The following is a 93,798-nucleotide window of genomic DNA, read 5'->3' as shown; positions in this document are numbered from 1 at the left end:
TCGACGGGCGTCAGCGACTGCCTTTGCATGGGATTCGTCGATCTTCAGGCCCGGGGATGCCACGCACGCGACCGGACGAGCGGCGTGACCTCATAGGAGCTTGAGCACAAGCCCCATCACTGTCTTGTCCGCTTTGCTCGACCGGGCGCGTGCTGTCCCCGTAGCTGGCACTGGAAGGCGGCATAGACCACGATGACAGACCACCTCTCGTCCCCCGAAGTCTTCGGCGGAGTCGACACCCACGCGCTCACGCATCACGCCGCCGTGGTCGACCGGCTCGGTCGCGAGTTGGCCGATCGCGAGTTTCCGGCGACGCCTGTCGGCTATGAATCTCTACGGTCTTGGTTGCTCGGCTGGGGCCAGCTGGTGAGCGTGGGAGTCGAAGGCACCGGCTCCTACGGTGCTGGGCTCACGCGGGTGCTCACCGGCGCTGGAATTCCCGTCGTCGAGGTCGACCGTCCGGACCGATCTGCGCGACGCTCGCAGGGCAAGTCCGACCCGCTGGACGCGTACGCGGCGGCTCGGGCGGCGGCGTCAGGACGCGCGGCCGGAACTCCGAAGTCGCGGGACGGCATCGTTGAATCGATCCGGTGCCTGCGCCTGGCGCAGCGCTCTGCGATCAAGGCCAGGACCCAGTGCATCAACCAGATCCGGGCACTCCTGGTGAATGGGCCGGCCAACCTGCGCGAGCAGATGCAGCCGCTGCCCACTGCGAAGATGATCAAGTCTCTGGCACGGCTTCGACCCGGAGCCGACCTCACGGATCCTGGCATCGCCTGCAAGCAGGCGCTCCGCTCACTGGCGCGTCGTCACGCGGACCTCGATGAGGAGATCAAGGAACTGCACCGCGGGCTCACCGTACTCACCCAGCAAGCTGCGCCCGATCTGCTTGAACGGCCCGGCGTCGGTGTCCAGGTCGCGGCACAGATGCTGATCACCGCTGGCGACAACCCTGACCGACTCGGGTCCGAGGCGTCCTTCGCCCACCTGACCGGGGTGGCGCCCGTTCCCGCATCCTCAGGCAAGCGGCACCGGCACCGACTCAACCGCGGCGGCGACCGCGCCGCCAACAATGCGCTCTACACCGTGGCACTGGTTCGCATGCGTTACCACGAGCCGACCCGCGCCTACGTCCAGAAGCGCACCGCCGAAGGACTGACGAAGAAGGACATCATCCGCTGTCTCAAACGCGCCATCGCCCGCGAGATGTACCGACTGGTCACCCATCGAACAGACCCGCTGAAGAGCTCAGCAGCATCTTTAGAGACGGCTGCTTGACATCTATAGGAGCATCCCTGCAGGCCTTCTTGGCCAAGCCCTCGCAGACGCGTCACCAGATCTGATGCGTGAACTGCTGCAAACCATGATCAACGCGCTGCTATCGGCCGATGCCGACGCGGTCTGCGGAGCCGAATGGAACCAACGCACACCAGAGCGCACCAACCGCCGCAACGGCTACCGCCACCGGCCACTGGATACCCGCGTCGGCACCGTCGACGTCGCCATTCCCAAGCTACGTTCGGGCAGCTACTTTCCCGAGTGGCTCCTCGAACGCCGCAAGCGGGCCGAGTCAGCACTGATCACCGTCGTGGCCGACTGCTACCTCGCTGGAGTCTCGACCCGCCGGATGGACAAGCTGGTCAAAACTCTCGGCATCGACTCGCTGTCGAAGTCACAGGTCTCACGCATGGCCACCGACCTCGACGAACAGGTCACAGCGTTCCGCCATCGTCGCCTCGACGAGGTCGGGCCGTTCACCTTCGTCACCGCCGATGCGTTGACGATCAAAGTCCGCGAGAACAAGCAGGTCGTCAAAGCCGTTGTCCTGCTGGCCACCGGTGTCAACGGCGATGGCCACCGCGAGGTGTTGGGCATGCAAGTAGCGACCAGCGAAACCAAAGCCTCCTGGAACACCTTCTTCGCCGATCTGGTCGCCCGCGGGCTGGGCGGGGTGCGTCTGGTGACCTCTGATGCCCACGCCGGACTGGTCGAGGCGATCGCGGCGAACCTGCCCGGCGCCGTGTGGCAACGGTGCCGTACCCACTACGCGGCCAACCTGATGGCGGTGTGCCCCAAGTCCATGTGGCCGGCGGTCAAAGCGATGCTGCACAGCGTTTATGACCAGCCCACCGCCACCGCCGTGCACGAGCAGTTCGACCGACTCCTGGAATACACCGAAGGCAGACTCCCCAAGGTTGCTGACCATCTCGGTGACGCTCGAGAGGACCTGTTGGCCTTCACAGGCTTCCCCGATGACGTGTGGCGACAGATCTGGTCCAACAACCCCACCGAACGACTCAACCGCGAGATCCGCCGCCGCACTGACGTTGTGGGTATCTTCCCCAACCGTGACGCCATCATCCGACTCATCGGCGCGGTCCTGGCCGAGCAGACCGACGAGTGGGCCGAAGGCCGCCGATACCTCGGCCTCGAGGTCCTCAACCGATGTCGACTGACCCTGACCACCGACACCACCACAACACCGGAGGCCACTACCGACCCGCTGATCGAACTGCCTGCCTGAAAGCCCGACGAAGGATCAGAAACGAGTTACACCACTACCTGGGACTTGACCCACCTCCCCGGGCAGACTGCACTACCCGAGCACCTGCGATCAGACCTGGTGCGTCGGAAACCTGCTCTCCGGCATGAAATCAACTGCACCTCCCGACAGTCACCGCTACCGGACGCAAGGCCATAGGACGACTCTCGGATCACCGCATTCTGCGCGATCACACGTGGATGCCGAACGTGTCGATCTTGCGGTAGAGAGAGGGACCTCGCGATCCCCAGCAACTTCGCGGCGGCGACGCGATTGCCACCGCTGTCCCGTAGCGCAGCCACTATGGCATCGCGCTCGACTCTTTCCATTGCCGTCATCGTCCGGCGAGGCGCGGAGCTGAGCGCTGAAGGCAGATCAGCTACTGCGATCGTTCCCGCGGGCTTGGCGCGAAGTACGTGATTGAGAGTGTCGACTAGTTCACGGACGTTGCCGGGCCAATGGTACTTCTTCAGGGTTCGCATCGTGATCCGACAGGATCGCTTCGCGCATGATCTCCGCGATCAGGAAATCACCGGGTGTCCATGGCCATGAGAAAGTCCCCACTGGTGGCCAGGTCGAGGTCCCCGCTGGTGGCCAGATAAAAGTCCCCACCCTGTGTTCGTCGTGTCGACCCGGAACTGAGGGCCCAGGCGATGACGGTGAAGGTGCCAACCGATCACTGTCACCGCCTGGGAGTTCCATTGAAGTCTGCGAAGGACCGTATGGACTTCATTTCTGCTTACCGAGAACTCGGGAGCTATCGCGCCGCCGCCGAGGTGTGCGGCACCACCCACAAGACCGTCAAGCGTGTGGTCGACCGGTTCGAGGCCGACGATCAACCACCAGATCGCAAGGTACGGGCCCGCAACTACGACACCGTTGCCGAGCTGGTCGCTGAGCGAGTCGAGCGATCACACGGCCGGATCACCGCCAAACGACTGCTACCGGTCGCGCGTGCCGCGGGTTATGCAGATGGCCATCAACACCGACCCCGCTGCCCTCGCCCGTATGGCGCAGGAGCTGACCCGGCTCGAGAAGTCGGTCCAAGACGCGACCCGACGAGTCCGCACCCAGCTCAACGGAACCCAGTGGAATGACCCCGTGCGGAAGAACTTCGAGGAACTCCTGGGCAACATCGAGCGGAACTCCCGCACGATCGCACAGATGTCCAATGAGGGCGCCCGCATGCTCAAGACGAAGGAACAGCAGATCCGGGCCTATATGGGCCGCTGATCCCGAAGAGCTCAGCCAGTTCGGGCGTCGCGCCGGACTAACCGCGCGCCATGTCCACGAACCGGCTGAGATGCAGCTGGTGCGCGACGGTGATCGTCGCCGTGGGGCCGTTACGGTGCTTACCGACGATGATGTCGGCCTCGCCGGCACGTGGGTCGTCGCGCTCGATGGAGTCGGGACGGTGCAGCAGGATGACCATGTCGGCGTCCTGCTCCAGCGAACCCGACTCACGGAGATCCGACACCTGCGGCTTCTTGTCGGTGCGCTGCTCGGGCCCACGGTTCAGCTGGCTGATCGCGATCACCGGGATCTCGAGCTCCTTGGCCAGCAGCTTGAGCTGACGCGAGAACTCCGAGACCTCTTGCTGACGGGACTCGACCTTCTTGCCCGACGTCATCAGCTGCATGTAGTCCACCGCAAGGACTCTCAGGTCGTGCTTCTGCTTGAGGCGACGCGCCTTGGCGCGGATCTCCATCATCGTCAGGTTCGGCGAGTCGTCGATGAAGAACGGCGCGTCGGAGATCTCGCCCATGCGTCGGGCGAGTCGAGTCCAGTCGTCGTCGCTCATGGTGCCGGCACGCATGTCGGCGAGCTTGACCTTCGCCTCCGCCGACAGCAGGCGCATGACGATCTCGGTCTTGCTCATCTCGAGGGAGAACATGGCCGCGGGCAGATTGTGGTGGATGGCCGCCGACCGCAGGAAGTCCATGGCCAGCGTCGAGTTGTGGGTGGGGACCATGGCCTCGCCGGCGAGGTACATGTGCTCGGGGTTGTCGACCTGCACGCACCGCACCGGCACCGAGTCGACCGGCCGCACCGCGACCACTCGGCGGACCCCGGCCTTGCGGCGGAGTTCCTTGTGCCGCACCGCTTTGTGGTGGACGGTGAAGACGTCGTCGTCGGCGTCCACGCGGAGCCATCCGGTCGCCGAACGCTTGTAGCTGTACCCGAGTCCCGCGACGAGGTCCGCGATCACGGCCGTCATGTGACGGGTGGCCGCAGGAACGGTGATCCAGCCGTCGTCGTCGACGGTGGCGCGCGCGTCGAGGATGCCGGCGAGCAATGCCCGACGCTGAGCGACCGACCCGCGCAGGTACTCGTACGGGATGCGGCCGCCGAGGTCGGCCATCAGCGTCATGACGTCGACAGGCCCTTCGGCGTCGATGCGCATCCCGATCTCGGGATCGTCGAATGCCATCCCGGCGAGTGCCGCCACGGTGTAGGGGCCGTAGGCGAATCGCTTTCGGGGCAGGTCGAGTGGCTTGGTGTTGCGGATGACCGCGCAGCCGACGTGTGCGCGCAGGCCTCCGGTGGTGACGAGCTGGCGCTCACCGTCGATCTCGGCGACCCACTGGTGCTGCTCGTCGGCGACGAGGACCGCGCCGTCGTTGAACTCGACCTCGTAGCACGGACGGTCGGTCATCACCTCGGTGGCGGCGACCACCTTGGTGGGCCGGCCGTGCGCGTCGAGCAGTTCGTCTCCGACGGCGACCTTGCCCATGGTGGTCCAGCCGGTCGGAGTGGGCAGCGGTGTGTCGAGTGCGAGCGCCTTGCCGACGCCGGGTCGCGCGGCCACGATGATCATCTGGCCGGGATGCAGGCCGTTGGTCAGCTTGTCGAAGTCGGCGAAGCCGGTGGGCACACCGAGCGAGATGCCGCCGCGCGAGGCGATGGAGTCGATCTCGTCCATCGTCGGCTGCAGGAGTTCCTCGAGGGGGACGTAGTCCTCTGCCTGCCGGCGTTCGGTGACCTCGTAGACCTCGGCCTGGGCACGGTCGACGACCTCGGCGACGTCCTGACCGTCGCTGCCGGCGTAGCCGTACTGGACGATGCGGGTGCCGGCCTCCACGAGGCGGCGCAGGATCGCCTTCTCGGCGACGATCTCGGCGTAGAAGCCGGCGTTGGCGGCGGTCGGCACCGTCGAGATGAGGGTGTGCAGGTACGGCGCGCCACCGACGCGCTTGAGCTCCCCGGCGCGTTCGAGTTCGGCGGCGACGGTCACCGCGTCGGCGGGTTCGCCCTTGCTGTACAGGTTGAGGATCGCCTCGAAGATGGCCTGGTGCGCCGGACGGTAGAAGTCCTGGGTGCGGATCTTCTCGACGACGTCGGCGATGGCGTCCTTGGACAGCAGCATGCCGCCGAGCACCGACTGCTCGGCGGCGAGATCCTGCGGTGGCTGACGACCGAAGTCCTCGGCCGGGAGGACGTCGCCGTCGCGGCCCTTCCTCTTGTTCCGGTCACCAGCGGCGGGACCGTGCCCGCGGTCATCCACAACAGCCACGCGTGTCTAACCTCTCGCAACGCTCGATCCATCCCCCTGCACAGGGACGGACACGACCTCTGTGGTGTCGGCCCCGGCTGGCCACCTCGCGAGTCCCCGGTGTCGACCTCATGCATGTCTGTCTCTTTCCTATCCGGTCGCACCGACATCCACCGACGGCGTCGTGCTCCGGACGAACGGAGACGCTGTCGCGTGACACTAGGGGGTCGGTGGCGTCGACTCAAACCCACCTGTTGATGAATCTGGGGAGGACTTGTGGACGGGGTGTGAGTGGACGGGGGAGCGTTTGTGCAGCCGTTGTGGAAAACCTTGGGAATTCAGGTGTGTACAACACTGAACTCCCAGGTCAGGGGTCTGAGATGTTTCCACAATCAAGAAACTGAAAACTCTTTGTCGCTCATCGGCGCGTCGCACCTTGGGCGTGTTGCGTCCGCTCCCACCACCCTCTGTGGTGGATCATTCGGTGAACTCTTTGAGTGACTCTCATTACCACTGGTCCGCGCGCCGCGACCCCTGGCCCTGGCCGTCGACTTGTCGCCGGATCGCAGACGGAGACACCGGCGATGTGATGCAATTGCCGACGTGTCGAGGTTGGGGTTGCGAAGCCGGATCATCCGCAGAACGGTCGGCGCGCTCGCTGCACTCGTGGCGGCGGGCGGAGTGGCGATCGGGGCACCGCCGGCGGTAGCCGCACCGGCCGGACCGACTCTCCCGGTCGAGTTCGATCTCGCCCGTTACCAACCCGTCGATCCCACGACCTATCGGTCGCTCGCCTACGCCGACAACGGCCGATCGTTCTTCACCGCCGGTCGGTGGATGTGCCAGATCGGTCAGGGCTACCGCTACGTCGGCTGCAAGGGGCATTCGGCGACCGCTCCGCGCGGGGCGTCGGGAGCCGCGATCGCCGGCGACCAACAGGGCCCCTGGTGGGTGATGCCCGACGACACCTACCACTGGGGGTCGCGTGCCGGCTTCCGGCCTCCGGTACTCGGGGTCGGCAAGTGCGTCACGATCGCCGGGGTCACGTGCACCGTCCCACGCCCCGACGTCGTCGCCTGCCGCACCGGCGCGCGGGCGCTGATCTTCACGCCTGCGTGGCACAAGTTCTTCTTCCCGTCCTGGGACACCCTGGGACCGGGCACCAGCGCCGTCGCCCACAGCCCGAACCCGGCACCGCGCTACCTGCCGCCGAGGCTCCAGTACTGGAATCAGCTGCCCGCCTCTCCCCCGGCACCGAAGTAGACCCGCACAGAAGGACTCCGGACATGCAGCAGGGCCGGGTGGAATCTCTTCCACCCGGCCCTGTTGCGTCAGATGCGGTGCGTCAGCTCGCGGCGACGACGTCCAGCTGAACGGTCGCGGCGACCTGCGGGTGCAGGTTGACGGTGACCGGGTAGCTGCCGGTGGACTTGATGTGTCCCTTGGGCAGGACGACGTTGCGCTTGTCGACGACGGGGCCGCCGGCCGACTTGATGGCACCGGCGACGTCTGCTGCGGTCACCGAGCCGAACAGCTTGCCCGAGTCGTGGGTCTTGACGTCCAGCGAGATCTTCTCCAGGCCCTCGATGGCCTGCTTCAGCTCGTTGGCGTGCTCGAGACCGCGGACCTCGCGGGCCTCCTGCGCCCGGCGGATGCCCTCGACCTGCTTCTCGGCACCGCGGGTGGCCTTGATGGCCAGGCCGCGGGGCAGCAGGTAGTTGCGGCCGTAGCCGTCCTTGACCACGACGATGTCGCCGGCTTCGCCGAGGTTCTCCACGGCGGCGGTGAGGATGAGCTTCATGTCAACTGATCCTTTCCGCTTATCGGCTGGTCGAGGTGAAGGGCAGCAGGGCCACCTCACGCGAGTTCTTCACGGCCACCGCGATGTCGCGCTGGTGCTGCACGCAGTTGCCGGTGACGCGGCGCGAACGGATCTTGCCGCGGTCGGACAGGAAGCGACGCAGAAGCGCGGTGTCCTTGTAGTCGATGACGGCCTTCTTGTCCTTGCAGAAGCTGCACGCCTTGGTCTTGGTGACCTTCTCGACGCGAGGCTTCCGGCTGGCCTTTGCCTTTGCCATGTGTGTATTGCTCCAGTCTTGCCTTCGGGCTCAGGCACTTTCGTGCGTGAACCCAAGAGTGTTCAGAAAGGTGGTTCGTCGTCCCCGCCGCCGAACGATCCGGCGGTGCTGGCAGGTGCGCTGCCCCAGGGATCGTCGGCCACCGGCTGACCCGAACCGCCGCGGCTGCCGCCGCCCGATCCGAATCCACCGCCACCACCGCCGCGCGAGGCACGATTGACCTTGGCGGTGGCATAACGCAGTGAGGGGCCGATCTCGTCGACCTCGAGTTCCACCACCGTGCGGCGTTCGCCTTCCTTGGTCTCGTAAGACCGCTGCTTGAGGCGTCCCTGCACGATGACCCGGGTTCCCTTGGTCAGGCTCTCGGTCACGTTCTCCGCGGCGTCACGCCAGATGTTGCAGCGGAGGAACAGCGCTTCGCCGTCCTTCCACTCGTTGGTCTGACGATCGAACGTGCGAGGAGTGGAAGCCACCGTGAAGTTGGCAACCGCTGCCCCGGACGGAGTGAACCGCAGTTCCGGATCGGCGGTCAGATTGCCGATGACGGTGATGACCGTGTCGCCTGCCATGTGTGTTTCCCCTTGGGTCGTTGGTGGGCACTCGCTGATCGACATGCACCGGATTCGAGGACAACCCTAGAACCCGGTACCGACGTCTTCAGACGTTCCAGAAACCCTGTGGACTACTTCCGCAGGACCTTGGTGCGCAGAACCGACTCGTTCAGCTTCAGCTGACGATCGAGCTCGCTGACCGTGGCGGGCTCGGCGCTGATGTCGATGACGGCGTAGATGCCCTCGCTGTGCTTGGCGATCTCGTAAGCAAGACGGCGCTTGCCCCAGATGTCGACAGCATCCACCTTGCCGCCGTCCTGGCGGACAACGTTGAGGAAGGTATCGAGAGAGGGTGCGACGGTGCGCTCGTCCAGATTCGGATCGAGGATGACCATCAGTTCGTAGTGACGCATAAGACCACATCACCTCCTATGGGCTAGGTCGGCCACGGACTGTCCGTGGCAGGAGGGTCGCCTGCGTCGGCAACCTGTCAAAGATACATGACCAGGGCATATTCTCCGAAACCGCAGGTCAGTCGTCACCAGGGCGTGCAGGCGGGTGCGGCTTGCGCGCCGCGCAGCGCGACGACCTACTCTGTTGGCCATGTCGGAGCCGCTGACCACCCCGTCTCGGCGCATCGGTCGTCTGTCGGGTCGCGGCGAGTCCGCGGTGATCGTGCTGGTGTCGCTGCTGGCGACCGCCGCCACGATGTTCTGGAGTTACCAGGCCAAGGTCGCCTGCGGCGGCGCCCCCTTCGACGCGCAGGGCCGCAGCCGCAACTGGCCGGCCGGCGACGGCGGACTCATCCCCTGCTACTCCGACCTGATGTACCTGTGGCTCGGCCGCGACATCAACAACCACGTCTTCCCGTACATCCACGGCGGGATCAATCCCGACGGGACCCTGTTCGGCGGCGTCGTCGAATACCCGGTGCTGTCCGGCCTGTTCATGTACCTCGGCGCGATCGGGGCCCACACCGACACCGCGTTCTTCACGCAGTCGGCGCTCCTGCTCGCGCCGTTCGGGTTCGCGATCACCGTCATGCTCGCTTTGATGGTCCGGTGGTGGGCGCTGTTGTGGGCGGCCACGCCACCGCTGGTGTTGTACTCCTTCCACAACTGGGAGTTGCCGGTGGTCGCGACCGCGGTCGGGGCGATCGCGGTGATGGCATGGGGCGCCTCCGCCGACCCCGACACCGGCCGCCGGCGACTCGGAGTCCGCACCAGCGCGATCCTCGCCGCGGTCCTGCTCTCGATCGGGTTCTGCCTCAAGCTCTATCCCGGGATCTTCGTGCTGCCGCTGGCGGCCTACGTGCTCACCGGCGGTGCCGCCGACGTGCGGGACGCCGCGCGGCGCGGCTTGGACTGGGCCGGTGCAGCCTGGGTGGCCGGAACGGCGGTGCTGACCGTCGTGGCGATCCAGTTGCCGTTCATGGTGCTCGGCTTCGAGGGGTGGAAGGCGGCGCTGTCGTTCCAGGGACGGCGCAAGGCCGACGTCGACACGAATTCGATCTGGTACTGGGGCCTGCGCTATCTCACCGGGACCACCGACACCTATCACTCACTGGTGGGTGTGCTGTCCCCGCTGCTGGTCCTGGCATCGTTCGCGGTGGCCATGTACCTCGGATGGCGCGTGTACAAGCGGGACGGGATCTTCCCCTGGATCGGCGTGAGCGGCGCGATGCTCGCCGGGTTCATGCTGTTCCACAAGGTGCATTCTCCTCAGTACACGCTGTGGCTGCTGCCCTTCTTCGTGCTGATGAGGGTCCGCTGGCAGGTGATCGTGATCTATCTGGCCACCGACGTGGCGCTGGACCTGACGATCTTCCGTCTGTTCCCGATCCGCGACGCAGGCGATCCGCTCCCGTGGTGGATCCTGACCGGCGTCGCGGGCTCGGTGTGGGTGCACGCGGCGTTGCTGGTCTACCTGATCGCGACGTTGGCGCGCACCTCGCTACGCGAGCCGCTGGCCTCGAGGTTGCGGCGCCCCATCGACGCGAACCGCGTCGAAGCCACCACCGCCCCACCGACATTCACGGGGAGAGCCTGACATGAGTTCGTGGCTGGGGCGCGGTCCCCTCGTCGGCGAGCGTGTGACGTTGCGCGCCTTCACCCTCGACGACGCCGCGGAACTCGCCACCGTCGTCGGTGACCCGGCTCGGTTCCGGTGGTCGCCGAATGTCCCGGTCGACCTCCCCTCCGCGCGCCGGTATGTCGAGACCGCGCTCGCCGACCCGGAGTCGCGAGTGGCCTTCGCGGTCGTCGACAACCTCGACGGGAGGGTCGTCGGCTCGACGAGCTTCTACGAGATCGACCCCGCCAACCTCAGCGTCTGCATCGGCTACACGTTCTATGCCGACGATGTGCAGGGCACCGTCGTCAACCCGACCGCCAAGTACCTGCTCATGCGCCATGCCTTCGAGGAGTGCGGGGCCGTTCGCATCACGTGGCACACGCATGAGCTCAACGCGCGGTCGCGCGCCGCGATCGAGAAGCTCGGCGCGCGCTTCGAGGGGCTGCTCCGCAAGCACCGGCGCTTCGGTGACGGCTGGCGGACCACCGCGCTCTACGCCATGACCGACGACGAGTGGCCCGCCGCGAAAGAGGCTCTCCTACAACGGATGTCCGCCTGAGTCGGAGGAGCCCGTGCCCGGCGGCTCCCTGGTGTGGTCCGGATGGCCATGGGTACGGCGGCTCTCCTTCATCCTCGCCTCGTGGAGGTGGCGGACACCGTCGGTCAGCTCGTTGCGGATGTGGTCGGTGTGGTCCCGGAACGGCTGCCAATAGGTGTCGTCGAACTCCTCCATGATCTGGAAGGTCCAGCGCCCGTCGAGCACATTGCGGCCGACCATCTCTGTCTGCAGGGTCTCGGCGATCTCCTCGTGCCCGTCCTCCCGCAGAGCGTCGACGGCCTCGCCGAGGAGCAGGTCCGCATGCCCGATGAGCTGGTGGAAGCTGTACAGGTGCCCGCGAGCACGTTCGACGTACTCGAGTGCCTCCCCCACCTTGCCGACCGCCTCGGCGGTGCTGTCCGCGATGTTCTCGCCCGGCCCACTCGTGTCTGCCTCACTCATGTCCGGACGGTACCCACCCGGCGTCCCGTCGAACCCTCAGAACCGTCGGCCGAGGTGGCCGCCGTAGACGTGTTCGTCGTCGAACCCGTCGTGGATCTCGCCCGGCTCGCCGTCGAGGGCCGCGTTGATCTTCTTCCCCAGATCCCGGAACTCCGACTGCGCCTCGGCCGATCTCGGTGCCAGTGCCGAGAAGGTCCGCAACCAGCGGTGGACGGTGCGCAGGTCGTCGGTGGACAACGGACCACGCACCCAGTTCGCCTTCTCCCAGGTCTGGCGTTCCCAGGCCTGCCACGGATGGTCCCAGCCGGTCGGCGGGGTGATCGCGAAGAGCCCGTTGACGACGACGTCGTTGCGGTCGACACCGAGTTCGATGCGCCACCGGTCGACGAGCTTGGAGTAGACCACGTAATCGGCGGCGGTCCAGGTGGAGTCGCGGAGGCCTTTCCATCCGGCCCTCCGTAGCGATCTCGCCACCTTGGTCTCGAGGACGGGACTCGGATGCTCCGGATCACCCGCACCGGCGAAGTACAGGTACCAGGTGAAGCCGGCCGGCCCGAGTCGCTCGATCACGTTGCCGCCCTTGTCGGGTCGCAGCATCGCGAACGCGGCCCCCGGGTCCTCCCGAGCCGCCAGTGCCGCCTCCTGCAGGAGCCGACCGATGCGCTTTCGGTCGGCGGCGACCGCGGCGATCCGTTTGCGCCCGTCGGAGTTCCGCCGGCCGAGACAGAACGCGATCACGTTCCACAGCAACGCGATCGCGTCGTCGGGCGAATCCGCGGCGACGGACCCGAGGCCGAAGAGATCACGGCGTCCGATCTCGTTGCCGAGCAGAGGATTCGGCAGATCGAACTCGGCGAGGGCCTCCGACCACCACTGCGCGTCGACGGCCACGGACTCGGCGGACAACTCGGCGGCACGATCGCCGGCGGCCAACCAGTCGGAGAGATCTTCAGGGGCGGAGAGCTGGGTGGGATTCATGGTCCCTTGGACGCGGCTGAGACCGGATCGGTTCCGGTCGGACCGGGATCTCTCCGAGATCGGGAGGGCGCCGGCGCGCGGGATCAGGTCCCCGCGACAGCGACCCTCTCCGGCGGGCTCTGCTCGGGATCTCGTGACCGGTTGCGCCCCAGACTGATCCGCATGCGGTCCGGCGCCGCATCCAACACACCGCCGGCGGGGTCGTCGTACCGGCGACCGTCGTTGCCGCGGCGCACCAGGTCGTCTCCGGGGTGCCAGATCTGCCAGACCACCACCGCGCACAGCAGGATCACCATCAGTCCCCGCACGACGACCGCGACGGTGAACCACTGGTCGGGCAGCCACCGCCTCTCCGCGTCGAGGAAGAGGCTCATGCGCGGAATCCAGATGAGCGCGTCGAGGGTCATCCACGTGAGCAACAACCGCGTGTGCGGAATCGCCAGCACCGCGAGCGGCACGAGCCACAGCGAGTACTGGGGGCTCCACACCTTGTTCACGAGGAGGAATCCGGCGACGGCGAGGAACGCCAGCTGCGCCACCCGGGGCCGGCGCGGGGCCCCCACGCCGATCCCGGCGACCGCCACCAGGACGAGCACCGTCAAGCCCACCGACAACGCGTTCAGATGGTGGATGTTCCATGTGAAACCGAGCGAGTCGGCAAGGATCCGGTAGATCGTGTCGGCGTCGGCCGAACGGTCTGCGTTGAACCGGAAGAACTCCCACCAGCCGGTGGGGTAGGGAATGAGGATCGGCAGGTTGACCAGCAGCCAGGCGGCCGCGGCGGCCGCGGCGGTGGCGCCGAACTCGCGCACCCGGCCGCTACGCAGGCACAGCGCGCCGAGCACGACGAGCAGCAGCGCGGGATAGAGCTTGGCCGCGGCGCCGAGTCCGATGCAGATTCCGGCGAGCCAGGGTCGCTCGCGGGACCATGCCAGCAGCGAGAGGGCGACCGCCGCGGTGGCGATGGCGTCGAAGTTGGTGAACGCGTGCACGAACACCAGCGGTGACAGGGCCGCCAGCCACACCGTCCACATCCGGGTTCGCGCCGTGAGCGCGGTCGCCCAGATCGTGACCAGCCAGAACAGCGTCAGGCCGAGCGCGACGATCGTGAAGAACAGCACCACGTCCAGGGCGCCCGGCACTCCCCAGTTCTCGGTGGCCCAGACCCACCCTCGCGAAAGCTGTGCAGCGCCGTACATGAACATCCCGGTCAGCACCGGGTACTCCATGTACCGCTTGATGGTCTCGCCGTCGGAGTCCTCCTGGAACCAGTAGTCCCGGTAGGGCAGCGCGCCGATGTTCAGCCGTTCCGCGCCGTAGAGGCTGATGACGTCGCTGTAGCAGAGGTTGGTGAACTGCCGCTGATCGTCCCAGTCCAGACGCATCGAGGCGCCTGCCCCCGCCGCGCTGTCGGCGACCGGGATCTGTTGCAGACAGCTCGCCTTTCCGAACCAACCCAGCATCAACCCGCAGAGTGCGAGCGCGAACAGCACGCGCAGGGGCGTGAGATGACGGCTGCGGCCGATGACCGCATGTGCGCCGACCGGTCCGCCCACCACCGAACTCGCCTCACGGACGAGGGGATCGGTGCGCGTGGGAAGCACACGCTCGGAGTCGACGCGGGTGTCGGGTGCGCGAGGTACCGGGCTGTCCCAGGCGAGTTCGGCGTCAGCCGAGGTGTCCTGGTCAGCCGATCGGCGGTTCAGGGACTCCTCCGCCGCCCGCACCACCGCCGGCACCGCCACCGGTTCCGCCACCGGCACCACCATCAGCACCGCCACCGGTTCCGCCACCGGCACCACCGCCGGCGCCGCCACCGGTTCCTCCACCGGTTCCTCCGCCGGCGCCACCACCGGCACCGCCGCCATTACCGCCACCGCCGTTACCGCCGCCCCGCGGGGCTCCCGGGATCGGGATGGTGACGCCCGGCGCCAGGGTCAGGTTGCCGTCACCGCCCTGGTCGGGGATGTCGAACGTCGGCAACGACGGACCGCGATCGCGGGTCGACGGGGCCGGTGCGTAGGTCGTCGCGGGCGCTTCGTACGGGACACCGGCCACGCCGCCGACCTCCTCGGGCTCGGGGAACTGCTTGATCTCCTTGCCCTCGAGCGCGGCGTCCATGGCCGCCTTCCAGATCGACGCGGGAAGACCGGAGCCGTAGATCGAGGCGCCGTTGTAGTTCTTCAGCGCAGTGCCGTCGTTGGTGCCGACCCAGACAGCGGTCGACAGCTGCGGGGTGTACCCGACCATCCAGGCGTCCTTGTTCTGGCGGGTGTCACCGAGCTGGACCGTGCCGGTCTTGGCGGCCGCCGGGCGCGCTCCGAGCGTCGAGTCGTACAGCGAGTTGCCATTCGAGTAGGCCGGGATCGGCTGAAGCGCGGCGGTCACGTTGTCGGCGACCTTCGCCGGGAAGACCCGCTTGCCCTCGGGCTTGCGCTCGAAGAGCACGTCACCCTTCGCGTCGACAACCTTCTGCACGAAGTACGGCTCGTGATAGACGCCCGACGCGGCGAGCGTCGCGTACGCCGAGGCCATGTCGATGACGCGGGACTGGTACTGCCCCAGCACGACACCGCCCTCGGGTTCGCCGTTCGGCTCCTGCAGGGTCTTCTCGATGTTGCCGAAGGACTCGGCCACACCCGCGCGATGCGCGGCGTCGGCGACGTCGCGGGCGCCGTTCTCGAGGTCCATCATGAGGCGGTAGTACACGGTGTTCAGCGACATCTTCATCGCGGTCGCGAGGTTGCACGAACCGCAGCTCTCGCCGTCGGAGTTCTCGACGACGAGACCGCCGGTGGCCTCGAAGGGAGCCGAGCTGTACACCTTCGACAGCGGGATGTCCTGCTCGAGAGCGGCGACCAGCGCGAAGACCTTGAACGACGACCCGGTCTGCAGGCCTGCCTGCGCGAGGTCCCAGCCCTCGGCGTCGTCCCCGCCGTAGTAGCCCCGGACGCCGCCGGTCTGCGGGTCGATGGAGACCACGGATGCGATCAGGTCCTCGGGCTCGCCGTTGAGCTTGCCGTTGGGGCACTTGTAGATCTTGTTCTTCCGGCAGGCCGCCTGCACCACGGCGTTCTGCACCTGCGGGTCGATCGTGGTGGTGATCTTGAGCCCGCCCGTGCGCAACTCACGCTCGCTGATGCCGATCGTGTCGAGTTCCTCGAGCACCCGCCGCTTGATGAGCCCGTTGGGGCCCGGGGTCACGTCGGAGGCGTCGGCGCGCGGCTTGACGGTCTTCGGGAACTTCGCCTCGGCCGCCTGCTGCTTGGTGATGGCGCCGGTGGTGACCATGCTGTCGACCACGTAGCGCCAGCGGGCCTCGGTGGCCTCGGGGTTGGTCTCGGGGTCGTAGTAGGACGGCGCGCGGATGACGCCGGCGAGCAGCGCCGCCTCCTCGAAGGTGAGCGGGTTCTTCTTCGCGCGCGCTGGATCGGTGATCGACTTGTTGAAGTACTTCTGGGTCGCGACGGCGACGCCGTAGGCACCCCGACCGAAATAGATGGTGTTGAGGTAGGCCTCGAGGATCTTCTCCTTGGTCCACCCGTGCCGCTCGTTCATCTTGGCCGCGATCGCGAGTTCCTTGAACTTGCGGCTGAAGCTGCGCTCGTCGCCGACGATCGCGTTCTTCACGTACTGCTGGGTGATCGTCGAACCACCGCCGGCGGACGTGTCGCCGGTGATCTGGCCGATGACCGCTCGTGAGAGACCCCGCGGCGAGAAGCCGTTGTTCGTCCAGAACTCACGGTCCTCGGCGGCGACGATCGCCTGGATCATCACCTCGGGGATCTCGTCGTACGGGACGACGGTGCGGTTGCCGTCGGGCTGGGTGACCTCGGCGATGGTACGACCCGAGGTGTCGACGATGGTCGCCTTCTGGCTGACCTCCGGCTCGGGGATCTCGGCGGTGAGATAGGTCCAGGCGAACGCGACGATCAGGACCAGCACGATCGCCGGCACGACGGCGCCGACCGCACCCAGTGCCCAGGCGAAACGCTTGTTCCGCGCGGCCGCCTCGGCGGCCGCCGAGTACCGGCCCCGACCGCTGCTGCTACCACCGCGGGCGGATCGGGAACCCGTCCCTCGCGGCGTGGGCGAAGAACCGCGTACCTCGCTCATCGTCCACCTTTCCAACCGGGCGCGGCGACGTCTCGCGTCGCCGACCCCGGCCACTTTTCAAAGCCTTTGCCATTCCACTGTGACAGCACGCGCGTCGACGGCTGGAAAACCGCTGGTGGGCGCACTGCTACTTGGCCACTCGCCGGGTCCGTCGCGTGGACCGGGGCGGCAGCCCGGCAACGTATGACTGCACCAGATGGTTCCAGCTGCACGTCCGGCACACCTCGACCACGTGGACCGTGAACTCCTCGGCGGTGGTCGCCAGCCGGGCGATCTCCTCGTTGCTGCGGGCAGATCCGCTCACCTGGCCCAGCCGCTCGCCGAACACCCACGAGACGAGGGTGACCTGCTCTTTCCGGCAGATCGGGCACAACACATCGCTGAGCCGCCCGTGGAACTTCGCCGCGCGCAGGAGATAAGGACTCGCGTCGCAGACGTCGGCGACGGCCGTCCGCCCGGAATGGACCGCGGACAGCCGAGCACGCCGCTGGAGGGCGTAGTCGACGATCTGGCGCTGCACGGTTTCAAGCGTACGTGGTCACGCGTTTGTCGTCGGCGTGACGGTCGGGTCCAGCGGATCGGGATCGGCCGCGACATCCCGCACGTCTATGGCCTTCGCCACCCGTCGTGGACACGGTTATATCGGTGCGATACATTGGCGAATACATCGGAGCGGTATGTCCAACCGTCAGAACGCCCCGAGACATGATCTGCACACACGAACCGAGGGGGGGTGACCGATGCTCGAGTTGGCGATTCTCGGCCTGCTCCTCGAATCCCCCATGCACGGTTACGAGCTGCGCAAGCGGCTCACCGGCCTCCTCGGGGCCTTCCGTGCCTTCTCCTACGGTTCGCTGTATCCGACCCTGCGCCGGATGCAGGCCGACGGCTACATCGTCGAGGCCGACGCCCCCTCGGGCGGAAAGGTCCGGCGAGGACGTCGGGTGTACCAACTCACCGACGCCGGCCGCGAGCGGTTCGCCGAACTCGTGGCCGACACCGGTCCGCAGAACTACACCGACGACGGTTTCGGTGTTCATCTGGCGTTCTTCAGCCGGACCCCCGCGGTCGCGCGCATGCGCATCCTCGAGGGACGCCGCCGGCAGGTCGAAGAACGCCGCGAAGGGTTGCGCGAGCTCCTGCGACGGTCCAACCGTTCGGTCGACCGCTACACCCGCCAGCTGCATCAGCTCAGCCTCGAGTCCAGCGAACGGGAGGTCCGCTGGCTCAATGAACTGATCGCGGCAGAGAGCTCCCGTCAGGAGAAGGGGACTTTCAGCCCGTTCGACTCCGACGACCTCACCTCGGACACCACCGGGGCGGAGAGCGTCGGGGACGAGCTGTCACACGACGATTCGGGGTCCACGACCGACCCCGGGCCATCCGATGACGATTTCGAAGAACCGAGCTCGACGCCGAGCCGGGATGAAAACGGCTCGGAACTGCCGAGCAAGTGAAAACAACGGTGGCGCAGCGAACGACTGCGATGCCGCGACAAGAAGGAGAGCCCGACCATGGGTGAGCCCAATAAGGTGCGCGTTGCCATTGTGGGCGTAGGAAACTGCGCTTCATCCTTGGTGCAAGGCGTGCAGTACTACAAGGACGCCGACGAGAACTCCACCGTGCCGGGTCTGATGCATGTGAAGTTCGGCCCGTACCACGTTCGCGACGTCGAGTTCGTCGCCGCCTTCGACGTGGACGCCAAGAAGGTCGGCTTCGACCTCTCGGACGCGATCTTCGCGAGCGAGAACAACACCATCAAGATCGCCGACGTGCCGCCGACCGGCGTCACCGTCCAGCGCGGTCACACCCTCGACGGCCTCGGCAAGTACTACCTCGAGACCATCACCGAGGCCGACGGCCAGGGCGTCGACATCGTCCAGGCCCTCAAGGACGCCGAGGTCGACGTCCTCGTCAGCTACCTGCCGGTGGGCTCGGAGCAGGCCGACAAGTTCTACGCGCAGTGCGCGATCGACGCGGGCGTCGCCTTCGTCAACGCCCTGCCGGTGTTCATCGCCTCCGACCCCGAGTGGGCGCAGAAGTTCGTCGACGCCGGCGTCCCGATCGTCGGCGACGACATCAAGAGCCAGGTCGGCGCCACCATCACCCACCGCGTGATGGCGAAGCTGTTCGAGGATCGCGGCGTCACCCTCGACCGCACCTACCAGCTGAACGTCGGCGGCAACATGGACTTCAAGAACATGCTCGAGCGTGAGCGCCTGGAGTCCAAGAAGATCTCCAAGACCCAGGCCGTGACCTCCAACCTGACCGGCTCGCTCGCCGGCAAGGTCGAGGACAAGAACGTCCACATCGGCCCGTCGGACCACGTCGCATGGCTCGACGACCGCAAGTGGGCCTACGTCCGCCTCGAGGGTCGCGCCTTCGGCGACGTGCCGCTGAACCTGGAGTACAAGCTCGAGGTCTGGGATTCCCCGAACTCGGCCGGCATCATCATCGACGCCATCCGCGCGGCGAAGATCGCCAAGGACCGCGGCATCGGCGGCCCGATCATCCCGGCCTCGGCCTACCTGATGAAGTCCCCGCCGAAGCAGCTCGCCGACGACGTCGCGCGCGCTCAGCTCGAGGAGTTCATCATCGGGGCCTGAGCCTCGTAACCTGCTTTCCGAGCACCCGAAGCCCCGTCCGGTCCAGCGACCGGACGGGGCTTCGTCGTGTTCGCATCCGTGCCGTGCTCTGCGGATTCCCCGGTGCGACCGGGACCAGCCGTCGAGAATGCGACATCGAGGGTCTTGCGCCCGACAGGGACCACCTCGGCATCTCGGAGGCGAGACACATGCGTAGAAACAGCTTCAGAATCCTCGTGGTCGCCGCGTTTGCGGCCGTCGTCGCTCTGTTCGGCACGGCGGTCCCGGCGTCCGCTGCTCCTGCGCCGACCCCCGTGGTGACCGTGGTCGGCGGATGCGACGGCTCGAAACAGGTCCAGCCCAGGACGCTCTCCTCGATCTTCTGCGCCGACGCCGGGATCATCGTGAAGGACATCCGGTGGCTGGCGTGGACCGACGCCTTCGCCGTCGGCTACGGCACCGAACACCGCAACCTGTGCATCCCCAACTGCGCCGCGGGCAAGTACGCCGTGTACCCGGTCGGCGTCTACCTGTTCGCCCCGAAGAAGGGCGCCTTCACGCAGGTGTCGCTGTACTCGTCGGTGGTCAAGCCGCCGGAGACGTATCAGCTCACCGGTTACGTGCGCTGACGTCAGCCGCTCCCCGGGGTGTCGGGTCGGTCCGCGGGGTCAGTGCCACCTCCACCGGGCGGTCCCGCGCCCGGTCGTTGCCTCCAACTCGATGCAGTCGTGCCGAAACCGCAGGTCATCCGTCTGAAGCAGTGACCGTGACACACCCTTCACATAGAGTGTTGTCGATCGCTCCGAGTGCCCGGGCAATCCCGGCTCGTCGGACGGCATGCAGACCACGTACCAACAGAAAGGCGCAACCATGGGCGTGAGCCTGAGCAAGGGCGGCAATGTCTCGCTGACCAAGGAGGCCCCGGGCCTCACCGCGATCGCGGTCGGTCTCGGCTGGGACGTTCGCACCACCACCGGCGCAGACTTCGACCTGGATGCCAGCGCCATCGCGCTCGGTACCAACAAGAAGGTCCTGTCCGACCAGCACTTCGTCTTCTTCAACAACCTCCGTTCGCCGGACGGCTCGATCGAGCACACCGGCGACAACCTGACCGGCGAGGGCGAGGGCGACGACGAGGTCATCAACGTCGACCTGGCCTCGGTTCCGCCGGAGATCGACACCATCGTCTTCCCGGTCTCGATCTACGACGCGGACGCTCGGGGCCAGTCGTTCGGCCAGGTGCGCAACGCGTTCATCCGCGTCGTGAACCGCGCCAACGGTTCGGAGATCGCTCGTTACGACCTGACCGAGGACGCCTCCACCGAGACCGCGATGGTTTTCGGCGAGGTGTACCGGCACGGCGCCGAGTGGAAGTTCCGCGCCGTGGGTCAGGGTTACGCCTCCGGCCTCGCGGGTATCGCCCGCGACTTCGGCGTCAACGTCTGACCCTCACCGACCCTGACTGAACGGCAGCACACCTCGTAGATGCCGCACCCATCGTCACGACGGGTGCGGCATCTCCGTGTCATGACATACACCGACGACGCTGTCGGCCGGTCCATCTGCTCCTCCAGAAAGGCCACAATCACGTGGTAGTACGAATATTCGGCCTCTCGTTCGTCGTCACGATCGCAGCGCTCGTCGTCGCGTTCCTGTACGGCGGCGTCGAGGCCCTGATCCTCACCGCGATCCTCGGTGTCTTCGAGGTCACGCTGTCCTTCGACAACGCGGTCATCAACGCCACGGTCCTTCGCCGAATGAGCGACTTCTGGCAGAAGATCTTCCTGACGATCGGCATCGTGATCGCCGTCTTCGGCATGCGGCTGGTGTTCCCGCTGGTCATCGTCTGGCTCGCATCGGGTCTCAACCCGGTCGAGGCCCTCGACCTCGCGCTGAACCCGCCGCCGGGTGACGCCGCGTACTTCCCGGGCACCAACGACCCGAGCTACGAGACGATCATCACCGACGCACACCCGCAGATCGCGGCTTTCGGCGGCATGTTCCTGCTGATGCTGTTCCTCGGCTTCCTCTTCGAGGAGAAGGAACTCACCTGGCTCACCTGGATCGAGCGGCCGCTCGAGCGCATCGGCAAGCTCGAGATGCTCGAGGTCGTCATCGCCATCGGCCTGCTCGTGCTCACCGCGTCGTTCATCGCGCCCGAGGACGAGCGTTCGACGGTCATGATCGCCGGCGCGCTCGGCATGATCACCTACATCCTGGTCAACGGGCTCGGCGAGTTCTTCAACGTCGAGGTCGAGGACGAGGTCGAAGAACTCGCGCACTCGTCCGAGGGAGAGCAGGAGGCCCAGAAGTCCAACGGTCGTTCCGGTCCGAGCGACCTGGCCAAGGCCACCGGCAAGGCCGGCTTCTTCCTGTTCCTCTACCTCGAGGTTCTCGACGCGTCGTTCTCGTTCGACGGTGTCATCGGCGCGTTCGCGATCACCGCGGACCCGATCCTCATCGCGCTGGGCCTCGGCCTCATCGGCGCGATGTTCGTCCGCTCGCTCACCGTCTACCTGGTGCGCAAGGGAACGCTGTCGGAATACGAGTACCTCGAGCACGGCGCCCACTGGGCGATCGGTGCCCTGGCACTGATCCTGCTCTACTCCATCGGCACGCACGTCCCCGAGATCATCACCGGCCTCATCGGTCTGGTCCTGATCGTCGCGGCACTCGTGTCGAGCATCGTGCGGCGTAAGCGGCAGGCGAACGAGACCGCTTCGGTCTGACGGCTTGCAATCCCTCGAGGGGCCGGCGGGTTTTCGACCCGCCGGCCCTTCGTCGTATCCGCGTACCGACAACGACGTCGGCCCGGGGGAAACGACGACGATTCAGCAGTAGGTATCGCCACGCGACACCTACCGCTGACCGACGGTGTCGCCGAGCCGACGAATCCCCGGCCGCAGACACCACTGCGCCGCAGGCCATCTCGACCTGCGGCGCAGTTGCCGTCGCGGAATCAGCCCTGGTGTTGGGTGAGCTGTTGGGTTATCTGCTGGTTGATCTGTTGCAGACCGGAGGTCGACAGACCGGGCAGCTGCCCCTGGATGGTGCGAACCACCGTCGAGTCGTCGCGGACCTTCTCGCTCGACTGGACGAGAACGGTTCCGGAGCCGGTGAAGTCGAACTGGCGTTCCTCACCGGAGTTGATGCCCAGCCGCATCCCGGCCGCGGCGATGAAACTGTTCACCCATGCCTGGTCGAAGTGGTGGCTCGGCGACGGGCAGTCGGCCCACCCGACGAGGGCTTCGGGGTCCACCCGCACCGGCGGTTCGACGAACATCACGGGCCCGTTCGACGACGCCAGGAACTTGCCAGTTCCGATGATGGTGAGGAAGCCCGGCACGATGGACTGGTTGAGCGACAACTGCGGCTGGAACGCAAGGAGGTTCGCGGCCCGAATGGTGAGGTTGCCGTCCTCGAGGTCGTAGGCGTTGATGTCGTAGCCGCGGTCGCCGATGATCAGCTTTCCCTGGCCTTCGGCGACGACGTAGTCCCCGAGGTACAGCGGCGCCGAGAACTGCTGGGCCACCATCTGCAGCAGCTGTCCTTGCAGACCGTGCGTCAGCGCGGTGAACTGCATCTGCCCGTAGTAGGCGATCATCGCGCCCTTGGACATGAACCACGGCTGCGCGGTATTCAGGTCGATGCAGAACGAGTAGTTGTTGTCGGGAACGTTGTCGTCCGACGGCAGATTCATCGGACTCCACACGGTGTTGAGTTGGCTCACAGCTTCTCCTCCGATGCCTGCACGTACACGACTCCCTGGCCGGCGCATTCCAATTGCATTGCCTCGCCGCCGGTTCGGCCGACGTTGCGCCAACTGACCGTCGATCTCAGAGTGGTGGTGACCTGGCCGGACGCGCCGACGAAGGCCTGCGGATCGACGGTCACCGGCGGCTTCTGCGGCGACACCTCGAGCTCGAAGACCCCACCGTGTCCGAGGATCACGACCTGTCCGGGACCGGACACCTGGGTGGTGAACATGCCCTGTCCGGTGACGACGCCCGCCGCCGCGGAACGCAGCGCGCCGAACAGGCCACCGCCGCCTCCGCCGCCTCCCTGCGAGGCCACCGAGACCACCGATGCCTGCAGGTTCGCGCCGTAGGCGAGGAGCCGCGAGGCCTCCACGCGGATGGTGCCGCCGACCTGGCCGAGATCGACGATGTGGACCTCGATGCCGCGGTAGCCGTAGTGCACCTCGCCGTTGCCTTGCGCGATCATCGTCGACTCGTGTTCGCCGGCGAGCATGCGGCCGGCCATGCCTCCGATCGCCCCCATGCCCGGCATACCGCCGCCCATCCCGCCGCCGGCGATCTGATGCGGCTGGAAGAGGACCTCGCCCTTGTAGAAGAGCATCGCGCCCTTGCGGGCGACCACGGGGCCGGTGCGGCCGATGTCGACGGAGACGACCTTGCTGTTGACCTTGGTGAACATCGATCTACCTCGCCCTCACCGCTCGGCCGGCTGGATCGACACGACGCCGGTACCGTCCCAGCGCAGCGAGAATGCCTCGCCGCTGCCCTGGCCGATCACCGACCGCCAGGACACATCGGTCACGAACGACTGGCTCAATTGCCCACGCGCACAGACGAAGGCGTCGGGGTCGACCACGAGCGGGTACTGCGGTGACACCTCGAGGTGGATCAGCGGCCCACCGTTGGAGATGAGCGCCACCTGTCCGTGCCCGGTGACCGTCGTCGTGAACAACCCCTGACCCGACGACGCGCCGCGCAGGCCTGCGAAGGTGACGTTGGTCTGCAGGTTCCCGTTGAGCACCATCAGCTGCTCGGACTCGACCTGCAGCGTCTCGTTGTTCAGTTCGATGATCGTGGTCTCCGCGGCGTCGTGCGCGAAGTAGACGACACCGGTGCCCGACGCCTCCATGAGCGACAGGCCCTCACCGGTCGCCCGCTGTTTCAGGCCGGCGAGCACCCCGTCGCCTCCACCGAAGCCGGCCGACTTGAACGCGACCTGCCCCTCATAGGCGACCATCGATCCGCTCAACGCACGAACCGCGGTGTTGTTCAGCCTCGCCTCGACCACACGTTTGGAGCGTTGTACCAATTGCATTCGACGTGCCTCTCTCGCCGGGGAGGCCGCCTGCCGACCGCCCCACGTAAGCCAATCGACGCCACGTCCGCGCACCCGCCGTGATCGGTGCCCACCCCGCCGTGAGCCGGTGGCTGCGGCCACAGACGCGGATGAAATCCAGCCGATAGCATCGGAGCGTGTCCGGGAATTTCGTACGTCGTTGGTTCCGCAACGATTCACGCACGAATTCCGCTCCACCTGCATCGTCGGAACAAATGACATCGGCGTTCCTCGAGTCCGAATCCGTCCTCGCTGACATCGACCCGGCGGTGGGTGCAGCGGCCGCCCTCGATCCCCGCACACCCCTACGGGCCGCGTGGTCGGCGCTGCGCGAGGAGCACGCGCGGATCACCGCCGAGTACCTCCAAATCGCCTCTCCGCCCGAAGGCGCACGCATCCGTCAGCAGGACATCGACCGGGTGACCCACGACTTGCGCGGTGTCACGGCGTCCATGCGCCGGTTCGCCGACGCCAACTCCGCCGCCCTGATGGAGGCCCGCGGCGCCATGCAGTCGGCCCAGTCCAAGGAGCACGAGGCCAAGGTCGCGGCCAACCGGGCGATGACCACGCTCGAGAACGCCGGTCCGTCATTCGGTCGACTGAAGACGGTGACCGACGCCACCGACGCGCTCGGCCGGGCGCTGCGCACCTTCGAGCAGGCCACGGGTCTGCCCGAACGGCAGTCCGCGGCGAGATCGGTGATCGCCGCGGCGACGAACCTGGAAGAGGTCCTGGCCGAGGCGCCGACGTACACCGAGCGGGCCCGTCAGGTCATCCGGTCGGTGGAAACGCGACGCAGTGCCATCGCCAACCGCCGGGCCCGGGTGCCGGAGATGCTGTCGATCCTGCGGCGCGAGTTCAGCGCGGACTGCTCGGCCGACCTGCAAAACACCGAGACCACCGTCGACGAGCGCCTTGCGCACGCCGACGCCGCCATCTCCGACGCCCGGAGGATGCTCGCCGATGCCCCTGACCAGGCCATCCAGCAGGCCGACGCCGCGCGCGACGATCTCGCGGTCGCCGAGGATGCGGTCGACGCCGTCTTCGAACGGGTTCGGGTGCTCCGCGACGTCCGTGCCGACCCGCAGGCGGCCGAGCAGCGTGTCCGGTTCCGTCTGCGCGACGCCCAGCTGTTCGCGGTGAACCATTCCCTGGTTGACGAATGGGGTTCTGTCCTCGATGCTCAGGCCGACCGGATCGAGCGTGCGAAGGGGGACCTCGATCGCGTCCACCCCGACTACTGGGGTTACCTCACCCAGCTGCGTGCCGTGGACGACCGGATCATCGAGATCATCTCCCGGATGAGAGGACAGGTGGCCGCACGATGACGATCGCCGCAAGCCACGATCACGCCCGACTCGAACCCGGAACACTCCGACATTTCGATCATCTCGGCCAGTCGGTCATCGAGTCCCTGTTCTGTCGCCCTCCGGAGCCGATCGACCGCAGCAGTTGGCCCGCACAGAGGCTGGCGATCGGTTTGGGCGCGACGCTGTACGTGCCGGCCACGCGCCCCGACCTCGCGGGCGTCATCCGCAGGCGGCGCTCCGAAGGAGTGGTCTCGATGGTGATCGACCTCGAGGACGCCGTCGCCGATCACGAGGAGGCCGATGCCATCGGCCACGCCGTCTCCGCGTTGCAGGAGATCTCCGACCATCCCGGTGACCCGGTGCTGCTGTTCGTCCGCCCGCGCTCGGTCGACCGGATCCCGTCGATCGTCGAGGCATTGCGCGACCGGGCGAACGGTGCTCCGAGCGCGCTCACCGGTTTCGTGATCCCGAAGTTCGGCTCTGCCAACGCCGGTGCGGCCATCGATGCGGTCCGGCAGGCGAGTTCTGCCCTGGGACAGCATCTCTGGCTGATGCCGGTGCTCGAGTCCGCATCGGTCGTCCATCGCGAGACACGCGACGAGGAACTCGCGACCATCGCGGCGCACCTCGCCGCGTTCCGCTCGAACGTGCTCGCCGTGCGGATCGGTGCCACCGACATCTGCGGCTACTTCGGCATCCGCCGCGACCGTGACCTCACGATCTATGACGTACGGGTGGCCGCCGACGTGATCGCCGGGATCGTCAACCATCTCGGACGCAGCGACGAGTCCGGCTTCATCGTGACCGGACCGGTGTGGGAGTACTTCGCCGACCACGAGCGGCTCTTCCAGCCGCTGTTGCGCCACACGCCGTTCCGCGAGAGCGATGCGGTGTACTTCCGGCAGCAACTGGTGAGCCGGGACATGGACGGACTGCTCCGCGAGATCACCCTCGACCGCGCGAACGGCCTGCACGGCAAGACCGTCATCCATCCGGCCCACGTCGCGGCGGTGCATGCCCTGTCCGCGGTGACCCATGAGGAGTACCACGATGCGCTCGACATCCTCGCCGCCGATTCCGGCGGTGTGCGGGCGTCGTCGTATCGGAACAAGATGAACGAGCTGAAGCCACATCGGAACTGGGCGCTGCGCGTGATGGATCGTGCCGCCGCATTCGGTGTGACCCGGCAGGGCGTCACCTTCGTGGACCTGCTGACCGCGCTCGCCCGACAGGGAGCGGTGTCCCGGTGACAGTTCAGGGCACCCCAGCGGAACGCGAACCCGACTGGGTCACCACACGTTTCGGTGTAGAGGTCACCGCCGAGGGAGGCGGCCACGCCGGTCATCGGCTGCGCGACCTCGTCGTTCTGGGTCTCCGACACAACCGCAGGCGCGCACACCTGCTCGTGTCGACGGTGCTCGGCAAGCACATCCCGACACCTGTCCGCCGCGTGCGGGGTGCCGCCGACGACCTCGGTGCGGCGATCATCGACCGGATCGGGACCGACGCCGCCCGCGACGCCGTGGTCTTCGGTTTCGCCGAGACCGCCACGGGACTGGGCCATTGCGTGGCCGAGGCGATCTCGGCCTCGCGCTATCTCCATTCGACGCGTCGTCATCTGCCGGGGGTGATGGTGTCGGGAACGTTCGAGGAAGGGCATTCCCATGCGACCACCCACCTCCTGCAGCCCGGCGACCCCGCGTTCCTCGACGCCGGCACTCGCGACGAGACGCTGATCCTCGTCGACGACGAGATCTCCACCGGCACCACCGCCGTCCGCGCGATCGAGTCCGTCATCGGGTCCCACCCCCGGACGCGATTCGTCGTCGCATCGTTGGTGGACATGCGCACCCCCGACCAACGCGCCGAATGCGACAAGACCGCAGCCGAACTCGGGGTCGAGGTCGCCTACGTCAGTCTCGCCCAGGGTTCGGTGTCGCTCCCGCCGACGCTGCTCGACGAGGTCTGGGAGCTGGCATCCGACGACCTGAATCCGGTGGCGCCACAGCGCGCCCCGGTCACCGAGATCGAGCTCGACTGGCCCGACGACGTCCCCGACGGGGGGCGGCACGGATTCCTGCGCGAGGACTCCGCGGCGTTCCATCGCGCCGCCGATTCCGCTGCCGAGACGATCACCGCGCACCTCGAGCCGGGCCGCCCCGTCGTGGTGATCGGTCACGAAGAGCTCATGTACGCGCCGTTGTGCATCGCCGAGGGCATCGAACGCCGGGGTTTCGAGACCGGCTACCAGACCACGACCCGGTCCCCCGCCCAGGTGCACGACGTCCCCGGTTATCCCCTGCGCCGCGGATTCCGCTTCCGCGCACCGGAATCCGACCCGGGAACGCCGCGATTCGTCTACAACGTGTCGTCGGCCGTGTTCCCGGATCCGCAGGTGGTGCTGGTCGTCGACACACCCGCCGACACCGCGGACCTCCGCGCCCCCGGCGGCCTGCTCGACGTGCTCACCGCCGCCGGGCATCCGGTGACCCTGACGATCCTGCCCGCCGCCCCGCAGCACGCGGCCGCGACGCCCGCGTCTCAGGAGATCTCACGATGACCGCATTCGACGCCACACGGACTCCGCCGCTGTGCGGGCCGCAGTTCGGTTCCTACGCACCCGACGAGGTCACCTGGCTGCTCAAGGATCTGTCCGATGTCGCGCTGGAAGGCGATCTTCGCGAGCGCGAGCGCCGTATCCAGTCCGGGCAGGCCCATTACGCCGAGTCGCTGCCGATCGAGTACCAACCCGGCCCGGAGTACCGACAACTCTTCCACGAGACGCTCCGCACCTCGGCACGCCGGCTCGCCGAAGCGGTCGGCGTCGTCTCGGAACTCGTTCTGGCCGAACGATCTCCGGCTCCGACCCTGGTCTCCCTCGCCCGCGCCGGCACCCCCGTCGGCATCCTCATCCGGCGTTGGATGCAGACCGTGCACGGCATCGAGCCGCAGCACTACACGATCTCGATCGTGCGCGACCGGGGGATCGACACCGTGGCGCTCGATCACATCGTGGCCCGGCATTCCGGCGAGTCGATCGTCTTCGTCGACGGATGGACCGGCAAGGGCGCCATCCAGCGCGAACTCACCGCGGCGCTCGCCGAGTACGCGCGACTCCCGGACCGTCCGCGGCTGAACGACGAGCTGGCCGTACTCGCCGACCCGGGATCGTGCACCACGCTGTACGGCACGCGCGACGACTTCCTCATCGCCTCGGCCTGCCTGAACTCCACGGTCTCCGGACTGGTGTCGCGCACTGTCCTGAACGCCGATCACATCGGTCCCGGCGAGTTCCACGGCGCCAAGTTCTACCGGCACCTCGCCGAACACGACGTCTCCGCGCAGTTCCTCGATTCCGTCAGCGCCGAGTTCGAGGCGGTTCGCGACCGCGTCCGCGACCGCCTGGCCGCGATGACGCCGGAGAGCAGGACCCCGACCTGGGCGGGATGGAGGTCGGTGGAACAGATCCGTCTCGAATACGGGCTGTCGTCGGTCAACCTGGTCAAGCCGGGCGTCGGCGAGACCACGCGCGTGCTCCTGCGGCGAGTGCCGTGGCGTGTCCTGGTGCGCGAGGGCGACCTGCCCGAACACCGGCACATCCGCCTGCTCGCGGCCGAACGCGGCGTACCGGTGGAGGTCTCTCCCGACCTCGCGTACTCGTGCGTCGGACTGATCAAGGAAGACGCGTGAGCGCTGGTGTCGGTCCGGCGAGCGCCCTTGTGGCGACCGACCTCGACCGCACGCTGATCTACTCCGAGGCCGCGATGGGCGCCGACCAGTTCGCCCGCCTCGACACGGTGTGTGTCGAGATCTACCGCGGCGGGCCGCTGTCGTACATGACCACCACCGCCGTCGAACTCCTCGCGCAGCTCGCCGCGGAGGTGCCGGTGGTCCCGACCACCACGCGGTCACCCGCGCAGTACGAGCGCATCACGCTGCCCGGCGCCCCGTTCCGTCATGCGGTGGTGAGCAACGGCGGCCGCATCCTCGTCGACGGCGAGGACGACGCCGACTGGCGGCGACACATCGAACGCGTGGTGATCGCGTCGGGTGCCGGCCTCGACGAGATGCTCACCGAACTGCGCCGACGGATCGATGACTCGTGGGTGCGTTCGCTGCGTACCGCCGATGACCTGTTCTGCTACCTCGTCGTCGAACCGGACGCCCAGCCCGAGGCGTTTCTCCCCGACTGGCGGGAGTGGTGCGAGCGGCGTGGCTGGACCGCGTCGCAGCAGGGGCGCAAGATCTACACGACGCCGCGAGCGCTCACCAAGTCCTCGGCGGTCGCGGAAGTGCGTCGCAGGCTCGTCGACGACGAGCTGCTCGCCGCGGACGCGCGGCTCCACGCCGCGGGTGACGGCCGACTCGACACCGACCTGCTCTCCTACGCAGATCTCGCGATCCGACCGCGCCACGGCGAACTCGAAAGCCTCGGCTGGACGATCCCCGGCCTCGAGGTGACCGCCGGGACCGGGGCGCTGGCCGGGGTCGAGATCCTCGAGTGGTTCCTCCGGTCGGTGCACGACCCCGGATTCACCCCGGCCCGCTCGGAACTCACGGCATCGGGGCCAGCACGTCGGGATGTCCGTGCCGGCGGCACCAACTGATCAGATAGCGGGCGTGCAGACCGCACCACCGGTAGACGGCGGCCTGTGTCATCGGCGATGCCGCGGGATGTTCGCCCCGCGCCTCGATGATCGGCCCCAGGTAGTGGCTCGTCACCTTGTTCGCCGTGTTGGGTGAGACCTTCGCCGCCCGTGCCAGACTGGCGCCGTCGGAGGCGTTTCCGGATGCGATCGCGCCGGCCAGGCGGCCGGCGGTGTGCCCGCGCTGACCGGTCAGCAGTTCGTAGAGCGGCTTGCGTCGCGGCGGCTCCACCTTCTCGGCGACGGACTGTCCCAGCGCCGCCGCCCGGATCGAGTTCATCAGTGTGGCGAACCCGTCGGACTTCGCGATGACACCGACGACCTCGTTCCGCAGTCGCGCCTCGTCGAGGTGGTCCTGCTCCAACCCGTACCCCTGGGTGGCGAGGATGACCGGCGCGTGTCGGTCGTGCTCGGCGAGGATCCCGATGGCGTCGAGTCCGTCGAAGGTCCACTCCATCTCCGGCCGGTTCCAGATGAGATCGGAGACGACGACGTCGAACCTGACGTTGCCGACGACCGACCTGACGAACTCGTCCTCGTCGGTGGCCACGGCGATGTGGGCGGAGTCCAGAGCAGACTCGAGGGGAGCTGCCACCACGTGGCCCAGGGGCGAGGCCACCAGTACTCGCAGACGATTCGGCATGTGCATGATTTTGCCTGAAGTGCGTCGATCGTGCGTGATCACGCAAGCAACTCGATTTCGCGAGCGCGTCAGTATCCATTGCCTATCAATCAGGTCGCAAAAACGTGACATGCCACATCTGATTCGCAAGTCTGGAGAAGTAGGAGTCTGCGGAGGAACGCATTCGCAGACGTCTGCACATGATCGCGAGAAAGGTCGATCACGGCTTCGGGGCATGAGTCGATCGGCCCCACGGCGATGTCCGAGGCCGGTTTCCTGACAAACCGTGTCAACAGGAGGACCGTATCGATGTCAGCCCCTCTCGACGAACTGCAACGACCCCACGAGACCCCAGAGGTCACGGTGCCGTCTCACCTGGCCTCGGTCGGACAGACGTCACCGACCTCCGCACCCACACCGGCACCATCCTCGTCCGCCCGCAGACCCGTCGCCGTGGTCGCCGAAGGCGACATCTACGACGCCGCGCTCGTCGCCCTCGTGGAGGGCTGCGGGTACGACGCGACGTTGGTCGAGCCCGCGCAACTGTCCACCTTGCGCAACCCCGCCCTGCTGATCGTCCGGTCCGCCGGGGTCCTCAACCTGGTCCGGCGGGCACCCCGCTTGCGGAACGTCCAGACCGTCTTCGTCGGCGACGGTCTCGTCGGACGTGACCAGATCCGGATCTCGCCGCGCGCACACGGCGCCGAGACGGCGCTGAAACAGGCGCTGGCCACTGTCGTCGGACCACCGGCGCAATCGTCGGGGGCCGCACCCGCCAACCGTGTACGGGTGACCGAGCGCGAGCGCGAGATCCTGAAGACTTACACACTCGGCGCGACCCTCCGCGAGACCTCGCACATCCACCGGATCGCCGAGAGCACCGTGCGCGAGCACTACCGGCGGGTGGTCCGGCGCTACGAGGAGGCCGGACGACCCATCGGCAACAAGGCGCAGTTGCTGGTGGAGTTCATGGCCGACGGGTGGGTGCGCCCCTAGGGAGCGGCATCGACACCCGCGATGGTGCCCTTGTAGCCACGACGCGGCGTCGGCCACGGCCGAGACCGGAGTGGTGAGGTCACTTCCCGGCTCGTCGACCGGCGCCGGCCGGTATGGACGAACCTCGACAGCCCGGGCTCTCGCGTGCGCGACGGGGCGTCCTCGGAGGTCTTCTCCGGCGGCGCGTCGCTCATCGCGTGGATCGCCGTACAGTTGACGGTGCTGCAGATCTTCTTCCGCCGGCCCGTGATCGCGGTGATCGGCTCGTGGAGATCGCCCTCGCAGTTCTCGGGCGTCGAGCCCTTCGACACCGCGACCCGCACACCGCGTCACCGATCCCTGTCGCCGCACGGAGGACCACGTGAAGACCCGTCCGCTCACACTCGCAGCCGGCCTCCTCGGAGTGGCGGCGCTCGCCGAGACCTACCGGGCGTTCGTCCGCCCGTGGGTGATGACCTGGGGCGCGACCGTCGACGAGGCGACCGCCACACTGCCCGGCGACGAACTGCTCCCCGACGCCGACGGCATCGCCACGCGGGCGATCACCGTCGACGCGCCGCCGGAGGCCGTCTACCCTTGGCTCGTCCAGATGGGACCGTCCCCGCGAGGCGGCGCGTACACCCACGACTGGATCGAGAACCTGCTCGGCCTGGACATGCACAGCGTCGACCGGATACTCCCGGAGTACCAGCACCCCGTCGTCGGCGACACGATCGGTGATGCGCCGCGCACTCCGAAAGTCGTCGTCGCAGAACCCAACCGCGCGTACGCGACCCTGACCGCGGACGGCAACTGGCTGTGGTCGTTCACGCTGGTGCCCCACGGCGACGGCACTCGACTGATCAGCCGCAACCGATTTCGTCTGCCGGGGCTCGCCAGGAAACTCGGGATGATCCCGATGGAGCCCGGATCGCTGATCATGGAACGCAGGATGCTCCGCGGCATCAAGGAACGCGCCGAGCGACTCGCCCGCGACGGGTGACCACGCGGGCCGAGAGTGCTTCCGCGGAAACGGGTCCGCGACATGGCACCCTGGAGAAGTGCTGTTGCCGACGTTGACCCCCACAGCCCCGGATGATCCCGAAGTCGTCCGCATCGGCGACGATCACCTGTCCCGCGAGGATCTGGTCGGCGCCGCCACCGCCGTCGCCGAACGGATAGCGGGAGCGCGAACCGTCGCGGTTCTGGCGCAGCCGACCGTCGAGACGGTCCTCGCCGTCGTCGGCGGATTGATCGCCGGCGTCCCCGTCGTGCCGGTGCCGCCCGACTCCGGGCCGCGCGAACTCGAGCACATCCTCTCCGACTCCGGTGCACAGGCGTGGCTCGGTCCGGCCCCGGATGAGACCACCCTGCCCGTCGTCCCGGTCCGCCGGTACGCGAAGTCGTGGCACCGGCACCCCGAACCGCGCGCCGATTCAACGGCCCTGATCCTCTACACCTCCGGTACCACCGGACTGCCGAAGGGCGTGCCGATCACCCGCCACGCGATCGCCGAGGGACTCGATGCGCTCGCCGACGCCTGGCTGTGGACCGCCGACGACACGCTCGCCCACGGCCTCCCCCTGTTCCACGTGCACGGGCTGATCCTCGGTGTGCTCGGCCCGCTCCGACGCGGCGGCCGGCTGATCCACACCGTGAAACCGACCGCGCCGGGGTATGCCGCGGCCGCCGAATCCGGGGCGTCGATGTTCTTCGGGGTGCCGACGGTGTGGAGCCGGGTCGGCGCGGACCCCGACGCGGCCCGGACCCTCTCGTCGGCGCGGGTGCTGGTCTCCGGGAGCGCGCCCCTGCCGGTGCCCGTCTTCGAGCGGATCCGAGACCTGACCGGGCACGAGATCGTCGAGCGATACGGCATGACCGAAACGCTCATCACCGTGAGCACCCGCGTCGACGGCGAACGACGGCCCGGGTGGGTCGGACTGCCGTTGGCCGGGGTCGAGACGCGACTCCGCGAAGGCGGAGAGGACGTCCCCCACGACGGCGAGAGCGTCGGCGACCTCCACGTGCGCGGACCGATGATGTCCTCGGGCTACCTCAACCGGCCGGAGGCGACCACCGAATCCTGGCTCGACGACGGGTTCTTCGCGACCGGCGACGTCGCCGTCATCGATCCGTCCGGTATGCACCGCATCGTCGGCCGGCGCGCCACCGACCTCATCAAGTCGGCCGGCTACCGCATCGGGGCGGGCGAGATCGAGACGGTGCTGCTCGCCCACCCGGCGGTACGAGAGGTCGCGGTGATCGGCGTCCCCGACGACTACCTCGGCCAGCGGATCGTCGCCTACGTGGTGGGTGATGAGGTGGCCGACACCGAACTCATCGAGTTCGTCGCCGGCGAACTGTCGAATCACAAGCGCCCGCGGGAGATCCGGTTCGTCGACTCGCTTCCCCGAAACGCGATGGGCAAGGTGCAGAAGAAGCTGCTCGGCTGAGCCGGGGCCTGGGAAGCGCCCCGGAATCCGCCCTCCAGCGCGCAGCGGATGACGTCATCGCATCCGCTGCGCTGCCGAGGGTGGAGATCAGGGGCGGATCTCGGACGCGCCGGGTCCGGTACGGATCAGTTCGCCCAGCCGCGCTCCCCCAGCCACTCGGTGATGATCCCGACCGCCTCCTTGAGCTTGGGGATCTGGTCGCGGCCCGAGTAGTAGTGCGTCGCACCGACGATGGTGTGCATCGTCTTGTCCGGGTGTCCGACCGCGTCGAACAGCCTCTTGGTGTGGCTGGGCGTGCACGCGTTGTCCGCCGAGTTGCCGATGACCAGCGTGGGAACCTCGAGATCGGCTGCACAGCGCGGCCCGTCGCCGTTGGCGTCGTCGTAACTCCACTGCGACAGCCAACTCCGCAGCGTCGAGAAGCGGGCAAGACCGACCGGTCCCATGTTCACGATGCGCGGATCGCCGAGGTAGCAACCGAGTTCGCGATCGCTGGGATCGACGGAGAGATCGAGCCACCGCGGATCGGCCATGGTGCCGTGCACGATGAACCCGCGCTCCATCAGCGGCTCGCCGCGGCCGCGGAGCTCGGCGAGCTGCTCTTTCACCCAGGCGGTGATCCGCCGGTTCCGCTCGATCTGCGCGGCACGGTAGCGCTCCAGGAACTCGGCGCTGTACGGCGGCTGGTTCGGGTTGTCCGGGTTGTACAGATCGAGCTCGGGATCTCGCTTGTCCGGGTCGTTCTCGTCGAGGATCGACGGGTCCATCCACTCGGTCAACGTCCCGTGGCGCGAGACATGTGCCGCGAGGAGCATCATGCCGTCGGCGGCCGGCAGGTCGAGCCGGGTGAGGTCCGGCGGCTCCCCCGCCGGGGTCTCGGTGATCGTCGCGCGCTGCGCCTGCTGCTGATAGAACAGCGACAGCGCCCCGCCACCGCTCCAGCCGGCCAGGATGACCTTCTCGTAGCCGAGGCGTTCCTTGGCGTCCTTCACGCAGGCTCCCAGATCCTGGACGACCTTCTCCATGATCAGCGCGCTGTCGACGCCGCGGTATCGGCTGTTGCAGTAGATGACGTGGTGGCCCGCCCGCGCGAGCGCGTTCGTCATCGGCAGGTAGGCGCCACCGCCGATGGGGTGCATGAAAATGATGACGTTCTTTGATGGCACCCCAACGGGTTTGAGCAGGTAGCTCTCGAGGACGACGCTCTCGGTGACCCCGCCGTAGGTGTCCTTGTAGGCCGACGTGTCGTCGAAGACGACGAGGTAGGGGATGCGTTCGTACTCGTGACGCGGCAGCGTGGCCGTCATGCGCGGGCTCCTTCGGGGACCTCGGCGGCCGCGGAATCGGCCGAACCGGTCATCACGGGGGTGGGGATCAGGCGGCGTCGGGTGTCGATCGCGATGACCTTCCATTCGACGCGGTCGAACTCGTCGAACTTGCGCCGCGACCGTTCGCGGGCCCGTTCCGGGATGCCGTGGTGAAGGCCCTGTGGCGCAAGGGAGATGAAGCCGGGCGGCATGTCGACGCCGAACAGCTTGCCGCCGTGGAAGAACGCGATCTCGTCGAAGTCGGTGTTGCGGTGGTACCAGGGCAGTCGTTCGGCACCCTTGCGCGACTCCGCCGGTCGCGGAAGGAAGTTCATGACGTAGACGCCGGTCGCCTGCATGAACAGGTGCACGGTGGGCGGGAGGTGGACCGACTCCGAGGTGATGACGTCGTAGTCCTCGATGTTGAACGTGAACGGGAACAGGTCGCCGCGCCAGCCCTCGACGTCGAGCGGGTGGAACGGGTAGTACAGGGTCGTCTCGCCGTCACGCTGGCGGAACCGGACCTCGTACTCGTCGCGGCCGTCACCCTCGAAGGCCTCCGCCTCGGGCACGACGACAAGCGAGGAGTCGAACGGGAAGAACCGTCCGAGCACACCGGGCTCGGGCACCCGGAATTCCTCGACCGCCTCGATGATCAGCAGCAGCGACGGGTTGTCGGGGACCTGTCGGTACGTGCAGCCCTTCGGGATGTAGAGGTAGTCGCCGGGGCGGTAGGGCAGGCGGCCGAACTCGGTCTCGAAGTAGCCGGTGCCCTCGTGGACGAAGAACAGCTCGTCGCCGTCGACCGGCCGGAACCAGAACGGCGCTGCCTCGCTGCGTCGGCTCAGCGAGATGCGGCAGTCGTCGTTGTAGAACATCAGCAACGGCTCGCCCGCCGGATCGATCTGATCGGTCGGGGTCAGCTCGGTGACGAACTTGTCAACGCCGGTGTGGGTCCCGACCGCGCGGAACTGCGTCGGATCGTTGCGCCGGTAGAGGTGCGCGGTGCGGCCGGTGAAGCCGTAGCGGCCGAGTTCGTCGTCCTTGAAGTCTTCGACGTCGCGGTGGACCTGCCGCGGCGTGCGGCCCTTCCGGTGCTGGATGAACGATTCCATGGGCTCCACTCCTGAGCTGTGGTCGGGAGGGCGTGACAGGCGACGTCCTGCGCGGAGTCCCTCCCCAGGCTGTTCCCGCGCGGATTTTCTGATGCTAGATTCAGGTTCAGAATATGACAAGGGCCACAGTCTCCGACGAGACGTCCGCGAACCGGACGCAGTTGCGTGATTCGATGAGATGAACCGCCCCGCGGAAGGAGAGTGCGCGGTGCCGCCGACGAACAAGGGACGTCAAACGGAGGCTGCATTCCTCGACGCAGCGCGACGCTGTTTCGCCGAGAAGGGCTACCTGAACACCAAGATCTCCGACATCGCACAGGCCGCGGGCCGCTCGACGGGGTCGTTCTACAACTACTACGACAACAAGGATCAGTTGCTCGAGGCGCTGCTGGACCAGTTCAGCAACGAGGTGGTCGAGGCCTCGCTCGCCAGCAAGAACACCGACCCCGAGGACGGGGTCCGCCAGGCCGTGACCGCCTATTGGACCACCTACAAGAAGTACCTGCCCGAGATCATCGGCCTGTTCCAGATGTCGATGCTCGACGACGACTTCCGCGACCGCTGGCATGCGCAACGCGCTGCCGGCATCAAGCAGGTGCTCGCCGGCCTGCACGGCGCCGAGCGCGGCGGGTACGACATCGGCATCCCCCTCGAACCGCTCGCGACCGTCCTGGTCAACATGCTCGAATCGTCGTGCTGGTCCTGGCTCGCCGTCCGGGGCGGGGTCGCCGGGTCGATCCCCGACGACGAGACGGCCATCGAGATCCTCACCGCCGTCTGGTATCGCACGGTGTACGGATCGAGAACGAGCCGCTGAACGCGGACCGGTTCTGTCCCTTGAAATCCCGGACGAGCCTCGCGACAGTGGGTGCATGACGATCGACGTCCGGCCCGCCACCGTCTTCGACGACATCGCGACGATGGTCGGTCCCAAGAAGCCGACCTCCAACGTCTGCTGGTGTCTCAGCTACCGGATACCGAGCAAGCAGAACCAGCAGTTGCAGCGCGAGCAGCGAGGCGAGTTCGTCAAGCAGTTGTGCGACAGCGGGATTCCGCTCGGCGTCCTCGCGTATGACACGAGCGGGGAGACAGAGGAGGTCGTGGGTTGGGCGGCGGTGTCACCGCGCGCAGACACGACGTTCGCCCGCAATCGCACGATCCCGCACGTCGACGACCTCCCGGTGTGGTGCGTGTGGTGCATCCGGGTGCGACCCGGCCACCGGAAGAAGGGCATTTCACATGCGCTGCTCGAGGGCGCGGTCGAGTACGCGCGATCCAACGGCGCCCCGGCGATCGAGGGCTACCCCGTCGACAACCGCGGGGAGAAGGTCGATCTCACGATGGCCTATGTCGGGACCCGCGGGTTGTTCGAGAAGCACGGGTTCACCAAGGCCGCGGACACGACCTCGGTGTTGAACGGATTCCCACGAGTGCTGATGCGGAAGATGTTGGTGTGAGTTGCGACAGGGCGACTCGGCTCGCGTCCCGCGCCTATCCGCACGCCAGGGAGTCCAGCGCGCATTCGGGCACGTGAATCCACCCCTCCCGCAGCGCGACCGCGAGGTCGTCAGCCGAAGGCCGTGTGGTCAGGCCCAGTTCCGCAGCCCGTGCGATCAAAGCGGTGATCACCGCGTCGAAAGCATCGTCGTCGGTACGCATGAGGCCGTCGTGCCGACCGAGAACGAGCCAGGGCGCCGCGGAGCACAGGGCGTCGACGAGTTCGGCGAGCACGGATCGGTTGGCGGAACGCTTGTATCCGCGCGAGGTGAGTCCCCACCGCTTCAGCGCCCCCGCCGGGTAGGCCTCGACGGCCCAACCGTCCACCCGGTTCTCGACGCCGAGGTCGGCGAGTAGGCCCGCGCAGCGGAAGGCGACGTGTGCGATCTGGTCCGCCGACACGCTGAGCGGGCGACCGAGGCCGGACTCTGCGACCCACAGGTCGGTGCGGCGGAGCGCGAGAGGACGGCGCCGGGAGATCTCGTCGAGGCCGCGCCCACCCGGTAAGCCGCCACGGTGATGTGCGACAACGAACTCGACGAAGTCATCGGGCCAGCCGAAGGGCGAGTCGATGCCGACACGTGTCGCACCGTCGACGAGGTGCCGGATCGCGGCGTCGTCGCATCCGACCCCCAGTTCGACCACTTCGGCGCGGTCGTCGAACCATTCGAGGACCGCGATCGCGGTCTTGTCCGGCGATGCGGACAGGTCGACGCCGACCGTCCGCATCGCCGGCGACATCAGATCCTGCCGTCGAGGAATTCCGCGTAGGCCGGCAGATCGAGCTGTCCGTGACCGGACAGGCCGATGACGACGACCTGCTCCTTGTCGCTGTCGGCAACGGCCGCGGCACACGCGGCGATGGCGTGCGTCGACTCCGGTGCCGGGACGATGCCCTGCGTGCGCGCAAACGTCACACCCGCCGCGAAGGCGTCCTTCTGCGTGATGGCGACACCCTCGACCAGTCCGAGCTCGACGGTGTGGCTGAGCGCGGGCGCCATGCCGTGGTAGCGCAGGCCGCCGGCGTGGATCGGGTCCGGAACGAAATCCATTCCGAGCGTGTGCATCTTGAGCAGCGGCGTGAGGCCGGCAACGTCACCGTGGTCGTAGCGGTACTCGCCCTGGGTGATCGACGGGCAGGCGGCCGGCTCCGCGGCGACGATGCGCGGGTTGGAACGGCCGTGGATCTTCTCCCGCAGGAACGGGAACGAGAGCCCGGCGAGGTTGGAACCGCCGCCGGCGCAACCGAAGACGACGTCGGCGCCACCGGGCTCGACCGCGTTGAGCTGATCGACGGCCTCCTGGCCGATGACACTCTGGTGCAGCACGACGTGGTTGAGCACGCTGCCGAGTGCATATCGGGTGTCCGGGTCAGAGGCGGCGACCTCGACCGCCTCGCTGACGGCCATTCCCAGGCTGCCCGTGGTGTTCGGATCCTTGGCGAGCATGGCCCGGCCCGACTCGGTGAGGTCCGACGGGCTCGGGTGCAGGGTGCCGCCGTAGGTGCGGATCAGGAAGCCGCGGTAGGGCTTCGAGTCGTACGACGCGCGGACCTGCCACACCTCGACGTCGATGCCGAACTGGGCCCCGGCGAAGGCCAGCGCACTGCCCCACTGACCGGCGCCGGTCTCGGTGGTGAGCTTGGTGACGCCGTCGACGCTGTTGTAGTACGCCTGCGCCACAGCCGAATTGGTCTTGTGGCTGCCGACCGGGCTCACGCCCTCGTACTTGACGTAGATGCGGGCCTTGGTGTTGAGCGCCTTCTCGAACTTGCGGGCGCGGATCAGCGGCGAGGGCCGCCACATCTTGTAGATCTCACGGACCGGTTCCGGGATCTCGATGTACGGCTCGGACGAGACCTCCTGGGCGATGAGACCACTGGGGAACAGCGCGGCCAGGTCGTCGGGTCCCACCGGCTCCTTGGTGCCGGGATGCAGGTGGGGCGGGATCGGGGTGTCGAGCTCGGCGGCGAGGTTGTACCAGTGCGTCGGGACCCCGACGGTCACCAGATCGGGATTGGTGGCGTCTACTTGCGTCATGGATTGACACTCTAGTGCGCGCGATCCCCGTCGTACTCCGGCTGATGCATTCTCGCGACGATTCGTAGAGAACAACGGGACATGGCGCGCATTTTCGCTACGAAATCCCTAGTCAGGGAGCATCGGGGCGTCGTCGCCGTGGTCGCGGCCGATCAGCACGGCGCGGGTGACCGAGTCGCGGCCGAATCGCTCCCGCAGCAGGTCCATGGTGGTGTCGAGCCGAACCCCGACGCCCGGTCCGCTCGAGACGCTCCCCGCGGCCCTGTCGGTGTCGAACGGGAGCGTCAACTGAATGCTGTCGCGAGGGTCGAGGTTGGTCAGCGACAGCCCGAGGAGCGTGCACCCGCTGTCGCGGATGGTCGGCATCGCCTCGGCCAGCAACCCCCTCGCCGTCGCCATGACGATGTCGGTGCGATCGGTGGGCTCGGGCAGCGTGCGGGATCGTGTCGCGCGAGTGAAGTCGTCGAATCGCAGCCGGAGGACGACCGTGCGGCACACCCGCTCCGCGGTCCGGAGCCGCTTGCCGAGCCGTTCGACGATGGCCACGATCGTCGCCTCGAGGTCGGCGCCGGACTTCGGCCGGCGTCCGAGGGCGCGTTGGGAGCCGATCGAATGGCGGCGCTTACCCGTCTCGACGCGACGGGGGTCCTGTGCCAGCGACAGCGCGAACAGGTGCCGGCCGGCTCCGGGGCCGAGGAGCGAGCAAAGAGCACGTTGTCCGAGTGCCGCGATGTCGCCCACCGTCTCGACGCCGGCGTCGTGGAGCTTGGCCTCGGTGACGGGTCCGACGCCCCACAACCTGCGGACCGGCAGCGGATGCAGGAAGGACAGCTCGGTGCCCGGTGCGACGATCAGCAGTCCGTCGGGTTTGCCGACCGCACTCGCGACCTTGGCCAGGAACTTGCTGCGTGCGCCGCCCACCGTGATCGGGAGACCGACCTCGTCGCGGACGCGGCGGCGGATCGTCGTGGCGATGTCCTGCGGGGACCCGCTGACGCGTCCGAGCCCGCCGACATCGAGGAACGCCTCGTCGACGCTGATGCCCTCCACGACAGGCGTCGTGTCGTGGAAGATGTCGAAGACCTCGCGGCTGGCCTCCATGTAGGCGTCGAACCTCGGCCGGACCACGACGGCGTCCGGGCAGAGCCGGCGCGCCTCGTGGCCGGGCATCGGCGAGCGCACTCCCCTCGCCTTGGCCTCGTAGCTGGCGGCCAGCACCACGCCTCCCCCGACCAGGACGGGGCGTCCTCGCAGGGCGGGATCGTCCCGCTGCTCGACCGAGGCGTAGAACGAGTCGAGGTCGGCGTGCAGGATCGAGGCCTCCTCCCGCTCGCGCCGCTCGACCCGCATAGAACATATGTTCGCATACCGATCGGACACGTCGCCAGAGGAATCGCCCCTTGATTTCAAGTGAACTCGAACTTGAACCCTCGGGGCATGACGCCACCCCGGGCAGTGCCATGAAGGCCATTGCACCCGTTGCCCACGATGCCCGTTGCCCACGATGCCCTCGACGCCCAGAGCCTCGAGGGCAACGGGGGTGCGTTCACGCGTCGATCAGGCAACAGTCATCCTGTTGGTGTGATGACCCCCACCTCGAACACCGTCGACGGAGTGCTCCGGCGCACCGCCGCCCGATTCCCCGACCGCACCGCCCTTCACTTCGGCGACGAGGCCCTCACCTACCGTGAGCTCGACGACGCCGTGACCCGGGCCGCCGCGCACCTGCTCTCCCTCGGCCTCGTCAAGGGCGACCGGGTGGCCGGCTACGGCACCAACTCGCACGCGTACGTCATCGGCTACCTCGCCGCGGCGCGCGCCGGCCTGGTCCACGTGCCGATCAACTACGCCCTGCGGGCCGGTGAGCTGAGCTACCTGCTCGAGCAGTCCGGAGCCCGTGCCGTCCTCGTCGACCCCGCCCTCGCCGAGAACCTCGACGCCGTCATCGACGTCGTGCCCGCCGAGTTCGTGATCCCCCTGCGCGACGCCGACGACTCACTCGTCGCCATCGTCACCACCGGCGACGTCCCGGACCTCGAGACCGAGGTCGCCGACAGCGACCTCGTCCAGCTGCTCTACACCTCGGGTACGACGTCGAAGCCCAAGGGCGCCATGATGACCCACCGGGCGCTCATCCACGAGTACACCTCGTCGATCATCGCGCTCGATCTCGACCCCGCAGACAACCCGCTCATCTGCATGCCGCTCTACCACTCGGCCGGCATGCACGTGTTCATGCTCCCCTACCTCGCGGTCGGCGCGACGGTGCGTCTCATGCCTGCCCCCGACATCCCCGAGATCCTCCGCCAGGTCGAGGAATACCGGATCGGTTCGCTGTTCTTGGCCCCGACCGTGTGGGTGCCGCTGTCCAGCCACCCCGATCTCGACAAGCGCGACCTCTCGTCGCTGCGCAAGGCGCAGTACGGCGCCTCGATCATGCCCGTCACCGTCCTGCAGCGACTGCGCGAACGCTACCCCGACCTCGGCTTCTACAACTGCTTCGGCCAGTCCGAGATCGGCCCGCTCGCAGCGGTTCTGCGACCCGAGGAACACGACGCCCGGCCGGCATCGTGCGGACGCCCGGTGTTCTTCGTCGAGGCCCGCGTCGTCGACGCCGACGACAACGACGTCCCCGCCGGTGAGCCCGGCGAGATCCTCTACCGCTCACCGCAGTTGTGCGAGGGCTACTGGGAGAACCCCGAGGCGACCGAGGAGGCATTCCGCGGCGGGTGGTTCCACTCCGGCGACCTGGTGACCCGCGACGAGGAGGGTTACATCACCGTCGTCGACCGCATCAAGGACGTCATCAACACCGGCGGCATCCTGGTCGCCTCGCGTGAGGTCGAGGACGCGATCTACACCCACGACGACGTCGCCGAGGTCGCCGTCATCGGCACCCCGGACGAGAAGTGGATCGAGGCGATCACCGCGGTCGTGGTGCTGCGCGCCGAGGCCACCGTCACCGAGGCCGAGATCATCGAGCACGTCAAGCAGCGCCTTGCGCCGTTCAAGGTGCCCAAACTGGTGAAGTTCGTCGAGGAGTTGCCGCGCAACCAGAGCGGCAAGCTGCTCAAGCGCGAACTGCGCGGCTGACCGTTCGAGATCGGGTTGCGTTCCCATCGCCGTGGGAACGCAACCCGATCTCGTTTGTGCGGCGCTACCGTGGGCCACATGACCGAGCGCGCCAGGCCCGACCGACACGACGACACGCCGACGCCCGACGAGGTCGACATCAAACCCCGTAGCCGTGACGTCACCGACGGTCTGGAGAAGACCGCGGCGCGCGGCATGCTCCGCGCGGTCGGCATGGGCGACGACGACTGGGCCAAACCGCAGATCGGCGTGGGATCGTCCTGGAACGAGATCACCCCGTGCAATCTCTCCCTGGACCGGCTGGCGAAAGCCGTCAAGGACGGCGTGCACGAAGGCGGCGGATACCCGCTCGAGTTCGGGACCATCTCGGTGTCCGACGGCATCTCGATGGGCCATGAGGGGATGCACTTCTCGCTGGTCTCGCGCGAGGTGATCGCCGACAGCGTCGAGACCGTGATGAGCGCCGAACGACTCGACGGCTCGGTCCTGCTGGCCGGGTGCGACAAGTCACTGCCCGGGATGCTCATGGCGGCAGCGGGACTCGACCTCGCGTCGGTCTTCCTCTATGCCGGATCGACGCTGCCCGGGTACGCGCGGCTGTCCGACGGGTCGGAGCGGCAGGTCACCATCATCGACGCCTTCGAGGCCGTCGGCGCATGTGCTCGCGGGCTGATGAGCCGGGAGGACGTCGACACCATCGAGCGCGCCATCTGCCCCGGTGAGGGCGCCTGCGGCGGCATGTACACGGCGAACACGATGGCCAGTGCCGCCGAGGCCCTCGGGATGTCGCTGCCGGGCAGCGCCGCTCCCCCGGCACCCGACAAGCGGCGCGACGGTTTCGCACGTCAGAGCGGCATCGCCGTCGTGGAGATGCTGCGCCGCGGCATCACCGCACGCGACATCATGACCCGCGAGGCGTTCGAGAACGCGATCGCGGTGGTGATGGCGTTCGGCGGATCGACCAACGCGGTGTTGCATCTGCTGGCGATCGCCAGCGAGGCGGAGGTGGAACTGACGCTCGACGACTTCACGCGCATCGGCAAGCGGGTGCCGCATCTGGCGGACGTGAAGCCGTTCGGCCGGCACGTGATGTCCGACGTCGACCGGATCGGCGGCGTCCCGGTGATCATGAAAGCCCTGCTCGACGCCGGACTCCTGCACGGCGACTGCCTGACGGTGACCGGCCGGACCGTCGCCGAGAACCTTGCCGACATCGCTCCGCCGGACCCGGACGGCCAGGTGCTGCGGGCCACCCGGTCGCCCATCCACCCGACCGGCGGCATCACCATCCTCAAGGGTTCGCTGGCGCCGGAGGGCGCGGTGGTGAAGTCGGCCGGTTTCGACTCCGACGTGTTCGAGGGAACGGCGCGGGTGTTCGACCGCGAGCGGGCCGCGATGGACGCACTCGAGGACGGCACCATCACCGCGGGCGACGTCGTGGTCATCCGCTACGAGGGCCCCAAGGGCGGACCGGGTATGCGGGAGATGCTGGCGATCACCGGCGCCATCAAGGGCGCCGGCCTCGGCAAGGACGTGTTGCTGATGACCGACGGCCGCTTCTCCGGCGGCACCACCGGCCTCTGCGTCGGCCACGTCGCGCCGGAAGCGGTCGACGGCGGGCCGATCGCGCTGGTCCGTGACGGTGACGCCATCCGACTCGACGTCGGACGGGGTCGCCTGGATCTCCTCGTCGACGACGACGAACTGGCGTCACGGGCAGCAGAGTTCACTCCCCTGCCGCCCCGCTACACACGCGGTGTTCTCGCGAAGTACTCGAAGCTGGTCACCTCTGCGTCGCAGGGTGCGGTGTGCCGCTGAGGCCGCAGCGCGCGGCCGGCTAGGCGTACCCAACCCGTCGGGTCAGTACAGCTAGGGAACCAGCGCCCCGAGATCGAGGGAGCCGAAGTCGAGCGGGCCGCCCGGCTTCTGGCATCCGGTGACGACCAGCTGCTGAGGGTTCGGCAGTCGATCGCCCTCCTGCGGACCGGTCTTGATCCGGAAGTAGATCGTCTTCGTCCCGTCTACCGACGGTCCGGGCGCCCCGGACACCGCGTTCAGGTCGATGGTCTGCTGAGTGAGGAATCCGTCGGGCTGTGCGTTCCGGTTGTAATTGTTGTTGCTGTCCCATTCCGGAACCCGGGCGCCAGGCCTGATCTCAGCGGCGGATCACCCACCCACCGGGCGATGGGCCAGGCTATTCCCGACTCCTCCCGCCAGGGCGGTTCCATGGTCGCCGGAATGTCCGTCCTGTTGACCATGTCCGGATCGTTCTCCTCGGCGAACCACCAGTCCGGCTGGAAGAACGTGGAGTTCGTGTAATTCGTGACCTTGATGGTGGCGGTGCAGTCCCCGTTGGACACGCCCTCCAGTTCCACTCCGCCGCCGTCGGCGTGAGCGACTCCTGCACCGGACATGCCGCCGGTGATGATCCCGCCGGCGAGGACGGCCGCCAGCAGTCCACGCATGGATGTCTTGGTCATGAGACCCCCGTCAGGACTCGAAAAACGGGGGACGACGGGATTGCCGACCTTCGCCACCGTCACCGTAAACTCGATCGGCCCGGCACATGGCGCACTTTCGTGATCCCGTTGTCCGGCCCGCTGGCAGGTCTCGGCACGGCATCGGACACGCCTCAGAAGGATCTCGATCGGTTTACGAATACGTCTCCGCTAGTTCACTTTTGCATACATGCGGACACTCTCGACACATGCGTCCATCCCGTTACAGATCTCGGTTCGCCGTGACCCTCGCCTCCGTGGCCGCACTAATCGCGGGCACGGGCACCGCCGCGGTCTCGACCGCGGACACGCCGAAGCCCAACTACGTCGCCCTCGGCGCCTCCTTCTCCGCGGGCGTCGGGATATCCCCGTCGGCAACGGGAGCCCCGGCCGGATGCGGACGGTCGGAGAAGAACTTCCCCCGGCTCGTCGCCAAGGCAAAGGGCTACGACCTCACGGACATGAGCTGCGGGGGCGCGCAGACCCGTCACATGACCGAATCCCAGACCACCGGGCAGCCAGGCCAGTTCACGGCGCTCTCCGAGTCGACGGATGTCGTGACCCTGCAACTCGGGTACAACGACGGCAACGTGTACTCGGGCGCCATCGCCGACTGTTCCCAAAGCGGTTCGATGAGTTCGCCGCTCGCTCCGTGCGAGGTGCGCACCGCGGGGCGCTACCCCGCCGAGATCCTGCTGACCGGGCCCAAGATCGCAGGGGTGATCGACGGGATCAAGGCACGGGCGCCCCGAGCCCGCATCCTCGTACTCGCCTACCCGGCCGTCTACCCCAGCCAGGGGAACTGCCCGCTGCAGAACCCGTTCTCGGCCGAGGACACCGCGTTCCTCAACCGGCTCGAGGTCCAGCTGAACGACATGCTCAGGACCCAGGCGCTGGCCAAGGGGGTGGAGTTCGTCGACACCTACACCCCGAGCGTCGGCCACGACTCCTGCAAGTCGCAACTGACGAGGTGGATGGAGCCGTATTCGAACCCGGTCGGCGCGATCCGTCTGCACCCCAACGCCAAGGGGCATCAGCACATGGCGGAGGCGGTCCTCGACGCCCTCGACTGAGTCGGCGGGTCGTCAGGCGGCCGGTCGTCGTGCCCGGAACACGACGTCGTGGGTGTGGTGCCCGCGACCGGCCGCCTTGCCCCGCGGGCGCACTTCGTCGGCGAGGACCTCCCAGCCGGCACCGAGGAGTCCGCCGAAGTCGCCGGGCTGGACGTAAGCGTCGGGGTCGAACCCGTGGGCCCGCACACCCTCCGGCGCATGCGCGACGACGAGCAGCGTCCCACCCGGGCCGACGGCGCCGACGAGCTTGCGCGCGACGTCGATCTCGGCGAGCGGTATCGGAAAGTAGTGCAGCGCAACGAGTTCGAAGTCTCTCCCCGGCACCGGGTCGTCGACGAGGTCGGCGCGCACCCACTCGATCGGCAGGTCGCCACTGATCGCTCGGGCGCGGTCGAGGGCCACCTGGGAGATGTCGACGGCGGTCACCTGCCAGCCGCGCTCGGCCAGCCACCGGGCGTCGGCGCCCTCGCCCGAGCCGACGTCGAGCGCAGTGCCGGGGCTCAGCCCCTCGGTCTCCACGATGAGAGCCGGGTTGACGTCGGCCGTCCACAGGCGGTCGGCGTTGCCGTACCGCTCATCCCACTCCGCTGCCCGGTCCACCGGTCTGTCGTCGCCCACCCTGAGATTCATAGCAGGTCGTCAGGAGTCGGCCGCGTCGTCGACGACCCGACCGATGCGTTTGATCGCCTCGGTGAGGACCTCGGGAGAGCAGGCCACGTTCACTCGCGCGAAGCCCTTTCCCGGCTCTCCGAAGGCCGGGCCGTAGTGCAACGCGACCCGACCCCGATCGAGGATCACCCGGCCGGGGTCGTCGCCCAGTCCGGTGTCGCGGAAGTCGAGCCAGGCGAGGTACGACGCCTGCGGCCGCCGATAATGCACCGACGGAAGATGTTCTGCGAGAAGCTCCTCCAAGAGGTCGAAGCTCTCCCCGATCACCTCCAGGGTGGCGTCGAGCCAATCCTCGCCGTCGACGAACGCGGCCTCGGTGGCTGCGCGACCGAGGATGGAGGTGCGGTAGCGCACCTCCTCGGGCTGCCGCTCCACGATCGCCCGCGTGCGTTCCGAGGTCGCGACCGACAGGGCGCACTTGGCACCGGCGAGATTGAACGCCTTGCTCGCCGAATGTGCTGCGATGCCGATCTCGCGCGCGGCGTCGCCGACCGCCGGGAACGGGACGAATTCGACGCCGGGATGCACGAGTGGGGCGTGGATCTCGTCGCTGACGACGATCGCGTCGTGGCTCGCGGCGAGTTCGGCGAGTCGCGCGAGATCCTCCCGGTCGTGGACGAGCCCGACCGGGTTGTGCGGGCTGCAGAGCAGGACGGCCCGCGCGCCCGCGGCCAGCGCTCTCTCGATCCCGTCGAGGTCCATGCGCCAACGCGGGGATTCGACCAGCGGCACCTTCACCACGGTCCCGCCGGCCTCGGGAATGAGCTCGAAGAACGGCGGGTACACCGGCGGCATCAGGATGACGCCGTCGCCCGGTCGGATGGCCGCACGCAGGGTCTCGACGATCACGACGCCGACGTCGGTGGTGAGGGCGACGTCGCCGGCGTCGACCTGCCAGCCCCACCGCCGCGCGGCGAAGTCCGCGAAAGCGGTTCCCACGCGGCCCGGATCGCCGGCGTAGCCGAGGTCCGACGCGCGGACGCGGTCGATGATGGCCTCGGCCACCACCGGCGCGAGCTGATAGTCCATCTCGGCGATGAACAGCGGCAACACGTCGTCGGGATGGGTTGTCCACTTGGCGCTGGTACGGCGGCGGAGCTCGTCGAGGGGCGGTGCGGCGGGTCGGGGTGTCACGAGGTCAGTGGTACCACGGCTGCCCGCTTCGGCCATCGACGCCGGCAGCCTCAGCAGGCAGACTGGTGCCCATGGCCTTTCCCATTCGTATCGGTGTCCAGATCCAACCCCAGCACGCTCCCGAGTACGGCCTGATCCGGGACGCGGTCCGCCGCGCCGAGGACGCGGGTGTCGACATCGCGTTCAACTGGGATCACTTCTACCCCCTGTACGGCGATCCCGAGGGCGCCCACTTCGAGTGCTGGACCATGCTCGGCGCGTGGGCCGAACAGACCTCGCGGGTCCAGATCGGCGCACTCGTCACGTGCAACTCGTACCGGAATCCGGAACTGCTCGCCGACATGGCGCGCACCGTCGACCACATCAGCGGCGGCCGGCTGATCCTCGGTGTGGGTGCGGGTTGGTTCCAGAAGGACTACGACGAGTACGGATACGACTTCGGCACGGTCGGGTCGCGCCTGAACGACTTCGGTGCGGCGCTGCCGCGGATCAAGTCGCGCCTGGCCAAGCTGAACCCCGCGCCCACCCGGGACATCCCGATCCTCATCGGGGGCAGCGGCGAGAAGAAGACCCTGCGCTACATCGCCGAGCACGGCGACATCTGGCACGGCTTCAACGACGTCGAGGCCTACCGGCACAAGTCCGCGGTCCTCGCCGAACACTGCGCGGCGGTGGGACGCGACCCGGAGACCATCGAGCGTTCGTCGGGACTGCAGTACTCCGGCGACACCGACCAGCTCCTACGGGACGCCGAGGCGCTGGCTGCCGAGGGCGTCACGCTGCTGACCGTCGGCGTGACCGGACCCGACTACGATCTCACCGCCGTCGAGGCGCTGTGCCGCTGGCGCGACTCGCGTCGGTGAGCGGACATCGGAACGGATGCGACCCGCCGCGGCCATGCTCTCCCCGGATGGGGCGCCTGACTAGATTGGTGACCATGCATCGGGTACCGGTCCCCCGGGGGAAGTCGACGCTCGTCATGACACGCCGCACCGGCGCAGGTCTCGGGACCCTGGGGCTCCTCCTGGGCTTCCTGACGGCCCTCCTCCTGTGGACGGTGAGTGCGCCCACCGCCGCCGCGGAGCCTCCCGCCCGCCTGCCCGCCTACGTGGTCGACCCGGCCGAGGTGATCACGCCGGGACAACGGGCGGAGCTGGAAGAGGCCATCGACAAGCTGTACGAGGAGCACGGCGTCCAGCTGTGGATCGTGTACGTGCGCGGCTTCGACGGCTTCACCAGCGAACGGTGGGCGGATCAGACCGCCACGTTGAGCGAGCTCGGTGACCGGGACGTCCTGCTGGCCGTCGCCACCGAGGACCGGGCCTACCGGCTGACCGCGCTGGACAACATCGGCGGACTCGACCAGTCGACCCTCGACGACGTCGCCCACAACGATGTCGTGCCCCAGCTGAAGGACGGCAACTGGGCCGGGGCCGGGCTCGCCGCGGCGAACGGGCTGTCCAACGCCCTCGAGCCCAGCAACGCCGGCCTGATCACCGCCGGCGTGGTCGGCGGTGCGGTGGTCGTCGGCGGTGGCGGCGCGTACCTGTACTCGCGCCGCCGCAAGCGCCGCCGGATCGAGCAGGGGGTCGACACGCTGCGGGAGCAGGAACTGACCGTCGACCAGCTCGCCCAGCAGCCCCTCGACGTGCTCGACCCGTGGTCGCGCGAGGTGCTGACCGATCTCGACAACGCGATCCGGACCAGCGAGGAGGAACTGCGACTCGCCCGCGACGAGTTCGGGCCGGTCGAGACCGCACCCTTCAGCGACGTCGTCGAACGCGCCAAGCGGGCACTCGCAGAGTCCTTCCGGATCCGTCAGCGACTCGACGACGACATCCCGGAGACCGTCGACGAGCAGCGGTCGATGCTCGTGCAGATCATCACCGACTGCACGGCGGCCGACACCGCACTCGACGATCAGGTCGAGGCGTTCGATGCGATGCGCAATCTGCTCATCAACGCCGGGCCGCGATTCGACTCGATCACCCAGCAGCTCATCGCGCTGCGGGCGCGGCTGGAACCGGCCGAGAAGAAGCTCGCCGACCTCATCGAGAAGCACGGTGAACAGACCCTGACCTCGATCCTGTCGAACGTCGAGCTCGCACGACAGCAGATCGACTTCGCCGAGGCGACCGCCGATCAGGGCCGCGCGGCCGTCGCGGCGCCGGTCGGCCAGCAGGGTCCCGCCGTCGCGGCCATCCGCTCGGCCGAGGGCTCCATCGAGCAGGCCACCACACTGCTCGACGCCATCGACCACGCCGACGCCAACATCGCGGTCGCGCGGTCCCGGATGCCGGCACTGATGGAGGAGGTCGACGCCGAGCTGACCGAGGCGGCATCGCTCACCGCCGACGGCGGACCTGCGCTGGCCACGGCGGTCGAGGCGGCACGAACCGCGCTCGAGGCCGCGCGCAGCGACTTCGAGACCGATCCGCTGGGCACGTTCACCGCGCTCGTGGACGCGGATGCCGACCTCGACGAGGCGCTCGCCGCCGCGCGCAGCACGGCCGCCGAACGCACCCGTCGCGCCCAGGTGCTGAACGCAGCGCTCGAGTCCGCGAACGCCAAGGTCACCGCGGCGTCGGACTTCATCGGTACCCGGCGTGGCGCCGTCCAGTCGACCGCGCGTACCCGACTGGCCGAGGCCCAGCGCCTGCTGGCGTCCGCGCAGCAGACCGCGGCGTCGGACCCGATCGCGGCGACGTCGACGGCCCGACAGGCCGGGGCACTCGCCGACCGGGCGTTGATGGCCGCCCAGGGCGACGTCGTGAGTTGGCAGCAGTCGCAGCAGCCGCGGTCGAGCGGCACATCCACGGCCGGCGCGGTACTCGGCGGCATCCTCGTCGACAGCTTCCTGCGCGGCACCATCAGCGGTGGTCGCAGCGGGTACCGCGGTGGCGGCCACCCCGGCGGCTTCGGCGGCGGATTCAGCTCCGGTGGACGCAGTCCGGGTTCATTCGGTGGCTCCGGGTCGTCGGGACGCATCGGGACCGGCGGCCGGTTCTGAGGTCGGACTCACGGCGACTCGGCCTCGTCGGCTCCCCCGATACCGACGATGACTCTTGTCCGGGGCGGCCTCGGATCGTTGTTCGGTAGGTATCGATCCGGCGCCGGCGCACCGGATTCGCACCCGTCGTTGGGTTTCCGTTCACCTCTGGGTACAGCGCGGTTCGCTTCGCACCCCTAACGTCTGTCGGGTGCGAATCCAGTTGCCGCTCTTCACCTCCGACGGCCGGGCCGGCCGGTCGTCCCGCGCTCATGTGACCTGCCGCTACAAGTGCGGCGACGCATGCCGGACCGTCCCCGGGAACTCCAGTGACAACGCATACTTCCGTGAAGTGGTGCGCTCGCAGGTGTCTCGTCGGAGCGTGCTCAAGTCCTCCGTCGGAACCGTGCTGGCGCTCGGGGCCATCACGGCATCGGCCGCGTGTGGGGACGGCGAGGCGTCGGAACTCGGATGGTCGTCGACCGCTCCCTCCCCCGGCGACGCGCTGCCCGGCATGAAGTTCACCGCCGTCACGCCGAACACCGAGGACGCCCTGGTCATCCCGGAGGGATACCGCCAGCAGGTCGTGATCCGCTGGGGCGATCCGGTGCTGCCGGGGGCACCCGAGTTCGATGTCGCGAATCAGACGCCCGAGGCGCAGGCCGGACAGTTCGGCTTCAACAACGACTTCGCCGGGCTCATCCCCGTCGACGGCGTGCCGGGCCATTTCTATCTGGTCGCCAACCTCGAATACCCCACCGAACCGTTCATGTTCACCGGGTACCGGGAGGGCGAACCCACCGAGCAGCAGGCGCGCATCGCCATGGCCGCGGTGGGCATCGCGGTCGTCGAAGTGGAGGCGGCGCGCGGCTCGGGTGCACTGAAACCGGTTGTCGGACCACGTAACCAGAGGCTCACCGCATCGAGTCCGTTCCGCCTGACCGGCCCGGCCGCCGGCAGCGAGTTCGTCAGGACCTCCGCCGACCCGGCCGGCACGACCGTCCTCGGAACGTTCGCCAACTGCTCCGGCGGCCTGACCCCGTGGGGCACGATGCTCTCCGGGGAGGAGAACTTCAACAACTACTTCGCCAACGCGAGCAAGGTGACCGACCAGAAGGCCGCCGAGCGCCTCGCCCGCTACTCCTTCGACGACGACAGCGACGAACACCACTGGGGCCGCTTCGACAAGCGTTTCGACCTGGCCGTCGAGCCCAACGAGGCCAACCGCTTCGGCTACATCGTCGAGGTCGATCCGCATGATCCGAAAGCAGTTCCGGTCAAACACAGTTCGCTGGGCCGCTGCAAGCACGAGTCGGCGAACATCCACGTCGTCGACAGCGGCCCCGACGAGGGCACCGTGGTCGCCTACAGCGGAGACGACGAAAAGTTCGAGTACATCTACAAATTCGTATCCAGCCGCCGGATCAAGAGCGGCCTGTCGAAGACCGCGCGGGAGCACAACCTGCGCATCCTCGACGAGGGTACGCTGTACGTCGCGACCTTCTACGGGGACTCCCCCGACGGCTCGGGCCGGCTTCCCGCGTCGGGTCGATTCGCCGGAAGGGGTTCGTGGAAGCCGCTGTTGACCACCGAAGCCGACGGCTCGGCGCGATCGCACGTGCCCGGGATGTCCCCCGCGGAGGTCGCGGTGTTCACACGCCTCGCCGCCGACGCCGTCGGGGCCACCAAGATGGATCGGCCCGAGGACATCGAACCGAACCCGACGACCGGCAAGGTGTACTGCGCACTCACCAACAACAGCGACCGCGGCACCGACGGCAAGCCCGGCATCGACGCGGTGAACCCACGCACCGAGAACAAGAGCGGCCAGGTCATCGAGATCACCGACGACCACACCGGCACCGAGTTCACCTGGGAGTTGCTGCTGGTGTGCGGCGACCCGGCCGCCGCGGACACCTACTACGGCGGGTTCGACAAGACCCGGGTCAGCCCCATCTCGTGCCCCGACAACCTCGCTTTCGATCCGCACGGAAACCTCTGGATCTCCACCGACGGCAACGCGCTCGGCTCCAACGACGGGTTGTTCGCGGTCGCCCTCGAGGGCGACCGTCGCGGCGAGACCAAGCAGTTCCTGACCGTCCCGGTCGGCGCGGAGACGTGCGGACCGGTCATCTCCGGCGACCGCGTCCTCGTCGCGGTCCAGCACCCGGGTGAGCTCGACGACCACTCCGCCGACAACCCGGCCTCACACTGGCCCGACGGCGGGAACTCCCGACCCCGCCCCGCCGTCGTGGCCGTCTGGCGCGAGGACGGCAAGGCGATCGGCGTCTGAGCGCCCCGGCAGCGGCCGCCCGCGTCGTCAAAGTCGCGACTTCCTGCAGAAAAGCGCACCTTCCAGGGCGCGCATCTGGCGGGAAGTCGCGATTTTGCGTTGTGGCGGGGTCCTGCGTCGGCGATCTCACAGACGCACAGGTTTTACTTCGAGCTTCTAAGTATTAGATTTTCTCAGCGTGTCCGACATCGATCCCGCGCAGCTCGCCTCAGCCCTCCGGCCTACGATCACGCGGCTCTACCTCTCCCTGCGACGTCGGACACCGGTCGTCGAACTGACGGCCGCGCAGACATCGGCGCTCAGCGTGCTCGCCGATCACGGCCCAATGCGCATGGGTGAACTCGCGGAGCGGGAATCCATCCGGATGCCCACCGCGACCTCGGTGGTCGACGGACTCACCAAGCACGACTTCGTCGAACGACGACCCGATCCCGGGGATCGTCGGGCCGTCCTGGTCGGTCTCACCGATCACGGCCGCGAGGTGGTCGAACGGATTCGCCTCAGCCGTGATGTGGCACTGACGGACGCGCTGGCGAGCCTGAGCGACGAGCATCTGCGGACGCTCGCGGCGGCGGCTCCCGCACTCCGAGCCCTTCGCGACGTACTCGACCAACGTCCGGCGCACCTCGCACAACCCGCGGAGTCCACCGCCGCGATCGAGCACTGACCGGACGTCGCGTCCCGGTCTGCCGCCCTGTCAAGACAGCCCCGACCCAGAGGACCTCTTTCCCATGACCGTCACCGACCGCACACCCGCGTCGGCCGCACCACAGGCCGCGCACGACGAGCCCTCCTCGATGCTCGCCATGTTCCGCCAGCAACCACGTGCCGTGTGGATCACCGCCTTCGCGGCCACCATCGCGTTCATGGGCATCGGCCTCGTCGACCCGATCCTGCACAGCATCGCCGAGGCGCTCAACGCTCCCCCGAACAAGCTCACGCTGCTGTTCGGCGTGTACGTCGGCGTCCAGTGTGTGGCGATGCTCGTGACCGGCTGGTCGGCCTACCGCTTCGGCCCCAAGCGCACGCTCACCGTCGGATTGGTGTGCATCGTCCTCGCCTCCGGCATCTCGGTCCTCGCCGGCGACATCGACCAGCTCATCGCACTCCGCGTGCTGTGGGGTCTCGGCAACGCGCTGTTCCTCGCCACCGCCCTGGCCTTCATCGTCTCCTCCGCCAAAGGCGACCGCCACGGCGCGATCATGATGTACGAGGCCGCGCTCGGCATCGGCCTGGCCGTCGGCCCCCTTCTCGGCGCGACGCTCGGTGAGTGGACCTGGCGCGCACCGTTCGGCGGCACCGCACTGCTGATGCTCATCGGCGCCATCCTGTGCGCGATCATGCTTCCCGCCGACTCCCCGCGTGCCACCCGCACCCCGGTGCGGATCAGCGACCCGCTCAAGGCCCTCAAGAACCGCACCCTGACCATCGCCGGCATCGGGTCCGCGTTCTACACCGGCGCGCTGTTCACGGTCATCGCGTGGGCCCCGATCGCCATGGGACTGCGCCCGATCCACGCCGGCATGATCTTCTTCGGCTGGGGTCTGCTGACCGCCGTCGCCGGAGTCTTCCTGGCCACACCGCTGGCCCGGGCGATCGGCGAGAAGGGCGGAGTCCTCACCGCGATCACCGGCTACGGCGTCGTGATGGCGCTCGCCGGGATCGGGACCCTGACCGGCGAGGTCTGGCTCATCGGCCTCGCCGTCGTCCTGTCCGGCCTGCCGTCGGGCATCCTCAACACCCTGTTCACCGACCTGGCCATGGCGTCGGGCGGAACCGACACCCCGCGGTCGGTGTCCAGTGCCGGCTTCAGCTTCCTGCGCTGGGCGGGTGCCGCCATCGCCGCGGTGCTGGTCTCCTACCTGGCCGAGTGGTTCGGCGAGGTCGCGCCGTGGTGGTTCGCCGTCGGCTACTGCGCCGTCGCGCTCGGTGCGGTGGCGATGGTGCGGACCAAGAAGCGCAAGGTCGCCGAGGACGCGGCCCTCATCGGCGCCGAGGAGTTCTGAGCAAGCGAAACCCGCGTCAGACGGCGGAATCCGGGAACGCGATGACCGAGAGGAAGCGCACGGGCAGTTCGACCAGTTCGACCGGCCCGTGCGCTCCCTCTCCGTCGAGCTGGAGTGCGTCCCCCGGGTGCATCCGGTACACCGAGCGGCTGTGCGCGTAGTCCATCACGCCCTCGAGGACGTACAGGAATTCGGTACCGGCGTGCTGGAACAGAGGCTGCGTCACCGACTTCTCGGTGAGGGTCACCAGCAGGCACTCGAGTCGCTTGTGTTCTCCCCGAAGGGAACCGAGCAACTCGTACTCGTGACCCTCGCGTGAACCCTCGCGGATGATCGCCGATCCCTCGCCCGCCTTCACGAAGACGGCCGACCGCTCCATCTCCGCGCCGCGGAACAACGACGTCACCGAGACGTCGAAGGCCTGGGCGAGGCGGGCGAGGGTGCTCAGGCTGCACGAGGTCTGGGCGTTCTCGATCTTCGAGAGCATCGCCTTGGAGATGCCGACCCGAGAGGCCATGTCGCCCACCGACAGTCCCTGCTGCCGCCGGAGTCGGCGCACGTTGTGCGCGATCGCCGTCTCCAGCTCGAGCTCCTCGACCGACTGATCCACCGGCCGTTCCCGAGCGATGCCGGACTGGTTCCGGATCAGTTCCTCGTCGGTCACCCCGCCACCATAATGCGCGAGCTCGTTCACTGTCAGTTGACACATGGTTCGCGTCCTTTCGTCGGTCGACGCCCGTCACAGGACGCTCAGCGCATCTCGCCCGCCCCCACGTACGGGAACCTCGTCTTGAGCAGGTCGTCCTCGGCGAATCGCGTGTATCGGAAGTCCGACTCCGGGATCCGCGGGTCCGAGCTGTGCCCGTCGACGACGAGATCGGCGACGAGGCGACCCACGGCGGGCGAGATCTTGAACCCGTGCCCGCTGAATCCGCAGGCCAGCACCAGGCCGTCGAGCGGGCCGCGGGAGATGATCGGATTCCAGTCCGGCGTCACGTCGTAGCAGCCGGCGTAGCTCGTCGTGATCGTCGGCTCGGTGAAGCCGGGGAAACGCGTGCCGACCTTCTCGACGGTCAGATCGATGAAATCGCCGGTGACCTGGTTGCTGTAGCTGTCCGGGTCGGCGATCTCCAACTCCTTCAGATCGCTGTTGCCGAACAGGATCTCGCCGCGGACGTCCGGACGGACGTATTGCAGCGACACCAGGTCGGAGAAGACCGGGACCTGTCCGAGATCCTCGCCCGGGTGGATCATCATGATCTGTTCGCGGTGCACCGAGATCGGCACGTCGATGCCGTGCCGCGCGAGGAACGGCTTGGTCCACACGCCCGTCGCCACGACGACGGTGTCGGCCGAGATCGTCGATCCGTCGGCCAGGCGGACCCCGGTGACGCGGTCCCCGTCGACGACGAGTTCGCTCACCGCGGTGCCCTGGCGGATCTTGATCCCGGTGGAGCGGGCGGCCGCGGCGAACGCCTGGGCGGTCTGATAGGCGTCGCCGTATCCGCCGCGTTCCTCCCAGCCGAAGGCCGCGAAGGGCTCGAGATCGGCCGCCGGCCACAGCGCGGCGACCTCGGCGGCGTCGATCTCCTCGGTCTGGACACCGACTTCTCGCTGTGCCGCAAGGCTTTTGCGGAGATTCGCGGCGTTCGCCTCCCCCACACCCACGACGTAGCCGGTCTGCCGGAAGCCGATGTCGGTGCCGAAGATCTCCTCGGCCTTCTCGAAGACCTCGATACCGTAGGCGGCCATCGCGGCGAGTGAGCTGACGCCGTAGTGGCAACGGACGATGCCCGACGACTTTCCGGTCATGCCGCCGCCCACGGTGTCGCGCTCACAGACCACGACATCGGTGACGCCGCGCTGTCCGAGGGCCCAGGCGGTGGCCGCGCCCTCCAGGCCACCGCCGACGATGACGACCGATGCGGTCGAGACCTGATCGCTCACAGTCCACTCCCCGGAATCCAGCCGGTGCCGGCCAGCGGCACGCGGGCCATCGCGGCGGCCTCGATCGAGATGGCCACCAGATCCTCGGGCTCGAGGTGCTGCAGGTGCGCCTTGCCGCAGGCCCGGGCGATGGTCTGGGCCTCCATCGTCATGACGCGCAGGAAGTTCGCCAGGCGCTTGCCGCCGAGAACCGGGTCGAACCGGGCGGACAGCTCCGGGTCCTGGGTGCTGATGCCCGCGGGGTCGCGTCCGTCCTGGAAGTCGTCGTAGTAGCCGGCGGCCGAGCCGATGGCCTCGTACTCCTTGGCGTAGCGAGGATCGTTGTCGCCCAGGGCGATCAGCGCGGCCGTTCCGATGGCCACGGCGTCGGCGCCGAGAGCCATCGCCTTGGCGACGTCCGCGCCGTTGCGGATGCCGCCGGAGACGATCAGCTGCACCTCGCGGTGGACGCCGAGTTCCTGCAGCGCCTGGACGGCCTGCGGGATCGCGGCGAGCGTCGGGATGCCCACGTGCTCGATGAAGACCTCCTGGGTGGCTGCGGTGCCACCCTGCATGCCGTCGACCACGACGACGTCCGCGCCGGAGTGCACGGCCAGCTTCACGTCGTAGTAGGTGCGGCTGGCGCCGACCTTGACGTAGATCGGCTTCTCCCAGTCGGTGATCTCACGCAACTCGTTGATCTTGATGGCCAGATCGTCCGGGCCGGTCCAGTCCGGGTGCCGGCACGCACTGCGCTGGTCGATGCCCTCGGGCAGGGTCCGCATCGCCGCGACGCGCTCGGAGATCTTCTGCCCCAGCAACATCCCGCCGCCGCCGGGCTTGGCGCCCTGGCCGAGGACGACCTCGATGGCGTCGGCCTTGCGCAGGTCGTCGGGGTTCATGCCGTAGCGCGAGGGCAGGTACTGGTAGACGAGGTGCTTGGACTGGCCGCGCTCCTCCGGCGTCATGCCGCCGTCACCGGTGGTGGTCGACGTGCCGACCTCCGACGCGCCGCGACCGAGGGCCTCTTTGGCGCCGGCCGACAGCGCGCCGAAGCTCATGCCCGCGATGGTGACCGGCGTCGACAGGTGCAACGGGTACTTCGCGTTGCGGGTGCCCAGCCACACATCGGTGTCGCAGCGCTCGCGGTAACCCTCGAGCGGGTAGCGCGACATCGACGCGCCGAGGAACAGCAGGTCGTCGAAGTGGGGGAGCTTGCGCTTGGCGCCCCAGCCGCGGATGTCGTAGATGCCGGTCTCGGCGGCACGCTGGATGGCTGCGATCGTGGTGCGGTCGAAGGTGGCCGATTCGCGGAGGCCGCGCTGCTCGATGCTGAGGTTGTCGGTCATGATGATGTCTCCGTGTGCGGGTCCGAGGTCGACGGGCGCCTCGGACGGGGTATACGCGAAAGGTTCGGGCTGCGGGTCAGTACGCGGAAGCGTTGTCGACCTTGAAGTGATAGAGCTCCCGGGCCGAGCCGTAGCGGGTGTAGGCGCTCAGGTCGTCGTCGGCGAAACCGGCGGCCTTCAGCAGGCCGGCGAGCTCCTCGAGGTGCTCCTCGCGCATGGGCTTGGCGATGCAGTCGGCGCCCAGCGATGCGACGTCGCCGCGGACGTAGATGCGGGTCTCGTAGATCGAGTCGCCCAGGCCGTGCCCCGCGTCGCCGCGGATGACCAGGCGGCCGGCCTGCGCCATGAAAGCGCTGTTGTGGCCGACGTTTCCGCCGATGACGATGTCGACGCCCTTCATCGAGATGCCGCAGCGCGCGGCCGCGTCGCCCTCGACCACGAGCAGGCCGCCGTGGGCGGTCGCACCGGCCGACTGGGAGGCGTTGCCCTTGACGATGACGGTGCCGCTCATCATGTTCTCCGCGACGCCCGTGCCCGCGTTGCCGTCGATGACGACCTCGGCCTGCTGGTTCATCCCGGCCGCGTAGTAGCCGACATGACCGTTGACGGTGATCTTCACCGGCGCGTTGACACCGGCTGCGACGGCGTGCGCGCCCGCCGGGTTGTCGATGACGATCTCTCCCGAGATGTCGCCGTGCAGTGCGGAATTGACCTCTCGCAGGGGTGTGGTCGCGAGATCGAAGTGGTGATTGGGGCTCATCGTCTCAGCCTTCGCCGTGTCGGTGGGGAAAGGGGCAGGGGAGTTGTCGATGGTCAGCGTGTCCATGCGTAGACCACCTCCGGCTCCGGTTCCCAGATGCGGGCGTTCTCGACGCCGGGGAGCTTGGCCAACGCGCGGTACTCGCTGGCGATCGCGACCCAGTCGTCGGTCTCGGCGATCACCGCCGGCTTGCAGGCGATGGCGTCGCGGACGACCGCGAAGCTGTCGTGGTTGGACACGACCAGGGTGTAGAAGCCGTCGAAGGTCGCGCAGACCTCCTTCAGGGCGGTCTCCACGTCCTTGCCCGCGGCGAGCTGGTGTGCGACGAACCGGGCGCCGACCTCGGTGTCGTTCTCGCTGTCGAACTCGACGCCCTCGGCGCGGAGCTCACGACGGATGGTGGCGTGGTTGGAGAACGACCCGTTGTGGACCAGGCACTGCTCCGGGCCGACCGCGTACGGGTGCGCACCGGACGGGGTCACCGCCGACTCCGTCGCCATGCGGGTGTGGCCGACGCCCTGCCAGCCGGAAGCGTGTGCCAGGCCCCAGGATTCGGTGAGATCGCGGGGGGCGCCGACGCCCTTCAGGACGGTCAGGTCGGCGCCGAAGCCGGCGATCAGCGCATCGGGGTAGGCGGCCCGGGCGGCGCCGAGCAGCTCCTCGGCGGGAACCGGGGCGGAGACGACCAGGGTGGTGTCGACGAGCTGCGCGGCAACCGGGACGCCGACGGCCGCACCCAGGGTCGAGGCGACCTCGTCGGGCACGACGTCGAGCTCGAGGAGGGAGACGCAGCCGTGGCCGGGCGGGGCCCACTCTGGGTTCCCGTAGACGGCGATGCCGGCCGAGTCGGCGCCGCGGTCCTGCATCTCGCCGAGCATCTCGGCGAGCATCGCACCGAGACGGGGATGGAGTTCCGGATTACGCAGGTGCAATCCGACGATTCCGCACATGGTCGAATTCCTTTACTTCGAAGGGGGAGTGGATGCTGTCCCGGCGCCGCTGCCGGCGCCGGGGCGGAGTACCGGGTCAGAAGGCGGTGAGGTACTTGTCGACCTCCCAGGGGGAGACCGCCGAGTGCCAGTGGAAGAACTCTTCGCGCTTGAGGTTGGAGAAATAGGTCGAGACCGTCGCCTGGTCGGCGGGCCAGTCCTGCGGGATCGCGGCGTCGAGCGCGCCGGTGACCACCGCGTCGGACTCGAGTGCCTCGACCGCGTGCAGCAGGGTCAGCGGCAGCTCGGCGACGTGGCTCGGTGCCGCACCGACCTCACCGGGATCGAGACTGCGCTTGATGCCGTCGAGGCCGGCGCCGAGCAGCGCGGCGACCGCGAGGTAGGGGTTGGCCGATCCGTCGCCGCCGCGGAGCTCCACGCGCTGGTCGTCGGGGACGCGGATGTAATGGGTGCGGTCGTTGCCGCCGTAGGTGGCCTTGCGCGGCGCCCACGAGGCGCCGGAGCGGGTCGCGGTGGCGCCGGTTCGCTTGTAGGAGTTGACCGTCGGGGCGATCACGGCCTGCAGGGCCGGCGCGTGCTCGAGGATGCCGCCGATGAAGCCGTAGGCGGTCTCCGACAGGCCCAGGCCGCGGAGGTCCTCGCCGACCTGCGGGAACACCGGTTCGCCGCCCTTGGTCAGGGAGAGGTGGAAGTGCAGTCCCGAGCCGGTCCGATCGGCGAACGGCTTCGGCATGAAGGTGGCGATCATGCCGTTCTCGCCGGCGATGGCCGAGAGCAGGTAGCGGAGGGTGACGACGCGGTCGGCGGTGGTCAGCGCGTCGGCGTACTTGAAGTTCTGCTCGAACTGGCCGTTCCCGTCCTCGTGGTCGTTGGCGTAGTTGCTCCAGCCGAGCTGGTTCATGGCGGTCGACACGGTCGTGAGGTGGTCGTACATCCGGGTCAGGCCGCGGACGTCGTAGCACGGCTGGTCGGAGTCGTCGGCGGCGTCGGCGGTGACCAGCGAACCGTCCTCGGCGCGCTTGAGCAGGAAGTACTCGACCTCGGCCCCCACCCACGGCTCGAAGCCGGCGTCTGCGGTCTGGGCGATCAGGCTCTTGAGGATGTTGCGCGGGGCGAACGGCCACGGCTTACCCTCGACGTGCGGATCACACTGGACGACCGCGAGGCCCTCCTTGATGAACGGGATCGGCAGGAAGGAGTTGACGTCGGGGATCGCCATGAGGTCGGGATCCTTGGGCTCCTGACCGATCGCGCCGACCGCGTAGCCGGCGAAACCGACTCCCTCCGTGGCGAGTTCGTCGACGGCCTCGACGGGGACCAGCTTGGCGCAGGGCTTGCCGCGGAGATCGACGAACATCGCGAGGATGAACTTGGTGTCGTTGGCCGCGCACAGCTCGGCGAGGGTGGCGTTCTCGGTGGTGTCGTTGATGGTCATGCTGCGCTCCGTGGATCGACTCTGGGATTTGCCTATCGGGGTTGTCCACTCGTGTGAATCTTTGTCTACCGTTAGTAGACCGGCTGTATGTTTCGGCGCTGTTTCCGAACTGTGAGCGGTCAGTGTCGTTCCGCGAGCGGTTGTTTCATCCGATGGCAAACCGGGCGTCGCCCGGAGGGCGGACACGAAAAGACCCGGGGGCCCGCCGTTCTCGGCGAGCCCACGGGTCGGGTCCTCGTTTCTTCTCGGTGTCCGTGGAGGTCCTGTCGGTGGCCGATCAGACCTGAGCGGACGGCTTCGACGGCGGCATCGACTTCTCCACCGACTCGGCCGCGACCGCCGGCGACAAAGCGCCCAGGCCGCCACCTGCGTGACCCGCGCTCGAGGCGGGGATCTCGTAGGCGGTCTCCGCGTGGATGGTGGTGTCGAGGCCGACCATCTCGGTCTCCTCGTCGACCCGCAGGCCCATGATCTTGTCGATCGCCTTCGCGATGATCCAGGTCATCACGAAGGAGTAGGTGCACGTGATGGCGATGCCGAGCAGCTCGCGCCAGATGATGTCGGGATCACCGCCGAACAGCACGCCCTGGACACCGGCGGGAGCGACCTCGCTGGCGAACAGGATGATGCAGATGGTGCCGACGATGCCGCCGATGCCGTGGACCATGAACGCGTCGAGCGTCTCGTCCACCTTGAGGCGGGCCTTGAAGCTGAGCAGGAAGGCGACGACCGCGGCGGCGAAGATGCCGACGAGCAGGGCGCCGATCGGGGTCATGCTGCTGGCTGCCGGGGTGATGCCCACGAGGCCGGCGACGACGCCGGTGATCAGGCCCAGCGAGGTCACGTGACCCTCACGCCACTTCTCGACGATGGCGAAGCCGATCATGCCGGCCGAGCCCGCGAGCAGGGTGTTCAGGATGACCGACTGCGCGAGGAAGTTGGCGCCGAGGGCGCAGCTGCCGTTGAATCCGAACCAGCCGAAGAACAGGATGCCGCCGCCGAGCATGGTCATCGGCACGTTGTGCGGACGCTCCATACGCCGCTTGCGGGCGCCGAGGACGACGGCCAGGGCGAGCGCCGCGACACCGGAGTTCATGTGGACCGCGGTTCCGCCCGCGTAGTCGACGATCTGCAGCTTGTTCAGCAGGAAGCCGCCTTTGTAGTCGTCGTCGACGTCGGCCGCGAAGACCCAGTGGGCGATCGGGAAGTACACCACCAGCAGCCAGATCGGCGCGAAGACGAGCCAGGCCGAGAACTTCATGCGGCCGGCCGCGCCGCTGGCGACGATGGCGATGGTGATGGCCGCGAACAGGATGAACCAGGCTGCGAAGTACAGCGTCTGGGTGGCCCCGGACTCGTCATCGGTCAGCCAGTTGGTGAGGCCGATGAAGTCGGTCGGGTTGCCGATGAGGCCCCATCCGCCCACCGAGGGTCCGGACACGAGTCCGTATCCGACGAGGACGTACAGCACCGCGGTGATGGCCAGCGTCGACATGACCATCGACATGGTGTTCAGCACGTTCTTCGAGCCGACCATGCCGCCGTAGAAGAAGGCGAGGCCGGGGAACATCAACAGGACGAAGACGAATGCCGCGAGCATCCAGGCCAGGTCGGCATTTGTCGCGAGTATCGGTTCCATGGGCGATCTTTCGGTTCGGAGACTCGGAAGTCGGGGTCACATTGCTCAGCTCACGGGCGTCATTGACCGCGTAGATATGCGACGACGTTGTCGCGGTAGTCGAGGAATCCCTTGTAGGCGGCGATGTCCTCACCGAGTGTCTCGATGACGGTCGCCAACTGCTCGGCCCACTCGGGTATGCGCTTCACGTCCTCCAGCGAGGCCATGAATGTGCGGATATTGAACGTCACGGCACCCGACATCGGCAACCGGACGAAGTGTTCGAGCTCGATTCGCAGGCGCGCCCTGGCGAAATCACCGTCGGCCACCATGCCCGGAACGTCGCCGGCCCATTCCGGCAACTCTTCCAGACTCACGTCGAGTTTGTGCGAATCAGACGCCGACAGAGTCCAGTTCACCCTGCGGTACAACTGATCTGCCGGTAGCCTACGCAGGAATTGCTCGGCGCGCGCGACGATGCCCTCGCGCAGCATGCGCGGAACCGGTGCGTGGATCTCGTACATGTCCATGCCCACGTCGAAGGACACCGACCAGGCGGCGGCGAAGGTGACGATGCCGGCGTCGAAGTAGAGGTGGCCGTCGCGCTCGGTGACGAGCAGCAGGTCGTCGGGCACCTCGCGGGCGAGGAACTCCATCGGTCCGTAGGGCAGCGAGCTCGGGTCACCCAGGACGAACTCCTGGTCGGTGCCGAGAAGGTCGTTGCGCCAATGGAACCGGCCGTCGTCGTGTTCGTCGAGATGCATCACCTCCGGATAGGAGATGGCGAGATCGCGGAGGTAGTAGAGGAGCAGGTCCCAGCAGGCGATCTCCATGCCGGGTCTGATCCGCACCCGTGACGGGTCGGCGTCGAGGATGCGACGCCGCTCGGCCATGATCGCCGGGTACTCGGCACCGCCGAGATCGACGAGGTGCCTGCCCCATTCGCCCCCGCGGGTGCGGCGGGGAATGCGTGCGGGTTCGACGTTGACGCTGTAGGTGAACTGCTCGAGGTCGTCGGGGAAGGGCCAGGGGAGATTGCTCAGATGGTCCACCGGCGCGCTGAGGAAGAGCTCGGCGGGTGTCGTTGGGATCGCTTCGGTCGTCACAGGTCCACCTCGATGTTCTGGCCGCGGGAGACACAGCAGAGCATGGCGTCGCCGAGCGACTTCTCCTCGTCGGTGAGAACGAGGTCGCGGTGCTCGATGGTGCCGCTGCGCACGGGGATTCGGCATTCCCCGCACACGCCCTGCCGGCAGAGGTTCGAGACTTCGACGCCGTTGTCGAGGAGTCGTTGGAGCAGTGACACCCCGGAGGGCACCACGATCGTGGCGCCGCTGGATGCGAGGGTCACGGTGAACGGTTCGCCCGGGTCCTGCTCGGGTGCGGTGAACCGTTCGAGATGCACTCGTGCCGAGGGCCACCCCGCCTCGGCGGCGAGTTCGGTGTAGGCCTCGAGCATCGGTCCCGGACCACACGCGTAGGCGTGTGTGCCGAGCGGCTGCGACCGGAACCGGTCCCGCAGCAACTCGGTGGTCTCGTCGATGCCCGAGACCTCGTGCAGGGTGATGTTCGGTTGCCCGGCCAGCGCGCGCAGATCGTCGAGATGTGCTGCGGCGCCGGGCCGATAGGAGTAGACGATGTCGGCGCGCAGGCCTTCGCGGGCCAGGGCGCGCGCATGCGAGAGCACCGGGGTCACTCCGATGCCGCCGGCCACGAGGAGGGCCCCGCGCTGGTTGAGGACCGGACCGAACATCGACCGCGGGCCCTCTACCTCGACGGTGGTGCCCTCGGTCAGGTTGTCGTGCAGCCAGTCCGATCCGCCACCGGCACCGCGCCGCAGCACCGAGATCCCGTAGGTGTCGGGGAACATGCCGTCGTCGACCAGCGAGTAGGCGTTGCGGTGCTCGCCGGCGCTCACGATCAGGTGGCTGCCCGGCTGGTAGGGCGTCAGCGCCCGCGGCGCGTCGTCGACCGGGGCGAACCGGAAGTGTTTGATCTCGTCGGTGAGCTGCTGCACCTTCACCACGCGCATGGGTCGCGCCGCGGTGGTGTATCCGGGGTGCAGGTGTGCCCTAGTTGTTGCGGCAGCGGTCATTCATCACCTCCTGCGGCCGACGCGAGGTAGCTGCCCATCGTCGGCGAATGGTGTTCGTGGATCTCCAGGTCGCGGGCGCAACCCGGGCAGGCGACGACGCCTCCTGGGACGGCTTCGACGCGGAAGGTGTCCCGGCAGTGTGCGCAATACATCGGCAGATCGCCGAAATCGGTGACGTACGCGGCGAGTTCGGCCGGCACCGCCCCTGCCTCGCGGGCGAGTGCGAGCGCGGTCATGACGTCGTACTGGCCGCCCGCGACCATGATGCGCGTCCCGATCACCGCATCGTCGAAGGCGGCGGCGAGGGCCGTCCGGTCCTCTTCCTCGGTGAGGGAGTCGAGGACCAGCAGCCGCGTGGTGCCGGCCGCCTCCGCGGTGGACACCCAGTTCCGCGAGACGTGGGCGGTCTCCGGGTCGCGGCCGATCGCGACGACGAGGAACGCGGCACCGGTGGTGTCGACCGGCGGGGGAGTGGTGGGCCACTCCGGCATGCCGGGTCCGGAGGGCAGCGGCGCGACGGGCGCGGCGTCGCGCAGGTACTGCGCGGCCCGGTCGCGGTACTTGATGATGCCCTTGTACTCGGCCATGTCGGCCGGCAACTCGGCCAGCACCTCCGCGGCGCGCCGACGCCAGGGCTCCACGGTCGCGAGCTGGTCCAGCGGGAGCAGGTAGGTGCGGATCAGGAAAACGATCGCGCCCGAGTCGGGGAGCCGGATCAGGTGCTGGACCTCCACGCGCAGGTGGACGCGACGGCCGAACTCCTCGTCGTCGACGTGCTGGATGGTCTCCCGGTCCGGGCCCCACTCGTGGTAGATCTCCGTCGACACGTCGAGGCGGCGGTCGATCGTCAGCGTCCAGTTGGTCCGCCGGTACGGCTGATGCGGCTGGAGTCGCTTGAGGAACTCATGAGCGCGGGTGATGACACCTTCCTTGCGGATCCGCGGCACCGGGCCGTGGATCTCCAGGAAGCTCATCCCCACGTCGAAGCCGAAGCTCCAGTCCGCCGCGAAGGTCACGACACCCGCGTCGACGAACAGCTGGTCGTTGCGCTGGTCGAGGAGGGCGATGTCCTCCTGGACCTGCGAGGCGATGTACCGCAGCGGCTCGTCGGGCAGTGTCGCGGCGTCGGCGTAACGGAAGCACTGCTCGATGCCGAGGATGTCGTTGCGCCACAACCATTCGTCACCGCCGAGGTTCTCGAGGTGCATCTGCTCGGGGTAGACCGCGTCGAGTTCGCGCATGAGCGTGAGCATGGTGTCCCAGGCCGCGGGAACCATGTGCGGGAGGACCGCGTGGCGGCTCGGGTCGGCGGCGAGGATCGCCGCCCGCTGGTCGAGTTCGGAACGGTACTCCGAGTCGATGTCGACGACCGCGGCACCCCACTGGCCGGCCGGGGTGACGACCGGCTGCTCGGCGGGCTCGACGTTGGTGCTGTATCGGTAGCGGTCCTCGGGGAAGGGGAACGGGAAGCCGGCGACCAGGTCGGATGCGACCGGCGTCGTCCCGGTGGTGTTCTCGAGGGTGGTCACAGGGGAACCTCCAGGGTGCAACCTTCGCCGGCGCGGGAGACGCACGGCATGATGGCGTCGCCGGCGTCCTTCTCCTCGGCGCTGAGGTAGAGGTCGCGGTGGATGGGTGAACCGCCGGACAGGGGGATGCGGCATTCACCGCACACGCCCTGACGGCACAGGTTGGGGATCTCGATGCCCTGCTCCTCGAGGGCCTCGAGCATGCTGGTCCCGGACGGCACGTCGACGGTGCGGCCCGACGCCGTCAGTCGGACGCGGAACGGGTCACCGGCGTCGAGCGCGTCGATCCCGAAGCGCTCGAAGTGGATTCGCGAGTCAGGCCACCCCGCCTCGTGGGCGGCGTCGATGACGGCGTCGATCATCCCGGCCGGGCCGCAGACGTAGAGGTGGGTACCGATGGGCTGCTCCCGGAGGGCCTCCCCGAGGCGGGCGACGAACGCGTCCTGCTCGGTGAAGAGCTCGGCGTCGCCTCCGGCGAGTTCGGCGACATCCTGCAGGTGCGCCCCCGCGTTCTCGCGGAAGGTGTACAGGATCTGCACGTCGCGACGCCACCGGGCGGCGGCCCGCAGGTGGGACACCATCGGGGTGATCCCGATCCCGCCGGCGATGAGCAGGTGCTTGCGTGCGCGGGCGATCGGTGCGAACGCACTACGCGGAAGCCCGACGGTGAGGGTGTCGCCGACGGCGAGTTCGTCGTGCAGCCAGCGCGATCCGCCGTTCCCGTCCTCGACCCGGAGCACCGAGATCGAGTAGTGGGTCGGGTGGGTGCCGTCGCCGGTCAGACTGTAGGCATTGGTGTGCGGGCCCGCGTGCACCACGAGGTGGCTGCCCGGGACGAAGCCCGGGAGGACCCGGCCGGCGGGGTCTGCGAGCGTGATGCTGCGGATGCCCTCGGCGGGGACGTCGATCGCGGTGACGACCAGTTCCAGTGTCGTCGCGCGATCGGTCCGCGACGACCCAGTCCCGGATTCGACGACCGCAGCGGTCTCTGCGACCGGAGTACTCATGCTTCGACCTCCTGGGGGGCCGGCTCGAACGGGGCTGTCTCGGCGTCGACCTGGAAGCCCAGGTACTGACCGGTCCGTCGGGACACGTGGTGGTAGACGAGCAGGTCGCGTCCGCAGCCAGCGCACGCGACGACGTCGTCGACCTGTGCCCGCACGCGGTTCACCGCGCGGCAGTGCACGCAGAAGACGTCGATCTCGCCCGTCGTCTCCGGTGCGACCAGGACGTCGATCTCGTCGTCTTCGAGTCCCGCGGCGAGCGCGATGGCCCGAAGCTGCAGCGCTGCACCGGCATCGGCGGCGATCCACACCCGGACGCCGACCGTCGCGGACGACAACGCCTCGGCGAGCGCGTCGCCCGCGGAGTCGACGTCACCGGTGATCCTCGTGGTGGCGCGCGGCGCGAGGTCGGACTCCCAGCGATCGAGGACCTCGTCGACGGACCCCACGCCGACCAGCAGGTATGCGCTGCCGGTCGGCGCGGGCGTCGTCGTCTCGGCCAGATCGCCGGGGCGCGCCCACGCCGGCACGCTGGAGTACGTGATCTGCGACATGGCGCCGCCTGATCAGAGAAGCGTCGCGTCGCGCAGGCCGGTGTAGAAGGCGAGCGCGTAGTCGGGGGTGCTGAAGTAGATCTTCGAGCCCTTGGGGAAGAAGATCGCATCCTTCGCCTTGGCCACCAGCTTCTGGCCGGTCTCCTTGTTCTCCAGGAGGAACTCGCCCTCGAGAACGACCTTCATCTCGTCGTACTCGTACTCGTAGTAGAGCGGCTCGTCGGTGTGACGGAGTTCGAAGTACCCGCTGCACATCGGGCTGCCGTCGGGATTCTCGTAGACGTCACCGATGAACCCCTCGGTGCCGGGGTATTCCTCCTCCGACATCTTCGGCAGGTCTTTCCAGGCGCCGCTGGTCACGCGGAACTCCAACGCCTTGGCACTCTCGATCGTCACGATGTTCCTCCATATCTCACTCGGGTCGTGCACGCGATGCGTGCGACGGTGCTCGGCGTCCGGAGCCACCTCTGTCGAGTCGATCCAGGATCGGTGTGACTCATCTGAGTGGACGCCGTCCCCTGATATGAAACAAGTGGTCTGTTTCAGGAATATGACGACTTTGTAATGGAGTGCTACACGGGAATTCCCGTCTCAGAGTTGGGGTTCCGCACAGAAAGTGTATCCAAAATGGTTTCGATCGGTCGGCCGACAGGAATGATCGTCCGATTCGGCGACCGGCGCGAGATCATCGCCCGGGGTCATCCCATCCCGCGGCGGGCGCCGGCGAGCTCACCGCGATCATGACGCGACGACTCCCCACCGAGAACCGCATAACCCCTGTGCCACAGCCACTCCAGGGGGCCGCGATCGAAGCGGCGGAGCCAGGCCCGGGACACCGCGATCATCATCACGCAGATCGACAGATAGAGAAGGACCGTCACGGGCACGACGGTCTCGGAGTCGAGACGCTGCGTCAGGCCGAGTCCCCAGCCGTAACAGACCGCGCCGGCGACCATGTTCTGGAACACGTAGCAGCTCAGTGCCATTCGTCCGACCGGTGTCACCGCGCGTCCCCAGAATCCCGGCCGGCGTCCGTCGGCGTACAACCCCGCCACCCAGGCGAGCAGGCCGAGCGAGACGACAGGTGCGATCCCGTAGCGGCCCAGCACCACGCCCGCGTCGCCGCCGAACATCCCGACGAGGAGATCCAGCGGGAGCGCGACGCCGAATCCGACGATCATCAGTCGTCGACGCAGCGCCGCACCCCGCGGTTCCAGCACGCCGGCGCGCAACAGCGCAGCACCCACCAGGAAGAGCGCGATCGACATCGGCAGGATGAAGATCACCTCGGCGCGGAACAGGGCCAGGTTCTCGGCACGGAACAACACGAGACCCCAGAAACTGCTGCCCTCATATGGATTCGGTTCGAGCGGAGCACCCTGACCGACCGGGGCGGAGGCGAGCGCCAGGGTGACCAGGGACAGCAATGCGAGGTGGACCACGATCGCGACGATCAGCGCCACGTGCTGCCGCCTGATCCGCATCGACAGGAGGTACGCGACGATGATGCCGGTCACCGCGTAACCCATCAGGACGTCGAACTCGGTGAACAGGAAGTAGTTGACGAGGCCGTCGATGAACAACAGAACCCCGCGCATGGCGTAGCGACCGGGCCAGGCCCGTCCGCGCCTCAGGGCCGAACGCTGCTGGATGGCCAGTCCGATGCCGAACATGATCGTGAGCAGACCGAGGAACTTGCCCTGTGCGAGCTGCTGTAGGACCGCCTCGACCGGGGCCCAGGCACCGGACGCCCGACCGACCCCCTGGATGTAACCGACCAGGCCTTCGGGATCGGTGAAGATCCAGATGTTGGTGGCGAGGGTGCCGAGGATGGCCATTCCGCGCAGGACGTCGAGCGAGGCATACCGGGTGGGCATTGCGGTCTCCGTCGTTTGGTATCACGACTGTGCTAGTAAACGATGGGGCCAAGGTAGCACAGGTGTACTAGCATGGGTCAATGCCCAAACTCATCGACCGTGCCGAGCGGCGGGCCGAGATCGCCGAGGCGCTGTGGCGAATCGTGCTGCGCGACGGGGTTTCGGGTGTCTCGGTCCGCGAGGTTGCGGCCGAGGCGGGGATCTCGGTCGGATCGTTGCGGCACGTCTTCGCCGACAAGTCCGAACTGCTCGAATTCTCGATGCGATTGATCTACGACCGCGTGGAGGAGCGGGTGCGGGCGCATGCTCGTATGCGTGACCCGCTGCGGCGGGCGGAGGCGATCCTGGCCGAACTGATGCCCTTCGACGACAACCGGCGCGTCGAGATGCACGTCAATCTCGCCCTGCTCACCGAATCGGTGGCCCACCCCGGACTTGCCGCCGCCGCGCGCGAGGCCTACGAGGGGCTTCGGCTGCTGTGCCTGGGCGTGCTGACCGATCTACGAGAGCACGGGCTCGTCGCCGCGGGGGCCGACCTAAAGAGCGAGGCGGTCCGCCTCCACGCCCTCGTCGACGGGATGGCGATGCACATGCTGATCGACGACCGGCACGGACCGACGGCGAGGCGAACGCTGGCGAAGCACCTGAAGGGGTTGTCGACTCGCGGCTGACGCCATCGCTCACGGGTTCCGTTCCCGCGCACCCGGTTCGCGTGAGCGGGAACGGAACTCGTGAGCGTCGTCCTACCGGGTGGTGGGACGATTCGGGTATCCGAGCAACTTCGCCCAGTACTCGTCGGGCAGCTCTCCGCCGGCGCGGAGCACCCGGGCGAGACCCGCGGCCATGAACGCCCCGAGGAGCCCCAGCCACAGACCCGCGAGGGAGATCGCGACGATGGCGACGGTCCGGGCGATCGGCCACGGCTCCAGGACGAGAAGGACGGGGGCGAAAAAGAAGCCGACGCCGACGAACCACGACGAGAGTTCCTGGTCGCATCGCATCACCGCGGCGAGCCAGCGGGGTGTCGGGCGTGCAGTCGTGTCGGTCGGGAGGGTGGTCATCGGGTACCTCCTGGAGAACCTGCGGTACCTCCAGACTCCGCCCATCCCGGGTTCCCGACCACTACCTCGCGGGTAAATCGCCGGCGGGGCGGCTACCGGAATCGGCGGGCGGAATCCTCGATGCATCGGTGGAGGCGCGACCAGTAGGCGGGATCGGCGGTCTGACGCTCCCCGGGCAGGCGACCGGTCGAGCCGTCGACGAGTTCGCGCACGATGTCGGCGTGCCCGGCGTGACGGGAGGTCTCGGCGATCATGTGGACCAGGATCTGGTGCAGCGTGACCCGGCGGCGTTCGGGAGGCCACGGCGGAACCTCGCCCACCGCGTCGAGATCCCGTGTCCGGATGGTCTCGTCGGCGTGAGCACAGGCCCGCCGATAGAGATCGACGATGCCTTCCCGTGACTCGTCGGGCGTCGCCCACATGTCGGCGTCGGGGACATCGCTCGACAACCAGGCGGGAGGATCGGGGAAGGGGCGGCCGAACACCGCGCCGAAGTAGCCCATCTCGCAACCGGACAGGTGCTTGACCAGTCCGAGCAGGTTGGTGCCGTGCGGTGTCAGGGGCCGCCGGACGTCGTACTCGGAGAGTCCGTCCAGCTTCCACCGCAACGCTTCCCGCGCCTCGTCCAGGTAGCGGTGCAGGATGTCCTTCTCGCTCACCGGTCCTCCGTGCGGCGGGTCGTCGGGTCCGACGTCCACGCTACGCCACGGCGGGACGAACCCTGGTCAGTCCAGCCAGTCGAGAACCGCTGCGGCGGTCCAGCTCTGCTGCATGCTGCCGAGCGGCTCGCCGGTGAAGGGCTCGTAGTACTCGGCGAACGATCCGTCGGTGGCCTGCCGCAGGCCCTCTTCGCGCAGGCGCGCCGATCGCTCGGTCCACCCACGACGCGCGAACGCCCAGCTGAACAGCCACGTCATCACCGGCCACACCGGGCCGCGCCAGTACTCGCGCGGCCGGAAGTCCACGGAGATCGGCGACGTCGACGGCGGGACCGCGTAGCGGAGGTCGGGATGGCCGCAGAAGCGCGGACCGTCGAACAGGCGGAGCAGGGCACGTTCGCGGTCACGCGGCAGGCCGCCGGAGAGCAGCGGCGCGAACGCGGCGATCGTCTCGGTGGTGATCCACTTGTTGGCCCGGATGTCGAAATCCCGTGCAGCGCCGTTGCGGTCGCTGGTCGCGGCGACGACGCCGGCCCGGAAGCGGTCTGCCCAGGCCCGCAGGTCCCGGACGTCGGCCAGCGGTTTGGAATAGTCCTCGCCGATCTCGGCGAGGACGTCGCAGGCCACCGAGAAAATCGCGCTGACGAACACGTCCTCGACGGCGAAGTTCATGACCCCGGGCAACAACTCGTCGTCGTAGTTCGCCCGCTTCATCTGCTCGACGAGCCAGATGTAGCGATCGTATTCGAGGTCGGTGGGCCGCATCGACAGGTCCGAGACGTGGTCGAGGTCGGCGCGCTGGTACGGCGGGAGGTCATCTCCCACAACCACGTTGGCGTACGAGGAGTCCCAGCGCGGCGAGTTGTCCATGCCGGATTCCCAGCCGTGGTAGATGGTGATCCGACCGCGCCCCTGCGGGTCCCGGGCATGGGCGAGCCACCGGTGCCAGCGCATGAGCGAACCCCACCGGCGGTCGATGAACTCGTTGGCGACCGCGCGGGTGGTCCGGCCGTGGCGTCGCGAGTGTTCGAGGATGCGCTGCACCGCGATCGCGTGCACGGGCGGCTGGGTGATCCCCGAGGTGTCCGGGAAGTCGGGGGCCACCTCGGCCAGGCGCGCGCACTCCCACCGCGACGGGCCCGGGAAGTAGCCGTCGCGGCCGTTGGCGAAGACGATGTGCGGGATCATCCCGTTGCGCCACTGCGCCGACAGCAAGGTGTCCATCTCGATGACCGCACGCTCGACCGACAACGGCGCCAACCCGACGCTGACGAACGCGGCGTCCCAGCTCCACATGTGGGGGTAGAGCTTGGGCGCCGCACTGGTCATCGTGCCCAGGTCGTTGCCGCGCAGCAGGTACGCGGCACGTGCCGACAGCTGCGTTGGGGTGAATCCGTACCTGGCCACGCCGAAGATTGTGCCCCGCCGTGCCCGGGTCCGCTCACCGAGGTGGCCCCGCGCCGACGCCGCGACAGTAGGGTTGGGAACGTGCCCACCGCGTTGATCACCGGAGCGAGCCGGGGCCTCGGCGCCGAGATCGCCCGCCAGCTCGCACCCACCCACGACCTGTTGCTGGGCGGGCGTCCCTCGCCCGAACTCGATGCACTCGCGATGGAACTCGACGGGGCGAGCACGTTCGCCGTCGAGCTGACCGACTACGACGCGGTCGCGGCCGCGGTCGAGTCCGTCACCGAACTCGACGTCCTGGTGCACAACGCCGGCGTCGGCAGCAGCCTGGAACGCATCGCCGACACCCCGGTGGAGGAGTGGCACCACGTCCTCGAGGTCAATCTCGTGGCCGTCGCCGAGCTGACCCGGTTGTTGCTACCGGCCCTCCGGTCCGCGGAGGGACACGTCGTGTTCATCAACTCGGGCTCCGGCCGCACGTCGAAGCCCCGCTGGGCGCCGTATGCCGCGAGCAAGTTCGGACTGCGGGCGCTGGCCGACGCGCTGCGCGGCGAGGAGCCGACCCTGCGGGTGACCTCGGTCTATCCCGGCCGGATCGACACCGACATGCAGCGCGAACTCGTCGCGATCGAGGGCCGGGACTACGACGCCTCGCAGTTCCTGCGGCCGGAGTCGGTCGCGGCCGCCGTCGTCCACGCGATCCACACCCCCGAGGACGCGCATCCGCAGGACATCGTGCTGCGACCGACCGGCCGGGGCTAGTCTCGTCCGGCTAGAGCTGCTTGAGGTCCTCCTGGCGCCACACGGCGCGCATGGACTTCACCTTGCCGTTCTCGTCGAAGACCATGATGTCGACCGGGGTGATCTCGAACGCGAGCCCGGAGGTCTTGGTGACGAGGGTGAACTCGAAGACCGCGGTGTCGCCGGCGACCTTCTTCCATTTGAGGGTGGCGGTGCGGTCCTCCATGCCGGTGATGACCGAGTAGAACTCGACGAGCTGCTCGCGCGTGTCGCGGATGTCGGCGCCGATGGGGTCCTCCACCGTCGCATCGGGGGCGTACAGATCGGCGATCTGCTCGGCCGTTCCCGAGTTCAGCAGTTCGATGTAGGAATCAACCGCCGCGTCGATCTTGTCGGCGAGGCTCGCTTGCTCCACGGTCATGTGCCCTCCAGGAATTAGAACGTGTTCTATTTCGGACCGTAGCACGCCGCTCCGCCCGTCCGAGCCCGTTTACCGCCGGACGCCGCCCGGGTCGGCGAGGAACGCGACCTGCGGCCACGACGGGGTCTCGGCCTCCGATGCCGACCGGTGCCGACTCCCGCTTCGGGTACGTCGCGGTAGATGCCCGGCGAGCGGTCACCGGCCGCTGGGATCGGTCGATCACATGGTTTTGCGGCCGGGTTGTCCACAGCGGGGGCTTCGGGCCGCAAGACGAGGCGTTCGTTTTGGTACGTTCGGCCGCAGAGTCGATCGACAGGTGGTCCACGGCGTCGTCACGCCGGCGGATCCCCTGGCGTCGCGCCGACGGCATCTCGCGTTGCGCCGAGGGCGAATCGACCACAGGTCCAGTAGTGCGGAAAGGCCGGTATCCGTGACGATGTCCGAGTCACCGCAGGAGCCGATGCCCTCCCGTCCGCTGCTCTCCGGCGCGCCGCGATCCGGGGTCCGCGAACGATTCTCGACCGGTTCCGCAGCGGAGGTCCTCCGGTGACGTCGTCGCTCGCCGCACCCCTGGATCCCGGCAACGGCGAGGCTCGCCGATGGGCCGAGGAAGAACTGTCGAAGAAGGCATACCAGCCACCCGAACCCTCCTGGTGGGACCGATTCAACGAGCGGGTGTGGGGGTGGATCGCCGAGCACCTGTCGGAGATCTTCCGCGGATCGGACACCCTCCGAACGGTCGTCATCGTGCTCGCCGCGCTCCTCGTGCTCGGTCTGGTGCTCGTGGTGGTCCGCTACGTCCGACGCAGGCCCCGACTCCCCCGGACGGCAACGTCGTCGAGGACCGAGGTCGTCGTGACCGGCGCGCCACAGTCGGCACGGGAGCTACGTGCGGAGGCCGAGAACCGCTTCGCGGCGGGCGATCACGACGCCGCAGTCATCGCCGCGGTCCGGGCACTCGCCCGACGCGCGATCGAGAGGTCGCTGCTCGCCGACGAGCCGTCCCTGACCGCCCACGAGGTGGCCGTCGAGCTGGCCGAGCGGTTCGCCGGGCACCGCGTCGAGTTGCTCGCCGCCGCCGACCTCTTCGATGCGGTCGCCTACGGCGACCGGCACGCGTCCGCGTCGGCGGCGCGCGCAGTCATCGACCTCGAGCGGACCATCGACTCGGCGAAGCCCTCCGGCCCCGATCCCGCGCGTCCGCGTCGCCTGGCGGTGCCGCGATGACGACCACTCCTGCCACCCCGGTCGCCCCCGCGCGTCCGAAGCGGGCCACCCCCGGCTGGATCTGGCTGCTCGTGGGGGTGTTCGCGGTCCTCCTGATCGGCGCCTTCGTGCTGATCGCGGGTACCGCCGTCACCGGGTTGACGCCCCGTGAGACGCCCGGGGTCTGGTACGACCCCGACAACGCCCGACCCGACGGATCCCGCGCGCTCGCGCACATCATCGACGACCACGGCGGGCAGGTGCGCGTCGTACGCGGTCTCGCCCGGTTCACCGACGCACCGCAACCGGATTCGGACACCACCGTCGTCGTGTCGTCGACCGGCGCATTGAACGAGGGGACCGCCAGGCAGTTCCTCGAGCGGGTCTCCGGCGCCGGTCGCGTCGTGCTGGTGGCACCGGACTCCGCCGCGCTGGAACTGCTCGGCCTACCCGTTCGGGTCGCCTGGGCCGCGGATTTCGTCGTGACACAGGCCCGATGCGATGCCCCCGGCATCGAGCCGACGGACACCGTCACCAGCCACGGAACCGTCTACCGCGCCACCGAGGCCGACGCCCGGGAGTGCTTCCCGGCCGGAGACGGCTCGACCGTGGTCGTCCTGCCGCGCACGGCCGACCGCCCGGAGGTCGTGGTGGCGAATGGCCGGATGTTCACCAACGCCCAACTCACCGCCCACGACGACGCCGGTGTCGCGGTGCGCCTGCTCGCCGGGTCGGGTGAGGTGCTCTGGTACGTGCCGTTCGTCACCGATCAGATCGCCGCCGACGGCTCCGAGTCCGACATCCCCGCGGCTCTCGGCCCGCTGGTCGTGCTGTCCGTCTTCGCCGTGCTGGCGCTGATGCTGTGGCGCGGACGCCGTTTCGGGGCCCTGGTCGCCGAGCCCCTGCCCGCCGTGGTGAAGGCGGTCGAGACCACGCGGGCGCGCGGCCGGATGTACCAGAAGGCCGGCGCCGACGCCCGGGCCGCGGCCGCACTCCGCATCCACACGCTGTCGTCGCTGGCCTCCTACCTCGGACTCCCGTACGACGCGGGACGCGCCACCGACGCCCTCGCGGCACCCGATCACGAACTCGCCGACGGCCGGGCCGATCCGCCGGACCCAGCGGTCGACGCCATCATCACGACGGTCGTCTCCGTGACCGGCCGCGACCCCGACCAGGTCCGTGCCCTGCTCGCCGGACCGCTGCCCTCCACCGCCGACGGCCTGATGCTCTTCACCAGCGACCTGACCGCCCTCGAGAAGGAAGTCCGACAGACGCCATGACAGTCGATCCGAATCAGCACCCCGGCCCAGGTCCGCTCGACGAGGCCGCCGCACCGCCGCACGGCGCACATCCCGGGCCCGCGTCGGGACGAGCGCGCGACGCGCTGGCCGCGGTGCGCGCCGAGGTCGCCAAAGCCGTTGTCGGACAGGACCCGGCGGTCGCGGGCATCCTCATCGCCCTGCTGTGCCGCGGCCACATCCTGCTCGAGGGAGTGCCCGGTGTGGCCAAGACCCTGCTCGTCCGGGCCGTCGCGGCGACCCTCGACGTCGAGATGAAACGCGTCCAGTTCACCCCCGACCTCATGCCCGGTGACGTCACCGGGTCACTGGTGTTCGACTCGGCCACTTCGGAATTCACCTTCCGCGAGGGGCCGGTGTTCACCAACCTGCTGCTCGCCGACGAGATCAACCGGACCCCGCCCAAGACGCAGGCGGCCCTGCTGGAGGCGATGGAGGAGCGGCAGGTGACCATCGACGGCGTGGGCCGGCCGCTGCCGAGCCCGTTCCTGGTGGCCGCCACCCAGAACCCCGTCGAGTACGAGGGCACGTACCCGTTGCCGGAGGCCCAGCTCGACCGGTTCCTGGTGAAGGTGACCCTGCCCGTTCCCCCGCGCGAGGACGAGATCACCGTGCTCACGCGCCACGCCGCCGGTTTCGATCCGCGCGACCTCCGCGCCGCCGGGCTGCGCGCGGTCGCGTCCGCGGCCGACGTCGAGGCCGGGATCGAGCAGGTCCGGCGCGTCACGGTCGCACCGCAGGTCGCCGCGTACATCGTCGACATCGCCCGGGCCACCCGGTTCTCGCCGTCGCTGTCGCTGGGTGTGAGTCCCCGCGGCGCGACCGCGCTGCTCGCGACCAGCCGCGCCTGGGCATGGCTCAACGGGCGGGACTTCGTGACGCCCGACGACGTCCAGGCTCTCGCGCAGTCGACCCTGGCCCATCGCCTGACGCTGCGACCGGAGGCCGAACTCGAGGGCGTCTCCGTGGGTTCGGTCCTCGACGCCGCCGTCCGGTCGGTCCCCGTTCCGCGCTGATGTTCCTCACCGGCCGGTTCCTGATCCTGGTGCTGCTGGGCGCGGTGCCGATCCTGGTGTGGCCGAACTACGCCGTCCCGTTCCTCTGGGTGCTGTTCTGCGTCGTGCTGATGGGCCTCGACCTCGCGCTGGCCGGGACCACGAAGTCGCTCGCCCTGGCCCGCTCCGATCCCGGTCCAGTCCGCCTGGGGGAGACGACGTCGTGTCCGATCATGGTCACCAACACCGGAACGGGCACCTTCCGCGGACTTCTCCGCGACAGCTGGCAGCCCTCGGCCGGAGCCCGGGACGCCACCCACCGCATCACCGTGCCGTCGGGCGAGACCCGCACCGTGACAACTACTCTCACCCCGACGAGGCGGGGCGACCGGTTCGCCGCCCGGGTGACGATCCGTCGACTCGGTCCACTGGGGCTCGCGGGTCGCCAACGCAGCGTCGTGCTACCCGGACGGGTTCGCGCGCTTCCGCCGTTCGGTGCGCGTCGCCTTCTGCCGTCGCGGCTCGCCCATCTCCGTCAGCTCGACGGCCGCTCTGCGGTCCGAACCCGAGGGCAGGGCACCGAATTCGACTCTTTGCGCGACTACGTCGAGGGTGACGACGTCCGCAGCATCGACTGGCGGGCGACCGCGCGGCGCCGCTCGGTGGTGGTGCGTACCTGGCAGCCGGAGAAGGACCGGCACATCGTGATCGTGCTCGACACCTCGCGCACCTCGGCGGGCCGGATCGGAGACTCCCCGCGTCTCGACGCCGCGATGGATGCCGCGTTGCTGCTCGCGTCGCTGGCGTCGCACGCCGGTGACCGCGTCGACCTGATCGCCGGCGACCGCCGCGTGCACCGCCGGGTGGTCGGAGTCGACCGGACGCGGCTGATGAACAGCCTGGTGACGGCCATGGCCGATCTGGAACCCGCTCTGCTGGAGGCGGACTGGCCGCTGCTCGGTGCGGAGGTCGCCAAGATCGGCCGCCAGCGCGCGCTGCTGGTGCTGCTCACCCCGCTCGAACCGGCCGCCGTCGAGGAGTCCCTCCTGCCGCCGCTTTCCGTGCTGGCCCAGCGGTACAAGGTCGTCATCGGGTCGGTCGCCGATCCGGCGCTCGAGGAGATGGTCGCCGACCGCGACGACCCGGCGTCGGTCTACGACGCGGCCGCCGCGGCCCGGACGATCACGCTGCGGAACCGGACGGCGATCGCGTTGCGTCGTCTCGGCGTCGACGTGGTCGACGCCCCACCCGACAAGCTTCCGGCCCGGCTGGCCGACCACTACCTCCTGCTCAAGTCACAGGGATTGCTGTAGTGGCCGGCCGCGGGCGGGACCGGCCGGTTCAGGCCTTGGACTTCACCGCGCGGTAGCCGAGGAACCCGACGTACCCCGCGAGCCCGGCCAGGCCGAGTCGCCGGGTGCGCGGCGACACCAGCGCCAGCCCGATCGCGGTCTCGCACGCTCCGTTGCGGTAGGTCCACGTGGTGGTGTCCTCCGGGAACACCGGGGCGGTGATCGGGGCGAACGCCTCCGGCTTGACGAAGTGGGCCACACCCACCGCAGCCGTTCCCAGGCCGATCAGCGAGACCGCGTCCAGGGACTTGTCCTTGCCTGCCATGTTCGATGTTCCTTCCGTCGGAGCTGCGCAACCATTGCTACGCCATCATTCCTACACAGTCGGTCGGGCAAGGCCTCGTTTGTACTCGTCGAGGTCGCCGGTCTCGCCCGCCTCGTGCGCACGGCGGCCGACGACAAAGACGTAGGCCATGAACAGCGACCACGCGGCGACCCCGATCCCGATGCGCGCCCAGGTCGGGAGCGGGGACGGGGTCACGAAGGCCTCGATGACGCCGCAGAGCAGGAGCACGACCACCAGCCCCAGCGCGACACCGATCGCGGCGCGCCCCTCCTCGGCGAGAGCGGCTGCGCGCGTTCGGTTTCCCGGGGACACCCACGACCAGAAGAGCCGCAGTCCCACACCAGCGGCGACGAACAGGCAGGTCAGCTCCAACATGCCGTGGGGAAGGATCAGGCCGAAGAACAGATCGCCTCGACCGTGGCGGATCATGATCGAGCCGACGACGACGAGGTTGAGGATGTTGGTGTAGAGCATCCAGACGACGGGAAAGCCGAAGACGCCCACCACGATGCACATCGCGGCGAGCCAGAAGTTGTTGGACCACACCCGCGCCGCGAACGACGTCGCCTCGTACTCGCTGTAGTAGTTCTCGAAGTCGTTGGTGACGAGATGTTCGATCTCCTGCTGGGAGGCGAACGAACTCTCGATCCCGGGGTGGTCGAGAACCCACCAGGTCATCACGACCGTGGCCAGCAGCGACACCCCCGTCACCGTCAGCCACCACCAACGCATCCGGTAGAGGGCGGCCGGGAACGACACCGCGAAGAAGCACACCAGGGTCGACCACGCATCGGCCCTGGTACCGGTCGCCCGGCCGCGAGCACGGGCGAGCAGTGTCGACAGGTACGCCACCAGTGAGGCATCGGGCGCAGACGAGCGGATCACCGACAGATGCGTCGCCACCCGCTGGTAGGTGTCGATGAGTTCGTCGGCCTCGGCACCCGTGAGCCGACGACGACGCGACAGCTCGTCCAACCGCTCCCAGGTCGCCCGATGTGCGAACACATACGCGTCGAGATCCACGCGGCCAGCCTAACCGCGTCCGGAGCGGGTTCAGTGACCGTCATTCAACGGACCCCATGATGTGGACGGGGTACCGCAGCACACTCGGATCCCGTCGTATGGTGAGGCGTGTCGTTCGGACCACCGCCCACCCGACCGCCGGGGCCGCCCGCCGCGCCGCCGATGCCGGCGGGGTTCGCACCTGTCGTCTCCGCACCCGCCGCCCATGCGCCTGCGGTCTGGGGCGCCGGGGCATCGGCCACCGTCGGTGTCGGCCGCGACGACCTCGTCTCCGGCGAGGCCGTCGCCCTCGCCCTCCCACCGGGCGGGCTCGGGTACCGGATCCTCTCCGGGATGATCGACGTCGTCCTCGGCATCGCTCTGTGGCTGCTGCTGTTGTGGCTGTCCTACAAGGTGGCGTTCGGCGTCAACGCGGCTTGGCGCGGGACGATCAACACGCTCCTCCCCGTTCTCGCCATCGTCGCGCTCCCCGCCGTCACCGAGACGCTCACCTCGGGCAAGACGATCGGTCACCTGGCCATGGGCCTGCGCACCGTTCGTGACGACGCCGGACCCATCGCGTTCCGGCACGCGCTCACCCGCGCGCTCGTCGGCTTCGTGGAGAAGTTCGGGTGCCTGGGCATCCCGGCACTCATCAGCGCCGCGATCTCCCGGAAGCACAAGCGGATCGGCGATCTCCTGGCCGGCACCTACGTGATCCGGGATAGGCACCGTATCGCCGAACAGCACCCGATCGACATGCCGCCGGAGCTCGAATCGTGGGCCGCCTCCGCCGACATGGCGTCGTTGCCGGGCGGGCTGGCCGTCGTCATCCGCCAGTTCCTCAACGGCCGGCACGAGATGAAGCCGGAACCGAGGGCCGACGCCGCTCGTCGGCTCGTCTTCGCGGCGGCTCCGTTCGTGGCCCCGGCACCGCCGCCGGCGGCGCCGTTCGAGGACGTGCTGTGCGCGATCATGGCGGAACGGCGGCGCCGTGACGCCGACCGGCTCGAGCGCGAGGCACGACTCCGGGAACGTCTGCTGCGGTAGGGGAGTCGGGCAGTCTCGGCGCGGTGCCGGTCTTGCGCGCGGGGCGCACCCACGCGACCCGCCGTCATGTGGACGCGCGTCGGCGATTCATTTGAGGTCGGCGCTCGACTTGCCGAGGACGCGCCGCGCGATGATCAGCTGCTGGATCTGCTGGGTGCCCTCGAAGATGTCGAGGATCTTGGAGTCGCGCGCCCACTTCTCCAGCAGCGAGGTCTCCGAGAAGCCTGCGGTGGCACCGACTTCCACCGCCTTGTTGGTGATGTCGGTGACGGTGCGGCCGGCCTTGGCCTTCGACATCGAGGCCTCGGTGGAGTTGGGCTGCTTGTTGTCGGCCATCCAGGCCGCCCGCAGCGTGTGCAACCAGGATGCCTCCCAGTCGGATTCGAGCCGGATGAATTCGGCGACGGTCGCATGCTGGGCGGCTGCCGGCCGGTCGTAGTCGATCTCGTGGCCGGCCTCGTGGAGCATCCGGCGGAGCTCCTCGAGGGCGGCGCGGCCCAGGCCGATCGCCATGGCCGCGACGACGGGACGGGTGTTGTCGAAGGTCTGCATGACCCCGCCGAAGGCCTTCTTGGTGTCGATCTCCGGCGAACCGAGCAGATTCTCGGCGGGGACGCGGGCGTTCTCGAAACGGATCACGGCGGTGTCGGAGGCCTTGATGCCGAGCTTCTTCTCCAGGCGCACCACGGTGACGCCCTCGGTGTCCATCGGGACGACGAAGCTCTTGATGGCGGCGCGGCCGAGGCTCTTGTCGAGGGTCGCCCACACGACGACGTGGTCGGCGCGCGAGCCGGAGGTGACGAAGATCTTCTCGCCGTTGATGAGGTAGTCGTCGCCGTCGCGGGTCGCGGTGGTCGACACGGCCGCGGAGTCCGACCCGAAGCTGGGCTCGGTGATGGCCATCGCCGCCCAGACGTCGGAGAACTTCTCGAGCTGCTCCGGGTTGGCGACGGCTGCGATGGCGGCGTTGCCGAGGCCCTGGCCCGGGATCGAGAGCAGCAGGCCGACGTCGCCCCAGCTCATCTCCAGCGCCGAGAGCAGGCCCCGCATGTTCGCGCCGTTCTTCGACGGGGCGTCGCCCCCGGCGCCCTCGTCGGCGGACTTCTCGGCGCCGCGGTTCTGCTTGGCCAGCTTCGCGAGCTCGTCGAGTTCGACCGGGTACTCGTGCTCTGCCTTGTCGTACTTGCGCGAGATGGGTCGGAAGATGTGCTCGGCAGCGAGGTGGGTGCGCTCGACCGTCGAATCGAACTTCTTCGGGAGCTCCAGGTTGATCGCCATGGCGCTACCTTACTGCGCGGTAAGATAGTTGCCAAGTCCCTTCCCGTCGCAGCCGGGGAATAGCCTGGAGACGTGGCCTACGACGAGGAGCTCGCCTTCCGCATCCGCGCTCTTCTCGCAGCGGAATGCGGCGTCGACGAGGTGCCCATGTTCGGCGGCCTGGCGTTCCTGATCAACGGCAACATGGCCATCGCCGTCAGCGGCAAGGGCGGCGTCATGGTTCGCGTGCCCCCGGAGCAGACCAGCACCCTGCTCGAGTACCCGCACACGGCCCCGATGTACATGTCGTCCCGGGAGACCCTCGGATGGCTGCGCGTGTTCGACGAGGGGGTGGCCACCGACCGACAGCTCAGCCGGTGGGTGACGATCGGGTCGGACTATGCGCGGAAGCTCCCGCCGAAGTGATCGACGGGCCGCGTACCCCGGACGCGACCGTGTCGGCGTCCCGCGGAAAAGAGTCGGGCACTGTGACCCGCATACCGGATCACAGTGCCCCAATACTCGGAATTGGTGTCAGGGAACGACGTTCACCAATCGCCCAGGCACGACGATGACCTTGCGCGGCTCGGCCCCGTCGAGGATCGCGGCGATCTTCTCGTCGGCCAGCGCAGCGGTGCGCAGGGTGTCCTCGTCGGCATCGGCGGCGACCGTGATGCGGCTGCGGACCTTGCCCTTCACCTGAACCGGGATCTCGATCGAATCCTCGACCAGCCACTTCTCGTCGGCGGTGGGGAAGGCGGTGCGCACCACGAGGGTGTCGTGGCCCAGCCGGTGCCACAGTTCCTCGGCGATGTGCGGCGCCAACGGTGCCAGCATGATCACCAGGGACTCGACGGCCTCCCGCGGGGCGCCGGTCTTCTCGAAGTTCTTGGTGAGGTGGTTGGTCAGCACCGTCAGCTTGGCGACCGCGGTGTTGTTGCGCAGGGCCTCGTAGTCCTCGCGGACACCGGCGATCGTCTTGTGCAGCAACCGCTTCGTGTCGTCGTCGGGCTCGGCGTCGGTGACGCGGAGGGCGCCGGTCTCCTCGTCGACGACCAGACGCCAGATGCGCTGCAGGAACCGTTGCGAACCGACGACATCCTTGGTCGCCCACGGGCGCGACTGGTCCAGGGGACCCATGAACATCTCGTACACGCGCAGCGTGTCGGCACCGTAGTCGCGGCAGATGTCGTCGGGCGCCACCGAGTTCTTCAGCGACTTGCCCATCTTGCCGTACTCCTGGCGCACCTCCTCGCCGTTGTAGAAGAACTTGCCGTCCTTCTCCACGACCTCCTCGGCCGGCACGTAGATGCCGCGCGAGTCGGTGTAGGCGTACGCCTGGATCATGCCCTGGTTGAACAGCTTTCGGTACGGCTCGCGGCTCGACACGTAACCCAGGTCGAACAGCACCTTGTGCCAGAAGCGGGAGTACAGCAGGTGCAGCACCGCATGCTCGACACCGCCGATGTACAGGTCCAGGCCGCCCGGATCGTTCGGGCCGTGCAGCGCCGGGCGCGGGCCCATCCAGTAGGCCTCGTTCTCCTTGGCGCAGAACGTCTCGTCGTTGGTGGGGTCGATGTAGCGCAGCTGGTACCAGGAGCTGCCCGCCCACTGGGGCATGACGTTCGCGTCGCGGGTGTAGGTCTTGGGTCCGTCACCCAGATCCAGCTCGACGGTCATCCAGTCGGTGGCCTTGGCCAGCGGCGGCGACGGCTCGCTGTCGGCGTCGTCGGGGTCGAAGGACACCGGCGCGTAGTCTTCGACCTCCGGAAGCTCCACGGGCAGCATCGATTCCGGCAGGGCGTGCGGCCGGCCCTCCTCGTCGTAGACGATCGGGAACGGCTCACCCCAGTAGCGCTGGCGGGCGAACAGCCAGTCACGCAGCTTGTACTGGATCTTGCCGGTGCCGACCCCGTCGGCCTCGAGTCGCTCGACGATCGCCTTCTTGGCGTCCTCGACGTTCAGGCCGTTCAGGAAGTCGGAGTTGACCAGCGGGCCGTCGCCGACGTAGGCCTCGGCCTGCACGTCGGTGTCAGAGCCGATGACCTCGCGGATCGGCAGGCCGAAGACGGTCGCGAACTCGTGGTCGCGGGTGTCGTGGGCCGGGACCGCCATGATGGCGCCGGTGCCGTACCCCATCAGCACGTAGTCGGCGACGAAGACCGGGACCTGCTCGCCGTTGACCGGGTTGACCGCGTAGGAGCCGGTGAAGACGCCGGTCTTCTCCTTGTTCTCCTGGCGCTCGAGATCCGACTTCGCGGCGATCGACGCGCGGTAGGTGGCGATGGCCGACACCGGATCGCCCTGCCCGAAGGTCCAGCGCTCGTCGGTGCCCTCCGGCCAGGCGTCGGCGATGAGCTCGTCGACCAGCGGATGCTCGGGCGCCAGGACCATGTAGGTGGCGCCGAAGAGGGTGTCGGGGCGCGTGGTGAAGACCTCGATGTCGCCGACGCCGGGTGCGCTGAACCGGACCTGCGCACCGCGCGAGCGGCCGATCCAGTTGCGCTGCATGGTCTTGACCTTCTCCGGCCAATCCAGCAGGTCCAGGTCGTCGAGCAGACGGTCGGAGTAGGCGGTGATCCGCATCATCCACTGGCGCAGGTGCTTGCGGAAGACCGGGAAGTTGCCGCGATCGCTGCGGCCGTCGGCGGTGACCTCCTCGTTGGCCAGCACGGTGCCCAGACCCGGGCACCAGTTGACCAGCGAGTCGCTCAGGTAGACCAGACGATGGTCGTCGAGGATCTCGTTGCGCTCGGCCTGCGACAGATCGGCCCACGACTTGCCGGCATGCTCACCGGGCAGCTCGCGCGCGCCCGACGCGAACTCGTCGACCAGCTCGGAGATGCGGCGGGCCTTCTTCTGCTCCGGGTCGAACCAGGCGTTGTAGATCTGCAGGAAGATCCACTGCGTCCACCGGTAGAACTCGACGTCGGTGGTGGCCACGCGACGACGCTCGTCGTGACCGAGGCCCAGGCGCCGGATCTGGCCAAGGTAGCGCTCGATGTTCTTCTCGGTCGTGGTGCGCGGATGCGTGCCCGTCTGCACCGCATACTGCTCGGCCGGCAGGCCGAACGAGTCGAAGCCCATCGTGTGCAGCACGTTCTTGCCGGTCATCCGCTGGAAGCGCGCGTAGACGTCGCTGGCGATGAAGCCGAGCGGGTGGCCGACGTGCAGGCCCGCGCCCGACGGGTACGGGAACATGTCCTGCACGAAGAGCTTGTCGGGGGCGTCGGCCGACGCGCCGCCGTAGGGACTCAGGTCACCGGCGAGGGGTCCGACGGGGTTGGGGGCCTCGTAGGCGTGCTGCTCGGACCAGGCCTTCTGCCAGCGCTGCTCGAGCTCGGCCGCGACCTCCGCGGTGTAGCGATGAGCGGTGGCCCCCGCGGAGCCGTTGGTGCTGGTGGTGTCGACTGAAGTCACCCGACCAGGGTAAATCCTGGGACCGATGGTCCTGAAATCCGCCTCGTCGGCCGCGACGACCTGCTCGGTCGGGGGAGTGGCCCAGGTCGCCGGATTCGGTTCGGGCCACCGGGCGGTCGTATGCTCGTGGGCGTGAACGCCCTGTCCATCGTCGTCGCCGTACTGCTTCTCGCGTTGGCCGGGCTGTGGGCCGTCGTGGGTGTGCGCGGCCTCCGAGGCTCACTCGAACGCAACCGCTGGTTCGGCGTCCGCGCCGACGAGACGATGCGGTCGGAGGAGGCATTCCGGGTCGCCAACCGGGTCGCCGCACCCGGAATGCTCGGCTCGAGCTCCATCCTCGCCCTGGGAGCCGTCGCCTCCCTCGCCGTGGACAGCGCCTGGTGGATTCTGTTCGCCGGCGTCGCCCTGGTCGCCGCCCTCGTCATCGTCGGTCTGGTCAGCGGTCTGGCGGTGCGGGCCGCCGCCACCGTGCCCGTCGAGGAGGCGGGGTGTTCCTGCTGCTCGGGCCACGAGGAGGGCGGCGCCGGTCACGAGCACACCCCCACGGGTGGGGAGACCCCCTCCGATCCGGCCGCCGACTGTGGGACCAGCAGCTGCGGCGCGTGCTCGCTGAAGGGCATCTGCTCCGGCGAGAACGCCCAGGCCTGACCGGCCGCCCGCCCGCGTCCCGATGCGCACCCTCAAGAACCTGCTCGACCGTTCCCCGATCGACGGCTTCATCCTCGCGATCGTCGCCGCCGTCGTGGTGGCCGCGTTCCTGCCCATCCGGGGCTCGGTGGCCGAGGCCTTCGACTGGGTGGTCGTGGTCGCGATCGGCGCCCTGTTCTTCCTCTACGGGACGCGGCTGCAGCCGCGCGAGGCGCTCGACGGCCTCAAGCACTGGCGCCTGCACCTGCTGATCCTCGCGTTCACCTTCGTCGCGTTCCCGATCATCGGCCTGGCGCTCAAACCCGTCGCCGAGCCCCTGATCGGTGACGACCTGTACGCCGGGCTGCTGTTCCTGTGCCTGGTGCCGTCGACGGTGCAGTCCTCGATCGCGTTCACCTCGATCGCCAGGGGCAACATCGCCGGCGCCATCGTCAGCGCCTCGGCGTCGAACATCCTCGGTGTGTTCCTGACGCCGCTGCTGGTGGTCGCGCTGATGGCCAACACCGGCGACGCCCACATCGACGCGTCGTCGATCCTCGAGATCGTCGGGCAGATCCTCGTCCCGTTCATCGTCGGGCAGCTCGTGCGCCCGTGGGTCGGGCCGTTCTTCGCCCGGCACGCCAAGATCACCAAGCTCGCCGACCGCGGCACCATCGTGCTCGTCGTCTACGTCGCGTTCAGCGAGGGCGTCGACCACGGCATCTGGTCCAGCGTCGACGCCGCGCAGATGATCTGGGTCGCGGTGATCTCGCTGCTGCTCGTCGCTTTCATGCTCGTGCTGACCGGCTGGGTGCCCAAGCGCCTCGGCTTCGACCGCGCCGACACCATCGCCATCCAGTTCTGCGGCACCAAGAAGAGCCTCGCCACCGGTTTGCCGATGGCCACCGTGCTGTTCGCCGGGTCGACCGTCGGCCTCATCGTGCTGCCGCTGATGATCTTCCACCAGATCCAGCTCATCATCTGCTCATGGCTGGCCGGACGGTACGGGCGCGAGGCGGAGCAGCTCGAAGCGGCCTGAGCATTAAAGAAGCAAAGAAGCACGGTGCCCCCAACGCCGAACTCGACCGCCTCACCATCGCACCACTGACCACCCAGTCCGGGACCCGGCGAGGACGTGCAAGCAGGACACGTCGCCCGCGGAGCACCCCCTCAGCCGACATCGCCCAGGCTCAGGAGAACACGTCGCAGAACACAGATACTGAGGCTCAACGGACGTGCAGATGACCGGCTACCACCGATCATCGACGGTTCAAGGAGTCGGCGCTTCTACGGTGGCACCGAGTCCTTTCGTCGTCAAAGGCAGCCGTCATCGAGCAGCGTGAGCGGTTACACACCGTGAGCCTGCGACCACGCACGTGCCGCCGGGCACTGCGTACCCGAACGAGGTGACGGCGCTCATCGAAATTCCCCAGTGATGCTCACCTAAGTTCCCACCCGTGTGGCTCCGCCAGCGAAGGCGGGCCTCCCGAGATGCTGATGGTCTCTGACCACGCACCAGCTCCAGGGAGGCCCGCTTTCTCATGTTGACATGGGAGGATGATGTGGAAGTACACGCACTACGCAAACGGGGGTGGTCGATCTCGGCGATCGCCCGCCATACCGGGCATGACCGCAAGACCATCCGGGCGTATCTGAACGGGGTGCGCTCACCGGGCCAACGCAAGAAGCCGGATGAGGATCCGTTCGAACCGTTCGCGCCCTACGTGACCGCACGCCTGGCGGGGGTAGGGCCCGTTGCCGGTAGCCTTTCCACTTGCGCTGGACGTTGCCGGTGGTGCACATCGGGTCGCTTGCGTTCTCGCCCAAGGCGCGCTGTGCGCGTGCACTGGGACGTTGCGGGACCGAGGACAGATCACCGTCGCGCCGACACCAGTAGGAACCTTCCGGCACACCCGTCGACTGCGGTGGAGCGCTCGAGGACGGCGACGACGTCGACGGTGCTGACGGGGGCGTGCTACCGGGCACCGGTGTCGAGGTGCTGGGTGAAGACGTCGTCGAGGGTGTCTGCGGTTCGGTTGTTTGCGGCGTCGACTCCGCAGACGTGCTGCGGTTCACCTCAGGGGCACGTGAGGACCCTGAGGGTGTCGAACTCGCTGGCGTGTCACCCGATTCACCGTTCGGCACCGTCGTGGTGGAACTCAACGAGGGGATCGAGGTGGTTGTCGCTGCCGGCGCTCGGCCCGGAATCCGCGGCGTCGGCGTTGCCGACGTCGACGGTTCTGGCGTTCCTTCGGGCGTCTGCGACGTCGGGTTGCCAGTAGTGGGAACTGCAGCTGGGGTCGTCGCACACGGGTCACTCGTGCGTGCTGATCGCCCACTGGGCAGCGGGCCCGGGGCTAGGACGGGCAGGTTCTGGGCACCGAGAGTGTTGCCGACGCCGTCGGTGCCGCAGTTCGAGGTGGCATCGCCACACTCCGGCGTGGTGTCGGTGCCGTCTTCGTCGCCGGCCCAGTCAACGGGGAAGCCGCCCGGTTGATACACGATCGATCCGCCCTGGAAGTCCTGACGCCGGCCGCCTTCGAAGGCGTACTCGTCGCTCGTGGGGAATCCGTAACTGCCGTTCTCCCAGTCGTTGGCCGCCCAGGTGCTATAGATCTCACCGGCGACCGGGTGTGCACCTGTGGCCGACGACCAGTAGATCGAGCCATGTTCGAAGTGGTTGAACCGGCCAGGCTTTCGGGTGGCAGTCTCACGGGTCGTGGGGTAGCCCAACCAGCCGTTCTCGTAGTTTTGTGTCCCCCACTTGTCGCGGATGAGCCCGCCGATCTGGCGTGCGCGGTTGCTCCCCGTCCGGTAGCTGTGCCAGTAGATCGATGATCCCTTGGAGAAGCTCTGGAACTTACCGTTCTCGGCAGCGTTGCGCTCATCGAAGAGCGGGTTACCGAAGAAGTTCGCACCGCCGAGTTGGTCGTACTCGACCTTGATCGCACCCTGGACTGTGTACGCGGACGCGGGTGACGCGAAGAGCACTGACACGCATGCCGATATCGCGACGATGGTCAGGAACCTACTACGGAAATTGGCATGAAGTATCGCGGCACGCTGTGGGTCTCTTCCCTACGAAATGGTCACTGGCACTGAATCGGCCATTTGCCGATGGGACCGGGATAGGCCACAGTCAATCACACCAAACTCACAGAAGCCACAGTTTCTGCTCAGAAATCTTTACCGTTCTTTGACCCTCACCGTTTTTGCAGTTGGGGATACATTTCCTCGCGTCCGGGAGGTCGGCGTCGCCAGTAAAGCGACTGTCAGCTGCGGCGGGTAAAGACCGCGTCGGGGCAGTACTTCCACTGATCATGTTCGCGAGCGAACACATACCGTGAGCGGTGTGGGCTGCCGTTCGAGGATGTCGATGAGAGCGAGGACCAGTTCTTGGTTGCGGGGTGTGAGGTCGTGTAGAGCGGCGGCGAGTTGGTAGTGGCGGCGATTGATCCGGGCCAGGAGAACTCGCTGGGCCATCGGTTCGTGGCGGTGGCGGTGGTGGAAGTCGTTGGTGAAGAAGGCGAGGTCGACCTCGAAGCTGGCGGCGAGGGCGGCCACGGTCGTCAAGCTGGGCGCCTGGACGCGGCCGTGCCGCAGCGAACTCAGCGCTGGAGGTTGTAGCTGCCCGGGGTGTGATCGGCCGGTGCGCCGGCATATTTCGTCACCGGTGAGCCGCGTTCCCGGCGCCGGACCGGGCACGTGAGTGAACAGCGCCTCGAGGAGCACGCTGATGCTCGCCTGCTCAGGCTCGGGGTCAGCGGGGTGGGCGGACATCGGCGGGGAACCAGGCCAGCAGCTCGGGTGGTAGCAGCTCGGGCGCCAGCCAGATTTGCTGCGTCGGATCGGCGAAGGTGAGTTTGACGATGTCGCGGCGTACGCGCACGCCGGCGATCCGGGACCAGGGCACGATGTTGCGGCCCCTGGGCGATTCGGTGATCAGCCCGTCTGCGTGTGCGCCGGTGGCCTCGTACATGCCTGGGCTGGCCTGGGGCGCAAGCCACCGCCGAACCCACCAGTAGGTCAGGGACGTCGACACCACCACGTATGCCGGGCCCGCGATCGCCCACATCCACATCCACGCCGTCGAGTCCTGCGTGGCCGCAGTCCAACTCGTCATCGCTACAAAGAGGGCCGCGGCCCCCACCGACAACGGCGTGCTCATCTGCTCTCGGGTTATCGCGGTGGTGTAGCGACGCGCATCCCGGGACCGAACACCACCCGATAACTCACCTCGGGCGGCTCAGAAATCCCACTAGTGGTGTTCCACAACGACATTCGTCCCATTTCTGTGAGCAACACCCAGGACGCCTGGTCGGCTCGTCACGAGGTGCGGCGTTCGGTGATGCCCAGGCGGAAGCAGTCGTCGTAGACGGTACGTCTGGTCACGCCGAGTCGCTCAGCGATGGTGGTGTGATCGATACCGGCCGCGCGCATCTGGGCGACCAGTTCACGGCGACGAGTCGCGCGCGGACGATGCTTCGGTGCGCTGCCGGTACGGGCGAATTGACTCGCCCACTTGCGCACCGTGGTCCAGTCGATACCCAACCGGCACGCGATACGCCGATCTTCCCAACCGAACCCGCGGAAGTGTTCCCACTCGTGCCGCACTTCCGGATCGGGGATCGCGGCTGCCGGGATCGTGACCTGCCGTTCACCAACTACCACCGTCAAAATATTCACTATAGTGCATCCTGCGCGTCGGATGGTGCATTGCTGTGGGCATCGCCCACGCACGCAGAGGCCGCGGCCTTGTCCGACGTCGAGAGCGAGAGAGACACACACTCATGGGTAGACACGCTTCGGGGCGAATCCCCCGTCCCGGGGGTTCAAGCTTCCTGGACCTTCGTTTCTTCCTCGCCGTACCGATATGCCTATGCCTGGGCATCCACGGCTCCCAGGACGCCGCGCCCACCCATATCTGTCGACCACTCAGCCGGGGTGAGGGTCAGAGCCGGTGCAGGACCTGTCGGGCCATCGCCAGTAGGTCGTCTGCTCTGACCGCGCCGCGGGGAAACCCGGCCTGGATGGTCGCGCGGTCGGCGCGCAGTGTCCAGACCTCGGGAAGATCAAGTTGCCGCATCACGTAGGCGTACTCGCCGAACTCGTGCCGGGTATTCTCCGCGACGCGGGTCACCTCGAACATGGGTCCGCGGTAGATCTCCTCATCGTTCTCGAACTCGTCCAGTGCCGCCGGCGCGCCCTGGCGGGTGGCGCGTATCCATCCCACCCGTGCGCCTCCAGCATCACGCAACACCACACATATCAGGGTGTCGGGATCGATTGCGTCGTCGGCACATGCGTTGGCCGTGAGGCCATCCAGTCCGGCGGGCATGATCTCGGCGACTTGGTCTAGGGGCCAGGGTGCGTGATGGTTCTCGGGGTTGGACGAGCTAGTCGTGGCCATCTCAGGTTCACTCCTGTCGGTGCCGCTGTCCGCGTGTGAGCAGGACGTCAATAGCAACGCTACAAGCGTCAGCGCCATGGTGGCGATCCATTTACGAGCCATACCTGCCACTAGCTGCCTTTACAGTGGGGGGCGTTGGACGGAAATGCCGTGATGATGTCTCCGTTACGGTCGGAGACAAGGACATTCGACCAGAACGAGTACCCGGTCAATTCACCGTTGCGCTTGTCGTAGAGATGTATCCGTCGTGAGTAACACCATGTGGCGCTATACCGGC

The 93,798-nt window shown here is 68.1% G+C and carries 91 protein-coding genes and 3 pseudogenes; 42 read left to right on the top strand and 52 right to left on the bottom strand.

All coding sequences use genetic code 11. The features are described from left to right. Window positions 1-192: 192 nt before the first annotated feature. Together GP2_RS13975 and GP2_RS13970 are read left to right on the top strand one after the other, a co-directional pair. Window positions 193-1,278, top strand: a complete 1,086-nt coding sequence (locus GP2_RS13975) for an IS110 family RNA-guided transposase (RefSeq protein ID WP_006901171.1) — start codon at window positions 193-195, stop codon at window positions 1,276-1,278. Continuing rightward, on the top strand, window positions 1,271-2,524 hold the full coding sequence (locus GP2_RS13970; protein WP_040527068.1) for an IS256 family transposase: 1,254 nt from the start codon (window positions 1,271-1,273) through the stop codon (window positions 2,522-2,524). Before GP2_RS13975 ends, GP2_RS13970 begins: the two co-directional genes overlap by 8 nt. Before the next feature lie 26 nt (window positions 2,525-2,550). On the opposite strand, the gene GP2_RS22200 is transcribed toward GP2_RS13970, so the two are convergent. After that, window positions 2,551-3,024 (bottom strand): AAA-type ATPase lid domain-containing protein, encoded by a 474-nt coding sequence (locus GP2_RS22200; protein WP_444542631.1) that lies wholly within the window; start codon window positions 3,022-3,024, stop codon window positions 2,551-2,553. A 219-nt stretch (window positions 3,025-3,243) separates the two neighbouring features. Here GP2_RS22200 and GP2_RS21245 point away from each other — a divergent pair. Next, window positions 3,244-3,510: pseudogene (locus GP2_RS21245) on the top strand (helix-turn-helix domain-containing protein); the annotation flags it as partial. Window positions 3,511-3,514: 4 nt separating this feature from the next. Further along, on the top strand, window positions 3,515-3,775 hold the full coding sequence (locus GP2_RS21850) for a hypothetical protein (protein ID WP_006901169.1): 261 nt from the start codon (window positions 3,515-3,517) through the stop codon (window positions 3,773-3,775). A gap of 37 nt (window positions 3,776-3,812) precedes the next feature. Here GP2_RS21850 and dnaB read toward each other — a convergent pair whose 3' ends face one another. Continuing rightward, window positions 3,813-6,056 (bottom strand): replicative DNA helicase, encoded by a 2,244-nt coding sequence (gene dnaB, locus GP2_RS13960; protein ID WP_006901168.1) that lies wholly within the window; start codon window positions 6,054-6,056, stop codon window positions 3,813-3,815. Window positions 6,057-6,629: 573 nt separating this feature from the next. On the opposite strand from dnaB, the gene GP2_RS13955 reads away from it, so the two are divergent. Continuing rightward, complete coding sequence (locus tag GP2_RS13955) at window positions 6,630-7,298, top strand: hypothetical protein (protein ID WP_040527078.1); 669 nt, start codon at window positions 6,630-6,632, stop codon at window positions 7,296-7,298. An 82-nt stretch (window positions 7,299-7,380) separates the two neighbouring features. Here the strand turns inward: GP2_RS13955 and rplI are convergent, their stop codons facing one another. The 4 genes from rplI to rpsF form a co-directional block, all read right to left on the bottom strand. Beyond that, window positions 7,381-7,836: a 50S ribosomal protein L9 gene (gene rplI / locus GP2_RS13950; RefSeq protein ID WP_006901166.1), complete on the bottom strand. Its 456-nt coding sequence runs from the start codon at window positions 7,834-7,836 to the stop codon at window positions 7,381-7,383. Window positions 7,837-7,855: 19 nt separating this feature from the next. Continuing rightward, a complete protein-coding gene (gene rpsR, locus GP2_RS13945) occupies window positions 7,856-8,113 on the bottom strand; it encodes a 30S ribosomal protein S18 (RefSeq protein WP_006901165.1) in 258 nt (85 codons plus the stop codon). A gap of 62 nt (window positions 8,114-8,175) precedes the next feature. Then, window positions 8,176-8,682, bottom strand: coding sequence for a single-stranded DNA-binding protein (locus GP2_RS13940; RefSeq protein WP_006901164.1), 507 nt, complete (start codon window positions 8,680-8,682; stop codon window positions 8,176-8,178). 113 nt (window positions 8,683-8,795) lie between these two features. Next, the gene (gene rpsF, locus GP2_RS13935; protein ID WP_006901163.1) at window positions 8,796-9,077 is read right to left on the bottom strand and encodes a 30S ribosomal protein S6; all 282 of its coding nucleotides are present in this window, start codon (window positions 9,075-9,077) and stop codon (window positions 8,796-8,798) included. A 190-nt stretch (window positions 9,078-9,267) separates the two neighbouring features. Between rpsF and GP2_RS13930 the strand changes: the two genes are divergently transcribed. Further along, on the top strand, window positions 9,268-10,713 hold the full coding sequence (locus tag GP2_RS13930; RefSeq protein ID WP_006901162.1) for a glycosyltransferase family protein: 1,446 nt from the start codon (window positions 9,268-9,270) through the stop codon (window positions 10,711-10,713). Between the two features lies 1 nt (window position 10,714). Further along, window positions 10,715-11,296 carry a GNAT family N-acetyltransferase gene (locus GP2_RS13925; RefSeq protein ID WP_006901161.1) on the top strand — a complete coding sequence of 194 codons (582 nt, stop codon included), beginning with the start codon at window positions 10,715-10,717 and terminating at the stop codon, window positions 11,294-11,296. Here GP2_RS13925 and GP2_RS13920 read toward each other — a convergent pair. From GP2_RS13920 to GP2_RS13900, 5 genes are all read right to left on the bottom strand, one after another. Then, the gene (locus GP2_RS13920; protein ID WP_006901160.1) at window positions 11,276-11,737 is read right to left on the bottom strand and encodes a hypothetical protein; all 462 of its coding nucleotides are present in this window, start codon (window positions 11,735-11,737) and stop codon (window positions 11,276-11,278) included. The genes GP2_RS13925 and GP2_RS13920 overlap by 21 nt on opposite strands. 36 nt (window positions 11,738-11,773) lie before the next feature. Continuing rightward, entirely contained in the window at window positions 11,774-12,715 is a 942-nt protein-coding gene (locus GP2_RS13915; RefSeq protein WP_006901159.1) for an 8-oxoguanine DNA glycosylase OGG fold protein, read from the bottom strand. A gap of 83 nt (window positions 12,716-12,798) precedes the next feature. Continuing rightward, on the bottom strand, window positions 12,799-14,484 hold the full coding sequence (locus GP2_RS13910; RefSeq protein ID WP_051997226.1) for a glycosyltransferase family 87 protein: 1,686 nt from the start codon (window positions 14,482-14,484) through the stop codon (window positions 12,799-12,801). Beyond that, entirely contained in the window at window positions 14,402-16,831 is a 2,430-nt protein-coding gene (locus GP2_RS13905; RefSeq protein ID WP_006901157.1) for a transglycosylase domain-containing protein, read from the bottom strand. Before GP2_RS13905 ends, GP2_RS13910 begins: the two co-directional genes overlap by 83 nt. A gap of 127 nt (window positions 16,832-16,958) precedes the next feature. Then, the gene (locus GP2_RS13900) at window positions 16,959-17,351 is read right to left on the bottom strand and encodes a DUF5318 family protein (RefSeq protein ID WP_006901156.1); all 393 of its coding nucleotides are present in this window, start codon (window positions 17,349-17,351) and stop codon (window positions 16,959-16,961) included. 220 nt (window positions 17,352-17,571) lie between these two features. Here GP2_RS13900 and GP2_RS13895 point away from each other — a divergent pair, with 220 nt between their 5' ends. From GP2_RS13895 to GP2_RS13875, 5 genes are all read left to right on the top strand, one after another. After that, on the top strand, window positions 17,572-18,288 hold the full coding sequence (locus tag GP2_RS13895; RefSeq protein WP_006901155.1) for a PadR family transcriptional regulator: 717 nt from the start codon (window positions 17,572-17,574) through the stop codon (window positions 18,286-18,288). A gap of 57 nt (window positions 18,289-18,345) precedes the next feature. Beyond that, the gene (locus GP2_RS13890) at window positions 18,346-19,437 is read left to right on the top strand and encodes an inositol-3-phosphate synthase (protein WP_040527064.1); all 1,092 of its coding nucleotides are present in this window, start codon (window positions 18,346-18,348) and stop codon (window positions 19,435-19,437) included. Window positions 19,438-19,625: 188 nt separating this feature from the next. Further along, on the top strand, window positions 19,626-20,045 hold the full coding sequence (locus GP2_RS13885) for a hypothetical protein (protein ID WP_006901153.1): 420 nt from the start codon (window positions 19,626-19,628) through the stop codon (window positions 20,043-20,045). A 241-nt stretch (window positions 20,046-20,286) separates the two neighbouring features. Next, a complete protein-coding gene (locus GP2_RS13880; RefSeq protein WP_006901152.1) occupies window positions 20,287-20,862 on the top strand; it encodes a TerD family protein in 576 nt (191 codons plus the stop codon). A gap of 143 nt (window positions 20,863-21,005) precedes the next feature. Next, the gene (locus GP2_RS13875) at window positions 21,006-22,145 is read left to right on the top strand and encodes a DUF475 domain-containing protein (protein WP_006901151.1); all 1,140 of its coding nucleotides are present in this window, start codon (window positions 21,006-21,008) and stop codon (window positions 22,143-22,145) included. A gap of 230 nt (window positions 22,146-22,375) precedes the next feature. Here the strand turns inward: GP2_RS13875 and GP2_RS13870 are convergent, their stop codons facing one another. From GP2_RS13870 to GP2_RS13860, 3 genes are read right to left on the bottom strand one after another with little or no spacing between them, the layout of a single operon-like run. Continuing rightward, window positions 22,376-23,146 carry an AIM24 family protein gene (locus tag GP2_RS13870; protein WP_006901150.1) on the bottom strand — a complete coding sequence of 257 codons (771 nt, stop codon included), beginning with the start codon at window positions 23,144-23,146 and terminating at the stop codon, window positions 22,376-22,378. Continuing rightward, complete coding sequence (locus GP2_RS13865; protein ID WP_006901149.1) at window positions 23,143-23,853, bottom strand: AIM24 family protein; 711 nt, start codon at window positions 23,851-23,853, stop codon at window positions 23,143-23,145. The genes GP2_RS13870 and GP2_RS13865 overlap by 4 nt, the downstream gene beginning before the upstream one ends. Before the next feature lie 15 nt (window positions 23,854-23,868). Beyond that, window positions 23,869-24,489, bottom strand: a complete 621-nt coding sequence (locus tag GP2_RS13860) for an AIM24 family protein (RefSeq protein ID WP_006901148.1) — start codon at window positions 24,487-24,489, stop codon at window positions 23,869-23,871. 236 nt (window positions 24,490-24,725) lie between these two features. On the opposite strand from GP2_RS13860, the gene GP2_RS13855 reads away from it, so the two are divergent. The 5 genes from GP2_RS13855 (at window position 24,726) to GP2_RS13835 (ending at window position 30,427) form a co-directional block, all read left to right on the top strand. Then, a complete protein-coding gene (locus GP2_RS13855) occupies window positions 24,726-25,838 on the top strand; it encodes a hypothetical protein (RefSeq protein ID WP_006901147.1) in 1,113 nt (370 codons plus the stop codon). After that, window positions 25,835-27,070, top strand: coding sequence for an HpcH/HpaI aldolase/citrate lyase family protein (locus GP2_RS13850; RefSeq protein WP_006901146.1), 1,236 nt, complete (start codon window positions 25,835-25,837; stop codon window positions 27,068-27,070). The genes GP2_RS13855 and GP2_RS13850 overlap by 4 nt, the downstream gene beginning before the upstream one ends. Further along, window positions 27,067-28,380 carry a phosphoribosyltransferase family protein gene (locus tag GP2_RS13845; protein ID WP_006901145.1) on the top strand — a complete coding sequence of 438 codons (1,314 nt, stop codon included), beginning with the start codon at window positions 27,067-27,069 and terminating at the stop codon, window positions 28,378-28,380. The genes GP2_RS13850 and GP2_RS13845 overlap by 4 nt, the downstream gene beginning before the upstream one ends. Further along, window positions 28,377-29,510, top strand: a complete 1,134-nt coding sequence (locus GP2_RS13840; protein ID WP_006901144.1) for a cysteine protease StiP family protein — start codon at window positions 28,377-28,379, stop codon at window positions 29,508-29,510. Before GP2_RS13845 ends, GP2_RS13840 begins: the two co-directional genes overlap by 4 nt. Window positions 29,511-29,584: 74 nt before the next feature. Beyond that, complete coding sequence (locus GP2_RS13835) at window positions 29,585-30,427, top strand: HAD family hydrolase (protein ID WP_051997225.1); 843 nt, start codon at window positions 29,585-29,587, stop codon at window positions 30,425-30,427. On the opposite strand, the gene GP2_RS13830 is transcribed toward GP2_RS13835, so the two are convergent. After that, window positions 30,375-31,115, bottom strand: a complete 741-nt coding sequence (locus tag GP2_RS13830) for an MSMEG_1198 family transcriptional regulator (protein ID WP_006901142.1) — start codon at window positions 31,113-31,115, stop codon at window positions 30,375-30,377. The genes GP2_RS13835 and GP2_RS13830 overlap by 53 nt on opposite strands. A 282-nt stretch (window positions 31,116-31,397) precedes the next feature. Here GP2_RS13830 and GP2_RS13825 point away from each other — a divergent pair, with 282 nt between their 5' ends. Next, window positions 31,398-32,084: a helix-turn-helix transcriptional regulator gene (locus tag GP2_RS13825; RefSeq protein WP_006901141.1), complete on the top strand. Its 687-nt coding sequence runs from the start codon at window positions 31,398-31,400 to the stop codon at window positions 32,082-32,084. Here GP2_RS13825 and GP2_RS13820 read toward each other — a convergent pair. Further along, entirely contained in the window at window positions 32,081-32,407 is a 327-nt protein-coding gene (locus GP2_RS13820) for a hypothetical protein (RefSeq protein WP_006901140.1), read from the bottom strand. The genes GP2_RS13825 and GP2_RS13820 overlap by 4 nt on opposite strands. A 38-nt stretch (window positions 32,408-32,445) precedes the next feature. On the opposite strand from GP2_RS13820, the gene GP2_RS13815 reads away from it, so the two are divergent. Then, a complete protein-coding gene (locus GP2_RS13815; protein ID WP_006901139.1) occupies window positions 32,446-33,066 on the top strand; it encodes an SRPBCC family protein in 621 nt (206 codons plus the stop codon). 58 nt (window positions 33,067-33,124) lie between these two features. Next, on the top strand, window positions 33,125-34,516 hold the full coding sequence (locus tag GP2_RS13810) for an acyl-CoA synthetase (protein ID WP_006901138.1): 1,392 nt from the start codon (window positions 33,125-33,127) through the stop codon (window positions 34,514-34,516). 125 nt (window positions 34,517-34,641) lie between these two features. Here the strand turns inward: GP2_RS13810 and GP2_RS13805 are convergent, their stop codons facing one another. After that, window positions 34,642-35,823: an alpha/beta hydrolase gene (locus GP2_RS13805; RefSeq protein ID WP_006901137.1), complete on the bottom strand. Its 1,182-nt coding sequence runs from the start codon at window positions 35,821-35,823 to the stop codon at window positions 34,642-34,644. Continuing rightward, window positions 35,820-36,938, bottom strand: coding sequence for a homogentisate 1,2-dioxygenase (locus GP2_RS13800; protein ID WP_006901136.1), 1,119 nt, complete (start codon window positions 36,936-36,938; stop codon window positions 35,820-35,822). The genes GP2_RS13805 and GP2_RS13800 overlap by 4 nt, the downstream gene beginning before the upstream one ends. A gap of 208 nt (window positions 36,939-37,146) precedes the next feature. Here GP2_RS13800 and GP2_RS13795 point away from each other — a divergent pair, with 208 nt between their 5' ends. Both GP2_RS13795 and GP2_RS13790 read left to right on the top strand, forming a co-directional pair. Beyond that, window positions 37,147-37,755, top strand: a complete 609-nt coding sequence (locus tag GP2_RS13795) for a TetR/AcrR family transcriptional regulator (RefSeq protein ID WP_006901135.1) — start codon at window positions 37,147-37,149, stop codon at window positions 37,753-37,755. Window positions 37,756-37,810: 55 nt separating this feature from the next. After that, window positions 37,811-38,395 (top strand): GNAT family N-acetyltransferase, encoded by a 585-nt coding sequence (locus GP2_RS13790; RefSeq protein WP_006901134.1) that lies wholly within the window; start codon window positions 37,811-37,813, stop codon window positions 38,393-38,395. A gap of 34 nt (window positions 38,396-38,429) precedes the next feature. Here the strand turns inward: GP2_RS13790 and GP2_RS13785 are convergent, their stop codons facing one another. From GP2_RS13785 to dinB, 3 genes are all read right to left on the bottom strand, one after another. Beyond that, window positions 38,430-39,176, bottom strand: coding sequence for a DUF429 domain-containing protein (locus tag GP2_RS13785; RefSeq protein ID WP_040527059.1), 747 nt, complete (start codon window positions 39,174-39,176; stop codon window positions 38,430-38,432). Then, window positions 39,176-40,474 carry a TrpB-like pyridoxal phosphate-dependent enzyme gene (locus GP2_RS13780; protein WP_006901132.1) on the bottom strand — a complete coding sequence of 433 codons (1,299 nt, stop codon included), beginning with the start codon at window positions 40,472-40,474 and terminating at the stop codon, window positions 39,176-39,178. Before GP2_RS13780 ends, GP2_RS13785 begins: the two co-directional genes overlap by 1 nt. Before the next feature lie 108 nt (window positions 40,475-40,582). Then, complete coding sequence (gene dinB / locus GP2_RS13775; RefSeq protein ID WP_006901131.1) at window positions 40,583-41,824, bottom strand: DNA polymerase IV; 1,242 nt, start codon at window positions 41,822-41,824, stop codon at window positions 40,583-40,585. A 234-nt stretch (window positions 41,825-42,058) separates the two neighbouring features. Between dinB and GP2_RS13770 the strand changes: the two genes are divergently transcribed. After that, window positions 42,059-43,567 carry an acyl-CoA synthetase gene (locus tag GP2_RS13770; protein ID WP_006901130.1) on the top strand — a complete coding sequence of 503 codons (1,509 nt, stop codon included), beginning with the start codon at window positions 42,059-42,061 and terminating at the stop codon, window positions 43,565-43,567. 78 nt (window positions 43,568-43,645) lie between these two features. Then, window positions 43,646-45,385: a dihydroxy-acid dehydratase gene (ilvD, locus tag GP2_RS13765; protein WP_040527057.1), complete on the top strand. Its 1,740-nt coding sequence runs from the start codon at window positions 43,646-43,648 to the stop codon at window positions 45,383-45,385. 51 nt (window positions 45,386-45,436) lie between these two features. On the opposite strand, the gene GP2_RS22425 is transcribed toward ilvD, so the two are convergent. Both GP2_RS22425 and GP2_RS13760 read right to left on the bottom strand, forming a co-directional pair. Further along, window positions 45,437-45,616, bottom strand: a complete 180-nt coding sequence (locus tag GP2_RS22425) for a hypothetical protein (protein ID WP_006901128.1) — start codon at window positions 45,614-45,616, stop codon at window positions 45,437-45,439. A gap of 5 nt (window positions 45,617-45,621) precedes the next feature. Continuing rightward, window positions 45,622-46,047, bottom strand: a complete 426-nt coding sequence (locus GP2_RS13760) for a hypothetical protein (protein ID WP_306302388.1) — start codon at window positions 46,045-46,047, stop codon at window positions 45,622-45,624. Between the two features lie 275 nt (window positions 46,048-46,322). Here GP2_RS13760 and GP2_RS13755 point away from each other — a divergent pair, with 275 nt between their 5' ends. Further along, entirely contained in the window at window positions 46,323-47,138 is an 816-nt protein-coding gene (locus GP2_RS13755; protein WP_255218628.1) for an SGNH/GDSL hydrolase family protein, read from the top strand. A 12-nt stretch (window positions 47,139-47,150) separates the two neighbouring features. Here GP2_RS13755 and GP2_RS13750 read toward each other — a convergent pair whose 3' ends face one another. Continuing rightward, the gene (locus GP2_RS13750; protein ID WP_006901125.1) at window positions 47,151-47,768 is read right to left on the bottom strand and encodes a class I SAM-dependent methyltransferase; all 618 of its coding nucleotides are present in this window, start codon (window positions 47,766-47,768) and stop codon (window positions 47,151-47,153) included. Window positions 47,769-47,777: 9 nt separating this feature from the next. After that, entirely contained in the window at window positions 47,778-48,977 is a 1,200-nt protein-coding gene (locus tag GP2_RS13745; protein ID WP_006901124.1) for a MalY/PatB family protein, read from the bottom strand. Window positions 48,978-49,012: 35 nt separating this feature from the next. On the opposite strand from GP2_RS13745, the gene GP2_RS13740 reads away from it, so the two are divergent. The 5 genes from GP2_RS13740 (at window position 49,013) to GP2_RS13720 (ending at window position 56,229) form a co-directional block, all read left to right on the top strand. Continuing rightward, window positions 49,013-49,804, top strand: a complete 792-nt coding sequence (locus GP2_RS13740) for an LLM class F420-dependent oxidoreductase (RefSeq protein ID WP_006901123.1) — start codon at window positions 49,013-49,015, stop codon at window positions 49,802-49,804. A 74-nt stretch (window positions 49,805-49,878) separates the two neighbouring features. Then, window positions 49,879-51,951 carry a TPM domain-containing protein gene (locus tag GP2_RS13735; RefSeq protein WP_157211692.1) on the top strand — a complete coding sequence of 691 codons (2,073 nt, stop codon included), beginning with the start codon at window positions 49,879-49,881 and terminating at the stop codon, window positions 51,949-51,951. A gap of 190 nt (window positions 51,952-52,141) precedes the next feature. Beyond that, window positions 52,142-54,223 carry a PhoX family protein gene (locus GP2_RS13730; RefSeq protein ID WP_006901121.1) on the top strand — a complete coding sequence of 694 codons (2,082 nt, stop codon included), beginning with the start codon at window positions 52,142-52,144 and terminating at the stop codon, window positions 54,221-54,223. Between the two features lie 178 nt (window positions 54,224-54,401). Further along, entirely contained in the window at window positions 54,402-54,890 is a 489-nt protein-coding gene (locus GP2_RS13725; protein ID WP_006901120.1) for a MarR family winged helix-turn-helix transcriptional regulator, read from the top strand. A 64-nt stretch (window positions 54,891-54,954) separates the two neighbouring features. Continuing rightward, window positions 54,955-56,229, top strand: a complete 1,275-nt coding sequence (locus GP2_RS13720) for an MFS transporter (RefSeq protein ID WP_006901119.1) — start codon at window positions 54,955-54,957, stop codon at window positions 56,227-56,229. 16 nt (window positions 56,230-56,245) lie between these two features. On the opposite strand, the gene GP2_RS13715 is transcribed toward GP2_RS13720, so the two are convergent. The 14 genes from GP2_RS13715 to GP2_RS13650 all read right to left on the bottom strand — a co-directional run bounded on the left by GP2_RS13715 (window position 56,246) and on the right by GP2_RS13650 (window position 71,326). Beyond that, window positions 56,246-56,938, bottom strand: a complete 693-nt coding sequence (locus GP2_RS13715; RefSeq protein WP_006901118.1) for a helix-turn-helix domain-containing protein — start codon at window positions 56,936-56,938, stop codon at window positions 56,246-56,248. A 41-nt stretch (window positions 56,939-56,979) separates the two neighbouring features. Further along, window positions 56,980-58,176, bottom strand: a complete 1,197-nt coding sequence (locus tag GP2_RS13710) for an NAD(P)/FAD-dependent oxidoreductase (RefSeq protein ID WP_006901117.1) — start codon at window positions 58,174-58,176, stop codon at window positions 56,980-56,982. Continuing rightward, window positions 58,173-59,504, bottom strand: a complete 1,332-nt coding sequence (locus GP2_RS13705) for an FMN-binding glutamate synthase family protein (protein WP_006901116.1) — start codon at window positions 59,502-59,504, stop codon at window positions 58,173-58,175. Before GP2_RS13705 ends, GP2_RS13710 begins: the two co-directional genes overlap by 4 nt. Before the next feature lie 76 nt (window positions 59,505-59,580). Further along, window positions 59,581-60,330 (bottom strand): hypothetical protein, encoded by a 750-nt coding sequence (locus GP2_RS13700; protein ID WP_006901115.1) that lies wholly within the window; start codon window positions 60,328-60,330, stop codon window positions 59,581-59,583. Next, a complete protein-coding gene (locus tag GP2_RS13695; RefSeq protein ID WP_006901114.1) occupies window positions 60,318-61,214 on the bottom strand; it encodes a class II glutamine amidotransferase domain-containing protein in 897 nt (298 codons plus the stop codon). Before GP2_RS13695 ends, GP2_RS13700 begins: the two co-directional genes overlap by 13 nt. A gap of 76 nt (window positions 61,215-61,290) precedes the next feature. Then, complete coding sequence (glnT, locus tag GP2_RS13690) at window positions 61,291-62,649, bottom strand: type III glutamate--ammonia ligase (RefSeq protein WP_006901113.1); 1,359 nt, start codon at window positions 62,647-62,649, stop codon at window positions 61,291-61,293. Between the two features lie 277 nt (window positions 62,650-62,926). Next, window positions 62,927-64,288, bottom strand: a complete 1,362-nt coding sequence (locus GP2_RS13685; RefSeq protein WP_006901112.1) for an ammonium transporter — start codon at window positions 64,286-64,288, stop codon at window positions 62,927-62,929. Between the two features lie 59 nt (window positions 64,289-64,347). After that, window positions 64,348-65,373 carry a heme-dependent oxidative N-demethylase family protein gene (locus GP2_RS13680; protein ID WP_006901111.1) on the bottom strand — a complete coding sequence of 342 codons (1,026 nt, stop codon included), beginning with the start codon at window positions 65,371-65,373 and terminating at the stop codon, window positions 64,348-64,350. Next, the gene (locus GP2_RS13675; RefSeq protein ID WP_006901110.1) at window positions 65,370-66,362 is read right to left on the bottom strand and encodes a PDR/VanB family oxidoreductase; all 993 of its coding nucleotides are present in this window, start codon (window positions 66,360-66,362) and stop codon (window positions 65,370-65,372) included. The genes GP2_RS13680 and GP2_RS13675 overlap by 4 nt, the downstream gene beginning before the upstream one ends. Beyond that, the gene (locus GP2_RS13670) at window positions 66,359-67,891 is read right to left on the bottom strand and encodes a heme-dependent oxidative N-demethylase family protein (RefSeq protein ID WP_006901109.1); all 1,533 of its coding nucleotides are present in this window, start codon (window positions 67,889-67,891) and stop codon (window positions 66,359-66,361) included. Before GP2_RS13670 ends, GP2_RS13675 begins: the two co-directional genes overlap by 4 nt. Then, complete coding sequence (locus GP2_RS13665) at window positions 67,888-68,898, bottom strand: PDR/VanB family oxidoreductase (protein WP_006901108.1); 1,011 nt, start codon at window positions 68,896-68,898, stop codon at window positions 67,888-67,890. Before GP2_RS13665 ends, GP2_RS13670 begins: the two co-directional genes overlap by 4 nt. Next, window positions 68,895-69,449, bottom strand: a complete 555-nt coding sequence (locus GP2_RS13660; RefSeq protein ID WP_006901107.1) for a dimethylamine monooxygenase subunit DmmA family protein — start codon at window positions 69,447-69,449, stop codon at window positions 68,895-68,897. The genes GP2_RS13665 and GP2_RS13660 overlap by 4 nt, the downstream gene beginning before the upstream one ends. A gap of 12 nt (window positions 69,450-69,461) precedes the next feature. Further along, entirely contained in the window at window positions 69,462-69,845 is a 384-nt protein-coding gene (locus GP2_RS13655; RefSeq protein WP_006901106.1) for a cupin domain-containing protein, read from the bottom strand. 302 nt (window positions 69,846-70,147) lie between these two features. After that, the gene (locus GP2_RS13650; protein ID WP_006901105.1) at window positions 70,148-71,326 is read right to left on the bottom strand and encodes a DUF418 domain-containing protein; all 1,179 of its coding nucleotides are present in this window, start codon (window positions 71,324-71,326) and stop codon (window positions 70,148-70,150) included. A gap of 80 nt (window positions 71,327-71,406) precedes the next feature. Between GP2_RS13650 and GP2_RS13645 the strand changes: the two genes are divergently transcribed. Continuing rightward, window positions 71,407-71,997 carry a TetR/AcrR family transcriptional regulator gene (locus GP2_RS13645; protein ID WP_006901104.1) on the top strand — a complete coding sequence of 197 codons (591 nt, stop codon included), beginning with the start codon at window positions 71,407-71,409 and terminating at the stop codon, window positions 71,995-71,997. Window positions 71,998-72,069: 72 nt separating this feature from the next. Here GP2_RS13645 and GP2_RS13640 read toward each other — a convergent pair whose 3' ends face one another. From GP2_RS13640 to ggh, 3 genes are all read right to left on the bottom strand, one after another. Next, window positions 72,070-72,387, bottom strand: a complete 318-nt coding sequence (locus GP2_RS13640) for a hypothetical protein (protein ID WP_006901103.1) — start codon at window positions 72,385-72,387, stop codon at window positions 72,070-72,072. Window positions 72,388-72,479: 92 nt separating this feature from the next. Then, complete coding sequence (locus tag GP2_RS13635) at window positions 72,480-73,046, bottom strand: DinB family protein (RefSeq protein WP_006901102.1); 567 nt, start codon at window positions 73,044-73,046, stop codon at window positions 72,480-72,482. A gap of 66 nt (window positions 73,047-73,112) precedes the next feature. Then, entirely contained in the window at window positions 73,113-74,453 is a 1,341-nt protein-coding gene (ggh, locus tag GP2_RS13630; RefSeq protein WP_006901101.1) for a glucosylglycerate hydrolase, read from the bottom strand. Between the two features lie 81 nt (window positions 74,454-74,534). On the opposite strand from ggh, the gene GP2_RS13625 reads away from it, so the two are divergent. Continuing rightward, window positions 74,535-75,215 carry an SDR family oxidoreductase gene (locus GP2_RS13625; RefSeq protein ID WP_006901100.1) on the top strand — a complete coding sequence of 227 codons (681 nt, stop codon included), beginning with the start codon at window positions 74,535-74,537 and terminating at the stop codon, window positions 75,213-75,215. Window positions 75,216-75,225: 10 nt separating this feature from the next. Here the strand turns inward: GP2_RS13625 and GP2_RS13620 are convergent, their stop codons facing one another. After that, on the bottom strand, window positions 75,226-75,615 hold the full coding sequence (locus tag GP2_RS13620) for a nuclear transport factor 2 family protein (protein ID WP_006901099.1): 390 nt from the start codon (window positions 75,613-75,615) through the stop codon (window positions 75,226-75,228). A 546-nt stretch (window positions 75,616-76,161) separates the two neighbouring features. Here GP2_RS13620 and GP2_RS13615 point away from each other — a divergent pair. The 4 genes from GP2_RS13615 to GP2_RS13600 are packed head-to-tail and all read left to right on the top strand — an operon-like array spanning window position 76,162 to window position 80,430. After that, window positions 76,162-76,842 carry a DUF4129 domain-containing protein gene (locus GP2_RS13615; RefSeq protein ID WP_006901098.1) on the top strand — a complete coding sequence of 227 codons (681 nt, stop codon included), beginning with the start codon at window positions 76,162-76,164 and terminating at the stop codon, window positions 76,840-76,842. Beyond that, window positions 76,839-78,104, top strand: a complete 1,266-nt coding sequence (locus GP2_RS13610) for a DUF4350 domain-containing protein (RefSeq protein WP_006901097.1) — start codon at window positions 76,839-76,841, stop codon at window positions 78,102-78,104. The genes GP2_RS13615 and GP2_RS13610 overlap by 4 nt, the downstream gene beginning before the upstream one ends. Next, complete coding sequence (locus tag GP2_RS13605) at window positions 78,101-79,138, top strand: AAA family ATPase (protein WP_006901096.1); 1,038 nt, start codon at window positions 78,101-78,103, stop codon at window positions 79,136-79,138. The genes GP2_RS13610 and GP2_RS13605 overlap by 4 nt, the downstream gene beginning before the upstream one ends. Then, window positions 79,138-80,430: a DUF58 domain-containing protein gene (locus GP2_RS13600; RefSeq protein WP_006901095.1), complete on the top strand. Its 1,293-nt coding sequence runs from the start codon at window positions 79,138-79,140 to the stop codon at window positions 80,428-80,430. Before GP2_RS13605 ends, GP2_RS13600 begins: the two co-directional genes overlap by 1 nt. A 28-nt stretch (window positions 80,431-80,458) precedes the next feature. Here the strand turns inward: GP2_RS13600 and GP2_RS13595 are convergent, their stop codons facing one another. After that, a complete protein-coding gene (locus GP2_RS13595; RefSeq protein ID WP_006901094.1) occupies window positions 80,459-80,734 on the bottom strand; it encodes a DoxX-related protein in 276 nt (91 codons plus the stop codon). A 51-nt stretch (window positions 80,735-80,785) separates the two neighbouring features. Further along, window positions 80,786-81,778 carry a stage II sporulation protein M gene (locus tag GP2_RS13590; RefSeq protein ID WP_006901093.1) on the bottom strand — a complete coding sequence of 331 codons (993 nt, stop codon included), beginning with the start codon at window positions 81,776-81,778 and terminating at the stop codon, window positions 80,786-80,788. Window positions 81,779-81,940: 162 nt separating this feature from the next. On the opposite strand from GP2_RS13590, the gene GP2_RS13585 reads away from it, so the two are divergent. Then, complete coding sequence (locus tag GP2_RS13585; RefSeq protein ID WP_040527050.1) at window positions 81,941-82,807, top strand: RDD family protein; 867 nt, start codon at window positions 81,941-81,943, stop codon at window positions 82,805-82,807. 87 nt (window positions 82,808-82,894) lie between these two features. Here GP2_RS13585 and GP2_RS13580 read toward each other — a convergent pair whose 3' ends face one another. Then, on the bottom strand, window positions 82,895-84,085 hold the full coding sequence (locus GP2_RS13580) for an acyl-CoA dehydrogenase family protein (protein ID WP_006901091.1): 1,191 nt from the start codon (window positions 84,083-84,085) through the stop codon (window positions 82,895-82,897). 72 nt (window positions 84,086-84,157) lie between these two features. Between GP2_RS13580 and GP2_RS13575 the strand changes: the two genes are divergently transcribed. Next, window positions 84,158-84,490: a TfoX/Sxy family protein gene (locus tag GP2_RS13575; RefSeq protein ID WP_006901090.1), complete on the top strand. Its 333-nt coding sequence runs from the start codon at window positions 84,158-84,160 to the stop codon at window positions 84,488-84,490. Window positions 84,491-84,598: 108 nt separating this feature from the next. Here GP2_RS13575 and leuS read toward each other — a convergent pair whose 3' ends face one another. Further along, window positions 84,599-87,484 carry a leucine--tRNA ligase gene (leuS, locus tag GP2_RS13570; RefSeq protein ID WP_006901089.1) on the bottom strand — a complete coding sequence of 962 codons (2,886 nt, stop codon included), beginning with the start codon at window positions 87,482-87,484 and terminating at the stop codon, window positions 84,599-84,601. Between the two features lie 120 nt (window positions 87,485-87,604). On the opposite strand from leuS, the gene GP2_RS13565 reads away from it, so the two are divergent. From GP2_RS13565 to GP2_RS21845, 4 genes and pseudogenes are all read left to right on the top strand, one after another. Further along, a complete protein-coding gene (locus tag GP2_RS13565; RefSeq protein WP_006901088.1) occupies window positions 87,605-88,132 on the top strand; it encodes an SdpI family protein in 528 nt (175 codons plus the stop codon). Between the two features lie 22 nt (window positions 88,133-88,154). Then, a complete protein-coding gene (locus GP2_RS13560; RefSeq protein WP_006901087.1) occupies window positions 88,155-89,150 on the top strand; it encodes a bile acid:sodium symporter family protein in 996 nt (331 codons plus the stop codon). A gap of 502 nt (window positions 89,151-89,652) precedes the next feature. After that, window positions 89,653-89,850 (top strand): annotated as a pseudogene (locus tag GP2_RS22195) (helix-turn-helix domain-containing protein); the annotation flags it as partial. Between the two features lie 257 nt (window positions 89,851-90,107). After that, window positions 90,108-90,608: a hypothetical protein gene (locus GP2_RS21845; protein WP_169333997.1), complete on the top strand. Its 501-nt coding sequence runs from the start codon at window positions 90,108-90,110 to the stop codon at window positions 90,606-90,608. A gap of 29 nt (window positions 90,609-90,637) precedes the next feature. Here the strand turns inward: GP2_RS21845 and GP2_RS21235 are convergent. From GP2_RS21235 to GP2_RS13535, 5 genes and pseudogenes are all read right to left on the bottom strand, one after another. Next, window positions 90,638-91,102 (bottom strand): annotated as a pseudogene (locus GP2_RS21235) (LGFP repeat-containing protein); the annotation flags it as partial. A 327-nt stretch (window positions 91,103-91,429) separates the two neighbouring features. Continuing rightward, window positions 91,430-91,675: a hypothetical protein gene (locus tag GP2_RS13550; RefSeq protein WP_255218627.1), complete on the bottom strand. Its 246-nt coding sequence runs from the start codon at window positions 91,673-91,675 to the stop codon at window positions 91,430-91,432. 196 nt (window positions 91,676-91,871) lie between these two features. Then, window positions 91,872-92,234: a PH domain-containing protein gene (locus GP2_RS13545; RefSeq protein WP_157211691.1), complete on the bottom strand. Its 363-nt coding sequence runs from the start codon at window positions 92,232-92,234 to the stop codon at window positions 91,872-91,874. Window positions 92,235-92,437: 203 nt separating this feature from the next. Further along, window positions 92,438-92,782: a helix-turn-helix domain-containing protein gene (locus GP2_RS13540; protein ID WP_373278933.1), complete on the bottom strand. Its 345-nt coding sequence runs from the start codon at window positions 92,780-92,782 to the stop codon at window positions 92,438-92,440. A gap of 280 nt (window positions 92,783-93,062) precedes the next feature. Continuing rightward, a complete protein-coding gene (locus GP2_RS13535) occupies window positions 93,063-93,623 on the bottom strand; it encodes a hypothetical protein (RefSeq protein ID WP_169333998.1) in 561 nt (186 codons plus the stop codon). Window positions 93,624-93,798 lie beyond the last annotated feature (175 nt).

Source organism: Gordonia paraffinivorans NBRC 108238 (assembly GCF_000344155.1).
GTDB classification, from domain to species: Bacteria; Actinomycetota; Actinomycetes; order Mycobacteriales; family Mycobacteriaceae; genus Gordonia; species Gordonia paraffinivorans.
This window is presented reverse-complemented; position numbering and strand designations above follow the sequence as displayed.

What these genes read in the sequence shown, in the direction of transcription:
- GP2_RS13975 (WP_006901171.1), top strand. Translation starts at nt 193, where the DNA reads ATGACAGACCACCTCTCGTCCCCCGAAGTCTTCGGCGGAGTCGACACC.
- GP2_RS22200 (WP_444542631.1), bottom strand. Translation starts at nt 3,024, where the DNA reads ATGCGAACCCTGAAGAAGTACCATTGGCCCGGCAACGTCCGTGAACTA.
- GP2_RS21850 (WP_006901169.1), top strand. Translation starts at nt 3,515, where the DNA reads ATGGCCATCAACACCGACCCCGCTGCCCTCGCCCGTATGGCGCAGGAG.
- rplI (WP_006901166.1), bottom strand. Translation starts at nt 7,836, where the DNA reads ATGAAGCTCATCCTCACCGCCGCCGTGGAGAACCTCGGCGAAGCCGGC.
- rpsR (WP_006901165.1), bottom strand. Translation starts at nt 8,113, where the DNA reads ATGGCAAAGGCAAAGGCCAGCCGGAAGCCTCGCGTCGAGAAGGTCACC.
- GP2_RS13940 (WP_006901164.1), bottom strand. Translation starts at nt 8,682, where the DNA reads ATGGCAGGCGACACGGTCATCACCGTCATCGGCAATCTGACCGCCGAT.
- rpsF (WP_006901163.1), bottom strand. Translation starts at nt 9,077, where the DNA reads ATGCGTCACTACGAACTGATGGTCATCCTCGATCCGAATCTGGACGAG.
- GP2_RS13930 (WP_006901162.1), top strand. Translation starts at nt 9,268, where the DNA reads ATGTCGGAGCCGCTGACCACCCCGTCTCGGCGCATCGGTCGTCTGTCG.
- GP2_RS13925 (WP_006901161.1), top strand. Translation starts at nt 10,715, where the DNA reads ATGAGTTCGTGGCTGGGGCGCGGTCCCCTCGTCGGCGAGCGTGTGACG.
- GP2_RS13920 (WP_006901160.1), bottom strand. Translation starts at nt 11,737, where the DNA reads ATGAGTGAGGCAGACACGAGTGGGCCGGGCGAGAACATCGCGGACAGC.
- GP2_RS13915 (WP_006901159.1), bottom strand. Translation starts at nt 12,715, where the DNA reads ATGAATCCCACCCAGCTCTCCGCCCCTGAAGATCTCTCCGACTGGTTG.
- GP2_RS13910 (WP_051997226.1), bottom strand. Translation starts at nt 14,484, where the DNA reads ATGGTGGTGCCGGTGGCGGAACCGGTGGCGGTGCCGGCGGTGGTGCGG.
- GP2_RS13905 (WP_006901157.1), bottom strand. Translation starts at nt 16,831, where the DNA reads ATGAGCGAGGTACGCGGTTCTTCGCCCACGCCGCGAGGGACGGGTTCC.
- GP2_RS13895 (WP_006901155.1), top strand. Translation starts at nt 17,572, where the DNA reads ATGCTCGAGTTGGCGATTCTCGGCCTGCTCCTCGAATCCCCCATGCAC.
- GP2_RS13890 (WP_040527064.1), top strand. Translation starts at nt 18,346, where the DNA reads ATGGGTGAGCCCAATAAGGTGCGCGTTGCCATTGTGGGCGTAGGAAAC.
- GP2_RS13885 (WP_006901153.1), top strand. Translation starts at nt 19,626, where the DNA reads ATGCGTAGAAACAGCTTCAGAATCCTCGTGGTCGCCGCGTTTGCGGCC.
- GP2_RS13880 (WP_006901152.1), top strand. Translation starts at nt 20,287, where the DNA reads ATGGGCGTGAGCCTGAGCAAGGGCGGCAATGTCTCGCTGACCAAGGAG.
- GP2_RS13865 (WP_006901149.1), bottom strand. Translation starts at nt 23,853, where the DNA reads ATGTTCACCAAGGTCAACAGCAAGGTCGTCTCCGTCGACATCGGCCGC.
- GP2_RS13860 (WP_006901148.1), bottom strand. Translation starts at nt 24,489, where the DNA reads ATGCAATTGGTACAACGCTCCAAACGTGTGGTCGAGGCGAGGCTGAAC.
- GP2_RS13855 (WP_006901147.1), top strand. Translation starts at nt 24,726, where the DNA reads ATGACATCGGCGTTCCTCGAGTCCGAATCCGTCCTCGCTGACATCGAC.
- GP2_RS13850 (WP_006901146.1), top strand. Translation starts at nt 25,835, where the DNA reads ATGACGATCGCCGCAAGCCACGATCACGCCCGACTCGAACCCGGAACA.
- GP2_RS13840 (WP_006901144.1), top strand. Translation starts at nt 28,377, where the DNA reads ATGACCGCATTCGACGCCACACGGACTCCGCCGCTGTGCGGGCCGCAG.
- GP2_RS13835 (WP_051997225.1), top strand. Translation starts at nt 29,585, where the DNA reads ATGGGCGCCGACCAGTTCGCCCGCCTCGACACGGTGTGTGTCGAGATC.
- GP2_RS13830 (WP_006901142.1), bottom strand. Translation starts at nt 31,115, where the DNA reads ATGCACATGCCGAATCGTCTGCGAGTACTGGTGGCCTCGCCCCTGGGC.
- GP2_RS13825 (WP_006901141.1), top strand. Translation starts at nt 31,398, where the DNA reads ATGTCAGCCCCTCTCGACGAACTGCAACGACCCCACGAGACCCCAGAG.
- GP2_RS13805 (WP_006901137.1), bottom strand. Translation starts at nt 35,823, where the DNA reads ATGACGGCCACGCTGCCGCGTCACGAGTACGAACGCATCCCCTACCTC.
- GP2_RS13800 (WP_006901136.1), bottom strand. Translation starts at nt 36,938, where the DNA reads ATGGAATCGTTCATCCAGCACCGGAAGGGCCGCACGCCGCGGCAGGTC.
- GP2_RS13790 (WP_006901134.1), top strand. Translation starts at nt 37,811, where the DNA reads ATGACGATCGACGTCCGGCCCGCCACCGTCTTCGACGACATCGCGACG.
- GP2_RS13785 (WP_040527059.1), bottom strand. Translation starts at nt 39,176, where the DNA reads ATGTCGCCGGCGATGCGGACGGTCGGCGTCGACCTGTCCGCATCGCCG.
- GP2_RS13780 (WP_006901132.1), bottom strand. Translation starts at nt 40,474, where the DNA reads ATGACGCAAGTAGACGCCACCAATCCCGATCTGGTGACCGTCGGGGTC.
- dinB (WP_006901131.1), bottom strand. Translation starts at nt 41,824, where the DNA reads ATGCGGGTCGAGCGGCGCGAGCGGGAGGAGGCCTCGATCCTGCACGCC.
- GP2_RS13770 (WP_006901130.1), top strand. Translation starts at nt 42,059, where the DNA reads ATGACCCCCACCTCGAACACCGTCGACGGAGTGCTCCGGCGCACCGCC.
- ilvD (WP_040527057.1), top strand. Translation starts at nt 43,646, where the DNA reads ATGACCGAGCGCGCCAGGCCCGACCGACACGACGACACGCCGACGCCC.
- GP2_RS13760 (WP_306302388.1), bottom strand. Translation starts at nt 46,047, where the DNA reads ATGACCAAGACATCCATGCGTGGACTGCTGGCGGCCGTCCTCGCCGGC.
- GP2_RS13750 (WP_006901125.1), bottom strand. Translation starts at nt 47,768, where the DNA reads ATGAATCTCAGGGTGGGCGACGACAGACCGGTGGACCGGGCAGCGGAG.
- GP2_RS13745 (WP_006901124.1), bottom strand. Translation starts at nt 48,977, where the DNA reads ATGGCCGAAGCGGGCAGCCGTGGTACCACTGACCTCGTGACACCCCGA.
- GP2_RS13740 (WP_006901123.1), top strand. Translation starts at nt 49,013, where the DNA reads ATGGCCTTTCCCATTCGTATCGGTGTCCAGATCCAACCCCAGCACGCT.
- GP2_RS13735 (WP_157211692.1), top strand. Translation starts at nt 49,879, where the DNA reads ATGCATCGGGTACCGGTCCCCCGGGGGAAGTCGACGCTCGTCATGACA.
- GP2_RS13720 (WP_006901119.1), top strand. Translation starts at nt 54,955, where the DNA reads ATGACCGTCACCGACCGCACACCCGCGTCGGCCGCACCACAGGCCGCG.
- GP2_RS13715 (WP_006901118.1), bottom strand. Translation starts at nt 56,938, where the DNA reads ATGTGTCAACTGACAGTGAACGAGCTCGCGCATTATGGTGGCGGGGTG.
- GP2_RS13705 (WP_006901116.1), bottom strand. Translation starts at nt 59,504, where the DNA reads ATGACCGACAACCTCAGCATCGAGCAGCGCGGCCTCCGCGAATCGGCC.
- GP2_RS13700 (WP_006901115.1), bottom strand. Translation starts at nt 60,330, where the DNA reads ATGGACACGCTGACCATCGACAACTCCCCTGCCCCTTTCCCCACCGAC.
- GP2_RS13695 (WP_006901114.1), bottom strand. Translation starts at nt 61,214, where the DNA reads ATGTGCGGAATCGTCGGATTGCACCTGCGTAATCCGGAACTCCATCCC.
- glnT (WP_006901113.1), bottom strand. Translation starts at nt 62,649, where the DNA reads ATGACCATCAACGACACCACCGAGAACGCCACCCTCGCCGAGCTGTGC.
- GP2_RS13685 (WP_006901112.1), bottom strand. Translation starts at nt 64,288, where the DNA reads ATGGAACCGATACTCGCGACAAATGCCGACCTGGCCTGGATGCTCGCG.
- GP2_RS13675 (WP_006901110.1), bottom strand. Translation starts at nt 66,362, where the DNA reads ATGACCGCTGCCGCAACAACTAGGGCACACCTGCACCCCGGATACACC.
- GP2_RS13665 (WP_006901108.1), bottom strand. Translation starts at nt 68,898, where the DNA reads ATGAGTACTCCGGTCGCAGAGACCGCTGCGGTCGTCGAATCCGGGACT.
- GP2_RS13660 (WP_006901107.1), bottom strand. Translation starts at nt 69,449, where the DNA reads ATGTCGCAGATCACGTACTCCAGCGTGCCGGCGTGGGCGCGCCCCGGC.
- GP2_RS13650 (WP_006901105.1), bottom strand. Translation starts at nt 71,326, where the DNA reads ATGCCCACCCGGTATGCCTCGCTCGACGTCCTGCGCGGAATGGCCATC.
- GP2_RS13645 (WP_006901104.1), top strand. Translation starts at nt 71,407, where the DNA reads ATGCCCAAACTCATCGACCGTGCCGAGCGGCGGGCCGAGATCGCCGAG.
- GP2_RS13640 (WP_006901103.1), bottom strand. Translation starts at nt 72,387, where the DNA reads ATGACCACCCTCCCGACCGACACGACTGCACGCCCGACACCCCGCTGG.
- GP2_RS13620 (WP_006901099.1), bottom strand. Translation starts at nt 75,615, where the DNA reads ATGACCGTGGAGCAAGCGAGCCTCGCCGACAAGATCGACGCGGCGGTT.
- GP2_RS13610 (WP_006901097.1), top strand. Translation starts at nt 76,839, where the DNA reads ATGACGACCACTCCTGCCACCCCGGTCGCCCCCGCGCGTCCGAAGCGG.
- GP2_RS13605 (WP_006901096.1), top strand. Translation starts at nt 78,101, where the DNA reads ATGACAGTCGATCCGAATCAGCACCCCGGCCCAGGTCCGCTCGACGAG.
- GP2_RS13600 (WP_006901095.1), top strand. Translation starts at nt 79,138, where the DNA reads ATGTTCCTCACCGGCCGGTTCCTGATCCTGGTGCTGCTGGGCGCGGTG.
- GP2_RS13595 (WP_006901094.1), bottom strand. Translation starts at nt 80,734, where the DNA reads ATGGCAGGCAAGGACAAGTCCCTGGACGCGGTCTCGCTGATCGGCCTG.
- GP2_RS13585 (WP_040527050.1), top strand. Translation starts at nt 81,941, where the DNA reads ATGCCGGCGGGGTTCGCACCTGTCGTCTCCGCACCCGCCGCCCATGCG.
- GP2_RS13580 (WP_006901091.1), bottom strand. Translation starts at nt 84,085, where the DNA reads ATGGCGATCAACCTGGAGCTCCCGAAGAAGTTCGATTCGACGGTCGAG.
- GP2_RS13565 (WP_006901088.1), top strand. Translation starts at nt 87,605, where the DNA reads ATGCTCGTGGGCGTGAACGCCCTGTCCATCGTCGTCGCCGTACTGCTT.
- GP2_RS13560 (WP_006901087.1), top strand. Translation starts at nt 88,155, where the DNA reads ATGCGCACCCTCAAGAACCTGCTCGACCGTTCCCCGATCGACGGCTTC.
- GP2_RS13545 (WP_157211691.1), bottom strand. Translation starts at nt 92,234, where the DNA reads ATGACGAGTTGGACTGCGGCCACGCAGGACTCGACGGCGTGGATGTGG.
- GP2_RS13535 (WP_169333998.1), bottom strand. Translation starts at nt 93,623, where the DNA reads ATGGCTCGTAAATGGATCGCCACCATGGCGCTGACGCTTGTAGCGTTG.